The sequence below is a fragment of the Paractinoplanes ferrugineus genome, from assembly GCF_016862195.1.
GTDB lineage: Bacteria > Actinomycetota > Actinomycetes > Mycobacteriales > Micromonosporaceae > Actinoplanes > Actinoplanes ferrugineus.
The window spans coordinates 1-110446 of sequence record NZ_BOMM01000032.1 but is presented as its reverse complement, the minus strand read 5'-3'; the positions used below and the strand labels follow the sequence as shown (position 1 = coordinate 110446).

The window sequence follows — 110446 nt, the reverse complement described above, 5'->3', positions numbered from 1 at the left end:
CGGGCTCCGGGCTCCGGGCTCCGGGCTCCGGGCTCCGGGCTCCGGGCTCCGGGCTCCGGGCTCCGGGCTCCGGGCTCCGGGCTCCGGGCTCCGGGGGATTGTGGCTCGGGGTTTCACGTGAAACAAGGAGATCGCTATGCCCACCTGTGGCGCTAGGCGTAGGCCTATGTGGCTGGGGGTGGCACCTGTGGCTGGGGTTGGCGCATCTGTGGCCACTTCGCTCACGAGGCATCGGGGCTTGCAATTAGAAGCCTCCGTAAAGGCAAAGCTCAGCATCCCCTGACTTCCGCGGAACTCAGGAGGCTCTCCGCAGACGTATCCAGGGAGCCCTAGAGAGCAGCGATGTCGAGCAGTTCGGATGAAGTCATGGTTGGGGGCCGCCTTCAAGGTGATGCCGGTTCACGCTGAAGTGTCACGTGCCATGCGCCCGATGCACTGGCGAGGCACCACCACCTCAACAACTGACTGTTGGTAGACAAGGGCTCTGAGCAAGACCGAGGCAGGAGCTGGGGCGACGGTAAGCAGGGGCGCACGCCGCTAGCCACCCCGCTTAGCATTCTGTGTGAGCTTCTCTTGGACGAACCGGCGACACCAGACGGGCGCGCGGCACCAGGCGAGCGAGCGAAAACCAGACGGGCGCGCAGTAACAGGCTGGGCGGGGCGCCTCAGCTCCTAACTCTGCATCGCGACTTCGGACCGCCCAGCGCGAACGCCAAGAGGCCAAACCGAACCTCACGGTCGGCCGGGCCTCAAGCGAGGCCAGAAGCTCTCCCAATCCTGCTCGCCAGTTGATGAGGACCAGCAAGCCCACTCAACCGAGAGACTGATCCGTAGCTTGTTTCACGTGAAACTCCCACCCCGAAGCTCCATGGACGGCCAGTAGGTGAAACTCCGTAGTGAGGACGCCGGCATCTGGGAGGCGACCTCAATGCCCAGTGGAGATCCGGTTGCAGAGCGGCCAGTCGCCAATCGGCGGCCTCCCGAGAGCAGCGAGCGCGCAGAGCCTCGCTAACGAGACAACGCCATCAGACCGGTGCCCGTCTGTTCCACGTGAAACATCAAGCCGTCAGCCAAGGAACACGGCCGGAGAATGGAGGCCTTCCAGCTCTGACCCAGGGATCGAGGGATTCGAACAATCCCAGCGAAGCTCTTCCGCGTCTTGGAAGCGAAGCAGGACCCGAGTCAACGAAGTAGGCCGCCAAACCGCCTTCGACCATCCTCCGGCTGATACGGGGTACCAGACTGATCGAACACGAGGCCGGCGGTGGAGCAGTCGCTAGCACCTACATCCGCAACTCGGGCTACACCGGGCCCTACGAAGCCGGTCCAACAAACTGGCGAATGTTGCTGGCGGGGCTTCCCCAGCCATTCGCAAGATCCTCAGCTGCGGCCAGGGTGGACCGGCAACCCGCAGCCGCTTGGCCAACAACGGGGGCCGACGTTTCACGTGAAACGAAAGAACGGGCCGAACAAAATAGAGCCTGCGGCAGTCGGACAGGCGAACGGGACGGCTAAGCGCCCACCACGCCGTCGACGCCCTCGCGCAGGAAGTCGGCGTGGCCGTTATGGCGGGCGTACTCGTGGATCATGTGGAGCATGACGAAGCGCAAAGAGACGTCTTCGCCCCACCGCGGCTGGTGGCCTGTCACGTCCAATGATTCGGCCTTCGCTTCGATCTCACGTGCTCTCGCCACTTCGTCCTGCCACGCCTCGAATGCTTCCGGTCGGCTTGCGCCTTCGGCGTCGTACGCGACCTGGAAGTCACCGTCGGTCGACCAGACGAGCGGTACGTCCTCGCCGGCGATCACGCGGCGAAACCAGGTTCGCTCCACCTCGGCCATGTGTCGCACCAAGCCCAAGAGGGTGAGAGTCGACGGTGGCATCGAGCGCGAGCGCAGATCCTCGTCGGAGAGACCGTCGCATTTGAAGGCGAGTGTCGACCGGTGGAAGTCAAGGAACACCCTCAGGGTCTCCCGTTCGCTGCCCATCCGGGGCGGGTCGGGGCGCTCTACAGTCATGCGTTACTCCCTAACTATGTTCCTACAAAGACAACCTTGATCATTAAGTGAGGAGTCAGGTCCGCTTCGGTTCTGTCAGAGCCATTCTCCTGGGGTTTTGGGAGGGTCGGGATTTGGGGGTGCGGGCAAATCAGAAGGCCCCCAAACCGCATCCGAAGCGGCAGAACGCTCAAAGTTCGGATTACCTCTGAAAAACCAAGAAAGGCACGTGACGAATCACGTGCCTTTACCCGAGCCAGAACGGGACCGGACTACTCCGCCTCGGCGCCCGCTCCCTCTTCCTCGACGCCGATCATCCCGACGATCCGCTCAAGATCATCGACAGTGGCGAACTCGATCGTGATCTTGCCTTTGTTACGTCCGATGTCGACCTTGACCCGGGTGTCGAAGCGGTCGGACAGACGATCGGCCAACTCGTTCAGCGCCGGCGCGTGCACCTTCGCCCGCCGAGCGGGAGCTGCCTTCTTCACGGGACCGTCGGCCAACGCGAGCGACACGAGCTCTTCGGTAGCCCGTACCGAAAGGCCCTCGGCCACGATCCGAAGCGCAAGCTTCTCCTGGGCCTCTCCCTCGTCGAGGCCGAGGAGCGCCCGAGCGTGCCCGGCCGACAGCACCCCGGCCGCGACGCGGCGCTGCACCGGTGCCGGCAGGTTCAGCAACCGGATGGTGTTGGAGATCTGCGGCCGGCTTCGCCCTATGCGCCTCGCGAGTTCCTCGTGCGTCGCCCCGAACTCTTCGAGCAGCTGCTGATATGCGGCCGCCTCTTCGAGTGGGTTCAGGTTCGCCCGATGGATGTTCTCGAGCAGCGCGTCACGCAGCATGTCGTCGTCACGGGTGTCGCGAACGATTGCGGGAATGGTGTCCCGTCCGATCGCCTGCGCAGCCCGCCAACGACGCTCACCCATGACCAGCTCATAGCTGCCATCACCGGCGTCCCGCACCACGATCGGTTGGAGGAAGCCCACCTCGGTGATCGAGGTCTTGAGTTCCTCGAGCGCTTCCTCGTCGAAGACGTGTCGCGGCTGCTTGGCGTTGGGCACGATCGAGGTGACCGGAAGCTCGGCGAACCGGGCGCCCGGAACCGGCGCGAGGCCCTCGAAAGCCGGGTCCGCGGCCGGAGCACTGTCGAACTGCGGAGCTGCTGGCGGCGGAATCGGCGCCGACGAGGGCGCCACCGTCGGCAGTGCGGGGTCGGCCACCGGAGCGGCCGGAGCCGTCGGGATCAACGCCCCCAGGCCGCGGCCGAGGCCGCCCCGTGGACGGTTCTTCATGCCGTGCCTCCTGTGCTGACGCCACGCATCGCGATCTCCAGGGCGGCCTCGAAGTAGCTGGTCGCGCCCCTTGATCCGGGATCGTAGGTCATCACGGACTGGCCGTAACTCGGAGCCTCCGACACCCGTACATTCCGCGGGATGACGGCGTTCAGCACCTTGGTGCCGAAGTGGTTGCGCACATCCTGCTCCACGGCGTCGGCGAGACGCGTACGCCGGTCGTACATGGTCAACAAGATCGTGGAAACGTCGAGCGTCGGGTTCAGATGCTGGCGTACCAGATTGATGTTGTTGATCAGTTGATTCAGACCTTCCAGTGCGTAGTACTCACACTGGATCGGAATGAGCACCTCTTGCGCCGCGCACAGGGCGTTGACCGTCAGCAGGCCGAGCGACGGCGGGCAGTCGATGAACACGTAGTCGAACTTCTCCGGATGCGCGGCGATCGCCCGAGCAAGCCGGGACTCGCGCGCCACCACCGACACCAACTCGATCTCCGCGCCGGCGAGGTCGATGGTGGCCGGCACGCAAAAAAGGTTGGGAATGCCCTCGACCGCCTGAGCGACCTCGGACAGCGGCACATTGTCGATCAGGCAGTCATAGACGTCCGGGACGCCCGCGTGGTGCGGCACATTGAGACCGGTGGAGGCGTTGCCCTGCGGGTCGAGATCGACGACGAGCACGCGATTTCCGTGCAGCGCCAGGGCGACCGCGAGGTTAACGGTCGTGGTCGTCTTGCCGACGCCACCCTTCTGATTCGCGACGCAGAGCACCCTCGGGTGGTCCGGACGCGGCATGGTGATTTCGCCGCTCGGGTTGAGGATCTGCACAGCTCGCAACGCTTCCATGGCTAGCGGCGGATCGTCTTCAACCACGCTCGGCGTTTCACGTGAAACATGCTCGGCAGCGTCCAAGGTCACGCTCGGCGGACCGAGTGGGGATCCCGCAGGAGGGACCGGAGCCGCAGAAACGGGCGCGGAAGAGACGGGCGCGGACGAAACCGGCACTGATGACGCCGGTGCGGAGGAGACCGGCGCCGACGACACCGGAGCGGATGACACCGGAACCGGTGCAGATGAGACGGGAACGGACGCGGATCCAAACCCGGGGGGACCTGAACGAGGTGCAGGCGCAGGGGAACGACGCGGCTCGTCCGGCCCCGGCTGCGACGCCGGCGTGCCGTAGACCTGACCCGCGGAGGCTTGCGGCAATGGACCGCTTCCTACGCGGGGCGCCGGGACACCCTGATCAAGCATGTATGCGCCAGCGGGGCCGCCATTACCCACTCCCGAGGCCGAATTTGGCCCGAGAGGCGACTCGGTTTCACGTGAAACACCGAACTCATGCACCGTTTTATCCCTGTTGGTGAGGAACGGGTCGGTAGGCGACACGTGCGTTCCGGCGGCAAAAGACCGGTCCACACTATCGACGCTCGGCCAGCCTACGGCCGTCGGGCGAGGCTCGCCACGGCCGTCCGCCCGATGAGGTGCGGGCAACGCTGATGAATCCTCCTCCACCGGCTCCGCAAAGACCATCACGCCCGGTACCAGCCGCAATGCAGCCGCCTCGCCGCGCGCATCCCCTCCGGAACTTTCACTGCCAAATCCGACCAAAAACCCCGCAACCTCCTGCGGGACCCCCTCTATCTGCGGCGCCTCAGACTGGCTGCCCTTTCCAGATGTACGCGACCGCACCGTCAAATTCCCGATCGTGGTCGCCCCCGGCTGCTCGATCTCCCTGCCACTCCCGGGATCAGAAGAAGGTTCCCCAGAACTGTCCCGGGACTCAGCCGCCGACACGGCCCGTCCGGAGGACCGAACACGCCGCCGCCAGATCCGCCGCGGTCGAGTTTCATCGTCGACCGCCTGCTGCTCTCCCCAGGGCGCCCCAGACGACCCGTCCGCCGGCTGCGCACGCCGCACCGCGGGTGACTCACTCGCGGCGACCTCGACCGTCAGGTCAGCACTCGAGCCGCCCTCCGGGACCGAGCGGCCAAGAGGCTCAGCACCGGCTCTTGCGCCCCCGACCGGTACGGGAAGGGCCCAGGCAGCCGGCCCGCCTGTCGGGCGCTGACGAGAGGCCGAGTCAGGTGCGGTGTCGCTCACCGCGGGCCGACGACCGCCGGGGAAGGCGTTGTCCGTGCGCTGTCCCGCAACCGGCTTGACCTGTGCGCCGTCACCGGGGGGGCGCGAGTCCGGGGTGGTCCGACCGGACGACCGAGCGTCGGAGGGTATGGCCTGGTCGGGACGTCGGTTTTTGACGTTTCTCTTCCGCGCGCCCCGCTTGGACATCTATCCCCTCCGTGTTCTCCCTCGCCCACCGGACCTGCCGCCGGCGTTGCGCCCTGGCGGCGCCGGTGGCACGACGTCGCGCTCTTTCACGATCTCGACGACCGTGGTGGGCGGGTCGATCAACCCCGTCCCGCACAGCCGTACCTGCGGGCTGCCACCGCCCAGCGCGGCGACGACCGCTTGGTGCTCGGCCACCTCGTCCACTGCTGACGCGCCCTTCAGGGCCAGCAGCCGCCCGCCCACCTCGGTCAGTGGGAGGCACCAACCGGCCAGGCGGTCGAGCGGCGCCACCGCTCGAGCGGTGACGATGTCGGCCCGGAAGTTGCCGGCGGCCTCTTCCGCTCGTCCTCGGACGACCGTGATGGTCGACTCGAGGCCGAGAGCGTCGACCGCCTCGGTCAGGAACGCAGTGCGTCTTGCCAGCGGCTCGACCAGGGTGATGTGCAGATCTGGACGAGCCACTGCCAGCACGATACCGGGCAAACCTGCACCTGAACCGACATCTGTTATAGAAGCGCCATTAGGAATCATTTCGCTCACCACGGCGCAATTAACCAGGTGCCGCTCCCAGATGCGGGGGGCTTCCCGAGGGCCGATCAGTCCTCGCACGACGCCATCTGTGACAAGCAACCGCGCGAAGTCGGCGGCGAGCGGGAAACGGTCGCCGAAGACCTGTCGCGCGACGGACTCGAAATCCGACGGCGGGAGCGCCCCCTCCGGCTGACTCACGACTTGCGGGACAGCGAGATCGGAAGGCGTACGGGAAGGCGGCGCGGTACGTCCGGGAAAGGAAATCGGACGGCGGGGTCGGCGGCCCGGGAAAGACGACGGCCCGGGCGACGACTCGCCCGGGCCGAGGTCACCCGCGCCGTAGCGGGGGTTCGTCATGTCAGTCGGCCGTCCGCACCACGATCCGGCGGCTGGGCTCGACGCCCTCCGACTCGCTCTGCACGCCGGTGATCGCGTTGACCACGTCGTGCACGCACTTACGCTCGAACGCCGACATCGGCTCCAGGCGCACCGGGTCGCCGTGCTCCTTGACCTTCTCGACGGCGTTCCGGGCGACAGCGGCGAGCTCCTTGCGGCGCGACGCGCGGTAGCCGCCGATGTCGAGGAGCAGCCGGCTCGGCGAGCCGGTCGCCCGGAAGATCGCCAGGCGGGTGAGCTCCTGCAGCGCCTCCAGCGTGGCACCGCGCTGGCCGACGAGCGGCTGCAGCCGGCCCCCGACCACTTCCACCATCGGCCGCCCGCCCGATATCAGCTCGTCGATGTCACCGTCGTAGTCGAGGATGTCCAGCAACCCCTCGACGTAGTCGGCAGCGATCTCGCTCTGCCGGAACAGGTCACTCTCGGAGGTGACGGTCTCCGACTTCTTGGTCTCCTCCGACGTCTCATCCGAAGCCGTGGCCTCGGAAGCGGCGGAGACCGAGGATTCGGGAGTGCTGGTGTCGGTCACGGTCTCATCTCCGTACTCAATCGGGCCGGACCAGGTTCGGTCCGCTGTTCCCGCGGCGGCACCCGCGGGGAGGTTTGCGAAAGGGGAGCGCTCGGGCTCCGTCCGGAGCCCGAGCCGCGATCATCCCTTGGGTTTACTCGCTGGTCGCGCGCCCTTCTTCGGATTCACCGGTTTGGCACCGGGGCGCGGGCCGAGCTTCTTGGTGTCGACCACCGGGGTCTCCGGCTCGGCCTCGGGCTTACGGCCGAACAGGCCACCGGTACGGCCGGCCTGAACCGGGTTCTTGGTGCCGTTCGAGCCGGTCGCCTTGACCGGGGCGCCGGTGCTCTTGGCGGGGCTGCCGTTCTTGCCGGCCATCGGCGGCGGCGGGAACTTGCGGAGCACCCACTGCTGCTGGCCAAGCGTGAACAGGTTGTTCGTGACCCAGTAGATGATGACACCGATCGGGAACAGCGAACCGGAGATGAGCAGCGAGAACGGGATGCCGTAGAGCATCAGTCGCTGGATCATCTTCTGCTGCGGGTCCTCGGCCCAGCCGGTCTTGAGGATCATCTGACGGCTGGTCGCGTAGGTCGTACCCATCATGATCAGCACCAGGACACCGGCGATGATCTTCACCGTCACGCTGTTGGCGTCGAGCTGGGCGAGTTCCTGGGTGGTCGAACCGAACTTCGAGGCGAGCGGGGCGTTGAACAGCGACGCGTGGGTGGCGTCCTCGAACTGCGCGGCGGTCCAGCCGTACAGCGTCTTCAGGTCGTTCGACGGATTCAGCCGCCGCAGCGTGTGGAACAGGCCCAGGAACACCGGGATCTGCAAGAACATCGGAAGGCAGCCCATCAACGGGTTGGCCTTCTCGGTCTTGTAGAGCTCCATCATTTCTTTCTGGAGCGTCTCCCGGTCACCCTTGTGCTTCTCCTGAAGCGCCTTGACCTTGGGTTGCAGCGCCTGCATCGCGCGCTGGCTCTTGATCTGCTTGACGAAGACCGGGAACAGGATGACGCGAACCGTCACCACCAGGAAGACGATGGCCAGAACCCAGGACCAGTTGGTCCCGAGCACCTTGTCGTCCGGGATTCCGATGAAGTCCCACAGGGCGTGCCAGCGCAGGAGGATCCACGAAATGGCGAAGTAGATCCAGTCGAGGCTCAATTCAGGCTCCAGTCACATCGGCAGGACGGTGACGGTTCGGATCAGGCACCGGGTCGTACCCGCCAGGGTGGAAGGGGTGGCAGCGCAGGAGCCGCCAGACCGTCAGCCCCGTCCCTCGCACCGCACCGTGCTTCGCCAGCGCCTCCAGGGAGTACGCACTGCACGAGGGATAGAACCGACAGCGGGCCGGCAGCGCCGGACTCACATAACGACGGTACGCGACGACCATCACGGTCAGCGCTCGGGCAAGAACGCTCATCGCTGCCGCCGTGGCTTGCGGGCTGCCATCAATGCCGCCTCCAGATCGCCGCTGAGAGTCGCGAACGACGCCTCGGCCGCTTTGGGCAGGGCCCGGACCACCACCGACGACCCGCCCGGCAGCTCGGCCAGCAGGGGCCGGACCAGATGCCGGAGCCGGCGACGGACCTTGTTGCGGACCACCGCGTTGCCTACCGCTTTGGATACGACGAAGCCGGCGCGTGCCGTGGAGGCATGCACCGGCTCCTCGAGAAGCAGATGAACGACAACCGTGCCGCGGCCGACCCTCCGGCCACCACGAATCGTCGCGGCGAAGTCCGTGCTACGCCGCATGCGCTGAGCGGCGGCCAGCATGACTACCTGGGCATCCGGCCCGACAGGCGTCGGCTCAGGCCGACAGCTTGCCGCGGCCCTTGGTGCGGCGGGAAGCCAGGATGGCGCGGCCGGCGCGGGTGCGCATCCGCAGCCGGAAGCCGTGGGTCTTGGCGCGCCGGCGGTTGTTCGGCTGGTAGGTGCGCTTGCTCACGTCAGAACTCCGTCTTCGTACTACGTCTTCGAAGCACCATGTCTTCGAACCACGTCCAGGGGTCAGATGCAGCAGACACTGCGCGCTGCAAGACGCCACTTTAGCAGAACGCGGCGGAGCAACCGCTCGACCCTACGCAGGGCTGCGATGCAGGTCAACTGTAGCGAGGCCGGGAGCGGCGAAAGCGAAGATCCATTAGCTGGAGGCGTCTTTCTGCGCGCCCAGTGAGTCTTTTCCCGCTCATGGGCGCTTGTCCGGCGGTGCGACAGTTGTAGCTTCGGCAACGTCGCTGTTAGCGTGCCCGTTTGCTGGTCATCAGCGCTTTGTGCATACCACGACGCACCGGAGCAAAACCGGACAAGCAGGTGAATCGTTCGGCACGGTGAGCCTGTTTCAACCGTGCCGTTGCAGGCTCCGGGAAGTCTTGCCGACCGTCCGGCCGGGGTGCGACTGCGGACGCGTGCACAGGTTGTGGATAACCTGTGGACAACCGGTGGCGTCAAGCGTGTTCAGCACGTTGAATGTGGTGCTGGATCGGGGGAACCGTCGCCGCCTGAAAAGCAGGCGAAAGCGGGCAGAGACGGTTAGCCGGACATAGGTCACCGGGGGTCGGTGGCGATGGGGGTGGCGCGGCGGTGGCCGATCAGGCTGACCTGAGCGGTGTGTGGAAGGCGACGCTCGATGAGCTGGCCGACGAGATCTCGTCGCCGCAGCAGCGTGCCTATCTGCAGCTGACCAAGCTGCGCGCCATCGTCGAGGACACCGCACTGCTGGCCGTTCCGGACGCCTTCACCCGTGACGTCATCGAGTCGCGACTGCGCCCCGCGATCACCGAGGCGTTGAGCCGCCGGCTGAACCGTCCGATCCAGGTAGCCGTCACCGTGAAGCCGCCGGAGGACGGAACCGGCCTGCCCGGCACCGTCTACGGCACGCCCGTCGAGGTGCCGGCGATGACCGAGTCGCAGCCCCGGCATTACGCCGACCCGGAACCGGAGCCCCGCCAGCCGGAGCCGATGGCAACTTACGAGCAATACGGTGCCCAGCCCGGGACGGCGCCCTATCGGAACGTGCCCGCGGCTCGCGGCGGCCAGGAGTCGCTGTTCGATCCGGGTCCGCCGATGCCGCACCAGTCGTCCCCGATGCAGATGCCGCAGCCGATGCCGGCCCCGCCCGCGCAGCCACCCGCCGCCGGCGACGGCGCGCCCCATCGGATGGCGCCCGAGGCGAGCCAGTACCGCGATGGTCCGCGCCGGCACGACGACCGGCAGGCATTTGCCGACGACGCGCTGCCGATGCGCGGCGACAACGGGCCCGGCCGGCTTCCGGTCGACATCCGTCCGTCGAGCAATCCCCGGGGGACCAACGACGGTAACCGGCTCAATCCGAAGTACATGTTCGAGACGTTCGTCATCGGCTCGTCCAACCGTTTCGCGCATGCCGCCGCGGTGGCTGTCGCCGAATCGCCGGCGAAGGCCTACAACCCACTGTTCATCTATGGCAGCTCGGGTCTCGGCAAGACGCACCTGCTACACGCGATCGGTCACTACGCCACCACGCTGGGCCACGCACGGAGCGTCCGCTATGTGTCCACCGAGGAATTCACCAACGACTTCATCAACAGCCTGCGGGACGACAAGACCCAGGCGTTCCAGCGGCGCTACCGCGACGTCGACATCCTGCTGATCGACGACATCCAGTTCCTGGAAAACCGCGAGCGCACCCAGGAAGAGTTTTTCCACACCTTCAATACGCTGCACAACGCCAACAAGCAGATCGTCATCAGCTCCGACCGGAGCCCGCGGCAGTTGGCCACCCTCGAAGACCGCATGCGCACCCGGTTCGAGTGGGGCCTGCTCGCCGACATCCAGCCGCCCGACCTGGAGACGCGCATCGCGATCCTGCAGAAGAAGGCCGCGCAGGAACGGATGTACGCCCCGGACGACGTCCTTGAATTCATCGCGAGCCGGGTCTCGAGCTCGATCCGCGAACTCGAGGGCGCACTCATCCGGGTGACCGCTTTCGCCAGCCTCACCCGATCCCAGGTGCAGCTCTCGCTGGCCGAAGAGGTGCTGCGCGACTTCATGCCGGACGGCGCCGGCCCGGAGATCACTGCCGACCAGATCATGGTCTCCACCGCCGACTATTTCGGCGTCAGCCTCGAGGACCTGCGCGGCCACTCCCGCAGCCGGGTTCTGGTCAACGCGCGTCAGGTCGCGATGTACCTCTGCCGCGAGCTCACCGATCTCTCCCTGCCGCGAATCGGCCAGGCGTTCGGCGGACGGGATCACACCACCGTCATGCACGCCGACCGCAAGATCCGTCAGCACATGGCCGAGCGCCGCTCGCTGTACAACCAGATCGCCGAGCTGACCAACCGCATCAAGCAAAACACGTAACCCTCTTCGAGTACGCGCCGACGCTGTCCACAACCGCACCGGCGTAGCCCCCGGCTGCACACACAGGGCACCGCGCGCCCGCACGCTCTCTGCGGCCGCTACGGCCGGGCGATCCCGCACGCGGCGGTTGTCCACATCGAGCCTGAGCACCGATTTCGCAGGTCAGCGCCCTTCCTCACCAGGTTATCCACAGGCCTCGGTCACCCAAAGGTGGTCCGTTTTGGGGTTTTCCATACCTTTTCCCACAGCCTGTGTATAACCGTCCACCATCGCGAGCCGGCCGCCATCCACTGCCGATCTTCATCCACCCGACGGACGAGATGTCAACGCCGGGACGCAACGGACCCGTGCCAACGTTATCCACACTAATCCACAGCAATTCACAGCCCTTTATCCCCAGCGGTGGACAACTCTCGGCCCGGCTTCCCACAGATGTGGACAACTCCTGGGGAAATCGATGTGGACAGACACAGACAGTGACGGCCGAACTCACACCCTGTGGACGCGTGTGGATTTCCTGTTGAAGGTTCTGGGGACGACGGGTCGGTGGCGTCGCCTCGCTGTCCACAGACCGGGGGACAAACCCGGTGGATATCCGGTGGACAACCGGTGGACAACGGTGGACAACCGGAGTCGGCTCGACGACTGTGGACCCGGACCGGGGGTTTATACCCTGGTTTCCCACATGTGAATCACCGGTGGATAACCCTCTGAGCAGCCAAAACTCGGGTTCTCCACAGTTTGCACAGGACCGATGAAGACGACTAGAGATTTTTCTAAGACAACAAAAAGCAATCAACGGCGTTGGGGATTGTGTGGATGGAGCCCTCAGCGGCTCTCAGCGCCTCGCATCGGCAGGGCCCGGGGAGGCACCGGCTTGCGTCGCGCAATAAAGTTCGTTCCGACATAGGAAGCGACGCGGAGGACAGCATGAAGTTCCGGGTGGAGCGAGACGCACTCGCCGACGCCGTGGCCTGGACGGCGAAGAGCCTGCCCAGCCGGCCGTCGGTGCCGGTGCTCGCCGGCGTCATGCTGCGAGTCACCGACGGCCGGTTGCAGGTGTCCGGCTTCGACTACGAGGTCTCCAGCCAGGTGAGTGTGGAAGTGCAGGCCGACGCCGACGGCGCCGCTCTGGTCTCCGGTCGCCTGCTCGCTGAGATCACCAAGGCACTCCCGGCCAAACCGGTCGACATCGCCGCCGTCGGTGCGCATCTCGAGCTGGTGTGCGGCAGCGCCCGGTTCACGCTGCCGACCATGCCGGTCGAGGATTACCCCTCGCTGCCGGAGATGCCGTCGAGCGCCGGCACCGTCGACGCCGCCGCGTTCGCGGCCGCGGTCGCCCAGGTGGCCATCGCGGCCGGGCGCGACGAGACGCTGCCGATGATGACCGGCGTCCGGATCGAGCTCAACGGCTCGTCGATGGCGATGCTGGCGACCGACCGCTACCGACTCGCCATGCGCGAGATGGAGTGGAACCCGGACGACCCGGGGATCAGCCTCAACTCGCTGGTCCCAGCGAAGACGCTGAACGACACGGCCAAGACCCTCGGCCCGCTCGGCGGCTCGGTGACGCTCGCGCTGTCCCAGGGCAACGCCGGCGAGGGCATGATCGGTTTCGCGGGTGGCACCCGGCGCACCACCAGTCGCCTGCTCGACGGCGCCAACTACCCGCCGGTGCGTTCGCTGTTCCCCGCGAGCCACAACGCCGAGGCCCGGGTCGGCGTCGCCGCCCTCGTCGAGGTGGTGCGCCGAGTCGCGCTGGTGGCCGAGCGAACCACTCCGGTGCTGCTGAGCTTCAGCGAGGACGGTCTGGTCGTCGAGGCCGGTGGGACGGAGGAGGCGCGCGCCAGCGAGGCGATGGAGGCGACGTTCACCGGCGAGGGGCTGACGATCGGGTTCAACCCGCAATACCTCATCGACGGCTTGCAGAACCTCGGTTCGCCGAACGCGGTGCTGTCGTTCGTCGACGCGTTCAAGCCGGCTGTGATCTCCCCCGCATCCGAAAACGGCGAAATCGTGCCCGGTTACCGCTATCTGATCATGCCGATCCGGGTAACACGCTGATACTGAGGCTGAGGGATACGCACATCTAGGGGGAACACCATGCAGCTTGGCCTTATCGGCCTCGGCCGGATGGGCGGCAACATGGCCGACCGTATCCGCGCTGCGGGTCACGAAGTGGTCGGTTTCGACCACAACCCGGAGAAGCGGGACGTCAGCTCACTTGCCGAACTGGTCGAGAAGCTCGCCGCTCCGCGCGTCGTCTGGACGATGGTTCCGGCCGGCGAGATCACCGAAAGCACCATCGACCAGCTCGGTGAGCTCCTCTCCGCCGGTGACCTGGTCATCGATGGCGGAAACTCCAAGTTCACCGACGACGGCCCGCGTTCCGACCGGCTCGCTGCCAAGGGCATCGGATACATGGACTGCGGCGTCTCCGGCGGTGTCTGGGGCAGCCAGAACGGCTACGCCCTGATGGTCGGCGGCACAGCCGACAACGTTGCCAAGGCCATGCCGATCTTCGAGGCGCTCAAGCCGGCCGGCGAGTTCGGCTTCGTGCACGCCGGCCCGGTCGGTGCCGGCCACTACACCAAGATGGTCCACAACGGCATCGAGTACGGCATGATGCAGGCCTTCGCCGAGGGCTGGGAGCTGCTCGAGGCGTCGGAATACGTCGACAACGTGCCCGGCGCGTTCAAGAGCTGGCGGGAGGGCAGCGTGGTCAAGTCCTGGCTGCTCGACCTGTTCGACCGTGCCCTCGACGGTGACCCCGAGCTGGCCAAGCTCAAGGGCTACGCCGAGGACACCGGCGAGGGCCGCTGGACCGTCGACGAGGCGGTGCGCCTGGCCGTACCGTTGCACGTCATCGCCGCTTCGCTGTTCACCCGGTTCGAGTCGCGTCAGCCCGACTCGCCCGCCATGAAGGCCGTCGCCGCACTGCGCCAGCAGTTCGGTGGCCACGCCGTCGTCAGCTAAAGATGCACGTTCGCCGGGTCGAGTTGGCCGACTTCCGCTCCTACGAGCGGGTGGCGGTCGATCTCGACCCGGGCGTGTCCGTGCTGGTCGGCCAGAACGGCATGGGCAAGACCAACCTGATCGAAGCACTCGGATACGTGGCCACACTGGACAGTCACCGGGTGGCCACGGACGCGCCGCTCGTCCGGGCCGGTGCCGCGTCAGCGATCATCCGGTGCGCGGTCGTCCACGATGGACGCGAATTGCTCGTCGAGCTGGAGATCGTGCCCGGCAAGGCCAACCGCGCCCGGCTCAACCGCTCACCGGTGCGCCGCCCCCGCGAGGTGCTGGGTGCCCTGCGGATGGTGCTGTTCGCGCCCGAGGACCTCGAGCTGGTCCGCGGTGATCCGGCCACCCGCCGTCGTTACCTCGACGATCTGCTGGTCGCCCGCCAGCCGCGCTTCGCCGGGGTGCGCGCCGATTACGACCGCGTGATCAAACAACGAAACGCCCTGTTGCGTACGGCCTACCTGACCCGCAAAGTCGGCGGCAACCGTGGCCAGGACCTCTCGACGCTCGCCGTCTGGGATCAGCACCTCGCCCACCACGGCGCCGAGCTGCTGGCCGGCCGGCTCGAGCTGGTCGCCGCCCTCGGGCCGCACCTGACCAAGGCCTATGACGCGGTGGCGGCCGGGCGGGCGTCCGCGGCCATCACGTACGCCTCGAGCCTCGGTGACATCCTCGCCCCCGACCGGCCCGCGCTGCAGGCGGCGCTGCTCGCCGCCCTGGAAGAGAAACGGGCCGCCGAGACCGAGCGCGGCGTCACCCTGGTCGGCCCGCACCGCGACGACCTGACCCTGGCGCTCGGCGATCTGCCCGCCAAGGGCTACGCCAGCCATGGCGAGTCCTGGTCGTTCGCACTGGCCCTGCGCCTGGCCGCCTACGACCTGCTGCGCGCCGACGGCATCGAGCCGGTGCTGGTGCTCGACGACGTCTTCGCCGAACTCGACGCCGGCCGCCGCGACCGGCTCGCCGCCCTGGTGGCCGACGCTGGTCAACTGCTCGTGACCTGCGCGGTGCCGGAGGATGTCCCGGCGACCCTGCGCGGAACCCGCTTCGACGTGACGACGGGAGCGGTGACCCGTGCCGCGTGACGACAAGGACCCCACCGCCGAGCGATTCTTCCCGCAGGGCGACTTTCCACAGGTGCACCCATTGGACTTCGCCGACGAGGGTCCGATGATCGACGACCGTTTTGGATCTCGTCGTCCCGCTGCGCCCTCCACCGGGGCCGAGGCAGGGTCGCCCCCGCCGAACCGTGCTTTCGGCCGCGAGGGAGCCACTCAGGGCGCTCACGACCCCGGCTCCGGCTCGACCCGGCCCTCCGAGGGTGCTCTCACGGCGCCGAACGGCCTCTCCGACCCGGGTTGGCCGCGGGAAGTGCCGGGAGGTGCTGCCGATGCGGGCTCGACGCGTGTGGGCTCGACGCGTGCGGGCTCGGGCCGTGCGGGCTCGAGGCGTGCAGATTCGACGCCCGCGAATTGGGGGCGGGCGGATTCGACACCGGCGGGTTCGGGGCGTGCGGATCCGGCGGGTGCGGCGCAAGAGGGCCCTCTCGGGGCGCGGGCGGCGCAGGCGGGCGCGGCCGGTGCGGTGGCTGCTAAGGCCTCCGGACCCGCGGACGCCTCCGGACCCGCAGGCGCCTCCGCACCCGCGGACGCGCCCGGACCTGCGGGCGGCGGCGGACCTGCGGGCGGCGGCGGACCTGCGGGCGGCGGCGGACCTGCAGGCGGCGGCGGACCTGCGGATGCGGCCGGGTCGGCGGGCGGGGGCGGGTCGGCGGAAGCCGCCGAGCCGGCCGGTGCTTCGGGGCCGGACCTGGCGCGGGCGGTGCTCGACGCGGCGCTCGCCAAGCGGCGGGCCGCGGCCGCCAACCCGCGCCGGCGCGGGTCCGGGGGCGGGGGCGGGGAGGGGCGGCGACTGCGGGGCTACTCCGGGCCGGGACCGGATCCGCGGGACCCGCAGCCGTTCGGCGCGATGCTGGAAAAGCTGATGAGGGCGCGCGGCTGGGAGAAGCCCAAGGCCGAGGCCATGGTGTTCGGCGCGTGGGAGAAGGTCGTCGGGTCGGACATCGCCAAGCACAGCCGCCCGGTGAAGCTGGACGGCGGCGTGCTGACGGTGGAGGCCGAGTCGACGGCGTGGGCCACCCAGTTGCGCCTGTTGGCCGCGAAGCTGCTGCGGAGCATCGCGGCCGAGGTCGGGCACAACGTGGTCACCAAGCTCAACATCCACGGTCCGGCGGCGCCGTCGTGGAGCAAGGGCCCGCGTCGCGTGCAGGGGCGGGGCCCAAGGGATACGTACGGCTAAAGCGGCTTTTGGGTGTTTGCTCAGTAATCGGCGAAAACCGCAAAGCCGCGGTCCGCGCACCGGCGGTAGAACCCGGCCAGAATCGCCAGCTCGGAGCGGGCGAAACTCCAGTGCGGCGCGTTGCCGGCGTCGTCGCGCAGGGCGGCGAGCCGGTTCTCCAGCCATCGCAGCTGCTGCTCGGCGAGCCGGCCCTGGGCGATCGCGGTGCGCATCACCTCCGCCACCGTGTCGAAGGTGACCAGGTCGCCGAACTTCTCGTGCCCCTCGACGAAGCGCTCCAGACCGCCAGCGATCCACGCGCAGCCGTCCGGGTCGATCACCGGATCCTCGTCCTCGGCGGCCGCCTCGGTCGCGTAGAGCACCCCGCCCAGACCCAGGAGCAGGTCGACAAGCTCGGTGTACGCCGTCGCCCGCACCGTGCCGGTCTTGGCGATGTGCAGCGCCAGCGCCCCGGTCGGCGCGGCGATCTCGGGCGCGTCGGCGACCGCCCCGAAGTCGACGAACTCCGCGGGCGCCACCGGGTCGTAGTACTGGTTCGTCCGGGGCCAGTGCACCGCGACGTTATCCAGCCCCTTGTCATGCGCCACTGGGGCCATCCCTCCTCGACATGCACCGTCCCCACGCGGGGATCCCGCGCGGGCGAGATTACGACACCATGGCCCGCTGTTGGGAGGCAGTGTCGCAGCGCGTTGCGGCTATACCCGGCAGGCGCGCGGTTGCGATCGACGGCCAAATAACTGCCATTGCGGCGGCCGCCTCTTCCGTGTAGGGGGAGACGTGGGTGGCGGCTCCGATGGCGCTACGGCAATCTGAGGCACCCGGACGGGGTGCCGGACCCTCGCGAACTCGCTTCGGCGGAGTAGAATCGAACTCGACCGGGAAAAGTAGTGCAGACGATTTGCGTCGTCACGCTATGCGGTTTTTCCCAGCCGATCACGATCCGCGGGCCAGCCGCGGCGACCGGCGAGCACGGTTCCACCGGTGGTCCGCTCCTCCTCGCGGGTTCTCATCTGTGGCCCGCTGTGCCGCCGGCTGTCCGCCGCGCGGTCCGCCAACCCCGCTGCGGGGCCTCTGACGAGGCCAAGCGCGAGAAAGTGGCCGAGGGTGGCAGACAAGAAGCAGGAGTACGGTGCGGATTCAATCACCGTGCTCGAAGGCCTCGAGGCAGTTCGCAAGCGTCCCGGCATGTACATCGGTTCCACCGGCGAGCGTGGCCTTCACCACCTGGTCTGGGAGGTTGTGGACAACGCCGTCGACGAGGCGATGGCCGGCTACTGCGACACGGTCGACGTGGTCCTGCTGGCCGACGGTGGCGTCTCGGTCACCGACAACGGCCGTGGTTTCCCGGTCGACCTGCACCCCAAGCTGAAGAAGCCGGGCGTCGAGGTCGCGCTGACCATCCTGCACGCGGGCGGCAAGTTCGACGGTGCGGCCTACAAGGTCTCCGGTGGTCTGCACGGCGTCGGTGTCTCGGTCGTCAACGCGCTGTCCACCAAGATGCACGTCGAGATCCACAAGAGCGGCTTTGTCTGGCGTCAGGACTACCACGCCTCCAAGCCGACCGAGCTGATCAAGGGCGAGTCGACCACGAGGACCGGCTCGATGGTGCAGTTCTGGCCCGACCCGACGATCTTCGAGACGACCGAGTACGACTTCCAGACGATCTATCGCCGCCTCCAGGAATACGCGTTCCTCAACAAGGCGCTGACGATCAACTTCACCGACCTGCGCTCGGTCGACGAAGAGGGCAACCACCGCAAGGTCACGTTCATGTACGAGGACGGCATCTCCGACTTCGTACGGCACCTGAACAACACCAAGAGCCCGATCCACAAGACGGTCATCGACTTCGGCTCCGAGTCGGTCGAAGAGGGCATGGCCGTCGAGATCGCGATGCAGTGGAACGAGTCGTACGGCGAGTCGGTCTACACCTTCGCCAACTCGATCAACACCCACGAGGGTGGCACCCACGAGGAGGGCTTCCGGGCCGCGCTGACCGGCATCGTCAACCGGTACGGCAAAGAGAAGAAGCTGCTCAAGGGCGACCAGAACCTCTCCGGTGAGGACATCCGCGAGGGGCTCGCCGCGATCATCTCGGTGAAGCTGCAGAACCCGCAGTTCGAGGGTCAGACCAAGACCAAGCTCGGCAACACCGACATGAAGAGCTTCGTGCAGCGGGTCGCCAACGAGCAGATCGCCGACTGGTTCGACCGCAACCCGGCCGACGCGAAGACCATCATCACCAAGGCCGACCAGGCCGCCCGCGCTCGCATCGCCGCGCAGCAGGCCCGCAAGCTGGCCCGCCGCAAGTCGCTGCTGGAGTCCGGTTCGATGCCGGGCAAGCTGGCCGACTGCCAGTCGACCGACCCGCGGGTCTCCGAGCTGTTCATCGTCGAGGGCGACTCCGCCGGCGGCTCGGCCAAACAGGGCCGCGACAGCCAGATCCAGGCGATCCTGCCGATCCGCGGCAAGATCCTCAACGTGGAGAAGGCCCGCATCGACCGGGTGCTGAAGAACAACGAGGTCCAGTCGCTGATCACCGCGCTGGGCACCGGCATCCACGACGACTTCGACATCGCCAAGCTGCGCTATCACAAGATCGTGCTGATGGCCGACGCGGACGTCGACGGCCAGCACATCCAGACGCTGCTGCTGACCCTGCTGTTCCGCTTCATGCGGCCGCTGGTCGAGCAGGGCCACGTCTATCTGGCGGCCCCTCCGCTTTACAAGATCAAATGGAACAAGCGGGGCGACGACGCGCAGTACGCCTACTCCGACCGGGAGCGGGATGGGCTGATCGAGCTGCGCCAGCAGAAGAAGGCGAACGCCAAGCCCGACGACATCCAGCGGTTCAAGGGTCTCGGCGAGATGAACTTCCACGAGCTGTGGGACACGACGATGGACCCCGGGACGCGCACCCTGCGTCAGGTGACGCTCGATGACGCCGCCACGGCCGACGAGCTGTTCAGCGTCCTGATGGGTGAGGACGTCGAAGCGCGGCGTTCGTTCATCCAGCGCAACGCCAAGGACGTGCGGTTCCTCGACATCTGAGGCAGTGCGGGGGAAACAGCGGATGTCCGTTGTCCCCCGCACTATCCACAGCGTATAGCCGCTTTCCACAACGTTATCCACAGCAAGATGCGTACTTTAGTCGTACTTGTCTGGTTTCACCTTGAGTAAGGGTAAACAGTGACTGACACTCCCGAACCCCCCGCCGGCGACGAATCCCCAGCAGAAGCCGGCGGCGGTGTGACCCAGCGAGTCGAGCCGGTCGGCCTCGAAGTCGAGATGCAGCGGTCGTACCTCGACTACGCGATGAGCGTGATCGTGGGCCGGGCGCTCCCCGACGTGCGGGACGGCCTGAAGCCGGTGCACCGCAAGATCCTTTACGCGATGTACGACTCCGGGTTCCGGCCCGACCGGGGCTACGTGAAGTGCGCCCGCGTGGTCGGCGACGTGATGGGCAACTACCACCCGCACGGTGACTCGTCGATCTACGACGCCCTGGTGCGGATGGGTCAGCCGTGGTCGCTGCGCTACCCGCTGATCGACGGCAACGGCAACTTCGGCTCGCCGGGTAACGACCCGCCGGCCGCCATGCGGTACACCGAGTCGAAGCTGTCGCCGCTGGCCATGGAGATGCTGCGGGACATCGACGAGGACACCGTCGACATGCAGGACAACTACGACGGGCGTACCCAGGAGCCGACGATCCTGCCGGCCCGGTTCCCCAACCTGCTGGTCAACGGCTCCGAGGGCATCGCGGTCGGCATGGCCACCAAGATCCCGCCGCACAACCTCCGTGAGATCGCCGGCGCGGTGCAGTGGTACCTGGACCAGCCGGAGGCCGACGAGGCCACCACGCTCGAAGCGGTTCTGGAGATCGTCAAGGGCCCCGACTTCCCGACCCGGGGCCTGATCGTCGGCCAGCAGGCCATCCAGGACGCCTACCGCACCGGTCGCGGCTCGATCCGGATGCGCGCCGTCGTCGAGGTCGAGGAGGACGCCCGGGGCCGGCCGTGCCTGGTCGTCACCGAGCTGCCCTACCAGGTGAACCCGGACAACCTCGCCGAGCGGGTGGCCGAGCTGGTCAAGGAGGGCAAGCTCACCGGCATCGCGGACATCCGGGACGAGTCCTCCGGGCGTACCGGAATGCGCCTGATCCTGGTCTTGAAGCGCGACGCGGTCGCCAAGGTCGTGCTGAACAACCTGTACAAGCACACCCAGCTGCAGGAGACGTTCGGCGCCAACATGCTGGCCCTGGTCGACGGCGTGCCGCGCACGCTCAACCTGGCCCAGTTCATCCGCCATTACGTCGATCACCAGATCGACGTCATCCGGCGGCGCACCGCCTACCGCCTGCGCAAGGCCGAGGAGCGGGCCCACATCCTGCGCGGCCTGGTCAAGGCCCTCGACATGCTCGACGAAGTGATCGCCCTGATCCGGCGTTCGCCGACGGTCGAGGACTCGCGTCAGGGCCTCATGCAGCTGCTCGACGTCGACGAGATCCAGGCCGGCGCGATCCTCGACATGCAGCTGCGGCGCCTTGCGGCCCTCGAGCGGCAGAAGATCATCGACGAGCTCGCGAAGATCGAGATCGAGATCGCCGACCTCAAGGACATCCTCGCCAAGCCGGAGCGGCAGCGGGCGATCATCTCCGAGGAGCTCGCCGAGATCGTGGCGAAGTTCGGCGATGACCGAAAGACGCAGATTATCCCGTTCGACGGCGAGGTCTCCATGGAGGACCTCATCGCGCGCGAGGACGTTGTGGTGACGATCACACGGACCGGTTACGCGAAGCGCACCAAGACGGATTTGTACCGGTCGCAGAAGCGCGGCGGCAAGGGCGTGAGCGGCGCCACGCTGCGGCAGGACGACATCGTCTCGCACTTTTTCGTCATCTCGACCCACGACTGGATCCTGTTCTTCACCAACAAGGGCCGGGTCTATCGGGCAAAGGCCTACGAACTACCCGAAGCTGCTCGGGTCGCGAAGGGACAGCACGTCGCCAACCTGCTCGCCTTCCAGCCGGACGAGCACATCGCGCAGGTCATTCAGATCCCTAACTACGGTGTCGCGCCCTACCTTGTGCTCGCCACTAAGAATGGGCTCGTGAAGAAGACCCGGCTCGAGGAATTTGACTCCAACCGCACCGGTGGCATCATCGCCATCAACCTGCGGGAGGATGACGAGTTGGTGGGCGCCGCCCTGGCAGCATCGGAGAACGACTTGCTGCTGGTTTCCAAGAAGGCTCAGGCCATTCGCTTCAACGCCACTGACGAGGCGCTTCGCCCCATGGGCCGGGCCACGTCGGGCGTCATCGGCATGCGCTTCGGTGAGAACGATGAGCTTCTTGCGATGGAAGTTGTTCGTGAAGGCATGGATGTGTTGGTCGCCACTAACGGTGGGTATGCAAAGCGGACGCCGATCGAGGAGTATCCCGTGCAGGGCCGGGGTGGCAAGGGCGTTCTGACCGCGAAGATCACGGAGCGTCGTGGTGGTCTGGTGGGCGCCCTGGTGATCAGCCCGGAGGATGAACTATTTGCCATCACCAGCAATGGTGGTGTCATCCGGACTCCCGTGAAGCCTGTACGGCGCACGAGGGATCGGAACACAATGGGGGTCAAGCTGATGGACCTCCCAGAAGGTGTAACCATCGTGGCGCTTGCTCGCAATGCCGACGAGCCTGACGAACAGGACTAGTTGATGCCGGAGACACAGGCGAAGTCGGGAGCCTCGGGGAGCTCGTCGACGCCGGACGGGGCGGCCAAGAAAGACGGCGCCGCAGCGAACGGGCGCGATGCCGCGGCACGCACCGCGCCCCCCGCCGAGGCCTCGTCCTCGCCGAAGTTCACCCGGGCGCCGGGCATGGCCCCGCCCCCGGGTGAGCCGACCGCCGACAAAGACGGATCGTCGGACGCGAAACGACCCGGTGGCCCCTCGGTGGCCAAGGGTTCCGCGACCGTGCCCGTCGTCACCAAGGGCAAAGGCGCTGTCCCGGGCAACACGTCCCAGGCGCGTCCGGCCACTGCCGCCCCGCAGCGGCCGGCCGGTGCCCCCGGCGCACCCGGGCCGGGAACCCCCAGCCAGCCGGGGTCGACCACCGGTGCCAACAAGCAGCGACCGAACGGTCCTGGCGCGACCACCGGAAGCGCCGCCGTCGGCGCGGCCCGCGTCAGCGAGGCAGTTCGGTCGGCCCGCACCACCGTCACCGGCGCGGCCTCTCGAGGCCCGCGCCGGGCCCGGCTGAACCTCAAGCGGATCGACCCCTGGTCCGTCATGAAGTTCTCGTTCGCCGTCTCCGTGGTGCTGTTCATCGTCGTGGTCGTCGCCACCTCGGTGCTCTACCTCGCTCTCGACGCCATGGGCGTCTGGACCGAGGTCAACAACAGCCTCAAGGAGCTGGTGAGCGCCAGCGGCGGCACCGATGCCTCGTCCAGCGGCGGATTCCGCATCACCGCGTGGGGCGTCATCGGCACGTCGATGCTGATCGGCGCGGTCAACGTGGTCCTGTTCACCGCCCTCGCCACCCTCGGCGCATTCATCTACAACGTCTGTGCCGACCTGGTCGGCGGCGTCGAGCTGACCCTCGCCGAGCGCGACTAGAAGTCCCGCGGGTTGTGGGCCACCCCCGTTTTGGTGGCCCACGGCCCAGTGCGGTAATCTTCCCAAGTCGCACGGGGCTATAGCTCAGTCGGTTAGAGCGCAGAGCTGATAACTCTGAGGTCGCTGGTTCGATTCCAGCTAGCCCCACGGTTGACTGGATGGCCCCCGCTCGCGGAAGGCGCGAGCCGGGGTCAACCGTTATATCTGCTCCAGGGGCCAAGCCCCCGGAAACCCCCGCGGTGCGGTGGTTGCGTCACTGCTCAAGTCACGCAGCAACCCATCGTCCGGTGTAGGCCCTATCTGCCCTCTCGTTAGGGGATCAGCTGTGCTCAAGAAGCTCCTGATTGTTGCCGGCATCGTTGGGGCTGCTGCCCTGGTCGTCAAGAAGGTCAAAGCGTCAAGCGACGAGCGGGCCCTCTGGCACGAGGCGACCACCGCGCCAGATCTGCGATAATCGAACCGCCGGAAGTCGGGGCCTTAGCTCAACTGGCAGAGCACCGCCTTTGCAAGGCGGGGGTTAGGGGTTCAAGTCCCCTAGGCTCCACAAAAATCGCTCTGAACTGTGTGGAACACTCAGCAAGGTCCGCGTCGATCGGTGGCGGCTCGCAGCACGCCCCGGGCGGGGCCAGAAATCCACGTAGGTCTCCAGCGTGGTTCGTGATCAGCGTCGTCGCGAAGAAGTGCGCGCCGCGCCATGCGACTTGATCAGGCTCGCGCTCATCAGGAGTCGTCATTCTCGCGAGGTCGCGGCCGGCCGGTGACCCGCTGCTGCTTGGCGACTTGATAGGTCAGCGGGCGCAGCACGTCACATGAACTTGTTGATGAGCGCCACACCGATCGGTACGACGATCGAGACGGTCAAGGTCAGCCACGGCATCCACGCTGCCGGTTGGCTGAAGGGCCGGTGCTCGGCGTCGGTCGTCGGTCTCGGCTGGGTCCCCGGGTCGGGGTCTACTGTTGCCACTGCTCTCCTATGGTCTTGCTCGGTGCCGGAAGTTGTCTGGACTCGAGGGCGGCGGGGGACTCTCACCACGACCTTGTCACTGCCGGTGCCGGTTTTCGGAGCATGTCGCTGACCTGGTCAAAGGTGACGGTGGACAAGGTTCGGGACAACCTGTGGACATCTCGCCGAATGCTGTGGGTAGCCCTGTGCATACCCTGTGCACAACGGTCGGGTGGGCGGCGGATTGTGGGCCTGCCGAGCGCGATCTCGCTGTCCACAGCTGTGGAGGGCAAAAAACTGCCCCGGCTGCCTGACGGCGACCGGGGCTGTGTGCTGTTCAGCTCTAGTTGCTCCAGCGGATCAGGGCGGCGCCCATGGACATGCCGCCGCCGAAGCCGGCCAGCAAGAGCAGATCGCCTCGCTTGAGGGCGCCGGAGCGGTTTGCGTGGTCCAGCGTGACCGGCACCGAGGCGCTGCCCATGTTGCCGTAGTTCGGCAGCGTCAGGTGGGTGTGGGCGTTCTCGAAGCCGGCGGCGGCCACCAACTCCTGGAGCATGATGCCGTTCGCCTGGTGGGGGACGAAGTGGTCGACGTCCGTGGCCTTCAGGCCGGCCCTGGTCAGCAGGGCCTCCAGGGCCGGTGGGACCTCGGCCGCGACGAAGTCCCGGACGCCTCGGCCGTTCATCCGGAAGTACTGGTCGCCGGCCGCCAGGCGGTCCGCGGTCAACGGGTGCCGGCTGCCGCCGCCCTTGACGTAGATCAGGTCGCTCGAATCGCCCTGGGACCGCAGGTCGAGGTCGATGATGCCGAAACCGTCGGGCACCGCGCCCACGACCGCCGCACCGGCGCCGTCACCGAACAGGACAGCTGTGCGGCGGTCGGTGAAGTCGAGGATGCGCGAATAGATGTCGGTGGCGAGCACCAGGACGAGTGCGCCGGGGTTGGCGGCCACCAGCCCGTTCGCCACGCTCAGCGCGAAGATCCAGCCGGAGCACACCGCGTTCAGGTCGAAGCAGGCGGCTCGGTTGGCGCCGATCCGGTTCTGCACCAGGTTCGACGTGGGCGGCTGCGGGGAATCGCCGGTCGACGTGGCGAGCACGATGTAGTCGATCTCGGCGGCGGCCACGCCGGCCTGGGCCAGAGCCGCACGCGCGGCCTGGGCGGCCAGGTCGGAGGCGGCCTCGTGCGGGGCGGCGAAGCGACGAGCCTCGATCAGGGTCTTGCGCGCCACCCATTCCGGGTCCGCGTCGGGGACCAGGAGGTTCAGGTCCACATTGGTCACAACTCGCTGCGGGACGTACGAACCTGTCCCAAGGATGCCGACCGCCACTCCTGTCCCACCTGCCCCTGAGTATCTTCATCCACCGCTGCCAGAGGTTACTGAAGACGTGTCAAGGGTGGTCGGGGCCCATCGGACCGAGTCGGCGACGGTTCGGTCCTTCTCCGGTCGTCCGGTCGTCACAAAGGGCCGCTAAGCGGGCACAACGACGATCAGTGGTGGCACCGGAACGCCTTGATGCTCCGTCGGGAGCTCGGGGGCCGGCAGCCAGTCGAGGCCCAGCGGCTCGGGGCCGACCCCGTCGTCGTGGCCGAGGCGGGGCTCCGAGCCCTCGATCACGGTGACCGCGTAGACCGACGTCATGCCCGACGGATAGGGCATCTCGAGGATGTGGCGGGCCTTGCTCACGATCAGACCCGTCTCCTCGAAGACCTCGCGGCGCAGGGCCTCCTCGGCGGTCTCACCCGGTTCGATGCCACCGCCCGGCAGGGTCCACCATTCACCGCCACCGGATCGTCGGCTTCGCTCGTGCACCATCAGCACTCGGCCGTCACGCACGATCACGGCGGCGGCCCGTTTTCGTTCGCTCACGAGTCGCAGGCTAACCGGACAAGCTCAAAGCCGCTCGGGGGCTGTGGATAACTTGCCGACTTATCGGGCGGTATACCGCAACTCACCGGCCGAATTGGACACTCGCGGGTGAGCCGTGATGCCCCATCAATGCAGGTGATCGAGCATCACGGCGGACTTCGGTCAGACCGCGTACCCCGCTCGTGTGGCGGGCATCTCACCGTCGCCGTTGCGGTGGGTGCGCACGGCGAGCACCTGGTTGACGCCGATCTGGGCCTGCTCGAAGGCGAGAGCCGAGGCGGCCATGTAGAGACGCCACACCCGCGCCCGGCCCGGGCTGGTCAGACGCACCGCGGTGGGCCACTCGGCCTCGAGGTTGGCCACCCACGCGCGCAGCGTCTTCGCGTAGTGCTCACGGAGCGCGTGCACATCCCGTACCTCAAATCCGGCCTCCTCCAGGAGCGTGACCGTTGTGCCCACCGGGGCCAACTCACCGTCGGGGAAGACGTAGGCGTCGATGAAGGAGCGCGCCTGATGCGGCGCCGAAGGCGGCAGGTGCAGCCGGGCGATCTGGTGATTGAGCAGTCGCCCACCCGGCTTGAGCTGGGTGAACAGGATCTTCGCGTATCCCAGGTAGGGCGCGGTGCCGACGTGCTCGGCCATGCCGACGCTGGAGATCGCGTCGAACGGGCCGTCGTCGAGGTCGCGGTAGTCCTGCACGCGGATCTCCACCCGGTCGGCGAGACCGGCGTCGGCCACCTGCTTGCGGGCGAATTCGGCCTGCTCGGTGGAGAGCGTGATGCCGAGGACCCGGACGCCGTATTCGCGGGCCGCGTGGATGGCCAGGCTCCCCCAGCCGCAGCCGACGTCGAGCAGGCGCTCGCCCGGTTGGAGGTCGAGTTTGCGGCAGATCAGGTCGAGCTTGTCGCGCTGCGCGTCGGCGAGGCCGTAACCGGGGTCGTCGGACGTCCAGTAGGCGCAGGAGTAGACCATGCTCTCGCCGAGCACGAGCCGGTAGAAGTCGTTGCCCACGTCGTAGTGCTGGCTGACCGCCTGCCGGTCCCGGTGGCGGCTGTGCCGCCCGCCGCTGACCTGCATCTCCTCGGGTGGCGGCTTGGGCTGGGTGCCGAGCACGCCGAGCCGCAGCAGGTCGCCGGCGACGGTGTGGAACGGCAGGTCGCGGATGTCAGGCGAGCGCCAGAGCAGCCCGGCGAGGCGGTTCAGGACGTCGTAGAGGTCGCCTTCGACGTCGATCTCGCCGGCCACGTACGCGCGGGCCAGGCCCAGTTCGTTGGGCCGCCAGAGGATGCGGCGCAGGGCCCGCCGGTTGCGAATGATGAGGACTGGTGCGTCGCTGGGGCCGGCCATCGAGCCGTCCCAGGCGCGGATCCGCACCGGCATCGGGACCTGGAGCACGGCTTGAAGCAGGCCGGCCAGCTTGATGGCGGTGTTGGAGTGGGGGGTGATGATCGCCATCGGAGACCTCCCGGGGTGTGGCGACCGGGGTTGAACCGGTCCACTATCCGCCCGGGGAAGTCATCTTCATAAGATGCTTTTATAAGTTTGTGATGGAAGACTCACACGGCCCGAAGGACCCGTTCGAGCTTCTCCTGCGGCATCGGCCGGGCCCGATCGTGCCTGCTCTCGGCCAGGGCGGTGAGCACCGTGCGGCGTTCGGACTCGGACAGGATGCCGGCGAACGGTGACGTGCTGCGGAGCTCGACCGCGTATTCCGAGGACGATGTCAGGGCGTCCAGCACCGCCTCGGCGCCGCCCTCGAGCACGACCTGCCAGCGATCGAGCCACTCCCATGCGCGGCCCTCGGGGTGCAGTCGACGCAGCCGGCGCAGGTTGATCTCGGCGGCGGCCAGCAGGGCGTCGGGATTCGACACGAATTTTCCGGCGATCGCCTGGTGCAACCAGAGTTGCTCGAGTTGCTCGCGGGTCAGCGCGGGGCGGATCAGGGCCTCGACGTCCGAGCGGCGCACCCGGGGTTGCCGGCCGACCGGAACGTACGGCAGCAGTCCGCGCGAGCAGAGGTCGACCACGTGCTGCCGCGAAGAACGCAGCAGGATCGCGGCCTCACCGATGCTGAGCAGCTCGGAGGTGCGCATCGTCACGAGTGGATATTGGCCGTAAGGATGGTGGTCATGCAACAACCAAACGGCTATTGATTCTTACGATCCAGCGGCACGCTGGTCAGCAGGTAGGTTCGCTCGATGAGCAGCTGCCGGCTCATCAGTTTGCCGGTAAGCCGTTCGGCCAGGGCAAGGGTCGCCGCCATCGCCGTCGCGCCGTCGATCCCGGCGGCGAAACCGGCAGCCGCCATTTCCGGCGTGATGGTCTTCGGCGCCCGCGGGTCGAAATCGAGCAGCACCCGTTGGTCCTCGAGCTGCAGGAACCGGCCGTGACCGTCGGGGCCGCGGTGGTTCGCCACCACTGTGGTGCCGGCCGACAGCGGGCCGACGAGCTGGTCGGTCACCCCCAGATCGCCGTTGTCCTCGACGATCAGCGACCAGTCGTCGACCCGGGCGATGCCGATGAAATAACGGTAGAGCGGCCCCTGCTGGCCGTCCCCGGAGTCGACCAGCTGCGGCCAGCTGATCCGCTCCAGCTCCTGGCCGCCGAGCTGCTCGATCACCTGCGGCGGCGTGCGGCCACGCACCCAGGTGAAGCAGTAGCCCTGCCCGAACTCCGGCTCCGGTTCGAACCAGCGGTAGTCGTCAGCGACCGCCTCGCGCTGCGTGTCGGCGAAGGGCGGGATGCCGCCAGCACGTGACGTGCAGGCGCTCAGGACACCGGCCGCGGGTATGAGGAGCAGAGATCGACGACGCACGGCGGACAGTAGATCAAACCTAGGCGGCGCCGCGCACTGAGATGATCTCCGATTCGGTCTCCGGTTCGGCCGGCGGAGCCGGCCGGGGCACGCGGGGCAGGGCCCGGATGATCCGCCTGCGCTCATGGACGAAATAGACGCAACTTCCGCCGTACGCCGCGGCCAGCGCCGCGTTGACGATGCGCACCGGGGTCGGCTGCCCGGCCTCGAGGATCGACATGATCAGGGCGAGCTCGGCCCAGCAACCGAGCAGGACCGCGTTGATCGTGTCGGTGCGCGCCCAGCGGCGGACCTGCCGGTGGGCCTGCCGGCGGATCTCGACCAGCAGGGAATGGCCGACGCCAAGGGCAAGCAGGCCGAGCAGCACGGTCGCGAAGACCGAATGGGCTCCCCCGGCGACGGCCGCTACCGCGGTTCCGCCACCGAGCAGGGCGAGACCACTCACGGTCCCGATGCGGCCTGCACGTCGTTCTTCCACATCAGTTGAGAGTCGGCAAGATTCGGTCCCGGCTGAGGATCTCGGGTGACCGGGGACACGTCACCTTCCCGATGCGCCGATCGTCCCGTTGGCATGAGCGAGAACATCAAGGTGTTGGTCACCGGGGCGAGCGGAACGCTGGGATCCGCGGTGACCCCGCGGTTGGTCAAGCAGGGGTACGCGGTGCGGCCGATGACCCGCTCGGCGCGGGACGGCTGGGTGACGGCCGATCTGCGGACGGGCGAAGGTCTGGACGAGGCGGTACGCGACGTGGACGTGATCGTGCACCTCGCCTCGTCGCCCGGCCGCCCGCGGCAGACCGACGTCGAGGGCACCCGGCTGCTGCTGGCGGCGGCCCGCAAGGTCGGTGTCGGGCACGTGCTCTACGTGTCGATCAACGGCATCGATCGCGTGCCGTACGCCTACTACCGAGCGAAACTCGACACCGAGGAGGTCGTCCGGGCGAGTGGTGTCCCGTACACGATCCTGCGGGCCGCCCAGTTCCACGACTTCGCCGAGACGATGCTGTCGATGCTCGGCAAGGCCGGACCGGTGCTCGTCGACCCGGCGTGGAAGCTCCAGCCGGTGGCGGTCGAGGACGTGGCCGACCGGATCGCCGAGCTGATCGCTCGGCCCGCCGCGGGCGAGACGACGGAGTACGCCGGACCGCAGGTGCTGACCTTCGACGAGCTGGCCCGCACCTGGCTGGCCGCCCGCGGCAAGAGGCGGCCGATCTGGCGGCTCAGCTTCCCCGGCAAGATGTCGCGGGCGATGCGGGCCGGCGGGCAGACCACCGACGCGACCCCGGCCGGGACCCGGACGTGGCGGGGCTACCTGGCCGAGAAGTATTGAGCGAGTATTGCGGGCGTGATGGGAACCCTGCAGCTCGAACCCGCCCAGTCCCGCCCCGACCTGCTGGCCGCGCCGGTCGCCAAGGCGCTCGCGGTGTGGCCGGTGGAGGCGCCGATCGACGGCGACCAGGTGCTGGTCGCCCCGATCGACGCGACCCTCGCCGACACCGCCGCCTTCTGCGCGGCGTACGAGGTGGGGCTGGAGGTCTCGGCCAACTGCGTGATCGTGGCGGGCAAACGTGACGGCGCCACCAAGTACGCGGCCTGCATCGTCCTGGCCACCACCCGAGCCGACGTCAACGGCGTCGTCCGTAAGCACCTCGACGTGCGCAAATGCAGTTTCGCCCCGATGGCCGACGCGGTCGCCCTGACCGGCATGGAATATGGCGGCATCACCCCGATCGGCCTGCCCGCCGACTGGCCCATCCTGGTCGACAGCCGGGTCGCCGCCACCCCACACGTGATCGTGGGTTCCGGCGTGCGGCACAGCAAGATCGCGGTGGCCGGTCCGGCGCTCGGGGCCCTGCCCGGGGCTCAGGTCATCGAGGGTCTGGCCAATCAGATCTAGGAGTGTCGATCTCGTTCCACGTGAAACATCATCGATCGATGTCGACGGCTTCGCGGCGGGCGATCTCCTCCAGGGCGGCGAGCAGGGCGGCCGGCTCCTGGGCGCCCTGCACCGCGTATTTGCCGTCGATCACGAAACTCGGGACGCTGGTGATGCCGAGCTCGCGGGCCTCGGCCAGGTCGGTGTCGACCGCGTCCCGGCCGGCCTCGGACTTCAGGTAGGCCAGCGCGGCGTCGCGATCGAGGCCGATCGAGCCGGCCACCGCGGCGAGGATCGGCCGCGAGCCGATGTCGGCGCCGTCGACGAAGTAGGCCCGTTGGAGCGCCGCCAGCATGTCGGCCTGCCGCTCCTGGCCGGCCGCCCACGCGATCAGCCGGTGGCTGTCGAACGTGTTGGCCGCGACCGCCCGGTCGTAGTCGAGGCGGATGCCGTCGCCGGCCGCGATCGAGGTGACGTGGGCGAGCATCTCCTCGGCCCGCTCCCGGCCGCCGACCTTGGCCGCCATCGCCTCCTTGATCGGCATGGGCCACGGCACCGGCGACGGGTCGAGCTGGTAGGCCCGGTAGGTGACGGTCACGTCGCCCTCGAAGGAGGCGATCGCCTTCTCGAGGCGGATCTTGCCGAGGTAGCACCACGGGCAGACGACGTCGGACCAGACCTGGATGTGCACTAGCCGGCTCCAACCGAGACTTGCCGCTTGAGGCGGGCGAGGATGGCCGAGCCGCCCCGGATGCGCAGCGGGCTGATGGCGTTGGCGAGGCCCATCCGGGCATAGAGGTCGTCCGGCACGGCGAGGATCTCCGCGGCGGTCGCGCCCTGCAGTCCCTCGGCCAGAATGCCGGCGAAGGCCCTGGTGGTGGGGGCCTCGGGCGGACAGTCGAACCACACCTCGACGGTGTCGTCGGGCCGGACCGTCGCCTTGAGGAAGAACTGGGTCTGGCACTCCGGCACCTGCTCCATGCCGTCGTGCCCGGCCAGGTCGGCGGGCACGGGCGGCATCGCGTCGGCGAACTCGAGAAGCATCTCCAGCACGACCTCGCGCGGGGCGGAGGCGAACTCCTCGACGATCTCGGCCAGCTTCGGGGGCATGTCGCTCACGATCACGACCCTAACGCGCGGGAATCAGGCCAGGGTCGAGGTCGGCAGGAGGGCGACGTCACTCAGGCTGATGATGCCGACGACCTTGCGGTCGGAGTCGCACACCAGCAGGCGACGGACGCCGCGCTCGCGCATGGCCCGCACTGCCTCCTCCACAGTGGCGGACTGCTCCACCATGATCAGTTCGTGCGAGGTGATCGCCCCGAGGGTCGTCTGCTTGGGGATCAGGTTCTCCGCGATCGCCCGGATCACGATGTCGCGGTCGGTGACCAGGCCAACCATCGTCGGGCCGCTGGTCACCACGACGTCGCCGATGCCCCGGTCCCGCATCGCCTGCGCGGCCTCGTCGAGCGTTGTCGCTTCCGGCAGGTAGACGACCTGTCGGGTCATCACCTCGGCGACCGAGACCTTGGCCATGGTTGGTACCTCCCGTGTGGAGAGTTCAGTTACCCGAGTGCCACAGTGATTACACGCTGTATATCCGAAATCGGCACGTCTACGCGCTCTCCCGTGCGCCGATCGCGGAACTCGGCCCATCCTTCCGCGAGACGGCGTCCGATGACCACTGTGCGGGCGACCCCGATGAGCTCGGCGTCGGTGAATTTCACCCCCGCGGAGAGCTGCGGCCGGTCGTCCACCAGCACCCGCAGGCCGGCCGCGACGAGGGTACGGGCGAGCTCCAGCGCCGCCTCGATCTGACCGTCCTTGCCGGCGGCCACGATGTGCACGTCGGCCGGGGCGACCTCGTCGGGCCAGAGCAGGCCGCGGTCGTCGTGGTGCTGCTCGGCCACCGAGGCGACGGCGCGGGACACGCCGATGCCGTAACTGCCCATGGTGGGGCGGACCGGCTTGCCGTCGGCACCCAGCACGTCGACCTTGAAAGCGTCGGTGTAGCGCCGGCCCAACTGGAAGATGTGCCCGATCTCGATGCCCCGCCGCATGGTCAGCTCGCCCGATCCGCACGCCGGGCACGGGTCGCCGGCCCGCACCTCGGCGGCCTCGATGGTGCCGTCGGGGGTGAAGTCGCGGCCGGCCACCACGTCGATCGCGTGCCGCCCCGGCTGGTTGGCACCGGTCAGCCAGGCCGTGCCGGGGGCGACGCGCGGGTCGGCGAGGTAACGGACCCCGAGGCCCTGCGGGCCGAGGTAGCCCTTGACCAGGTCGGGGCGCGACTCGAAGTCGTCGAAGAGGGTGGCGGTGGCCGGGGCGAGCGCGGCGTCGAGGCGTTTCCGGTCGACCTCGCGGTCCCCGGGGACGCCGATCACCAGCAGTTCGGGCCGGGACCGGCCGGGGTGGTGCACCGAGACCACGACGTTCTTCAGGGTGTCGGCGGCGGTCCAGTCGGTGCGGCCGCCGAATTGCCGGGCGTTGGCGAGATCGACCAGGGACGCGATGGTCGGGGTGTCGGGGGTGTCGTGCACCGACGGCGAGCCGGCCGGGATCTCGGCCACGGCGCCGGGCGGGGTGACGACGGCCTCGGTGTTGGCCGCGTACGAACACGACGTGCAGCCGACGAAGGTGTCTTCCCCCACCTCAGCCGGGGCCAGGAACTCCTCGGAGGCCGAGCCGCCCATCGCGCCGGACATCGCCGAGACGATCGCGTGCGACAACCCGATCCGGTTGAAAGCACGCTGGTAGGCGGCCCGGACCTCGGCGTACACCTGCTCCAGGCCCTCGTCGGTGAGGGTGAACGAATAGGCGTCCTTCATCAGGAACTCGCGGCCGCGCAGCAGGCCGGCGCGCGGCCGGGCCTCGTCGCGGAACTTCGTCTGCACCTGGAACAGCAGCAGCGGGAAATCCCGGTAGGAGCTGGTCATGTCCTGCACGAGCAGGGTGAACATCTCCTCGTGGGTGGGCGCGAGAAGGTAGTCGGCGCCGCGCCGGTCCTGGAGGGTGAAGATGTCGTCGCCGTACTCCGTCCAGCGGTTGCTTGTCTCGTAGGGCTCCCGGGGCAGAAGCGCGGGGAAGGCGACCTCCTGCCCGCCGATCGCGGTCATCTCCTCCCGGATCACCGCGGTGATCCGATCGAGCACCAGCTTGCCCAGCGGCAGCCACGTGTAGCCGCCGGGGGCCGCGCGCCGGATGAAACCGGCTCGCAGCAGGAGTCGATGACTCGGCACCTCCGCCTCGGCCGGCTCCTCGCGCAGGGTCTTCAGGAGCAACGTGGACATTCGCAGAAGCATGCCGAGCAGCGTAGGCAGGGGGTCCGTCGATAACCACCCGATATTTCGAGTGTCGCCCTCGTCACTCTGTGCTTGGTCCTTGTTAAGTGGAAAGCTGTCCCCACAACGACGGCTGAGGGGCCGTTAAGGGGGAATCCATGAACTGGCACAGCTTCGTGGCGATGGGGGACAGCTTCACCGAGGGCCTGAACGACGCGTACCCGGACGGATCCTTCCGGGGATGGGCCGATCTCGTGGCCGCTCGGCTGGCGGTCGAGGGCGGGCCCGCCTTCGGATATGCGAACCTCGCGGTTCGCGGCAAACTGCTCGACCAGATCATCGACGAACAGCTGGCACCGACGCTGGCGATGTCGCCGGCACTGGTCAGCATCGCCGGCGGCGGCAACGACTCGTTGCGGCCCCGCGCCGATCCGCACCTGCTTGTCGAGAAGCTCGACGCGGTGGTCTCCCGATTGCGCTCCACCGGCTCCGACGTGATCGTCTTCCGCTTTGCGGACGTCACCGCCCACCTCCCCGGGCAGCGCATCGTCGGGCCGCGCGCGGCGGTGCTCAACGACGGTGCCACCGCGATCGGCGAGAAATACGGCGCGTACGTCGTCGACCTGTTCGGCGACGACCGATTCCGTCACCCGCACCTGTGGGCACCCGACCGGCTGCACCTCTCGCCGGCCGGTCATCGGCTGGTCGCGGCGCACGTGCTGACCGTGCTCGGCGTCGGTGTCGACGACGAATGGCTGCTGGTGCCGCCGATGCCGGAACCGACCCCGTGGCTGATGGCTCGGGGCGCCGACCTGCGCTGGGCCCGCGAGCACTTCGTGCCGTGGGTGGGCCGTCATCTGCTCCGCCATTCCAGCGGTGACCTGGTCACGGCGAAGCGCCCGGCTCTCGCTCCGATCGAATAGCCCGTCCGACCGCCCCGCCACCACCCTTAACCGGACTGGAGGCATAGTTGGAACATGTCCGTTGCGAACGATCCAGCACCTGCATTGCAGGCGTACGCACACCCAGATCGGCTGGTCACCACCGAGTGGCTGGCCGCCAACCTCGACGCGCCCGGCCTGGTGGTGGTCGAGTCGGACGAAGACGTGCTGCTCTACGACACCGGGCACATCCCGGGTGCGGTCAAGGTCGACTGGCACCTCGAGCTGAATGACCAGCTCACCCGCGACTACCTCGATCCGGCGGCGTTCGCGGCCATGTGCGAGGCCAAGGGCATCGGCCGGGACGACACGATCGTCTTCTACGGCGACAACTTCAACTGGTGGGCGGCGTACGCCCTCTGGGTCTTCACTCTCTTCGGTCACCGCGACGTGCGGCTGATGGACGGGGGCCGGCAGAAGTGGGTGGCCGAAGGCCGCCCGGTGACCCGGGAGAAGACGGAGCGCGCCAAGGCCGACTACCCGGTCCCGGTGCGCGACGACGCCGAGATCCGAGCCTTCCGCGACCAGGTCATGGGGCACATCGCCAGTGGCCGGCCGCTGGTCGACGTGCGTTCCCCGCAGGAGTACACCGGCGAGCTCACCCACATGGCGGCCTATCCGCAGGAGGGCGCGCTGCGGGGCGGGCACATCCCGGGGGCGGTGAGCAAGCCGTGGAAGTCGGCGGCGAACGAGGACGGCACCTTCAAACCGGCCGGCGAGCTCAGCCGGATCTACCAGGATGAGCTGGGCCTCGAGCCGGGCGACGACATCATCGCCTACTGCCGCATCGGCGAGCGGTCGAGCCACACCTGGTTCGTCCTGCACCACCTGCTGGGTTATCCCCAGGTTCGCAATTACGACGGATCATGGACGGAGTGGGGCAATCTGGTTCGGGCGCCGATCGCCCGTGGAACCGAGCCCGGTGGCCTGAGCTGAACGGAAATTGAGAACGGGCGAGAAAAATGTCAGGAAGACCCGGTAGCTTTCTCGCCCGTGAGCAACACGTTCCAGGTTGACCTACGAGGCATTGTCGACCTGCTGAGTCACCACCTCTATGCGAGCCCACGCGTCTATGTCCGCGAGCTCCTGCAGAACGCCGTGGACGCGATCACCGCGACCGGCTCCGTGCCGCAGGGCCGGGTCACGATCACGACCGGTGCCGATGCGCTGCGCATCACCGACAACGGCATCGGCCTCACCGAGGCGCAGGTGCACGAGTTGCTCGCCACGATCGGTCGTAGCTCCAAGCGTGACGAGCTGGGCTTCCAGCGTCACGAGTTCCTCGGCCAGTTCGGCATCGGCCTGCTCTCCTGTTTCCTGGTCGCCGACGAGATCCGGGTGCACACGAAACGTGCCGGTGCCGCGCCGGTGCTGTGGACCGGTTACTCCGACGGCCGCTACGAGGTGCGGCCCGGCGACGAGCGCGAGCCGGGGACCACGGTCACCCTGCTGCCGCGGCGCGGTGCGGAGCATCTGTTGACGAGTACGACGGTGCGCGAGCTCGCCGAGCTCTACGGCTCCCTGCTCCCGATCAGCGTCGAGGTCGACGGCGTCCGGGTGACCGCCGGGGCACTGCCCTGGGAGGCCGACCGGGAGGCGTACTGCCGGCAGGTCTTCGGTTTCACGCCGTTCGACGTGATCGAGCTGAACGTGCCCGAGGCCGGTCTCACCGGGGCCGCGTTCGTGCTGCCCACGGCGGTCAATCCGGCCGCACGTGGCGGCCACCGGGTCTATCTGAAGCGCATGCTGCTCGCCGAGAACGTCGAGAGCCTGCTGCCCGAGTGGGCGTTCTTCGCCCGCTGCGTCATCGACAGCACCGAGCTGCGGCCCACCGCGAGCCGCGAGGCGCTCTACGAGGACGGCCTGCTCACCGACACCCGGGACGCGATCGCCGACCAGTTGCGCGGCTGGCTGGTCCGGCTCGCCGCCACCGACCCGCACCGGCTGGCCCGGTTCCTCGGCGTGCACCACCTCGGCGTGAAAGCGCTGGCCCTGCACGACGACGAGATGTTGCGCCTGGTCGAGCAGTGGTGGCCGATGGAGACCAACATGGGCCGGCTGACCCTGGCCGAGTTCCGCGAGCGGCAGGGCGTGATCCGCTACGCCACCACCGTCGACGAATACCACCAGTTGTCCGCCGTCGCCGCCGCGCAGGATGTCGGCTTGATCAACGCCGGTTACGTCTACGAGGCCGACATCATCGAGCGACTGGCCACCGTGGACGACGCGGTCCGCGTCGAACGACTCGAGCCGTCCGACCTCGCGACCCGGTTCACCGGCCTGGACACCGAGACCGAGCTGCGGTTGCGCCCGTTCCTGTCGGCTGCCCAGCGGCGCCTCGACCGGCTCGGCTGCGAGGTAGTGATCCGCGCGTTCGACCCGGTCACGGTGCCGGCTCTCTATCTGGTCAGCCGCGCCGCCGCGTTCCATGACGAGTTCAAGGAGAGCCGGGCCACGGCCGACGACCTGTGGGGCGGCGTGCTCGACGCGCTCGCCCAGGTCAGCCCGGCGGAACGGCCGCAGCTCGTGCTCAACCACCGCAACCCGCTGGTGCGCCGGGTGGTCGCGCTGGCCGACCCCGAGCTGGCCGGCCTGGCCGTCGAGTCGCTCTACGGCCAGGCCCTCATGCTCGGCCACCACCCGCTGCGTCCGGCCGACGCGGCCCTGCTCAACACGTCTTTCCTGGGCCTGCTCAACCGGGCCGTGACCGCCGAGGAGCAGAAGTGACGACCGCGCCCGAGCTCTGGTCCCTTCTCGGCCAGGCCGAGGAGATGCCGCACGGTGCCGCCCAGATCGCCCTGGTCGAGCAGGTACTTCGGCGCGTCGACGAGGCCGGCGACCCGGCCCAGGCGTTCTACACGAGGCTGTTGGCGACCACGGCCTATGTGTACGGTGGCGAGCCCGGTAAGGCGTTCGTCCCGTTCTCGTGGTGCGTCACCGACTTCGACCGCAAGCCGGCGCCCTACCACCAGCACTGGCGCGACAACCTGCTGTGGCTGTTCAAAACCATGGTCAACACGTTGACCACGTTTCATGAGGTGCCGCTGGCCCGGACCTATGCGGTGCTCGACGACATGGAGCGGCGCTATCGCGAGTCGGGCCACGGCCTGCACGCCGTTTACAAGCACCGCTATCTGGTCGCCGCGCACGTCGGCCACACCGAGGAGGCAGATGCCTGGTTCGAGCGGTGGCAGGCGGCGCCGCGCGACGCCCTGTCCGACTGTGCCGGCTGCGACCCCACCGACGTGGTGCGCCACCTGTCGTCGCGCGGGCGGTACGCCGACGCGGTGGAGCTGGCCGAGCCGGTCCTCTCCGGCGAGCTGAGCTGCACCGAGCAGCCGCAGGGCATCCTCCGCGAGCTGACCGTGCCCTATCTGCGGACGGGCGAGACGGAGAAGGCAGCCGCGGCGCACCGCCGGGCCTACCGGCTGGAGCGGGGCAACCTCGCCGACATGTACGGCGTCGGCACCCACATCGCCTTCTGCGGCCGCACCGGCAACGAGCACCGCGGTCTCGAGATGCTCCAGCGGCACGTCGACTGGCTCGAGAAGGCCCCGTCACCGTCGGCCGAGATGCATTTCGCGGCGAACGCCTCGATGCTGCTGCGCCGGCTCACCGAGACCGGCCACGGCGAGCTCACCGTCCGCCGCAGGGATCGGGACGACATCTCCGTCGCCGAGCTCGCGACCGAACTGGCCGACCGGGCCACCGGCATCGCGGCGCGCTTCGACGCCCGCAACGGCACCACCTATCAGAGCGAGCAGACCGCCGAGAAGATCAACGCCCAGCCGTGGGCGGTGGAGCTGGTCCTCTCGCCGACCGCCCGGGTGGCCGGTCCGGTGCGGTCACGGCCCGAGCCGCGGCCGGTGCCGTCGGTCCCGGCCGAGGCGAGCGCGTCCGAGCTGCTCGACCTCGCCACCGCGCAGTTCCTCGACGAGCAGGTGGCCGGGTTGGCCGCGACACTGGCCGCGCTCGACGAGCGGTTCCCGACCCTCGACGATCCGCTGCTGGCCGCCCGCCGGCTCGCGATGACCGGCAACCTGCGCAGCTGGCAGGGCTTCGAGCAGTCCCACCTGCAGTGGACCGCGGCGGCCGAGATGTTCGCCGCGGCCGGCGACGAGGGCGAGGCGATCGTGCTGCGGGCCCGGGCCGCCCTGGCCCGCGCCCAGCAGGGCGACGTCGACCCGGCCCCGATCCGGGCCGACGTCGAGTACCAGGAGAGGCACGGTGCCGCGCGCACCCGGGCCAACGCGTGGGCCCGGCTCGCCGTCCTGCACGCGGTCGGCGACGAGATGGCCGAGGCGACCGAGGCGATCAACCGCTGCGCCGAGCACGCCGCCGAGTCGGGCAACCCGCGCACCGTCGCGTCGCATGCCGAGCTGCGGGCCCGCATCCTGGCCGGCTCCGGCGACCCCGAGGGGGCGCTGGCGGCGGCTCGGTCGGCCTGGGAGTTCTACCGTGCCATGGGACCCGACTTCCGGCTCGCCCCGGCCGCGGTCCTCTACGGCCACCTGGTCGGTGACGGCGACCCGGACACCCAGATCGAGGTGTTCGGCACGGCGATCGCCGCCGGTGACGCCGACGACGCGTTGCCCGCCCGGGTCGGTCGCGGACGCGCGTTCAAGCGCACCGGCCAGGCCGATTTCGCGATCACCGACCTGGTCGAGGCGGTCGCGCTCTGCACCGAGCAGGGTCTGGGGCCCGGCGGCGCCTTCGCCCGGTGGGAGTTGGCCGAGGCCTACGCGTTGGCCGGCCGCCCGGTCGAGGCCGCCGAGGTCGCCGAGGAGGCCCTGACCACGTTCGACGAGATGGGCGACGACGAGGGCGGCAACAACGCCCGGTTCCTGTTGGCCAAGCAGTACCGCGAGATCGGTGACCGGGCCGGCGCCGTCACGCGCTACCGCGAGCTGATCGAACGGCTCGCCGACAACCCGGCGGGCCGCGCCCAGGTCGGCGAGGAGGCGGCCGGCCTGCTCTTCGACATGGACCGCGACGCCGACGCGGCCGCCGCGTTCCGGGCCGCCGCCGAGGACTACCGCCAGGCCGGCGACCCGGTCGGCGAGTTGCGGGCGCTGCGTCGTCGCATCTCGGCGCTGCACTACGCCGACGACCCGGACGCCGCCGAGGAGACGTTCCGCCTGGCCGCCGAGCGTTTCGCGGCCCTGCCCGAGGCGGAGCCGGCGGCGGTCTGGGAGCATGGCGTGAGCCGGTTCGAGTTGGCCCGCGCCCTGCTGGCCCGCGAGCGGTACGACGAGGTCGTCCCGGTGCTCCGGGGCGCCTCGGCCCCACTCCGGAGCATCGACGCCATCGACGAGGCGGACCGGCTCGACGGCATGTACGGCGAGGCGCTGCTCCGCTCGGGTGATCGGGCCGCGGCGGTGGCGCACCTCCGGGAGCTGCTGGCCGGCATGGCCCCCGACGCGCCGGGCCGGGAGGCGGCGGAGAAGATCTACCAGGAAGCGCGGGAGCCCACATCCTGAACGCCCGTTAAGGCGGCTGCTTGACAGCGGGTTAAAGTGGCCTCGTGACAACGGTTGATCAGCAGCAGCGCTCGGGGCCGCCCGCGCCCCGGCGCCGGTCGCGCCGCGACGAGATCCTCGAGATCGCGGTGGGCCTGTTCGCGGCGCGCGGATATCACGGCGTGTCGATGGACGACATCGGCTCGGCCGCCGGTGTCACCGGTCCGGCGCTCTACCACCACTTCGCCGGCAAGGAGGCGATGCTGGTGGCCGCGCTGATCCCGGTCAGTGAGGGCCTGCTGCACGGTGGCAAGGCCCGGGTCACCCGGCATCCCGACGACGCGAGCGCCGCCCTCGGCGATCTGATCGACTTCCACGTCGAGTTCGCCCTGGCCAACCCCGCCGTCATCGCCCTGCACCTGCACGAGCTCGACCGCCTGCCGGACGAGCCGCGCCGCCAGATCCGTCGCCTGCAGCGCCTCTATGTGGAGGAGTGGGTCGGTGTGCTGGGACAGCTGCGGCCCGAGTTGCAGGCGGCCGAGGCGCGAGTGCTCGCCCATTCCGCCTTCGGCCTGATGAACTCGACCCCGTTCCTGGGTGGCGAGGTCGACCGCCGGCGGCGGGCGGCCCTGCTGCGCGAGGCCACGATCCACGCTCTGACCGGCCACTGAACACAGACCGACCGGCGAAAGCCGGCCACTGAGCACAGAACGACCGGCGAGAGCCGGCCACTGAACACAGACCAACTGGCGAAAGCCGGCCACAAGCCAGGCCTAGCCGTCCAAGCGGCCGGGCCACCGCCCTGGCCGGCGAAGTCGACAGAAGGGTCTCCATGATCGAGTCGCTGCTCGTCGCGAACCGGGGCGAGATCGCCCGCCGGATCATCCGCACCGCCAACCGTCTCGGGATTCGCACCATCGCGATCCACTCCGAGGCGGATGCCGACCTGCCGTTCGTCAGCGAGGCGGACGAGGCGGTGTGTGTCGGCCCGGCCAATCCGGCGCAGAGCTACCGCAACACCGAGGCGATCCTGGCCGCCGCGAAGTCGACCGGCGCCCAGGCGATCCACCCCGGTTACGGCTTCCTCAGCGAGAACGCCGACTTCGCCCGCGCCGTCGAGGCGAACGGGCTGATCTGGGTCGGCCCGCCGGCCGATGCGATCACGGCGATGGGCGACAAGATCAACGCACGCAACCTGATGGCCGAGGCGGGCGTCCCGGTCGCACCGGGCACGCACGACCCGGCGGCGACGGTCGAGGCCGCGATCGAGGCCGCGGCCACCATCGGTTACCCGGTGATGGTCAAGGCGGCGGCGGGCGGCGGCGGCATGGGCATGGCGGTGGCGGCCGACGAGGAGAGCCTGACCAGGGAGTACGACAAGGTTCGCGCGTTCGCCGAGCGGATGTTCGGCGACGGTTCGGTCCTGATCGAGCGATACTTCCCGCGCGTACGTCATGTGGAAGTTCAGATCCTCGGCCTGGCCGACGGCCGGGTGATCGCCCTCAGCGAGCGCGAGTGCTCGGTCCAGCGCCGCAACCAGAAGCTGGTGGAGGAGGCCCCCTCCCCGGCGGTGACTCCGGAACTGCGCAAGCGTTTCCTGGCCGCGGCCGTCAAGGCCGGTGAGACGGTCGGCTATCGCAACGCCGGCACGGTCGAGTGCCTGCTCGACCCGGCGACCGGCGACTTCTTCTTCCTCGAGATGAACACCCGCCTCCAGGTCGAGCACCCGATCACCGAGCTCATCCACGGCATCGACCTGGTCGAGCAGCAGCTGCGGATCGCGTCGGGCGAGCCGCCGACGTTCGAGCTCGGCGAAACCACAGGTCACGCGATCGAGCTGCGGATCAACGCCGAGGACCCGAAGCGCTTCCTCCCCGGCCCCGGCAAGATCTCGACGTGGGTGGAACCGACAGGCGACGGCACCCGGGTCGACTCCGGCTATGTCGAGGGCAACACGGTCACGCCGTTCTACGACTCGCTGATGGCCAAGTTGATCGTCTTCGGCGCCGATCGGGACGACGCGCTCGCCAAGGCGCGCGCGGCGGTCGCCGGTTTCCAGATCGCCGGCCCCAAGAACAACCTGCCGTTCTTCGCCGAGCTGCTGGCGAACGACGAGTTCCTGGGCGGCGACTACGACACCGGCATCGTCGGGCGGATGAGGTGAGCGCGATGGACATCAGCATTCGCGAGGTGGCGCCCCGGGACGGCCTGCAGAACGAGGAGCCGATCCCCACCGACTCCAAGGTCCGGCTGATCGACGCGCTGAGCGAGACCGGCGTCGGTCGCATCGAGGCGGTCTCGTTCGTACACCCGAAGGCGATCCCGCAGATGGCCGACGCCGACGAGGTCTGGCGGCAGGCGCGGAAGAATCCGAACGTTCGCTACTCCGCGCTGATCCCGAACACCAAGGGTGCGCAACGGGCGATCGCCGCCGGTTTCCGGGAGATCGAGGTGGTGGTGTCGGCGAGCGACACGCACAACCGCCGCAATCTCAATCGGTCCACATCGGAGTCGCTCGACGACATCGCCGCACTCATTCCGCTGGTCCACGACGCCGGAGCGGCCCTGGAGGTGATCGTCGCGACGAGTTTCGGATGCCCGTTCGAGGGCGACATCGACCCGGACCGGGTGGCGGGCATCGTGGCCCGGGTGCGCACCGACGGGGCGGACCGGATCGCCTTCGGCGACACGACCGGCATGGGAACTCCGCGCCGGGTGCGTGACCTTCTCTCGGTCGTCCGTCCGGACCTGCTGCACTTCCACAACACCAGAGGTACGGGGTTGGCGAACATCCTCACCGCACTGGAGCTCGGGGTGACCGAGTTCGACGCGAGTGTCGGCGGGATCGGCGGCTGTCCCTATGCTCCGGGCGCTTCCGGCAACGTGGCCACCGAGGAGGTCGTGCACATGCTCCACGACATGGGCCTGACCACCGGAATCGACCTGGACCGGATGATCGAAACGGCCGAGATGGCGGAGAAACTGCTCGGCCGTACCCTGCCGTCCGGGGTTCTGCGCGCGGGTCCCCGCAGCAGATTGGTGTGATTCGGCCCGCACTATTACGACGGCCCTTTTTCTATTTATTCGCGTGACCCTCGCCCGGTCGCTTCGTTACCAATGACGAGTGGCTGGAGCCGCCGGAAACGGCGGATCCGCCACCGGTCGATCAGACGACGAGGGGCGGAACCGATGACGGGATGGGGATTCGAGCGCGTGCTGCGCGCCCTGAACCTGTCGCCGTCCGGGTCGCCCACCGCGGCGTCCAGGCCCTTGCCGCCTCACATCCAGGGGGCGGAGCGGCGGCGGAGCTGGTGGGATCTGCGCCTGGTCGTAGTCAGTGGTCTGGCCGGGGCGGCATGGCTGCTCACCGGCGCCGCCGCGCAGGCCGCGGACCGGGCCGACGAGCCGTCCGGCTCGTCGCTCGACGCGGTTCTCGACGACGTCACCCCGCCGGTCGTCGGCCTCCGTACCGCGGCCCGTCCGCCGCTGGAGGTCTCACCGGCCCATCCGCAACACGTCGTGGCCAACGTCCTGGAGGTTCCGGACCGGGTGCTCACGCGCCCGGCAGCGCCTCTCGGCGGGGTCACCCACGACGCCGACGGGGCCGATGTCGACACCGCCGCCGACGGTGGTGTCGACACGGTCCTGCAAGAGGTCGCCGGACCACCCCGCCGCACCGGCGGACCGGCTTCCGAGAGGCACCAGATCGTCCCCCCGGTGACCGACGCGATCGGCTCTGAGCCCGATCTGGTCGGCACCCATGCGCGCCCGGCCGGCGTGCCGCCGCAGGAACCGGTGATCGCGCCGGTCCGGACGGCTGCTCCGTCGATGCCGGTCGCGCAACCGGTCGTGATCGCCGAGGCACCGACCGTCTCACCTGACTGAGTGATGGCGTCCGGTGGTCCGCCCCGACCACCGGTGAACCGGCCGGCACCGCTTCGGTGTCCGCGTCCCGGCGCGATTCCCGAACCGCTTGCGAACAAGCGGCGAATCATCCACGCCTGAATTCCGCGCAATCGCATCGAAGCGCCTATGGGTGCATGTCGGCAAGCGGCGTCCGGGCGGATTCACAAATGAAGCCAGGGCACCGCTGTGCCCGAAATCAGTTCTGCGAAGTCCTCGACTCGACAAGTCACACAATCTGCCGAAACATTTCTGGAAAGGCTCTATCTTTCATATGAAGACATGGGTTCGTAAGACTCTGAGCGTCGGTGTCCTGGCCGCCGGTGCCCTGCTGTTCGCCCCGGGCACGGCCAACGCTGACGTCTGGCAGTCGAGCGGCGACAACAACGGCATCCTCAACGGCACCCAGCTCGCGGTGCCGGTCCAGGTCCCGACCAACATCGTCGGCAACTCGCTGGGCATCCTCGGTGTCGCCGACTCGCACGCCGCCGGCGCGAACTTCATCGAAAGCGGCAGTGGCGGGCAGAGCAACGGCAACAACAACGGCATCCTGAACGGGACGCGGGTCTTCGCCCCGATCACCGCCCCGATCAACGCCTGCGGCAACTCGTTCGCCCTCCTCGGCGGTGCGAACTCGCACGCCCTGTGCGGCAACAGCGGTGCGTTCCGTTCCGCCCGGACCTTCCGCGGTCACCGGGCCCCGGTCCGGTGGCCGCGCCACGCCAACAACGGCATCCTGAACGGCACCACGATCGCTGTTCCGATCGACCTGTCGACGAACTACTGCGGTAACGCGCTCGGCTTCCTGGGTTCGGCCGGCAGCAACGCCGCGTGCTTCAACGACGATCCCGACTGGGACTTCATCGCCAACCGCCGTTACGGTCACAGCGGCTTCGGTCACAGCGGCCTCGGCAGTTGCCTGTGCGGCGACGGTGCCGAGTACCCGGCCGCTGACGACTACGGCTATGGCAACCAGAAGCCGGTCAAGACCGGCTATGGCCACCAGAAGCCGGTCAAGACCGGCTACGGCCACCCGAAGCCCGTCAAGACCGGCCAGAAGCCGGTCAAGACCGGCTATGGCGATGAGAAGCCCGCCAAGAACGACGACAAGCCGGTCAAGAACAACGACAAGCCGGTCAAGAACGGCCAGAAGCCGGTCAAGACCGGCTACGGCGACGAGAAGCCGGCCACGCCCGGCTACGGCGGTCAGAAGCCGGTGGCCGCCGGCTCCGACACCGGCAGCACGGGTGGCCGCGACCGGGGCGAGAAGGACGAGAGCGCCCAGGTCGCCGGCGCCACCCAGACCGTTGCGGGCGTCTCGGACGGCGTCGGATTCGCCGGCCTGGGCCTGCTCGACACGCTGCGCTGACTCCGAGGTCGGTCGGGGCCGGCCCCACCGGCGAATCCTCAGCGGCGACAGCGGTGAAAACCGGGTAGCGCCGTCCCGGGCGCGACCTGGCGGCGCCTCGAGCGTCGAGTAACAGCCGGTGCCCCTCCACGGCATCGGTAGCAACAAAACGAACGGGAGTCTCCGCGCCGGCGGAGGCTCCCGTTCGTCGTTGTCGTTCGCTTCTCGGATACGCTAGCCTAACGATCGTTCAGGTCCGAACGCTCGTTCAGCTTTGCCGATTTTCAGGTTCAGAGTCGATTCCCGGGAGGCACGGTTGACCATCGACGACGAGTCGCTCGCCCAGGTCCGCAAGCGGGTGATGGCCGGCGGCGCGGAGCGCTACCACGCGGCCAACGCGGCCAAGGGCAAGCTGTTCGCCCGCGAGCGCATCGCCCTGCTGGTCGACGAGGCCTCGTTCGTCGAGGACGGTCTCTATGCCAACAGTCTGGCCGAGGGCCTGCCGGCCGACGGTGTGATCACCGGAACCGCCCGGATCGACGGCCGCGACGTCTGCCTGATGGCCAACGACTCCACGGTCAAAGCCGGTTCCTGGGGCGCCCGCACGGTCGAAAAGATCATCCGCATCATCGAGCGCGCCTACGAGTACGGCGTACCGATGGTCTACCTGGTCGACTCGGCCGGCGCGCGGATCACCGACCAGGTCGACCTGTTCCCCGGCCGGCGGGGTGCCGGCAAGATCTTCCACACCCAGGTCCGGGCTTCCGGCTCGATCCCGCAGGTGTGTGCGCTGTTCGGCCCGTCCGCCGCCGGTGGGGCCTACATCCCGGCGTTCTGCGACGTCGTGATCATGGTCGAGGGCAACGCCAGCATGTACCTCGGCTCCGACCGGATGGTCGAGATGGTCACCGGCGAGAAGACGACGCTCGAGGCGATGGGCGGCGCGCGCGTGCACTGCGCCGAGTCGGGCGTCGGTCACTTCCTCTGCAAGACCGAGCCCGAGGCCCTCGACACGGTCCGCCGCTACCTGTCCTACCTGCCGGCCAACTGGACCGCGAAACCGCCTGCGGCGCAGGCTTCCGAGAGCCCGGCGTCGATCGATCTGGGCGCCCTGGTGCCGGCCAGCGAGCGCCAGGCCTTCGACATGCGACGGTACGTGAAAGGCCTGGTCGACGAGGGTTCGTTCTTCGAGATCCACGCGTTGTGGGCGCGCGAGTTGACTGTCGGGTTCGCCCGGCTCGACGGCGAGGTCGTGGGCGTGCTCGGCAACAACTCGATGTTCAAGGGCGGGGTGCTCTTCGTCGACTCGGCCGACAAGGCCGCCCGGTTCGTGCAGCTGTGCGACGCGTTCAACGTGCCGCTGATCTTCCTGTCCGACGTGCCCGGCTTCATGGTCGGCTCGGCCGTCGAGAAGCAGGGCATCATCCGGCACGGCGCCAAGATGATCACCGCGATCTCCGAGGCCACGGTGCCGAAGATCTGCGTGGTGGTCCGCAAGGCCTACGGCGCCGGCCTCTATGCGATGGCCGGTCCCGGGTTCGACCCGGACGCCACGATCGCGCTGCCCACCGCCAAGATCGCGGTGATGGGCGCCGAGGCCGCGGTCAACGCCGTCTACGCCAACAAGATCGCCGCGCTGCCGACCGACGAGGAGCGGAGAGCCTTCGTCGCCGCGCGCCGCGCCGAGTACGAGCAGGACATCGACATCATGCGGCTGGCCAGCGAGCTGGTCGTCGATGTGGTCGTCGAGCCCGCTCAACTCCGTACCGAGATCGGCCGGCGCATTGCCGCCGCCCGCAACAAGGACCGCGGTTTTTCCCGGCGCCGGCACGGCGTCACGCCCGTCTGAGGAGAGTGGAACATGGTCGACTTCCGGCTCGGCGATGAGCAGGAGGCGCTGCGCGCCACGGTGCGTGACTTCGCCCAGGAGCAGGTGGCACCGGTGATCGCCGCTCACTACGAGCACAAGACCTTCCCCTATGACCTGGTCCGGCAGATGGGCAAGATGGGCCTGTTCGGCCTGCCGTTCCCGGAGGAGGTCGGCGGCATGGGCGGTGACTACTTCACGCTCTGTGTCGCCCTCGAGGAATTGGCCAGAGTGGACAGCTCGATCGCCGTCACGCTCGAGGCCGGGGTTTCGCTCGGCATCATGCCGATCTTCCGATTCGGCAACACCGAGCAGAAACAGCGATGGCTGCCGCAGCTCACCAGCGGTGAAGGGCTGGCCGCCTTCGGCCTGACCGAGCCCGGCTCCGGCTCCGACGCCGCCGCGATCACCACCCGCGCCGTGCTCGACGAGTCGACCGACGAGTGGGTGATCAACGGCGCCAAGGCGTTCATCACCAACTCCGGCACCGACATCACCCGCCTGGTCACCGTCATGGCCGCGACCGGCACCAACCCGGACGGCTCCAAGGAGCTCTCCACGATCATCGTCCCGGCCGGCACGCCCGGCTTCACGGTCGCTCCCGGCTATTCCAAGGTCGGCTGGTGTGCGTCCGACACCCACGAGCTTTCCTTCGATGACGTACGCGTCCCGGCCGGCAACCTGCTCGGCGCGCGTGGTCGCGGCTTCGCCCAGTTCCTGCGCATCCTCGACGAGGGGCGGATCGCGATCGCGGCCCTGTCGGTCGGCCTGGCCCAGGGGTGCGTCGACGAGTCGGTGAAATATGCCAACGAGCGTGTCGCCTTCGGCCGTCCGATCGGCAACTACCAGGCGATCCAGTTCATGATCGCCGACATGGAGCTGCGCGCCCACACGGCCCGCCTCGGCTACTACGACGCGGCCGCCCGGATGCTCGCCGGCGAGGACTTCAAGCGTTATGCCGCGATCGCCAAGCTGCACGCGAGCAACGCGGCCATGGAGAACAGCCGGTACGCCACTCAGGTCCACGGCGGCTACGGCTTCATGAACGAGTCGGCGGTCGGCCGCTTCTACCGCGACGCCAAGATTCTCGAGGTCGGCGAGGGCACGTCCGAGGTGCAGCGCATGTTGATCGCCCGAGGCCTGGGCCTGTAGCACTACCACGGAACCGGGCACATTGGATAGTCCGGAAATATCATGCCCAGAGTTCCGTCCGCTTTCCGACAGCGTTGGATGTCTGCTCGCCGGTACGCGCATACGTGCATAGGTTCGGACCATGTCGGCAGATGGCGGCGCGGCCCAGCGGAGCTCCGGCTTCGCCGCGGTGCTGCGCCGACATCGGCTGCGGGTCAAGCTGACCCAGGAGGAGCTGGCCGCCAACGCCGCCATCGGAGTCCGCACGGTTCGTGACCTCGAGCGCGGCCGGGCCAACCGACCGCAGCGCACGACCGTCGAGCTGCTCGCCGCCGCCCTCGGCCTGGCCGGTGCCGACCGTGACACGTTTCTGGCGGCGGCGCGGGGTCAGCCGACCGACGAGCCGTTGCCGCCCACGCCGTTCCAGCAGATCCCGCCCTCGGTCGAGCTGATCGGCCGCGACGACGACGTCGCCGAGTTGGTGGCCCGGCTCGCCGATCCGGACGGTCCGCGCGGCGTCACGCTTGTCGGCATCGCGGGCGTCGGCAAGACGAGCGTGGGCCTGACGGTGTCGCACCGGGTCGCCACCGCCTATCCGGGTGGCGTGGCCGGCGTCGTGATCACCGAGGGCTCGTCGGCCGGTGAGGTCCTCAGCGTCATCGCCGCGGTCTTCGGCGTGGGACGGGCCGACGACCTGCTCGGACACTTTGCCGGCCGGGCCTCACTGGTCTTCGTCGACGCGGTCGAACGCGCTCCTGAGGCCGCCGCCGAGGCGCTGGGCCGGCTGCTCGAGCGCCTGCCGACGATGCGGTTCGTGGCCACCGGCCGACACCCGGTGGGCCTGCCTGTCGAACGGGTCTGGCCGCTGGCCCCGTTGGTCGCGCCACCACCGGACACGCCGAACACGATCACGGCGATCTCGGCGTACTCGTCAGTCGGCCTTTTCCTCGAGCGTCTCGGCCGGGTGCGCCACACCGAGCTGGAACCCGACGAGATCGCGCCGCTCGCCACCCTGGTCCGCCGCCTCGGCGGCATTCCCCTCGCGATCGAGCTGGCCGCGGCCCGCGGCCGCGTCCTCACCATCCCGGAGATCCTCGACCGGTACGGCGATCGCGTGCTCGACCTCGACCGGCCGGGCAGCTCGCCGGCGAGCGTGGTCTCCCTGCGCGAGGCCGTGGCCGCCAGTTATCGCCTGCTCAACCCGGGTGAGCAGCACGCGCTGCGCCGACTCGCGGTGTTTCGGCATCGCTGGTCACTGATGCTCGCCGAGCAGTTGACCGAGGGCACCCAGACCGACGGCGCCGACGTCGTGCACCTGCTCGACCGCCTGCTCGAGCTCGGGCTGCTCAACGTGCGCGGCCGGCGCACCTTCCGGTTCCGGCTGCTCGACGTCGTGCGCGACTATGCCACCGAGCGCGCCGCCGGGGCCGGCGAACTGGTCGACGCCCGCCATCGGCACGCCCGCGCGTTCGCCGACCTGGCCCAGCAGATCGCCGCCGACCTGATCGGTACCGGACTGACCGACGCGGCCGGCCGCCTCGACGACGTGGCCAGCGATTTGGGCACGGCACTGGCGTTCGCGGCCAACGAAGATCCACACACCGCCCTGCGCATCGCCGCCGCGCTGCCGCGCTGGTGGCGCTTCCGTGGCCGGGACATGAGCGGTCGCCAGTGGCTGCGCCGGCTGCTCGCCGACCCGCGCACGGCCGACGCCGACCCGGCGGTCCGGGCCTGGGCCAAGATCGGTCTGGCCCAGCTGGCCCTCGAACACGGGGCGGGAGCCGAGGAGATCGAGTCGGCGACCGCGGCGGTGGCCGACTTCGAACGGCTCGGCTCGGTGACCGGCCAGCTCGCCGCCCACACCCAGCTCGCGTCGCTGTGGATGACCACCGGCGGTTTCAGTGAGGCGCGGCGTCACGGCGAGGCGGCCCTGGCGCTGGCCCGGGTGAGCGACCGGATCCGTGACATGGCCGTCGCCGAGAACAACCTGACCTGGCACGAGATCCGCGAGGGGGACCTGCCGGCGGCGCGGCGGCGGCTGATGGCTGTCGACGAGCTGGCCGGCCGCTGTGGTGAGGAGCGGCTGCGGGCGGTGGCGCTGACCAACCTGGCCGAGGTGGCGCGGCTCGACGGCCGGCCGGCCGAGGCCGAACGGCTGGGGCGCAGCGCGATGCCCGAGCTCGAACAGGTCGGCGACCCCAACCATCGGCGCCGGCTGCTCGCCACGATCGGGCTCGCGATGGCCGAATCGGGCCGGGTGCAGGAGGCGGTCGAGATCCTGGAGCGGCTGCGGCTGCCCGACGACCAGCCGCCGGACGGGCCCGCAGCCGTGGTCGAGGCGGCGGTGGCGCTGCGGCGGGGCGAGCAGAAACGGGCTGCGGAGTGCTTCGCGCGAGCGGCCGAGGCGTACGACGGTGCGCATGATCCGAGGGACGTGGTGGAGGCGCTGGTGGGGCTCATCGCGAGCACGCCGAACCAGGAGGAGCAGGCCACCGCCGTACGCAGACTGGCCGAACTGTGCCGCACGGGTGGCATCACGCTGCTGCCGCGGGAGCGTGACCGGCTCGGACCGCAGATCAGTGTGCAGGTGCTCGACGGCTAGACGCACTGGTGGCGCGGACGACCGGCGATCGTGCCCCCCACGCGCCGGTCGTCGCAACGCCCCACCAGTAACGCGGCGAGAACGACGGCTCCCCCGTCAGCCCCGTACGTCGCCTCGGTCGCGCCGCATCCCCCTGCGCTGATCACAGTAGCCGCGGGAAAAGGGACGACCGAGGAGATATGTCCGTTTGCGCCCTCGGGTGACACGGTTCTGCCGGTATTTCTGCCGGTTGTCTCAGGCGGCCTGGGTCTCGGCGTCGCTGCCGGCGGTGGCGCACGGGTTGACCGCATCGCGGATCGTGCGCAGCGACTCGAGCATGCCGGTCAGCTGCTCCGGGGCCAGCTGGCCGATGAACCACTGCTGAACCAGGGCGAGATGACCGGGCAGGACCTCGTCGAGCCGGGTGCGGCCGGCCGGCGTGATCACCGCGTAGGAGCTGCGGCGGTCGCTCGGGCAAGCCTCGCGGCAGACCAGGCCGTCGCGGTCCATCCGGTCGACCACGCGGGTGACGCCGCTGGTGGACAGGGACGTCTGCCCGGCGAGGTCGGTCATCCGCAGGCGGCTGCCGGGCGAGCGGGCGAGGCGCATCAGCACCTCGAACTCGACGGCGGAGAGGCGGTGCTCCTCGAACTGCGCGGCAAAACGAGCGGTCAAACCGGTGTACGCCTCGGCGAACAGGCCGACCGCAGTGAAGCGGGGGTCATCCAGGTCGGTATTCACAGCAACATCCTACCTCGGTCACTTGACAAGTGGAATATTGTCGCCGCTATAGTTGCTGTGTCACGCAAACATCCCCGCAAGGCTCCACTTCGAAAGAAGGACTAGTCATGACCGACGTCAACACCCGCTCGTTCGAGGGTCTGCAGATCCCGGCCGCCGGCACCTACGAGCTGGATGCCGCACACAAGCGGGTTGGCTTCGTGGCGCGACACCTGATGGTCAGCAAGGTCCGCGGACAGTTCGCCGAGGCCGGCGCGACCATCACGATCGGCGAGGACCCGCTGCAGTCCGGCGTCACCGCCTCGATCACCACGGCAAGCATCGAGACCGGCCAGGTCGACCGGGACAACCACCTGCGCAGCGGCGACTTCTTCGAGTCGGAGAAGTACCCGACGATCGAGTTCCGGAGCACCGGGATCAAGTCGCACGCCGGCGCCGAGTTCGTGCTCGACGGTGAGCTGACGATCAAGGGCATCACCAACCCGGTCGAGCTGGTCGTCGAGTTCGAGGGTGCCACCACCAGCCCGTACGGCAAGGGTGTCTTCGGTTTCAGCGCGCACACCGAGATCGACCGTGAGGACTGGGGCCTGACCTGGAACATGGCCCTCGAGTCGGGCGGCGTGATGGTCGGCAAGAAGATCAAGATCGAGATCGAGGGCGAGGCCGTCCGGCTGGACGCCTGACATCTCTGACAGTCCACAGAAGAGCCGTTGCCCGGTTGCCGGGCGGCGGCTCTTTTTGATGTTTGGCGGACGCGCGTTCGGGATGGCAAGGTGGACCGAGCGCACATGCTCGATTACAGCGCGGAGTCCGATGATGGCGCGGAGGGTGAGTGGGCAAAGATCTCGCGACCGCCGCCTTCGCGCCCGTGGACCGGGTCAACTACCGGGACAAGGTGCGGAGCTGTATGGACGCGCTCGCGCAGATGCTCGACGCGGAGGCGTTCGATGATCGCGAGGGGATGACCGGGTTCGAGATCGAGCTCAACCTGGTCGACGAGGACGGTCGGCCGGCCATGCGCAACGCGGAGGTGCTCGCCCGCCTCGGTGATCCGGCGTTCCAGACCGAATTGGGGCTGTTCAACCTCGAACTGAACGAGCCGCCTCGGCTGATAAGCGCGCTAGGTGCCTACGAACGCGACATTTTGGACAGACTGCGCAGGGCGTCGGAACAGGCCGCGAAGGCCGACACCGGTCTGGTCCTGATCGGCATGCTGCCCACCCTGACGGCCGATGACCTGGTGCTCGCCAATCTCTCCGACAATTCACGATATCGGCTGCTCAACGACGAGATGGTCGGCGCCCGTGGCGAGCTGTTCCACCTTGACATCCGTGGCGATGAGCGGCTGCTCAGCACCAGCGACTCGATAGTGCCCGAGGCGGCCTGCACCAGCGTGCAGTTCCACCTCCAGGTGGCCCCCGGCCGATTCGCCCGCTATTGGAACGCGTCCCAGGCGGTCGCGGGTCCGCAGGTGGCGGTCGGGGCCAACTCTCCCTGGTTCCACGGGCGCCGGCTCTGGGCCGAGACCAGGATCGCCGTCTTCGACCAGGCCACCGACGTGCGCCCGGACGAACTCAAGGCCCAGGGGGTACGCCCACGAGTGTGGTTCGGGGAACGCTGGATCACCTCGGTGTTCGACCTGTTCGAGGAGAACGTCCGCTACTTCCCGCCGCTGCTGCCGATCATGGACGACGAGGATCCGCTCAAGGTTTTGACCGCCGGTGGCGTTCCGCACCTCGGTGAGCTGCGACTGCACAACGGCACGGTCTATCGCTGGAATCGGCCGGTCTACGACGTGATGGACGGCCGGCCGCACCTGCGCGTGGAAAACCGGGTGCTGCCCTCCGGCCCGACGGTGGTCGACCTGCTGGCCAACGCCGCCTTCTACCTCGGCCTGACTCGCCAGCTCGCCGAGGAGGAGCGCCCGATCTGGTCGCAGCTGCCGTTCGCCACCGCCGCGGACAACTTCCACCGCGGCGCCCGGGACGGCATCGACGCGGTCCTGCACTGGCCCGGAAAGGGCGAGATCGCGGTGACCGACCTGGTCCGCTCGGTGCTGCTGCCGAAGGCAGGCCAGGGCCTCGACCGCTTCGGCGTCAGCCCGGACGACCGGGACCGTCTTCTGGGCGTCATCGACAACCGTTGCCGCACCGGCCGGAACGGCGCGACCTGGCAGACCTCCGCCGTCCGCGAAGCCGAACGGCGCGGCCTGACCCGGGACGAAGCCCTGCACGACATGCTCCGCCGCTACCGGACCCACCAGGAAACAAACGCCCCCGTCCACACGTGGCCGCTCTGACCGTCAGTCGCTCCGGCCGTCGGCCGCCCCTGCCGCGTCCCGCTCCCGGCCGCGAGCCGCTCCCCGCCGGCCTAGCCCTCGGCAGGGGGCTTTGGGTTGATCTGGGCGATTGTCGGAGTCTGCGGGGGTGGCGTGACGGTCGACTTCGTCTCTCGGGCCGGAGCGGACTTCGCCGGTGCGGTCGCTTTACGACCCCGGCCCGGCCGGGCGGCAGCGGCGATCTCCGGGTCCGTCGCGTCGGCCGGTGCCTTCGGCGGACTGTTGACCGGCTTCGGGCTCTTGGCCCGCGCCACCGGGCTCGGCTTCGGGCGCTCGCCCGAGTCACCCGCAGGTGGCGGCGTCGAGTTGGTCGGTTGCGGCACCGGGTTGGCGCGTTGCGGCGGTGGGCCGGCCGGCTGCGGCGTCCGGGCCCCGGGCTGCGGCGTCGGGTTCGCCGGGGGCTGGGTGGGGAGTTTGGCGCGGCCGGCCGGCGTAGCCGCTTTCGGCTCGTCGGCCAGGCCACCGGGCCAGGCCGGCTCGACCGTGTGGTCCGGCTCGGCGGTGTGTGCCCACGGGTCGACCGGCACCGCGGCGGCCGCGGCCTCCTCGGCGAGCCCGGCATCTTCGGCCTTGCGGCGGCGACCGAACAAGCGCCTGGCGGTCGGACGGCCGCGGGCGGCCGAGCCAGCACCGGGCTCACGGCTGCCGGCCGGGAAATCCGGGTCGGTGGCCTCGCGGCTGACGGCGGGGAAGCCGGTGGCGGGCGTGCGGTCGTTGACGGGCTCGGCGGCGGGACCCATGGTGCTGGGGGTGGCGGGGCGGTCACCAGCGGCTTCGGGGCCGCGGGCCAGGGCGCGGGCGGCAGTGGCCGAGCGGCGGTCGGCGAGGGACCGGGCTGAGGCGACGGTCAGGGCGGAACCGGCCAGGCCGGCCAGGACGGCGTAGGGAGCGATCAGGTAGGCGGACTCCAGCGGGCCCAGGTCGCCGGTCAGTCTGGGGGACAGGACCAGGAACGACGCGGCCACCAGCAACGGGCCCACGGCGCCGGAGGTGGCTGCGGCCACGCCCAGGTCGCCTCGGCTGACGGCCGGGGTGGCGGCCAGGATGCCGATCAGGAAGGCGGCGCCGATGGTCAGCAGCGCGCTCGGCCAGTAGATCGTGCCGTAGCGGCCACCCGAGGTGGCTTCGGAGAACTGCCAGCTGGTCAGGTAGGTGGCCGAGTCGCGGTGCACGGAGAGCTCGATGACGATGGCGGTGATCGCCAACGCCCAGAGCCAGGCGGCCGTGGCTATCAGGTTGGCACCCACCGGGCGCGAGCGGACCGCCCAGTAGGCCACCACGACGCCGAGGACAACCCCGATCAGGGCGTAGGCGCCGGCTATCGCCTGCGGAGTGTGCGCTTCCAGGCGTACGGCATCTCGTGCTGGAAGGGCGATCAGCGCGACCGCCACCAAGGCGCCGAGCCCCGCCGAGATCGCGAAAAGCCCCGCCAGGGGGCCGCGGGGTCGTTCCGAACCACCCAGACGGGTCGCGATCACGGCACCGAACACGGTGGCGCTCGCGGTGATCCAGGTGGCCCAGCCGAGACTGCCGAGCCAAACACTCGGGTCGGTGGTCGTGGCCACCGGCCAGACCACCACGCCCAGGCCGTAGCCCAGGCCAAGTTGCGCGGCACCGGTGCCGGCGGCGACTCCGGCCGCCGCGGCTATCCGTGCTGTCCAGCCCTTGTCGGCCATGCCGGGCACTGTAGCGGTCACCACCTATACCTGCGAATCCATGAGTGCGGGTGCTATGTGCAGCAAGATTGAGTACCTTGACCGTGCGGGTGACGGACGCGAAGGAGTGACATGTCCGACGAGAGCGATGAGACGCGGAGCTTCTCGCCCTTCGATGAGACAGCGGCTGACGGCACGCCGCCCCGGCCCGCCTCGCCCAAGCGGCCTCGGCCGGCGCACCCGCCGACGCCGGGCCCGGACGAAACCCGGGCGGCCAGTGCTGACGAAACCCGAGCGGCCGGTGCTGACGAAACCCGGGCGGCTGGTCTCGACGAGACCCAGCCGGCCGGCGACGCGATCGAGGCCGACGCGACCAGGGTGGCGCCCCGAGCCGATGCGACGTCGGTGATGCCGTTGGCCGACGACGACTGGGCGTCGAGCCGGGCCAAACCGGTCTGGTCGGGACGCGCCGAGGTTCGGGCGCCTCAACCGGGTCAGGCTTCCTACGACACCGACTGGCAGGCGGAGCCGATGCCCGCTCCCGGTCGGCCGGCGGATCGCTGGTGGATGCCGATCATCGTCGGCATCATCGTGCTGATCCTGCTCGCCCTGCTCGGCTGGGGGATCTACATGATCGTGCAGAATTCGGACGACGGCAGCGGGTCCCCTTCGGATTCGACACCGGCCACGACGGTCGCGACGACCGCGCCGGTCAGTTCCGCGCCGACCAAGCCGTCGAGCGAACCGACGACCACCACACCGAGCGCCGAGCCCTCCACCACCGAGCCGACAACCACCGAGGTACGGGTGCCGGCGCTGCTCGGACTGACCTTGGACGACGCCCGGGACGCGTTGAACCAGAACGGACTGCGTTACCGCGTGCTCTACAAGAACAGCGCGGCGCCGCAGGGGACCGTGATCGACAGCGATCCGAAGGAGGGGCAGGCGGTACCACCGGATACGAGGATCACGATCGTGGTCTCGGGAACGGACCCGTCGGCTTCCCCCAGCTCGGCCGGATCGTCGAGCGCCGGTCCGGGCGGTAACTGAGAGTCAGCGGTTGGTGCGAACGCTGCGCGCCGGAATCGTGCCGGACACCATGCCCGGCTGGCGCGCGTTACGCGCGCGGGGGTCGGGCGCTTTGCCGACCGCGCGCAGGCCACTGACCTGCACGAAAATCGAGCGGCGTTCGACCGCGTCGCCGGCCGTGTTGAGTTCGTAGCCGTCAAGCCAGATCCAGCCCTCGTACGTCGGCCAGTCGTGGACCCGGATGACGCGGAAGAGCATCGGCGCTGCGAACTGGACGCTCGCTGCCTTCGTCACGTGTATGACATCACCGGACCGAGGAAGCACCGTCATCTCCTGCCCTGAAACTCTCGTCGCGGGGTGAACCTTGACACAGAAGCACTTAGTGTGCCCAGCCGAAACACCATTGCAAGCTTTTGACAATGCCAATCATCGAAAGCGTTGCAGAACGTTACCGCCGCCGTCGCCAACACTAGTCACAATGTGGATCAGTCCACCTCGGACGGAAGGCTGACCCGGCGCCCCGTAAACGGCTCCGTTTCGGTGCACTTAGTCGGTTGAACCACATCATCCGAAGGTGCGTGGTGATGCGGGCCATACCGAAAAGATTGCACTACCACCGGAGGCGATGCAAGTTGCATGTCAGCCTTCCGTGATTGTTGGTCTTCGTCACGATCGCCTTGAACGATTAAATGATCGACAGAGAGACTGAGCATGTGAATCAGCACCGGAGTCCCACAATTCGCCGGCGGCGGCTCGGAGTCGAACTTCGTCGGCATCGGGAGGCGGCGGGCGTGACGATCGACGTCGTCGCCGAGCGGCTTGGTTGCTCGACGTCCAAAGTGTCCAGGATTGAGACGGGGCACAACAGCGCTTCCCCGGCCGACGTCTCCAACATCTTGGACATTTATGGCGTAGACGCCTCGATCAAGTCGGAATTGGTCCAAATCGCCAGGGAGGCCCGCCAGAAGGGCTGGTGGCACCCCTATTCCACGGTCCTGACCGGCGCATATGTCGGGCTCGAGACGGCGGCAAGATCCATTAGGGCGTACGAGCAGCAACTCGTTCCGGGACTTCTGCAAAGCGAAGAGTACGCAATTGCCCTACTTCGGGGTGCCCGACTGGATGACGCCGAGCAGGAATTGAAGCAGCGGGTCCGTGTCCGGATGGAACGTCAAGCGTTATTGATTCAGGACGATCCGATTGATCTTCGGGTGGTGCTGGATGAAGCGGTACTGAGCAGGCCGGTCGGCGGTGACGAGGTCATGCGCGGGCAACTGATCAAATTGATCGAGGTCGCGCGGCTGCCGAACGTCACGTTGCAGATCCTGCCGTTCACGGTGGGCGCTCATGCGGCCATGGACGGCACGTTCGTGATCCTGGAGTTCGAGGAGGAGGGAGACGCCGATGTGGTGTTCATCGACAACGCGACCGGCGGGCTCTTTCTGGAGAAGTCCGAGGAGCTGCGTAAGTACATCTCGATCTTCGACACCGTCCGAGGCGCCGCGCTCACCGCGGACGCGTCCCTCGAGTTGATTGAAATGCTGGTAGAGGAGCCATTGTGGAAGTCGAAACGAAGGGTTTCCGACTAGATCTAGGTCGGGCGCAGTGGTTCAAGAGCACGCGCAGTGGTCCTAACTCCGACAACTGTGTCGAGGTGGCCTTCGTGGAGGAGGCCATCGCGGTCCGGGACTCCAAGAACCCCACCGGGCCGGCGCTGATCTTCACCGCGTCCGAGTGGGACGCGTTCGTCGGCGGTGCCAAGGACGGCGAGTTCGATCTCTGACCTGGCAAGACTGTAGATTTCGGCCGGTTTGTCCGCTTCCGGCGGACCGACCGGCCGTAGTCGTTTTCCGTGTCGCCTCGTTTGAACGGCAGAAGCGCGGACCGGTCCGCGCCGACGGCCGGGTCATCACGCCGGGTCATCACCGAGCGAGGCAAGGCAGACAAATGACGATAGGTTCCGACAATCTAGGTAACAGTTCGGCACAGGACCGGTTCAGCGGCGGGGTGAGCGCGTACCGGCAGAATCGGCGTGACATGCCGCTGTCCGACAACGGCGACTCCGAGATCCTGTCCCGGGCGAGCTCGTCCGGACTGCCGACGCGGTCGCCGGGACGGTCGCACAGCATCGAGCCGACCAGCGCTCTCGATCGTGCGCCCCAGCTGCCCTCCCTCGACCTGCAAGGGCTTACTGAGCCGGTCTTCCCGTCGTCAGGCTGGCCGGACTCGGGCGCCGGACCGCAGTCGATGGCGGATCACCCGCTGCTGCGCGGGCTGCTCCTGGAACTCCCGGTCCGCGGAACGCTCCCACCGTCGGATTGGCTGGACCGCTGGTTCGAGGCCGCCCGTTCCATCCTTGAACTGCTCTACGTGCAGGAAGCCAAGAGGCACTGACTCGCGGTCAGCGGGGGCTGACCGGAACGCGCGGCCGGCCGCGACCGATCGGGGCCAGGGCAAGAAGGCTCAGCCGGCTGTGCCGCACCGCTGCGCGGATGCCGATCGCAAGCACCGCCACGCCGACGACCGTGATCGCGATGCCCGCCACATTGGACGCGGGGATCTCCACGACGTGTGCCGCGATCGGCAGCCCGATGATCGCGGCCAACCCCGTCACCTGCAGTGGAACGATGATCAGCGGGTGTGCCGCGGCCGCCCGCAGGGCCGGCGGCAGGGGTGTCTGCGGCGCGGTGGCGAATGCCCCCGCACCGCGCCGCACCGGCCCGAGCCGCCTTACCCCCACGGTCAGCGCGACCAGTGCCGGAATGGCCGCCAGCAGGGCCGCACTCGGCGCCTGCTGCTCCCCCGGCCGGATCCACAAGACCGCCGGCACGGCCACGAACACCGCCGCCCCGATCACCACCAGCGCGCTGAGCCATCCGGAGCGCCGGCGCAGTTCCGCCGCCGAACGGGCGTTCTGAAGCCCGTCCGCGACCAGCCCGGCCGCGGTCCAAGCCACGGCGAGCGCCCCCATCAGAACCAGATCAGTGACGATGTCCACAGCGACAGCCTTCACCCGTGGGGTCCGCCGCGAAACCGGGTTATCACCCCAGCCGCCCCGTAAGGGCTCCGGAGCGTCGAATCGGCCGAACCCCTAGGGTGCGATCAAGACGCCGACGGGCCGATCAGACCGCGAAGGTGTCCGCCGGCGCGGTCGCCGGTGCGGGGGGCGTCGCCTTCCAGAGGCCGGCCTTCTGGGCGAACAGCCGCGTCAGGTATTTCGGGTTGAGAATGAGGTAGCGCCGCCACAGGCGCTTGGGCTCCAGGCCCAGGCGCCACAGCCACTCGAGGGCGTACTTCTGCATCCACGGCGGCGGGTTCTTGAGCAGGCCCGCGTGGTAGTCGAACGCGGCACCGACGGCCAGCAGCGGCATGTCGAGGTGCGGGCGCATCGCGTAGGTGAAGACTTCCTGCCGCGGGCAGCCGAGCCCGACCAGCAGGACCCGCGCGCCGGACGCCTTGATCCGCTCGGCGATCTCTTCCGGCTCGCCCGGGGTCGACTCGCGGAACTTCGAAGCCTCGACGCCGGCGATCTTGAGGGCCGGGAACATCTTCTCGAGGGCCGGCACCAGCCGGGCGAGGGTGGGCTCGGTCGAGCCGTAGAGATAAACCGGAAGCCCTTCGGCGGCGGCCCGCTCGACGACCTTGAGCGTCAGCGTGGGCCCGTAGACCCGGTCGCTCAGCCCGGCGTCGTGCAGCAGGTTCAACGCCCACCGAACCGGCTGGCCGTCGGGGGTCACCAGGTCGAAGGAGTTGAGGCGCGCGTTGTGCGCGGCATCTTCCACCCCGGTCATGACGCCATGCACGGCAAGAGCGGTGACGGCATAGCCACGCCGCTCGTGCGCGGCCGCGATGATCCGGTCGGTGGCGTCGGCATAATCGGTGACGTCGACGAGCACTCCGAGAACGCTACGTTTCCCTTGGCCCACACCGTTCCGAGCAACGGTCACAGCGCAACACTCCCGGATCCGACGCCAATAAATAGGTCGCGAGCCTACCGCGAGCCGCAAACCTCACCGGTCAGGCACAGCCAGAACACGAAACCAAATCGTGATCAGTCCTAAAAGCGTGGTAAAGGTGACGCACCCCACCCGTACACAAGCCTCAGACCTGCCGAGATCAAACCGCAACCTATAACCCACAGCAACCAAAACCCACGCCGCATCCGGCGAGCGTGACCTTCCCGGGCAGCCGCACCCCCGCCCACCGTGGGGGCTTCCGGGGGCTCGGCCCCCGGAGCAGATATAACGAGAGGGCCCCATGTTCGCGCTTCCGCGAACACAGGGCCCCTGGACTCTCGTGGGGATGGGGGGAGTTGAACCCCCACGTCCTTTCGGACACACGGACCTGAACCGTGCGCGTCTGCCATTCCGCCACATCCCCGTGGCAAGTCGGCTGGTGGGCCAACTTCTTGTTACTGGCTGCGACAGACTACGCTGTCGCACGTCACCAAGCGAGTTGTTATCGCCCGCGACGCCAGGGAAGACTAGCACGGCGTCGACGGGGGTCATACGAGGGTCAGAAGTGCCGGCAGCCGCGAGCTACAGATGCCAAGCGGCGGCCGGATACCATCATGTCCTCGGAAGCCGAGGAGGAGCCGGTGAGCGTGCTGCAGCGCTTTGAGAAGCGATTGGAAGGCCTTGTCGAAGGGGCCTTCGCGAAGGTGTTCAAGGGTGTCGTGCACCCTGTGGAGATTCTGAATGCCATGCAGCGGGAGGCTGAGGCCCACAAGGCCATCCTCGCCGGTGGCCGCACCCTGGTGCCGAATCGCTACGTGATCGACCTTTCACCTTATGACCACAGCCGGCTCGCGCCGTACGCTGCCGCGCTCGCACAGGAGCTCGCGCAGTCGCAGGCCGAGTTCATCGGTGAGCAGGCCTGGACGGTCTACGGCGACGTGATCGTCGAGATCGAGCGGGGCGAGGGCCTGGACACCGGGATGTTCCGGGTGACCGCCGAGGTGTACACCGGTGGCGAGGTCGCCCCGGTGCAACAGCCGGCTTATGACGCGGGACCGCAATACCCGCCTTACGACCAGCATCAGGGTGGCTACCAGCAGCACGGCGGGCCGAACGGCCGCAGTGTCGGTCTGGTGTCCGGCGACGGGCGCACCTACCCGCTGCAGATGGGCTCGACCGTGATCGGCCGGGGCGACCAGGCGAACCTTCGCCTGCCCGACGTCGGCATCTCGCGGCGACACGCGCGGCTGGACTACGACGGCAACCAGGTGGTGCTGACCGACCTCGGGTCGACCAACGGCACCATGGTGAACGGCCAGCGGGTCTCGGCCGTGGCGCTCAACCCGGGCGACATGATTCAGCTGGGCACCACGACGCTGACCTTCCGAGTGGACGGCTAGGCACCTTGCCCGAATTCGTCCTCACCGTCGCCCGGTTCGGGTTCCTCATCCTTCTGTGGATCTTCGTGTTCACGGTGGTCGGGGTGATCCGCCGGGATCTTTTCGCCGGCGTCCGGTCCAAGAGCATCGTCGCCAGCCCTCGGGGGGTGGGTGGCGCGATGCCGGCGGGCCGGCCGGCGAAGGTGAAACGCGGTAAGGCCGCACGACAACTGGTGGTGACGGCCGGCAACCTGGCGGGCACGCGCATCACGTTGGGCGAAATCCCGATCACGATCGGTCGGGCCGAGGATTCGACGCTCGTCATCACCGACGACTTCGCCTCGGCTCGGCATGCTCGGCTCGTCCCGCGGGAAGGACAGTGGTTCGTCGAGGATCTCGGCTCGACGAACGGCACCTATCTCGATCGCGGTAAGGTCTCCGGACCTACTCCCGTCCCCCTTGGCGTTCCGATCCGCATCGGGCGCACTTCTCTTGAGTTACGGCCATGACCCTGACCCTGCGCTATGCCGCTCAGAGCGACCGCGGTCTGATCCGAGACCTGAACCAGGACTCCGTCTACGCCGGGCCGCGGCTTCTTGCTGTCGCCGACGGGATGGGCGGCATGGCCGCCGGCGACGTGGCCTCCAACATCGTCATCGCTGCGATGGCGCCACTCGACGAGGACGTGCCCGGCGACGCCCTGGTGGACGCTCTGCGTCACGCCGTCGGCACGGCTAACCAGCATCTGCGCGACACCGTCGACGCCAACCCTCAACTCGAGGGCATGGGCACGACGCTGACCGCAGTGCTTTTCTCGGGCAGCAAGTTCGGCATGGTGCACATCGGTGACAGCCGTGCCTACCTGCTGCGTAACAACGAGTTCGCCCAGATCACCAAGGACGACACCTACGTCCAGATGCTTGTCGACGAGGGCCGCGTCAGCCCGGAGGAGGCGAGCAGCCACCCACAGCGGTCGCTGCTCACCCGCGCTCTGGACGGTCGCGACATCGACCCCGAATATTCGGTGCGCCAGGTGCTCGTCGGTGACCGCTACCTGATCTGCAGCGATGGCTTGTCCGGCGTGGTGAGCTCGGAAACCATCGGGCAGACGATGCGCGAGCTCGCCGATGCGCAGGCGTGTGTCGAGCGGCTGGTGCAGCTCGCGCTGCGCGGTGGCGGCCCCGACAACATCACCGTGGTGATCGCCGACGCCCTCGACAACAAGGACATCGTGGAGCAGGCGCCGATCGTGGGTGGCGCGGCCGCCATCGACCGGGGCAACACCACGGTGGCGGACAGCTCCTCGGCGGCGGCCCGCGCGGCCGCGCTGAAGGCTCCTCGCCCGCCCCAGCCGGAGCAGGTCGAGCAGGCCAACTACAACGACCGGGAGCCGGAGCCGAAGAGGCATCCGGTTCGCACCGGTCTGCTGGTGCTGCTGCTGCTCGCGGTGCTGGGCGGCGGCCTCTGGTTCGGCTATCGCTACACCCAGGACCAGTACTACGTGGGGGCGACCGAGGCCGGCCAACTCGCCATCTTCCGGGGCGTCCCGGGTCAGATCGCGGGGCTCGACCTGTCCGACGTCAACGAGACCAGCCCGGCCCGGCTCGAAGACCTCACCACGGTCGCGCAGGAGCGGGTCAAACAGGGCATTCACGCACAGGACCGGAACGACGCGGTGGAGACGCTCGCCGAGCTCACCGACGACAACCCGACCAACCCGAACTTGAAGCCGCTCTGCTCCACACCCGGCACCGAACCGACTGTCGCCGCCACCGTCACCGCACCACCGGCGGCTGCTGGACAGTCCTCGGCGCCTACCGTCGCGGCCACCACGCCGTCCGTTCAGGTCACCGAGAGCGCTCCGCCGGTCGACGATCCGGCCGGGTGCCGGACCGTCAACTGACCTTCCGCTCGACACGTCTGGGGATTTCTTGACCGCGCCCGCCGTACCGGCTCCGTCGCCCGCTTCCACGGGTGAGATGTCGCGTATCCCGGGAATGAAGACCCAGCGCAATGCCGAGCTGGGTCTCCTGGCATTCGCCATGATCCTGGTGGCGGCGTACGGCGCCACCGTCGAGGCCAACCGGATCGGTGAGATAACCCCGACCTTCTGGGTGCCGGCCGCGCTGCTCAGCGTGCTGTTCCTCGGCTTGCACCTGGTGGTTCGGTTCACCGCGCCGTACGCCGACCCGGTGCTCATCCCGGCGGTCGCGCTGATCAACGGGCTCGGCGTGGGCTTCCTGCGCCGGCTCGACATCGGCGACGCGCTCTCCGAGAAGCTGCCGGTACCGGGGATCTTCGCGGGCATCGGCGGCCGCCAGCTGGCCTGGACGCTGGGCTCGCTCGTACTCGCCGCGGTCCTGCTGCTGGTGGTGCGCGACCACAAGATCGTTTCCCGGTACGCGTACACCCTCGGCCTGGTCGGCATCGTCCTGGTGATGATCCCCGCGGTGCTGCCGAGCAGCCTCTCCGAGGTCAACGGCGCCAAGCTGTGGATCAAGCTGGGCGGTTTCTCGATCCAGCCCGGTGAGTTCGCGAAGCTGGCACTGGTCTCCTTCTTCGCGTACTACCTGGTGCGCAAACGAGAAGTGCTCTCGCTGGCCAGCAAGCGGTTCGCCGGCATCGACTTCCCACGCGGCCGCGACCTCGGCCCGGTCGTCACGGTCTGGCTGCTCAGCCTCCTGGTCCTGGTCTTCGAGAAGGACCTCGGCACGGCCCTGCTGTACTTCGGCCTGTTCGTGGTGACGCTCTACGTCGCGACCGAACGGGCCAGTTGGCTGATCATCGGTCTGCTGCTGTTCTTCGGCGGCGTCTACCTGGCCTACCTACTGGGTGCGTCGGTCGGCGGTCCGTTCGCGAACTTCTACGACCGGGCCCAGGTCTGGCTCGACCCGTTCGCGCTGTCCAACTACGAGCGCAACGGCGGCAGCTATCAGCTGGTGCAGAGCCTGCTCTCGCTGGGCACCGGCGGCATGTTCGGGTCCGGGCCGGGCGCCGGCTCGCCCCGCTTCGTGCCCGAGGTGCAGACCGACTTCATCTTCGCCGGCATGGGCGAGGAGATCGGCCTCTTCGGCCTCTCCGCGCTGCTGGTGGTCTATCTCCTGATCGTCGAGCGGGGTCTGCGGGCCGCCCTGAACGTCCGCGACTCGTTCGGCAAGCTGGTCGCCGGCGGTCTCGCGTTCACCCTGGGCTTGCAGCTGTTCGTCATTCTTGGTGGCATCACCGGACTCATTCCGCTCACCGGCCAGACCACCCCGTTCCTCTCCGCGGGTGGCTCGTCGTTGATGGCGAACTGGCTGCTCATCGCGATGCTGCTGCGCATCTCGAACGCGGCCCGCGGTCCTGCGGCCGGAGGTTCCGGCGCAGACCGCCCGGGAGGTCCCGGACCCAAGAAAGCACCCACTCAGCTCCACGGCGCCATGACGGAGGTGATCCAGCCGTGAACGCTCCCCTGCGCCGGGCCGGTGTGGTCATCCTGGTCCTGTTCGGCCTGCTCTTCGCCAACCTGAACTGGGTTCAGGCCTACAAGGCGGACGACTATCGCACCAACGACTTCAACCGTCGCGTGGTCGTCGCCCAGTACGAACGGCCCCGCGGCGTGATCGAGGTCGGCGGCAAGGGCCTGGCCGAGAACAAGGAAACCGGCGACGCGCTGAAGTACCTGCGGATCTACCCGAAGAAGGAGATCTACGCGCCGGTCATCGGTTACCGCCCGGTCAGCCTGGGTGCCACCGGGATCGAGAGCAGCGAGAACGACTTCCTGTCCGGGGAGAGCGACAAGCTCTTCGCCGACCGGGTCAAGGACATGTTCACCGGCAACAACACCGGTGGCGGCAGCATCGTCCTGTCGCTCAACTCGAAGGCGCAGGAGACGGCGTACCAGGAGCTGCTCGACAACGAGCGCGGGGTCAAGAAGGGCGCCGCGGTCGCGATCGACCCGCGCACCGGGGCGATCCAGGCCATGGCGTCGATCCCCAGCTACGACCCGAACCCGCTGGTCAGCCACAACGAGAAGGCGGCCGCGGCGGCGTACAACAAGCTGCTGAAGGACGACGACCAACCGCTGCTCAACCGGGCCACGCAGCAGACGCTGCCGCCCGGCTCGACGATGAAGGTGATCATCTCGGCGGCGGCGCTGAGCAGCGGTCAGTACAACCAGCAGACCGAGATCCCGGCCGGCAGCGTCTACTCGGAGAGCGGCGCGGTCATCCGCAACGCTGAGGACGAAGTCTGCCCGGGTGGCGAGATCTCGCTCAAGGAAGCGCTCACCGAGAGCTGCAACACCGGTTTCGCCAAGCTGGGCGTGAAGCTCGGTCGCGACAAGGTCGTCGAGATGGCGAAGGCGTTCGGCTTCGAGGACGACACGCTTACCGTCGGCAACCTGGGGAGCGGCGGCCTGCCGGTCGCGGCCAGCCGCACCGGAGCCATCGCCAACCCGGACGGCAGCGTCGACAAGGGCGCCCTGGCGCAGTCGTCGATCGGCCAGCGTGACGTGCGAATGACCGCCCTGCAGGGCGCGCTGATCGCCGCCACGGTCGCCAACGGGGGCAAGCAGATGCGGCCCTACCTGGTCGAGAAGGAACTCAGCTCGGACCGCCGGACGATCTACACGGCCACCCCCAAGGTCGGGCGGACGCCGATCACGGACGGCGTCGCGAGCGATCTCAAGGACATGATGGTCAGCGTCGTGGAGAACGGCACCGGCAAGAAGGCCAAGATCAAGGGCCTCACGGTCGGCGGCAAGACCGGTACGGCGCAGAACAAGGTCGGCGCCGACCCGCACGGCTGGTTCATCGGCTTCGCCTACAACGACAAGGGCGAGCCGGTCTCCGCGGTCTGCGTCATGCTGGAGAACGTGCCCGGCGGCCACGCCAGCGCCGAGGCGGCCCGGATCTCCGGGCTCATCATGAAGGCCGTCGCCGGAGGGGGAGGGGACTGAATGATCAGCCCTGGGGTGACCCTCGGCGGCCGCTACCGCCTCGACGAGCGGATCGCCGGCGGTGGGATGGGCGACGTGTGGCGCGGCACCGACGAGGTGCTGGGCCGGACGGTTGCTGTCAAGATCCTGCTCCCGGCCCTGCTCGACGAGCCCGGCTTCGCCGAGCGGTTCCGCGGCGAGGCCCGCACCATGGCCACGATCAACCACCCCGGGGTCGTCGACGTCTACGACTACGGCAGTGACCAGCAGCTCGCGTTCCTGGTCATGGAGTATGTCGAGGGCGACGCCCTGTCCCGCACCCTGAGCCGGGTCGGCCGGCTCACCCCGGCCCGCACCATGGCGCTGGTGGCCCAGGCCGCCGACGCGCTGCAGGCCGCGCACGCGAACGGCATCGTGCACCGCGACGTGAAGCCCGGCAACCTGCTGGTCCGGCCGAACGGCACGCTGGTGCTCACCGACTTCGGCATCGCCCGCTCGGCCCTGGTCGGCCAGCTGACCGTGGCCGGCTCGGTGCTCGGCACGGCCTCCTACATCTCACCCGAACAGGCCTCCGGCGAGGGCGCCACGCCGGCCTCGGACGTGTACGCCCTCGGCGTGGTCGCCTACCAGTGCCTCTCCGGCCATCGGCCGTTCGACGGGGCCACCCCGATCGAGATCGCGATGAAGCACGTACGGGAGACGCCACGGCCGCTGCCCGCCGACATCCCGCCGTCGGTGCGCGCCATCGTGGACCGCGCCCTGGCCAAGAACCCGTCGGAGCGCTGGCCGTCGGCCTCGGCGATGGCGGCCGTGGCCCGGCAGGCCGCCTCGGCACTGTCAGCCACGTCACAGCAGCCGGCCGGGCAGTCCGCTCGGGCCACGGCGCCGGCCAGCCCCGCACCCGTACACGGCTCTCCCATCGCTGGTAGCGCGCGTCCGCCGTACCCTCCGGTGCCGCGACCCACCTCGGGCGCACGTGGTGCCGCTCCCGTACGCTCGTCGGGGCCGCCCTTTCAGCAACCGCAACAGCCGCAGCCCTACCGCCCGCCGTACGTCGCACCCAGGCCCGTTCAGGCCCAGTCGGCGCCGATGGCGAAGCCGGAGAGCTCGGCCGGCCGGCAGGTGCTGATCGTGTTGGCCGTCGTCCTAGCGCTGTTGGTTCTGCTCTGCGCCGGGGTGATTTCGTTCCTCTACAAGCAGCAGCAGAAGAACAACGCATTCACTGGCCGGTCCGTGCACGTGGCGGTCGCTCAGAAGGGCACTGCCGACAGTGAACTGTGGGCGGCGTCGTACCGTCTAATCAGACAGACGGGCGCGAAATCCGGCTGGACCCTCGCTACAGAAGGACGACAGACGCTATGACGGCGCAGGCCCGCCTGCTCGGTGGCAGGTATCAGGTCGGCGAGCTATTGGGCTACGGCGGCATGGCCGAGGTGCACAAGGGGCGCGATCTCCGCCTCGGCCGCGATGTAGCCATCAAGATGCTGCGCACCGACCTGGCCCGCGACGCCACCTTCCAGGAACGGTTCCGGCGGGAGGCGCAGAACTCGGCGGCTCTCAACCACCCGGCGATCGTCGCGGTCTACGACACCGGCGAGGAGATCTCGTCGACCGGCGAGAAGCTGCCGTTCATCGTCATGGAGTTCGTCAACGGGCGGACCCTGAAGGAAGTTCTCGCCGAGGAGCAGCGACTTCAGCCGCGCCGGGCGCTCGAGATCACCGCCGACATCTGCGCCGCCCTGGAGTTCAGCCACCGGCACGGGATCATCCACCGGGACATCAAGCCCGGCAACGTGATGATCACGCAGAACGGCCAGGTCAAGGTCATGGACTTCGGTATCGCCCGGGCCCTGGCCAGCGGTGCTACCACCATGACGCAGACCAGCGCGGTCATCGGCACGGCGCAGTACCTCTCCCCCGAGCAGGCTCGCGGCGAGTCGGTCGACGCGCGCTCCGATGTGTACGCGGCCGGCTGTGTCCTGTTCGAGCTGCTCGTCGGGCACCCGCCGTTCGTCGGTGACAGCCCGGTGAGCGTCGCCTACCAGCACGTCCGGGAAGAACCGAAGGCGCCCAGCGACGTCAACCCCGACGTGCCGCGGGACCTCGACGCGATCGTGCTGAAGGCGCTCGCCAAGAACCCGATGAACCGCTACCAGAGCGCCCAGGAGATGCGCGCCGACGCGCTGCGTGCGGTCTCCGGTCGCCCGGTCCTGGCCACGCCCGTGATGACCGAGGCCGAGACGATGGCCCTCGGCGCGCAGCAGCAGACCCGGCAGTGGCAGCCGCAGGCCGCCACCAGCATGCAGCGGCCGGTCGGCAACATGCCGCCGCGGCCGCCGGAGCGCAAGAACTCGTCGTGGGTGATGGCCGCGCTGGCCGCCCTCGGTGTGCTGGTCGTGGTCGTGCTCGGGGTCGCGCTGGCGATGTCGCGTAACGACGACGACAAGGGTGGCGGCAAGCAGCAGCAGCCGGTCACGGTCGCGATGCCCGATCTGGTGGGCAAGACCGATCAGCAGGCACGGGCGCTGCTCAGCGCCAAGGGCCTGAACAACGTCTCGCCGCTGTCGCCGAGCACCAGCGCCGACTGCAACGGCAAGGTGATCAACCAGAGCCCGCAGAAGAACGAGCAGGTCCCCACCGACACCGGGGTCACCTACCAGCTCTGCAACAAGCCGGATGAGGTCACGGTCCCGAACAACCTGGTCGGCAGCTCCAAGCAGGCCGCCGAGGACGCCTTGACGGCGGTCGGGCTGAAGGCCAAGTTCAAGCCGACCAGCAGCGACAAGCCGCTCAACACCGTCGTCAACGTCGAGAGCGCCGGCCAGACCGTCGACCCGGGCACCGAGATCACCGTGAGCCTGTCCAAGGCCAACAAGATCCCGATGCCGAACGTGACGGGCCAGAGCGGTGACGTCGCCAAGGCTCTGCTCCAGCAGGCCGGCCTCAACGTCACGACCGTCACCGGCAAGATCACCGACCCGAGCCAGGTGCCGGGCACGGTCATCGCGCAGAACCCCAAGGCTGACAGCACTGTCGAAAAGGGCGACAAGGTGACCATCACGGTGGCTCAAGAGACCACCGACAACCCGAGCGGCACCCCGTCGCCGTCCGACACCGAGACACCGCCGGGCGGCAATGGCGGTGGCAATGGCGGTAATGGTGGCGGTGAGGTCATCGGGGGCGCGCTCGGGACCCTGCGGGAGAACGACTAGGCGGTAGCGAACGCCGCTCGGCGCCGGGTCTCGACCTCGGCGGCGAGCGGCGGTGCCTTTTCCAGGGCCGTCGGCAGACCGCAGAAGGCCAGCCAGTTCGCCAGCATGGTGTGGCCGCCCTGGGTGAGGACCGACTCCGGGTGGAACTGCACGCCCTCGATCGGCAGGGTGCGGTGGCGCATCGCCATCACCACGCCCGACTCGGTGCGGCCGGTCACCTCGATCTCGTCCGGCAGCGTCTCCGGGACCACCGCCAGTGAGTGGTAGCGGGTCGCGGTGAACGGGTCGGGCAGGCCGGCCAGCACGCCGGCACCGGTGTGCTTCACCTCGGAAGTCTTGCCGTGCAGCAGCTCCGGCGCGCGGGTGACGGTGGCCCCGAACGCCGCCCCGATCGCCTGATGACCGAGGCACACCCCGAACATCGGGACCTTTCCGGCGTACGCCGTAATTGTCTCCATCATGATGCCGGCCCGTTCCGGTGTGCCCGGCCCCGGTGAAAGCAGGATGCCGGCGGCACCGAAGGTGCCGACGTCGGCGACGGAGATCTCGTCGTTGCGCCGCACCTCGCACTCGGCGCCGAGCTGGCCGAGGTATTGGACCAGGTTGAAGACGAACGAGTCGTAGTTGTCGATAACGAGAATGCGCACGTCAGTCACCTGGGAGAGAGGACTTCGAGGTGGCCGAAGTCGAGGGGTGCGGGGCGTTGGACTCGGTGCTGTAGGGGATCTCGTCGGGGCCTTCGACGCTGTCCGACGAGATGACGTTCGGGTCCTCCTGCGCCGGGCCGTCCTGCCCGGTGCCGGTGCCGACCTGTACGTCGTCGAACGGGAGCAGCGGGGTCGCCCAAGGGAAGACGACGTACCACAACAGGGCGGTGGTGGCGACCGCCAAGCCGATCGAGCCGATCAGCTTTCCCCACAGTCCGAACGGGAGCTTGTGCCAGATCCAGGCGTACATCGGCTACGCCTTCATCTCGGCCGGCATCCCGGCGTCGGGCAGGGACTGGTTGCGGGCGACCTTGCTTGCCAGTTCGGCATGCACGATCAGCCGCTGGTAGTTGTTGAACTTCGGGTTACAGGTGGTCAGCGTGAGCAGCGCCTTCGTCGGTTTCGCGGTCGGCTTGTCGGGGACCGCCGCGACCACCTCGATGGCGCTCGGCTTCACGATCTCCTGGCCGTAGACCTTGTAGACGTACCAGTAGTCCTTGGTCTCGACACCGATCACGTCACCCGGATTGAGCTCGTCGAGCCGCCAGAAGATCTTGCGAATCCGGTGCCCGGCGACCGAGAAGTTGCCGATCTTGCCGGGCAGCGCGGTGTCCGGATAGTGGCCGGGGGCGTACTTGATGTCCTGCGGGCGGACACCGTTGACGACCACCCACTCCTTGTCGAGCTTCGGAATGTAGAGCCGGCCGACCAGCCCGTTGCCGGGTGCGGCCGGACCCTTCGGGGCGGCCACGGTCGGCGCCACGGTCGGGTCGTTCCACTGCTGGTCGAGCTCGCTGCCCAGGGCGTCCTGCTCGTCCTGCACCTTCGCCGAGTTGCCGAACACCTCGTAGCCCGCGAACAACAGGATGATCAGGCCGAACGTGATCATCAGCTCGCCGGAGACCCGCACGCCGGCCCGGATCCGTGAGCCCAGCGTCGGCCGGGTCAACTCCGAGTAGACGCTCTTGTAGCCCTCATCGGTCTGCTCGGGCCGCAACCGCACCACGCGCTCGCCGCGTTTCGGCTTGTCATCCCCACCCACGTCGACCGGTTCCGGCTTCCTCTCGGGCCCGCCCGGCCGTACCGGCGGGGCCGGGGCCGCGCCGAGCACGGCGTCGGGGTCGGCGCCGGCTTTCGCGGCCTTCGCCGCGAGGCCGGGCACCGCGGACATCAGCGCGGTGGGTTCCCGGATCGCCGGCCGGGGGTCGCTCACCCTGGGTTTCACTGCTGGGAGTACGCCCGTCGGGGCGTTGTCGTCCCGCAGGACAGCCGTCTGGTTGGGGTCGATCGGCGCGGGCCCGAAGCTTCGCGACAGGTCGGGCCGTTGTCCGTCCCACCGTGGCGCCATCCCGCCGGCAGCCGCGCCGGGCCCACTCGCCCACATCGTTCCCGCCGCGCCGCTCACGCCGCCGGTGCCGCTCGTCCCGGTGCCGGTTAGGCCGCCGGGGCCGTTCGGGCTGCTGGGGCCGTTCGGGCCGCCGGGGCCGCTCGGGCTGACGGCGCCGTTCGGGCTGACAGGGGAAGTCGGATTTGTCGGGTATAGGCCGCCAGCGCCGGGTTGGCCCGCCGGGGAACCGCCGCCGCGTGCCTGGTGAGCCTCGGCCGGCTGGTGCGCCCGCAGCGGGACAGTGGTTTGCCCGACGGACGGGTCGGCGGCATGTCCGTTGTGCCCATGACCGTTCATGAAGGCGTCCGCGCTCTGCCCGCCGGCGTAGTTCGTCTCGACCACCGGAACGTGACCGTTGGCCGACACCTCCCGCCGCGGCACGTCGGTCCCCGGAAACGCGCGCGCCGTCGCGGGCCAGGGCTGCTCCGCCGCGGGGAACGCGGTGGCCGGCCAGGGCTGCTCCGCCGGAGTGAACGTGGTGGCCGGGAACCCGGAGGCCGGGCTGGGCGCCTGGGGGGAGCTGAACCCGCTCGCCGGGGGCGCGCTGACGCCCTGAATGCCGGCGGCGTCGATCCGCGGGGCGGGGCGTTTCCGCTCGGCCGGCGGGGACACCGGGTGGGTTTCGGCGGCGGCGGCGAAGAAGTCGAACTCGTTGCCGGCCGGCCGCGCCGGTGGTGGCCCAGGGAGGCGCAGGCGAGCGGCCGTTGCCGCGGCATGCACGTCGTCGACGTCGGTTGCGGGGGGCGCTGCCGAGTCGGATTGCGGGGGCGGACCTGCGAATTCCGGCAAACCGGGCGATGGGGACTGTCCGGCCGGGATGGTCGAGCCCGTGGGGCCCGGGGAAGCGGGGCGGGCGAAGTCGGCACGGGCGGCGGCGATGCGCCGCTCGGCGTCCGCGTCGGGACTGAGCACCGCGGTCTCCGCGGCCGGCGGTCGGGTGTCCGGGGTGCGCACGTCCGGCGGTCGGGTGTCCGGGGTGCGCACGTCCGGCGGGACGGGCGAGCCGGCGGGGCCCGAGATCGGAGCTCCAGGCGCCGCGGCGACGGCATGCGTCACCGAGTTCTTCGACGACGGCGGGCCTGACGACCGCGGTCCCGGCGGCGGCGGTCCCGACAGCGGCAATCCCGACGGCGGTCCGGACAACGGCGGTGCTGACGACGGTCCCGGCGATAGCCGTGTCGACGACGGCGGTCCCGATGAGGGGGCCCCGGCATGCGGTTGCGGGGTGTCCGACGGCGGCGGGCCCGGTGGGGTTGGGGCGGCCGGCTGTGGTGGCAGCGGGAAAGACGACGGCGGGGACGTGGCCGGGGCTGACCGAGGCTCCGCCTTGGGCGTCGGATGGCCGCCCAGGCCGAGCGGGGCCGCCAGTGGACCGCCGGGGACGCCGTCCGAAGAGGCGTCAGCCAGGTGTGGGATGTAGGCCGTGTGGGCCTCGCCGTCGGGGGCCCGGTGCCGCCCCGAGTTGCCGGCCGGATTGTCTGGTGCCATCACTCGGCCACCCGTGCGGATCTGAGATCACTTGATCCGTCGTACGCCCGCACAGTCACGTTCCTCTCGACGGTTTCCGTGTAGCCGAGACCAAAATCGGCCACGGCGTCACGGAACTGCTGGACTCCCTCCGCGGACTCCAACGCTTGACGCATCGTTGTGGGTTCGCCAATCGCAGTGATCTTGAAGGGTGGAGAGAAGACCTGGCCGTGTAGTAGCAGCGTGTTGCCGACACAGCGTACCGCGCTGGTGGAGATGACGCGGACATCCATGATCGACATTGCCTCGGCCCCACCGGCCCACATGGCGTTCACGACCGCCTGGACGTCACCCTGGTGGACGACAAGGTCGTCGTTGTCGGGGGCGTTCGGACCCATGTCGCTTGCTCGTCGGGGTGAATCGTTGAGAGTGACGGTCAGGCCCTGACCGCGCAGGGCGGTGAAGCCGGCGCCGGCGCGCAACGCGTCGGCGCGCTGCCGGGCCTGTTTGACCGGCAGATCGGTCTCGGCCAACCGGGCCGAGTCGGCGTCGACCTCGTTGCGCAGCTCGGCGGCGCTCTTCTCGCGGGCGGCGAGGCGGTTCTTCTTGTCGGCGATGAGCTGGGCGAGCTGGGGGCGGCGGTCGTCCCGCAATTGGGTGCCGTCGGCGGTGCGGGCCGAGGTGGTGAAGAGCAGGCCGGCAGCGAGGGCGATCAATGGCACAGCGACCGACCATCCGCGGACTCGCTGGGTGCGCCGGCGCGGCCGTAGGCCACCCAGAGCGCGCCGCAGAACGAGCCGCCACGACGGTGCGCCGGTCGTGTACTCCACGTCCTCATTCCCTTCGATGTAAGGCAGGAAAACAGGCGGCCGGCAATTTCCTCGCCTGGCGGTTGCCTGACTGCGTGCTGCCTTGACTACGCTAGCTGTCGAACAGTATTCGCCACGGGCAGCAATCGGGTCATCCCGAGCCGCTCAGCGGTGGGTTGTTCACCACTTGTTGCCCTCAGGAGAGCACCGTGCCGAAGTCTCAGGTTCGCAAGAAGAAGGTCTACACCCCGCCGACGGACATCCGTCCGGCGGCGGCTGCCGCGGCGAACAAAAAGCCGAGTCCGATCTGGCTGCCGATCACCGCGGTGGCGCTGATCGTGATCGGGATCGCCTGGCTCGTCGTCTACTACCTGTCCTCGCAGCAGTGGCCGGTCGCGTCGTGGTCTTACTGGAACCTCGCGGTCGGCTTCGGGTGCATGGTCGCATCACTGGGCATTCTGTCCCGCTGGCGGTAACCCGCCTGCGTCCGCTTCGCGCGGGTAGTGTGATCTTCGTCCGGTTTGAGCGCATCCCGCGCTAGGTGCGGGGTGCGCTTTCGCCTGGGTGTGAGCAGGCGCCACTTGACCAGGCGCGCGCGGCCATCTATTACTCGTGGGTAACATGGCTTGGTGGGCTGCCGAATCGAGGAGGCACTACGTGGGGACAGCGCAGATCATCGCTACCGTGCTGGCCGGCGCCGTCACGATCACGGCCGTCGTGCTGGCCGTGCGAGCGGTCCTGACCATCACCGCGGTGATCCGGCAGGGCCAGCCGGACCCGGAGAGGTTCGTCGATCCCAAGCAGCGGACGACGACCATGTTGCGGGAAACCCTTGGTCACACGCGGATGCTCAAGTGGTCGGCGATCGGTGCGGCCCACTGGTTCGTGATGGTGTCCTTCATGATCCTGGTGCTGCTGGTCGTGGAGGCGTACTTCGAGGTCGTCGACCCCGAGGGCGGGCTGCCGATCATCGGGCACTGGACGGTCTACGGCCTGGTCACGGAGTGGATCGGCATTCTCGGGCTGGCCGGCATCCTCTACCTGATCTACCGGCGGCAACGAGACCTCCGGCAGAAGCGCAGCCGGTTCCTCGGCTCGACGATCTGGCAGGCGTACTTCGTCGAGGGCGTCATCCTCGGCGTACTCGCCTGCGGGTTCCTGATCCGGGGTTTCAAGGTCGCCAACGGCACGTTCGAGTTTCCGGCCTGGGCCACCCCGCTGTCGCACGGCGTGGGCAACCTGCTCCCGGCCGCCCATGACGGGCCGACCTGGGTCGCGCTGGTCAAGCTGTTCATCTCGATGGGCTGGCTGATCACCATCGGGCTCAACCCGACGATGGGCGTGGCCTGGCACCGGTTCCTGGCGTTCTTCAACATCTTCTACAAGCGCAGCCCGGCCAAGCCCGCGGGCAGTGGTCTGGGCGCGCTGCGGCCGATGATGAGCGCCGGCAAGCCGCTCGACTTCGAGGAGGCCGACCCGGAGAAGGACCAGTTCGGCGTCGCCCAGGTCGAACAATTCACCTGGAAGGGTCTGCTCGACTTCTCCACGTGCACCGAGTGCGGTCGCTGTCAGTCGCAGTGCCCGGCCTGGAACACCGGCAAGCCGCTCTCACCCAAGCTGATGATCTTGTCGCTCCGGGATCACGCCTATGCCAAGGCCCCCTACCTGCTGGCGGGCGGCGGCAAGGACCTGACCGGCGAGGAGAAGGCGACCGAGGCCCAGCTCGCCCACATGGACGTGCTCGCCCTGGCGGAGGGCAACCGGCCGCTGATCGGCACCGAGGACGAGCAGGGAATCATCGACCCGGACGTGCTGTGGTCGTGCACCACCTGCGGTGCGTGCGTAGAGCAGTGCCCGGTCGACATCGAGCACGTCGACCACATCGTCGACATGCGCCGTTACCAGGTTCTGATCGAGTCGAGCTTCCCCTCCGAGGCCGGCGTCATGCTGCGCAACCTGGAGAACAAGGGCAACCCGTGGGGTGCTCCGCAGAACACCCGCGAGGACTGGACCAAGGGTCTGGACTTCGAGGTGCCGCGGGTCGGCGAGAAGGAAGACTTCGAATACCTGTTCTGGGTCGGTTGCGCCGGTGCGTTCGAGGACCGGGCCAAGAAGACCACCCGGGCGGTGGCCAAGCTGCTGCACGAGGCCGGCGTCAACTACGCCATTCTGGGTGAGGGCGAGACGTGTACGGGTGACCCGGCGCGCCGCATCGGCAACGAGTTCGTCTTCCAGATGCTCGCCCAGCAGAACGTCGAGACGCTCAACGAGGCGTTCGGGGATCGTCCGGTCAAGAAGATCGTCGCGACCTGCCCGCACTGCTTCAACACGCTCGGCAACGAATATGAGCAACTCGGCCTCGAGGTCGAGGTCGTGCACCACACGCAACTGCTCGCCCATCTCGTCAAAGAGGGCAAACTGACGCCGGTGGAGCCGATCGGCGGGGGCGTGACCTATCACGACCCCTGTTACCTCGGCCGGCACAACCGGGTGTTCGACGCGCCCCGTGAGGTGCTCGGCGACGTCATCGAGATGCCGCGCAACCGCGAACGATCCTTCTGCTGCGGCGCCGGCGGTGCCCGGATGTGGATGGAAGAGAAGATCGGCAAGCGGATCAACATCGAGCGGACCGAGGAGGCCCTGGCCACCGGGGCCAAGACGATCGCGGTCGGCTGCCCGTTCTGCTACACCATGGTCGGCGACGGCGTCACGGCCAAGGGCCAGCAGGAGGAAGTCGAGGTCGTCGACGTGGCGACGGTCCTGCTCAGGTCATTGAAGCAAGAGGTCTAGGCGCTCGATCCGGCCGTGGCCGCCGTCGTGGACGCGATGATCGCGACCATGACGGCGGCCTGGATCTCCTCGATCGTCTTGCGGACCGCCTCGGCGGCCCACGAGCCGGCACTGATCTCCGTGAGGCGTTCCGTCACCTGCCGGCGGTCGAGGTCGCCGAGCACCTTGCGGTCGAGTTCGGTCGCCGCCACCAGGGCGCACAGGGCGGCCGTGGGTGGTTCGACCGGGCCGTTGCCGAGGACGGCGGAGCGCATGCGCTCCCGGGCGGCGACCTCGACGGCGGGCAGTTCGCCCGTCGCCGGCGGGTACAGGGTGCGGGGGAAGACCCAGAGCACCCGGTCCTTCTCCACGGTCAGTACGCCGTCGGTGACCAGCTTCTCCAACAGCCGGGGGCGGGCCTGCTTGGCGAGCTTGGTGACCCAGTGCCCAGGCTTGCGCGGCTTCTCGCCGATGATCAAGCTCAACGCGTGGTCGACCAGCGGATCACCGGTCGGTGCCGGGGAGAGCACCACGACCCGCTTGTCCTCGATGTCGACCCGCTTGGCGAGGGCCAGGTCGAGCAGGAGAGCGCCGCCGAGCCCGTTGTCGAGGCGAGTGCCGTCGGTCAGTGGGGCGCCGCTCTCGTCGTACGCCAAAAGCAAGAACTCCTCGGCAAGGCTCATGTCCTGACCGTAACCGGCCGCGGGTCTCCGCCGCCCGCCGCGGGCGATTCGCCGGGCCGTCGGGGACCGTGTTCACGCGGGTGCATGGCCGGTCCGGCACAATGATGTCCGAGGTGAAACCGATCATGGACGGCGTGCTCGTGACCGCGGTGCTCCCGTTGACGGCGTTCGCGCTGCTCACGGCAGCCAACGCGTTCTTCGTGGCAGCCGAGTTCGGGTTGGTCACGGTGGACCGGGCCGAGATCGACAAGCGTGCTCGCGAGGGTGAGCGGCGTGCCCAGACGGTCCAGCACGTGCTGCACGGTCTGTCTTTCCAGCTTTCCGGCACCCAGCTCGGTATCACTCTGGCCACTATCCTGACCGGCTACCTCGCCGAGCCGGCCCTCTCCAAGCTTTTCGACCCGCTGGTCGAGCCGATCGCCGGGGACGCGACCGACGGCATCACGCACGCGCTGGCGCTGATCGTGGCGACCCTGCTGTCGATGCTCTTCGGCGAGCTGGTGCCGAAGAACGCGGCGCTGGCCCGGCCGATGCGGGTCGCGCTGGCCACCGCCGCGCCGCTGCGCACTTTCTCGACGATGTTCAAGTTCCTGATCGCCGGGCTGAACGGGTCGGCCAACTGGCTGGTACGGCGGATCGGCATCGAGCCGCAGGAGGAATTGGCCAGCGCCCGCTCGCCGGAGGAGCTGGGCCTGCTCGCCGCGATCAGCGCGCGGGCCGGCGCGCTGCCGACCGAGACGGCCACGCTGATGCGGCGCACCATCCGGTTCGGTGAGAAACGGGCCGCGAAAGCGATGACCCCGCGGGTCGACGTGGTCGGGCTCAAGACGGCGGCCAGCGTCGCCGACCTGATCGCGGTGGCGCGCGAGACCGGCCACACCCGCTTCCCGGTCTACGAGAACACCATCGACGTGGTCGCCGGGGTGGCCGGGGTGCCGGACGCGCTCGGGGTGCCACTCGAGCGGCGGGCCACGACCAAGGTCGCGACCATCGCCAAGGAGCCGGTGTACGTGCCGGAGAGCCTCGGCCTCGACAAGGTGCTCGCCGCGCTGCGGGCGGCCGGCGCCGACCTGGCGATCGTGGTCGACGAGTACGGCGGCACCGACGGCGTGGTCACGATCGAGGACCTGATCGAGGAACTGGTCGGGGAGATCACCGACGAGTACGACATCGACGTCACCGAGGCCGCCACCCAGGAACTGACCGCGCCGGGCGAGGGCAAGACGTTCGTGGTGGACGGGTTGCTGCGGGAGGACGAGTTGATGGAGCAGACAGGGTTCGCGCTCCCCGAGGGTCCGTACGAGACGCTCGCCGGTTTCCTGCTCGCCCGCCTCGGGCACATCCCGGTCGTCGGTGAGTCGCTCGAGGAGGACGGCTGGGAGTTCACCGTGATGGAGGTCGACCGGCACCGGGTCGAGCAGGTCCGCGTCGCCGCGCCGCCACCGGAGCCGGCCGATGATTAAGATCCTCGTCACGGTCCTGCTGCTGTTCGGCAACGCCCTTTTCGTGGGCGGCGAGTTCTCCCTGATCGCGTCGCGGCGCACCGCTCTGGAACCGCTTGCCGCCACTTCCCGGCGGGCCCGCTGGGCCCTGTCGGCGATGAACCAGATCCCGCTGATGATCGCCGGCGCGCAGCTCGGCATCACCATCTGCTCGCTCGGCCTCGGCGCCCTCGCCGAACCGGCGCTCGCGCACGTGCTGGAGGGCCCGTTCGCGTCGCTCGGCCTGCCCGAGAACGCCGTGCACCCGGTCGCGTTCGTACTGGCCCTGGTCGTGGTGGTGTTCCTGCACACGGTGGTCGGCGAGATGGTGCCGAAGAACATCACGCTGGCCGGCCCGGAACAGTCGGCGCTCTACCTGGGCCCGTTCATGCTGGCCTTCTGCACGGCCACCAAGCCGGTGCTCAACGCGATGCGCTGGGCGTCGCGCATGGTGCTGAAGCTGTGGAAGATCGAGGCGACCGACGCGGTGAAGACGGTCTTCACGGCCGAGGAGCTGGCCGGGATGGTCACTCAGGCGCGCAGTGAGGGTCTGCTGGGCTCCGACCAGTACGCCCGGATCCACGCCGCTCTCGGGCTCAACGACCGCACCGCCGCGGACACGCTGCGGGCGTGGTCGGGGGTGACGACGGTGGCCGACGACGTGTCGCCGGCGACGATCGAGGCGGTGGCCACCCGTACCGGCCGCTCCCGCTTCCCGGTGGTGCAGCGGGAGACCCGGCGGGTGCTGGGCTTCGTGCACGTCAAGGACATCCTCGGGTACGCGGCGGGGCAGCGCCGCCTGCCGATCCCCGCCGAGATCATCCGGCCGCTGGCCACCGTGCCGCCCGACCGCACGCTCGCCGATCTGCTGCTCGCCATGCGCCGTGACAACCTGCACATCATGCTGGTCAGCGACGGCCGGCAGCCGCTCGGCCTGATCACACTGGACGACGTGATCCACGCCGTGGTCGGGGAATCAGCCCACGGCGTGCCGGCCCAAGCGGCCTCCTAGCTCCCTGGCCGGGCGATTTTCGCTTCCTGGATGCGCGAGTAGACGTGCGAGCGCAGCTCCGCGAAGCGCGTCCCGGAGCGAGTCGCCAACTGGTCGCGCTTGTCCGGCAGGTCGATGTCCAGGTCTTCCAGCACCCGGGTCGGTGACGCGGACAGCATGACGACCCGCTGACCCAGATAGACCGCCTCGTCGATGTCATGGGTCACGAACAGCACCGTCATGCCGAAGCGCTGCCAGACCGTGCGCGCGAGGTCTTCCAGATCGGCCCGGGTCTGCGCGTCGACGGCCGCGAACGGTTCGTCCATCAGCAGCACCTTGGGCTGGAACGCGATCGCCCGGGCGATCGCGACCCGTTGCTGCATGCCGCCGGAGAGCTGCCAGGGGTACGCCTTGGCGGCGTCACCGAGGCCGACCGCGGTGAGCGACTCGTCGACGATCCGCCGGCGCTCGGCCCGGCCGACTCCCTTCGACTTCAACGGGAGTTCGATGTTCTCGGCGACCCGGAGCCAGGGGAACAGGCTCCGCCCGTACTCCTGAAAGACGATCGCCAAGCCGTCGGGTGGCCCGGTGACCGGTTGCCCCGCGACCTCGACCTCGCCCGACGTCGGCGCGAGCAGGCCGCCCAGGCAGCGCAGCAGCGTGGTCTTGCCGCAGCCGGACGGGCCGACGACGCAGACGAACTGGCCCTCCGGCACGGTGAGCGTGACGTCGCCGAGGGCCTCCACCTGACGGCCGTGGCCGCCGTAGACCTTGCGCAGGGATCGGATCTCCAGCACGCCTCTTCCTTCCCCTAGCGGCCGCTGCGCTCGGCCGCGCGTACACCGTGGTACCAACTCAGGACCCGCCGCTCCACGAGAGTGAAGGCGAGCGAGAGCAGAACGCCGAGCAGGCCCAGGACGAACACGCCGCTCCACATCTCGGGGATCTCGAAGCCGCGCTGGAACTGCACGACGGTGTAGCCGAGACCGTTGGTGGCACCGAGCAGTTCGCCGATGACCATCATGATGATGCTGATGGACAGAGCCTGGCGAGCGCCGACCACTATTTGCGGGCTTGCCGCCCGCAGGATGAACGTGCGCATCCGGAGCCACCCGCAGATGCGGTAGGTGCGGCAGGTGTCGGCGAGGACCTGGTCGACGCCGCGTACGCCCTCCACCGTGTTCAGCAGCACCGGCCAGATCCCGCCACTCACGATGACCAGCACCTTTGTCGGGTCACCGAGACCGGCGACGAGGATCAGGATCGGCACCAGCACCGGCGGCGGGATGGCCCGCAGGAACTCGAGGAGCGGCTCGACCAGCGCGCGCAGCCGGCGGTGGGCGCCGATCAGCACGCCGAGAACGATGCCGAGCAGCACGGCCAGGCCGTAACCGAGGAACAACCGGCCCAGGCTCGGGAGCACGTCGCTCCGGAATCGGGCGGCGGTCCAGGTTGCCGGGAACACCTTGATGATCGTCTCGAGGGGCGGCTGGTAGAAGCTCTTGCTGCCGGCGCTGGCGAACCACCAGGTGACCAGCAGGATCACCGGGAGGCCGAGGAGCAGGCCGGCGCGACCGAGGGCCCGGCTCACAGCGGGAACTCCCGTCGCACCGCGGGGTGCCAGGCCAGCACCAGGCGTTCGGCGCGCCGGGTGGCCACGTTGGCGAGCACTCCGATCAGGCCGGACACGACGATCAGCGCGTACATCGACGGCACCGTGATGCTGCTCTGCGCCACCGCGATCCGCTCGCCGATGCCCTTGGTGCCGCCGATGAGCAGTTCGCCGGTGATGGTCAGGACCAGGGCCACCGAGGCGGCGAGGCGGATGCCGGTCATCACATAGGGCAGGGTGGTGGGCCAGACCAGGTAGCGCGCCCGCCGCCACCGGTCGAGCCGGTAGGACAGCGCGGTCTCCCGGGCGACCGGGTCGATGTCGGTGACGCCGTGCAGCACCTGGATCAGCACCGGCCAGAACGACGCGTAGACGACGAGCAGCAGGATCGACCGGATCGGGGCGCTGAACAGCACCACCGCCAGCGGCAGCAGGGCCACCGAGGGGATCGGCCGGAGGAACTCGACGGTGGACGCGGTGGCCAGCCGCAGCGCCGGCACCGATCCGATGACGATGCCGAGCACGATGCCGGCCACCACCGCGATCACGAGACCGAGCAGCCAGGTCGTGATCGTGCCGCCGACCGCCTGCCAGAAGCTGCCCCGCCCGAACTCGTCGAGCAGGGCGGACACGATCCTGCTGGTGGGCGGGAGGTATTCCGCCGGGAGGACGCCGGCGCGGGGCAGCACCTCCAGCAGCGCCGCGAAGGCGAGGATCCCCACGAGCCCGAGCAGGGCCGGATTGTCTCCGGCCCGGCGCCGGGCGACTCGCGGGGTGGTCACTGGAACAGCTTCGCCGTGTCGGCCGGGGCCGCGAGCAGACCTTCCTGAACGAGCAGGTTGCTCATCGTGTCGAGCGACGTCTTGTCCATGTCGGGCGCGAACTTCGGCAACGTCATCGCCGCGGCGGCCTCGGCCTTGATCGTGGTGTAGGTGGTGACGATCTGGCGCACCTCGTCGGGGTGGGCGTCGGCGTAGGCCAGCGACTCCTTCATGGCCGCGCTGAAGCGCTTGACCAGGTCCGCCTTCTCGCCGAGGAGTTGCTGCGACGTGAAGTAGGCCGCGACCTGCAGGCTCGGGCTGACCGCGGCGAACGAGCCGATCTGCTTCCAGCCCTTCGCCTTGGCCGAGGTCAGGAACGGCTCGACCACGAAGATCGCCTGGACCCGGTTGGCGTCGAGTGCGGCGGCCATGTCGGGGAACGCGATCTCGACGAACTTGACCTTCGACGGGTCGCCGCCGTCCTTGCGGACCAGGTCCTTCACCGAGGTGTCCACGATGTTCTTCAGGGTGTTGCTGGCGACCGTCTTGCCCTCGAGGTCCTTCGGCCGGGTGATGGCCGAGTCCTTGACGAGCAGGCCGCTGAAGTCCTTGGCGGCGTCGGCGGTGGCATTGTTGCCGTTGGCGACCGCCTTGATCGGCACGTTCTTGGACTGCCCGATCATCAGGGAGACAACGTTGCTGAAGCCGAACTGGTATTGACCGCTGACGACGGCCGGCACGATTGCGGCACCGCCCTGGGCCTGCTCGAGTGACAGGTCGACATTTTGCTTCGTGAAGAAGCCCTTGGCCTTGCCGAGGTAGATCGGCGCCACGTCGACGATCGGGATGACCCCGACCTTGACCTTGTCCGCCCCACCCGTTGCCGGGGCGGCGTCGGAGGAGTCGTCGGAACCGCAGGCCGACGTGGTGGCGGCCAGGGCAGTGACGGCCAGCAATGCGATGAACCGTGTTCTCAGCATTTTCTCCGCAACCCCTGCCGTACTATTCGTAGATCAATTGGAGCCACTCGGAGGAACGCTAGGGCCTCGGTCGCGGGATTGTCAACGATTTCCGGTGACCTTGCCGAATTCGATTTAAAGCCGCAGCTCAAATGCCGACGTGGATTGTTGATAATCGTGACAGCGCCGAATTGGTTACGGTGCAAACGGGACTATTCGCCGGCCAGCTCGGCGAGCCGGTCGCGGCCGGCCCGGGTGATGCGGTCTTCCTCATCGCGCCTCCCTCAGCCGGTCTCCCCGGCGTCCATGTCGCGAAGTGCCTCGATGACGCTCGCGATGTGGTCGCGCATGGCGTGCTCCGCCGCTTTCGGATCCCGCTCCCGGATCGCCTGGATGATCCGTTCGTGCTGGGGCAGCGAGATCGCCGGCCGCCCGGGGTGCAGCGACAGCATGAACTGGTGCCGCACCAGCTGGCCGCGCAGCGTCTCGATGATGCCGTCGGCGGTGCCGTGTCCGGCGATGCCCCGGATGAGACCGTGCAGCCGGGAATTCAGATCGCTGTAGCGGCGGAACTCGCCGGCATTCACCGCCCGCCGCATCAGCAGGCCGATCTCGTCGAGCTCGCTCGCCTGCTCGTCCGTCACCCGCGTCGCGGCCCGCGCGGCGACCAGGCCCTCGAGCACCATCCGTACCTCGGTGATCTCGACCGCCTCGTCGATCGACACCTTGCGCACGTGCGCGCCCCGGTTGCGCTCGACTTTGACCAGGCCGTCCGCGGCGAGCTCGGAGATGGCGGCGCGCACGTTGAAACGGCTCACCCCGAGCCGCTCGCACAACTGAGCCTCCACCAGCCGCTCGCCGGGCAGATATTGACCGCCGAGGATCGCGGCGCGCAATTTGTCGGTCGCGGCGGTCTGGTCGGAAGACATGCTCCCCCTAGGTGGCGAGCCGCGGGTAGACCCGGCGGGCGTTGAGCTCGAAGACCCGGGCGCGATCTTCGTCCGACAGGCCCAACGCCTCGACGTACCGCCGGGTGTCGTCGAAGTAGTGGCCGGTCGTCGGGTCGATGCCGCGCACCGCGCCGACCATCTCCGAGCCGAACAGCAGGTTGTCCAGGTCGATGACCTCGAACAGCAGGTTGATGCCGGGCTGGTGATAGACGCAGGTGTCGAAGAAGACGTTGCGCATGACGCTCTCGGCCAACGGCGGCCGACCCAGCATGTCCGCCAGCCCGCGGAACCGACCCCAGTGGTACGGGACCGCGCCGCCCCCGTGCGGGATGATCAGCCGCAGGTCGGGGAAGTCCTTGAACAGGTCGGCCTGGAGAAACTGCATGAACGCGGTGGTGTCGGCGTTCAGATAGGCCGACCCGGTGGCGTGGAAGTTCTTGTTGGTCACCGCCGACACGTGCACCATGGCCGGCACGTCGAGCTCGACCATCGCCTCGTAGAACGGGTACCAGCTGCGGTCGGTGAGCGGCGCCGACGTCCAGTGGCCGCCGCTCGGGTCGGGGTTGAGATTGCAGCCCACGAAGCCGAGCTCCGCGACGCAGCGGCGCAGCTCACCGATCGAGTTGGCGATCGGCGCACCGGGCGACTGGGGCAGCTGGCACACCCCGGCGAAGCTGCCCGGGAAGAGCTGGGTGACCCGGTGGACCAGGTCGTTGCAGGCCTCCGCCCACTGCCGGCTGATCTGCTCGGTGCCCTCGTGGTGGGCCATCGCCGAGGCGCGCGGCGAGAAGATCGTCAGGTCGACGCCGCGCTCGCGCATGAGCCGCAGCTGGCTGCCCTCGATCGACTCGCGGATCTCGTCGTCGGAGATCGTCGGGTAGGCGGGCGTCGAGTCGCCGGCGAGCTGCTCCTGGCGCCAGGCGGTGTGTGCGGCCGGCACGGTGGTGTAGTGGCCGTGACAGTCGATGATCACAGGTGAGCTCCTCGCCCGGTCGTGGTCTGTGGGTCAGTCACCTTTCACGTACTCCTCGTAGGAGACGTACTCGATGCCCAGCTCGGGAAGCCTCGCGCGCAGGCCGTAGCGGTCGAGGCCCAGCTCACCCGCGGCGAAGGCGGCCCTGGTCGCGGCCTCCTTGTCGAGGCGGGCCTGGGCGGCGGTCAGCGCGCGCGGCACGTCGGCGCGCGGCACGACGGTCACCCCGTCGTCGTCGCCGAGGATCACGTCGCCGGGGTGAATCGTCTGTCCGCCGAGGACGACCGGGACATTCACCGCGCCGGCCGTGGCCTTGACCGAGCCCTGGGCGCTGATCGCCCGCGACCACACCGGAAACCCCAGATCCCGAAGATCAGCCACATCGCGTACGCCACTGGCCAGCACCGCGCCGCGCACCCCGCGTTGCCGCAACGCCCCGGCGAAGAGTTCGCCGAACAGGCCGTCGGTGGACGGCGAGTTGGTCGCCACGACCAGGACGTCACCGGGGCGGCACTGCTCGACCGCCACGTGGATCATCAGGTTGTCGCCGGGCCAGCAGAGCACCGTCACGGCGGTGCCGCCCATCTTGGCGCCAGGCCAGGCCGGGCGGAACTCGGGGCCGAGGTAGCCGACCCGGCCGACGGCCTCGTGCACAGTGGCCACGCCGTATTCGCCCAGGGTCTGCGCGTCCCGCTCGTCGGCGCGAGGTGGATCGGTGACTACGACGGTCTTCATGACGGCCTCCCCCTGGCGGGCTTCGAGCCTGCCTCGGGCCCAGCCTAGGACGCGTCCCCCGATTGTCAACAATGTCGGCGACAAAGACCGTTTACATTGCTCTACCAAGCCACTGAATTGTTGACAATAATGTCGAGCGGCATTCGACGCGTACCTCTTCCGAGTGCATTTTGCCGGTTCCCCGGCGCAGCAGCGGTGATCTAGGCGGCAATCCGGACAATAGCCACATGTTCTCCATCGGGCGTCGGTTCACTCCGCTGTTCCTCGCCGTTGGGCTCGTCCTCGCGCAACACGGCCCGACCGCCATCCGGCCGGCATCGGCCCAGGTCCCGGCGGCCGACCACGACAGACCCCGGGTCGGGGTCGCCACCGCGCCGGTCAGCATCCGATACACATTCGACAGTGGCCCGCGGCTGCCGATCACCGATCTCGACGGCGGACATCCGCTACGCCCGCTCGGCGAGAACGGCGGCAAGCTCCGACTCGTACCGCAAGGAACAGGTCTGGCGGTCGCCTACCCGGACCGATGCACGCGGGCCCGGGAGGCGGATTGCCCCCGGGCGATCCTGCAGGGACTCCGGGACGACAGCCTCAACCCGGGAACCCGACCGCTGGTGTACGGGGCATCGGTGCTGATGACTCGCAGTGACCTGGCCGACGGGGCGAACGTGTTCCAGAAGGGCTACTCGGTCGGGGGTGGCAGTCAGTTCAAGCTGCAGGTAGACCACCGGCTGGGCCACCCGAGCTGCGTGGTCGTGGGCCGGCTCGGCGGGATCTTCCGGGCTGAGCCGTCGCTGAACGTGGCCGATGGCCGCTGGCACGTGCTGGCCTGTGTGCGCTCCGCGGACCGTCTGACCCTGCGCGTGGACGGCGAGGAGAAGGCCTGGGTCCGCCTGCCGCCCCGGTTGATGATCGCCAACGCCGAACCGTTGCGCGTCGGCGGAAAGGGGCCGGCTCGCGGAAACGACCAGTTCGCCGGCCTGATCGACAACGTCTTTCTCCGCATCGAGTGACCGGCTGCGGCCCGTGGTTCTAGAGCTGGTTGATCCGGACCATGGTGCCGGCGGGATCGCGGAAGGCGCAGTCACGCACCCCGTACGGCTGGTCCATCGGCTCCTGCACCACTTCGGCCCCACTCGCCTGCACCCGGTCGAACGTGCCCGACAGATCCTCGGTGGCCAGCACGATCCCGGCGTAGGTGCCCTTGGCCATCAGCTCGGCGATGGTCTGCCGCTCGACATCGGTGATGCCGGGATCGGCGGCCGGCGGGTGGAGCACGATCGACGTCTCGGGCTGATCCTTAGGACCGACCGTGATCCAGCGCATGTTCCCGTACCCGACATCGCCGCGGACCTCGAACCCCAACGTGTCCCGATAGAACGCGAGCGACTTCTCCGGATCGTCGGCCGGCAGGAACGAGTTTCGAATGATGATGCTCATGCCGTCACGTTAGGTGGCTCGGACCCGAACTGCTTCTCGATTCCTGATCGGCCGGGTGATCTGCTTGGCGACACAGGCCGGAAGGCCGGCGGCATCCTCCGCCGCCAACCTCTTGTACACGCTGGGTGACATGCCGACCAGCTCCGAGAAACGCGTGCTGAAGGTGCCGAGCGACGAACAGCCCACCGCGAAACAAACATCGGTGACACTTCGGTCACCCCGGCGAAGAAGGGCCATGGCGCGTTCGATGCGGCGGGTCATCAAATAGCTGTACGGCGATTCGCCGTACGCCGCGCGGAACTCCCGACTCAGATGACCGGCCGACATGTGTACGCCACGGGCCAGCGCCTCCACATCGAGCGGTTGCGCGTATTCGCGATCGATGCGGTCCCGCACCTGGCGCAGCAGCCGGAGCTCTCTGAGCCGGGCCTCCGATCTGGCAGTCACCCCTACAGGGTGCCCTGTTGCCGGCCCTTTTTGCAGCCCAGACGCCTAGCCGATCTCCATGGTTACGATTAGCATCGAATAGGTGACGATCAGTGTGCGGGCCGGCATGGCTCCCCTGATCGTGTTCGTCTCCGCCCTCGGCTTCAGCGGAAACTCGTGGAAACCCGTAATCGACCGGCTGCCCGGGGCTGCCGTCTTCACCTATGACCGCCCCGCATGCGGAAAAGCGCCGCCCCGCCCCGCGCCGAACCCGCCGCTGCCGTTCAGCGTCTTCGCCGACGAGCTCGCCGCCACCCTCGACGCGGCCCGCGTCACCGAGCCGTTCGTGCTGGTGGGCCACTCCATCGGGGCCTCGATCGCCCGGGTGTTCGCGCACCGCTGTCCCCACCGGGTGGCCGGCGCCGTGTTCCTCGACGCCTCCCTGCCGCAAAGCCTGACCTGGCCGCAGACGGACTTCTTCATCGACGGCGACGAGGAGACCGGCACCGCGATCGACGTCGTCGCCGGCCACGTCGAACTCCTGCGCGCCCAGCCGTTGAGCGTCCCCGCCGTGGTGATGACCCGCCGCCGGCACTGGTGGATCCCGGACTTCGCCGCCATCCCGCACCCGGCCCTGGACGACCTGTGGCACCTGACCCAGCAGCTCCTGGCCGACGATTGGCGGGCCCCGGTGATCGTCGCCGAGAACTCCGGCCACCTGCTCCCGATCGATGCCCCCGACCTGGTGGCCTACGCCGTCCACGCGGTGGCGTCCGCCGTCCGGGCCGGCTCCCTGACGCTGGACCGACGCCACGTGGCTGAGCTGGGCGGCACCGCCCATCTCGATCCCGCCGCGTAACCGTTCGCCCCTGCGCAGAGCCGATCAACTACCCGCCCCACGCCGCCCGGACTACCGCTAACGCGGGACTGCGCGAAATGGCCATCGCGGCTTAGGTTCTTTCAGGCCAGCCACGATAGGCAATGAACGGAGCCCGGAAAGAATGTATGCCACCAAGGTTCGACAGCGTCGGCAACGACGTAACCGAATGGCATTCGCTTTCTACTGCTTCGCCATCGCGGCGGTGGTGGGAGCCGGCGGAATGGCCTTCGCCGCCGAAGACGGGCCCGCCTGGACGACCGAAACCCAGGTGCGGGTCGAAATCGAAACGGGCGTGCCGACGGCAACCGAGACGCCCCCGGCCAAGCCGGCCGGCACGCCCGCTTCGCCCTCCCGACCAGCAGGCAGAACGCTCCCGGCGACGTCAACGCCGACCGCAGGTCCCGCGGTCACCCCGACGTCCCCGGCAGCCGCCCAGCCCCTGGTCGCCGACCCACAACCGACCCGAACCGCAACAACCGAAACCAGCCCACAGGTGTCCGATGCGGAGCCGTCGACCTCCACAGAAACGGCAGCCGCTCCCGCACCGCTGGAAAGCACCAGCAAACAGCCATGAACCAGGACCGTCCTCGTGCGTGCGACCTCCACCAGCGCACACACACTTACTCGTAGGAGCCACTTGATGTCGCGCAGCAAAAAGCGTCTCGCCGTCATCGGTACCGGCGTCGCCGTAGCCGCCCTCACCATCGGCGGAGTCGCATTCGCCGCCTTCAACCGTTCCGCAACGGCCAACGCCACAGGCGCCGGCACGGAAACGTTCGAGCCGCTGACGGCGAATGGCACCTGGATGGGTCGTCCGGACGGCAACGGGTACCCGGCGAACGGAAAGCTCCTGCTGCCGGGCGAGTCGGGCGACGTCCAGCTCGTCCTCGGCAACCCGAGCTCGAACACGGTGCAGGGCAAGGTCGTCTCCATCACGCCGACCGGCCTCACGAACGACTGTTCCGGAAACCTCCAGCTCGCCACCTACCAGCCGGGCGGCGCGCTCGTTCTTGACCACGGCGGCTCGGTCACCGTGACCTTGAAGAAGGCCGTCAGCCTGAAGAGGGAAGCCACGGAGACCTGCAGCGGCCTGCGGTTCGACCCGAAGTACACGGTGGTTTTCGAGGCCACCCGCGAGCCGGTGAAGACTTCCCCGACCGGACTGGAACCACTCGGCAGCCCGGTTCGTTCGGTTGCCGGGGCCGGCACCGCCCAGAAGTCGGACGAGGACAGCCAGGTCGCCGACACCAAGTAACTCCGGCTGACAAGGGAAAGGGCGCCCGCCTTAGCGGGCGTCCTTCCGCCGGTTACGTCTCGACTTCCTCCCCCGGCGCCCGAACCTGCACGCGGTGATCTTGCCGCTCGTCACAGCGCGATAAGCGCAGAATGTGCCAGAAGCCGCCGCCCTCGATGCGCTCGCGCTCGTTCGATGAGACTGGCGTTCCAGAATTCGGTATAGCCAGCGCTCCACGTCATTCCTCAGTTGTCGAGTCCAGGCGCGCGCGAACCAGGCAGCTCTTGCCCCCGCCGTTAGCGTGGAGATATGTCTGGCGGCAACTACGCATCTCTCCTGATCAGCGTGTGTGCCCTTGCCCTCGCCATCTATGGCGTCTTGGAACGGCGCCGCGACGTCAGGCGCAGCGAGTGGCTTCGGCTCACCGCCGCGATCGCCGATCTCGACGCGTTGTCCTTCGAGCAGCTGAAAACGCCAGACGGTCTGAACGCGGGCGACTTCACGAACGCGGTCAACAGTCGCCGCGAGATTCTGTCGTTTCACGCGCTCGCGCTGCTGCCGAAGTTCCAGAAGCAGGTCACCAGTTCGGAGCTACGAGTGCTCGCGTACGCCTTGAGTCGGGCAGGCTTCCCGTCCGAGGCTGAACGTATCTGGATCCGCGCAACCACTGCCGCAAAGTCGGAGGGTCCGACTCAGGTCCTCTTCGCCCACCGCGGATACGCGTACTTCCTCTATTCCGGTGGCCGTACGGACGATGGACGGGCCCAGATGCGACAGGCCATCGATGCCGCGGGCCATGACGACGACTTGCTGGCAAAAGCCGTCGAGACCCTGAAATTCTGGGCGGTGGAGGAAGCACCTGGCGACTTCGTCGACGACCTTCACTCCGAGGCGAAGTCGCTTGCCGCTCGGATCAGAGCGCCCCGGATTCGTGCTCGAGTCAAGGAAGCTCTGGATGCGCCAGTGGGCGACGCCTTAAGCCCACCCCCTAAGCGCGAGCAATCCCGAACCACAACTCGCTTCAAGATCAACACGGCCCGTTCGCAGAGCGGCGCTCAGCCCGACGCCAGCCCGCCAACCCGACGCCGGCCCGCTAACCCGACGCCGGCCCGCTAACCCGACGCCGGCCCGCTAACCCGACGCCGGCCCGCCAGTCCGACGCCAACCGCCTAGCGCGCCCACCGCAACGTGGGGGTCTGGGGGGTCGCCCCCAGGCAGATATGCGAGGAGCCCCCGATCCGCGCTTTTTGCGGATAGAGGGCTCCCGGAGACGAGCGGGTGACGGGAATCGAACCCGCACTGTCAGCTTGGGAACCGGACAGAGCAAGTTGATCAGCTCAGTCGACCACACCTATCAGTGACGCGGAGCGGCCTGGAGTGACCTGGTGTGGCCATGCTTAATGGCACGGCAATGGCACAGCGACGTTCGGCATGACTTGCTTACGGCGGGCTAAGGGAAGACTCTTCCCCGAGCGCACGCCGAACGCGCCGCTCTTGTCGAGGGACCAGACGGCCATGCCCCCGGCGGCCGGAGGCACTGCTTCCCGCGCCAACATGATGTAGCGGAAGGCTCCATGCGGCGGCACTTCATCCGGGCAATCCCGCTCTCGCGCGGTCTGGCAACGCCACCTCGGCAAAGCTCCGCCAGCAGCAAAGTTAGAGATTTGCCACCGACTGCGCTTTGTCCTGATCGAGGGAGGGCGTGGAGTCCGACCACAGCAGATTCAGTGAACGTAGATAGGTCTTGATTGTGGTTGACGGACTATCGACGTCGAAGAAGTACTCGAAAACAGGGCTCTCGGCCGCGTCGATCAACGGTAGATAAGGAATGAGCCGGAGCCAACCGTCTACCAATAGTGCGTTCATGCTTGGAACACCTAGGTAAGTGCGAGCTTGAACATTTTCCGCCGGTTGGCCAAACCGAACGGCGTGTGCTCGATGCCGCTCGCAGGCGGCCAGCACCTCGCGAATTTCGCCTTCCTGCCGAATGCTTGGACAGAGCCGGTGCTTGAGCTGCTCGTATTGCATGATCGCATTCTCTGGTGCCGTCACCACCACCTTCAAGACGGCCCCCTTTTCTAACGCCGCGCGCATCGGCGACTGGTAGAGCGAAACCATAGCGTTGTATCCGGTGTGCGCCACGAAGAAGATGTTTCGCCCATTCCTGATCCGCTGACTGATCGCGCGGTTGTCCTCGTCGTTTAGGTTGTCGTAAATCACGAGGTCGAGCGGATCGCTCACCGCGCCTACCGTTGGCGCCTCGAGGGCAGATGGAGTGAACTCGGTGGCGGCCCGATCCGGCGTCAACGATTCGAAGATCTGGCTCGCGGGCAGGCCGTCGAACATCGCCTCAATGACTCGGCAATGGTGCGGGTGTGGGAGGCCCTTCAAAGCACCTGACAGCCAGCGGTAGAAGTGTGCGCGGCTCGGCCAGGTCCCGACAAGTTGGGGATCAAGGGCGGCGGCCGCCCGATCATACTCGCGGCAGAACGTCCTGTATGTCTGCCAGTGCTTGACCTGCAAAAGGAACTTGAGCCGGCTCGCCTGCTCCGTCATGGGGCCGCTCCTTGTATCAGGCGTGTCCACACGTGACCTAAAGGAGACCTCACGATACCGAACAACTACCAGGCGAGGCTTGGGCGATATCCCGCCGAGATCTGTCTCTTGTTCACCATCGAGTCGAGGCGCAGCAGAGTGTTGCAGCCAAGATTCAGAAGGGGTCCACATGAACGAGATCATCAAAGAAATAGCTCGGACCGTCAGGCATGCGGTGTCCGAACCGTACCGCACGAGCCGCCTTTGCCTGCTGATTGTGATCGTCACCCTATGTTGGGCGGCCATCCAGCATCTGACTTAGCGAGGCTCGTCGGACCCGCGCGCGATCGGGTCGTGCGTTCTGGGACCGAGGCGAGTGTTGACGTTACGACCTTGCTACTTGTTAAACCTAAGCAGCGCCGGCCTACGAGACGGTGCTCGACCGAGTTCAGACGCGGAGGCCCTAGTGGGGTCGGCGGCTCCTGACCAGGGCTCCCGCGTTTGGAGCGGGTGGCGGGAATCGAACCCGCATATTCAGCTTGGGAACCGTACTGAGGTGCTTGCTCCGTTCGGTCGACCGCAGCTTGCGGAGGAACCGGGCGGCCTGGAGTGGACCCTATGCGGCCCTGCCGAAGTGACCGACATCGCGAGGAGAGCGATGAGGGGCAAGGGGCGGCAGCCCGGGGCTGGCGCTTCCCCGCCGACCTCAACCACCGCAACGTGGGGGTCTGGGGGGTCGCCCCCCAGGGAAAATGCGAGGAGGCCCGGTCCGCGCTTTCCGCGGACACGGGCCTCCCACCTCCGAGCGGGTGACGGGAATCGAACCCGCACTGTCAGCTTGGGAAGCTGATGTTCTGCCATTGAACTACACCCGCGTAGCGGCACCACTGTACCTGATCGGTAGGGGCTGTGGCGGCAGTGGCTCGGGTTAACCGACGTGGGCGAGTGGGCGGGATAACTCGGCTCTCCAGGTGCGGGACATGGGGGCGAAGGCGGGGGCGATGGCCAGGGGGATGGCGCCGGCGGGGCCGTGGCGGCGGAGGGTGGCGGAGGTGATGTGGAGTTCGTAGAGGTGCCAGTCGACGGCGGGGGACGCGCGCAGGGCTTCGGACAGGGCGGCGACGACCAGTGGGTCCTGGACTCGGGTGGCGGTGCCGGTCAGGAAGGCCTCGTCGTCGCTCTCCTCGGGCGGGTAGGAGTGCAAGGCGTAGCGGCCGTCGCGGGAGAGGTCGCCTCGTTTGGGTGACCTGACTATGAAGCAGTAGAGGCCCTCGTCCGTGAAGACCGGGGAGACCGGGTGCAGCCGCGGGGCGCCGTCGGGCCGGACGGTGGCCAGGTAGGCCAGGCCGGGGCCGTATTGCTCGAACAGGGCGCGGATGGCTGCCGCCAGGGTGGGGTCGGCGGCGGTGAGATCGGACCAGGTAGCCATGGGGTCATCTTATCGAACATGTGTTCGACGCGCCCGGGCGGACACGCCGAAACTGCAGGTCGGTATGGTGTTCCGATGCTGCTCTCGGACCGTGACCTCGTCGCTGAGATCAAGACGGGCGATCTGGCGCTCGAGCCGTTCGATCCGGCGCTGATGCAACCGTCCAGCGTCGACGTGCGGCTCGATCGGTTCTTCCGGGTGTTCAACAACCACCTCTACACGCACATCGACCCGGCCGAGCAGCAGGACGACCTGACCGCCGAGGTGGAGGTGCCCGACGGGGAACCGTTCGTGCTGCACCCGGGGGAGTTCGTGCTCGCGTCCACGCTCGAGGTGATCACGCTGGGCGACCAGCTGGCGGGGCGTCTCGAGGGGAAGAGTTCGCTCGGTCGGCTGGGGCTGTTGACCCACTCGACGGCCGGCTTCATCGACCCCGGGTTTTCCGGGCACGTGACGCTGGAACTGTCCAACGTGGCCAACCTGCCGATCAAGCTGTGGCCGGGCATGAAGATCGGGCAGCTCTGCATCTTCCGGCTGTCGAGCCCGGCCGAGCACCCCTATGGGTCGGCCGTCTACGGCTCGCGCTACCAGGGACAACGCGGCCCGACGCCATCCCGGTCGGCGCAGAACTTCCGGCTCTGGCCGACCCGCTGAGGCGACGGTGCGGCCCCCGCTGAGGCGACGGCCCGGCTCACGCTGACGCGATGATCCGGCCACACTGACGCGATGACGAGCCCGAAGCATCAGATCAAGACCCGGCTTGCGTACGACACGGTCGCGGCCGATTACCACGTCCTGCTCGAGGGCGAGCTCAGTCGATCGACCTGGGAGCGGTTGGTCCTCGCCGGGTTCGCCGAGCGGGTCGACGGCCGGGTGGCGGATGTCGGGTGCGGGCCGGGGCGGATCACGGCGTACCTGGCGAAGCTTGGTGTTGACGTGCAGGGGATCGACCTGTCGCCGGGGATGATCGCGGTGGCCCGGGAGGCCCATCCGACGATCGACTTCAGCGTCGGTGATCTGCTCGAGCTGGATCTTCCCGACGCGAGTCTGGGTGGCCTGGTCGCCTGGTATTCATTGATTCACGTCCCGCCGGAGCTGTGGCCGGCGGCGTTCGCCGAGTTCTTCCGGGTGCTGCGCCCGGGCGGGCATCTGCTGCTCGGCTTCAAGGTCGGTGACGAGAAGCGGGTGCTGCGCAACGGGTACGGCCACGAGATCGACCTGGACGTCTACTGGATGCCGCCGCAGCGGGTCGCGGACCTCATGACCGGGGCCGGAATTGATGAATCGTTGCGCCTTGTTCGGGCTGCCGTTGACTATGAGGGGCAGCCGCAGGCGTACCTCCTCGGGGTGAGACCGGAGCGCTAGCGCCCCGGACCCGCACGCCGTGACCAGCGGCGGTGCTCAAGATCTGGTCGATCTGTGGGCGGGTGAGCGAGCCGGTGGGCACGGGCAGGACCCGCATCGGCCCACGCCGGAAGATCAGCTGGCCGGGTGCGTCCTCGACGCCGCTGAAGGCGGTCCACGAATATGCGTGCCGGCTCTCCAGGCTCGAGCTGGCGACTCCGCCGTCGGTGATCTCGTACGTGGTGAGTGCGCTGTCGCTGAGTGCTTCGCGGGTGCCCGCGTTGATCAGCAGCATCGGGACGCCGACCGCGAGGAGCGCCCCGGTCAGCACCAGCGTGAGATAGCCGCCGCCGTGCACGATCTCGAGCGTCAGGGCCAAGGCGATGAAGGCCCAGCCCAGCAAGCGTGCGGTCAGCACGACGGGGCGGAGGCCCCGCCGAACCGCGGACGCGATGAGCCGGGCATCGGGCTGCGCACTTATCGTGAAGAACACTACCAAAATGTAACTTTTTGGGTCCTGATGTGGTATGGGCTGGTCGGCGAGTGAGATTTGCCGAGAAGTTTCCTTATGACCGGACAAGCGCAGCCAGGCGGTCAGGACCGTACGATTGGCGAGCCCCGAAGTAAGGCGAGAGGAGCGTCACCGTGTACGTGATGATTTCGAAGTATCTGGTGCCGCTCGACGAGGTCGACAAGGTCCGCGACGAACATCTGGCCTTTTTGGACGGCCTGGCCAAGCAGGGCAAGCTGGTGATCGCCGGGCGGCAGACCCCGCCGGTCGGTGGGCTCGTCATGATCGACGCGGAGACCGAGGAGGAGGCGCGGGAGCTGATGTCCGGCGACCCCTACCTCGCCAAGGGCCTGGCCGAATACACCGCCACCGGGTTCCGGCCGAGCCTGGGCCGGCTCACCGACGTCTAGAGGTCGGAGCCGTCCAGCAGCCCGCGAATGGCCAGTTCGGCCGCGACCGGGGGCGGACACTCGTCGACGATCACGGCCGCGCCCACATAGGCCGGGCCCAGCAGCGTGCGCAGGGCCCGGATCTGGGCGCCGGTCGAGGCCCAGTCGTCGACCACCAGCACGCGGTCGTCCGGGGTGATCAGCTCCGCCCGTACACCTAGAAGCTGCTCGTCACCGCGATGGTCGCTCGGCACCGGGACCCATCGCATCGGCTCGGCGATGGGCCGGCGAACGCCGGCCCGATAGGCCTCCACGAAGCCCACGCCGAGCGCGCGCGCCACCAACGGTCCGAGGAGGAAGCCGGTGACCTCCGGCGAGACGACAACCGTCGGCGACGACGCCCGGAAAAGATCCCCGAGTGCCTCGCCGACCCCGGCGATGATCGATGGATCGCGCCACCACCCGGAGCGGTTGCTCACCAGATATCCGGAGCCGTCGCCGGGATCGGTCCAGCGGAACGCGGACCGGAGGCGATCACCTAGATCGACTGCCATGTGGACATCCTGTCACCGCCGGTCGGCCCTACCGGCAGAACCGCGTCAGACTACGGGTCAAGTTGATGCAGTGACCGGCCCTGATCGGGCATGCTGTTCCGCGTAACCATGCCTATTCTCGCGCCGGGCCGTCGCCGCCCGTTGAGCCTTGGATCCCGCGCCGGCCTCGGCGCGGCCCTCGTGCTGCTCGCGGTCGTGTCCGCGGTGGAACTCGCCGACGGCCCGCACGCCCACTTCGTCGGCCTTCTCGCGGGCGTCCCGTTCCTGGCCGCCGTCTTCGCGTTCTGGCAGACCGTGCTGTTCGTGGGGGTGCTCGCGACGATCGTCGGGATGATCTTCGTGGGGGCGGACGGCTCGCTGGGCATGTCCGGCCTGGTCACCATCGTCGGCATCATGCTGGCCACCGGCATCGCGGCGGTGGTGGCGACGATCCGGCAGAAGCAGGACGATCGGATCGCCGAGCTCCAGCGACTCGCCGCGGTGGCCCAGCAGGCGGTGTTGTCGCCGGTGGGGCCGCAGGTCGGGGCGTTGTCGGTGGCCGGACGCTACATCTCGGCGACGGCCGCCGCCGACATCGGCGGGGACCTCTACGAGGCCCTGGACACCCCGTTCGGGGTCCGCATCATCATCGGCGACGTGCGCGGCAAGGGGCTGGACGCGGTCCGTCTGGCAAGCATCGTGCTGGGTTCCTACCGGCATGTGGCCTATGAGCGGGCCGACCTGAAGGCGATGGTGGCCGACCTCGACCGGGCGGTGGCCCGCAGTGTCGGTGACGAGGATTTCGTGACGGCGGCCCTGGTGGAGGAGCGCGGCGGGACGCTGACCATCGTCAACTGTGGACATCCCGCTCCGTTGCTGCTGCGCCGGGGCCAGGTCATCCCGCTCGAGCCGCCGGCACCGGCCCCTCCGCTGGGCTTCATGCCGGAGGTCAAGGTGCGGGTGGAGCGGCTCGAGCCGGGCGACCGGCTGCTGCTCTTCACCGACGGCCTCGGCGAGGCGCGCCGGGATGGCGAGTTCTTCCCGACTGCCGATCGCGCCTGGCGGCTTCTCGGGCACGGCACAGTCGGAGATGGGCTCGCGTCCCTGGAGTCCGCGCTGGTGGATTGGGTCCACGGGCGGCTCGAGGACGACATTGCCCTGGTGCTGCTGGAATACACCGGCCCTGACGACGGCCCGACCGTCCCGATGCCGAGCTGGGAAGTCGGTGCCGCCGGCAGTTAGGCTGCTGCGGTCTCGGCCGTTTCGGCCGGTTTGTCGACAGGTCCCGGTCCGGTCGGCATCTCGGGCTTGCGGTGTCGCCCGACGTAGTTGCGTGGCTGGTTGGCCTGGCGAGGCTCGGGAATCAGGTTCTTGATCGCGGCGAACATAGGGCCCCCTCTTGGGTCCGTGCGGCGACGACTCTCTATCGACCACAACGAGCCAAGAGACAGCTCGATACGTCGAAGGAATCTTTCTGGCCGAACGGCTGTCCTCCCGCCCATCCGATCGGCCGGACTGGATGTGCGATCCGGCTGTTGGTCACAGAACGCCTCGCGGCTTGTCGCCTTCTACCGATGAGTAATACAGTGGCAGTTACTGACGGGTAACTCGCGTGTCACTCGCGTCGTTCGGAAGCGGGGCCAGTACCTCATGACTCACTACAAGAGCAACCTTCGAGACCTCCAGTTCAACCTGTTCGAGGTTTTCGGGGCTGACCGTGCGTTCGGCCAGGCGCCGTTCGATGACATCGACGCCGACACCGCGCGCGACGTCCTTGCCGAGGTCAACCGCCTCGCGACCGAGGATCTTGCGGCGAGCTACATCGACGCCGACCGCAACCCGCCGGTCTTCGACCCGATCACACACACCGCCCCGCTGCCGCCGGCGTTCAAGAAGTCGTTCGAGCAGTGGATGGCCTCCGAGTTCTGGCACCTCGACCTGCCGGCGTCGCTCGGCGGCACGCTCGCGCCGCGCGCCGTCTGGTGGTCGCTGGCCGAGCTGGTGCTCGGGGCCAACGCCCCGGTGTGGATGTATTCGTCCGGTCCCTCGTTCGCGCACGTCGTGGACCAGGAGGGCACCGAGGAGCAGAAGAAGTGGGCCAAGCTCTTCGTCGAGAAGCAGTGGGGCTCGACCATGGTGCTCACCGAGCCCGACGCGGGCTCCGACGTGGGCGCGGGCCGGGCCCGGGCGATCGCGCAGCCGGACGGCTCGTGGCACCTCGAGGGGGTCAAGCGGTTCATCACCTCGGGTGAGCACGACCTGACCGACAACATCATCCACTACGTGCTGGCCCGTCCGGTCGGCGTCGAGGGAGTCGGTGGTCCGGGCACCAAGGGCCTGTCGCTGTTCATCGTGCCGAAGTTCCACTTCGACCCGGAGACGGGCGAGCTGGGCGAGCGCAACGGCGTCTTCGCGACGAACGTCGAGCACAAGATGGGCCTCAAGGTCTCGAACACCTGCGAGCTCACCTTCGGTGAGCACGGCACCCCGGCCAAGGGCTGGCTGCTGGGCGAGGTGCACTCCGGCATCCGGCAGATGTTCATGATCATTGAGTACGCCCGGATGATGGTCGGCACGAAGGCGATCGCGACCCTGTCGACGGGTTACCTGAACGCCCTGGAATACGCGAAGAACCGCGTCCAGGGCGCAGACCTGGTGCAGAACGACGACAAGGCGGCGCCGCGGGTAACGATCATCCACCACCCGGACGTACGCCGCTCGCTGATGCTGCAGAAGTCGTACTCCGAGGCCCTGCGCGCGCTGGTGGTCTACACCGGAACGTGGCAGGACAAGGTGGCGATCGCCGAGGCCGCCGGCGACGTCGAGGCGGCCAAGGCCGCCGGCCAGGTCAACGACCTGCTTCTCCCGCTGGTCAAGGGCGTCGGTTCGGAGCGGGCGTACGAGCTGCTCGGGCACGAGGCGCTGCAGACCTACGGCGGTTCCGGCTTCCTGCAGGACTACCCGCTGGAGCAGTACGTCCGGGACGCGAAGATCGACACCCTGTACGAGGGCACGACCGCGATCCAGAGCCTCGACCTGATCTTCCGCAAGATCGTGAAGAACCAGGGCCGGGCCCTCGCCGTCCTCGCCGGCGAGATGCAGGAGTTCGTCACGAGCGAGGCCGGCAACGGTCAGCTCAAGGAGGAGCGCCTGGGTCTCGGCAAGGCGCTCGGCGAGATGCAGCAGATCCTCGGCACGACCATGGGCTGGCTGGCGTCGGTGCAGGGCGGCGAGGCCCGGGAGCTCTACAAGGTGGGCCTGAGCTCGCGCCGGGTGCTGCTCGCGCTCGGTGACGTCGTGCTCGCCTGGCTGCTGCTGCGGCAGGCCGAGGTGGCCCTCAAGGCGCTCGGCGGCGAGGTGTCGGCCGCCGACAAGAACTTCTACGAGGGCAAGGTGGCAGCCGCGCGGTTCTTCGTCCGCGAGGTGCTGCCCCGCGTCGGCTCCGACCGCCGCATCATCGAGAACACCGTCCTGGACCTGATGGACGTGTCCGAGGACGCCTTCTAAGGGCTTTTCGCACTCTCCTGAAAACGGCGAAGGCCGGCTCGGACAAGGATGTCCGGGCCGGCCCGCGTCGTTCAGCCGCGGGCCGTGTGCCGCTCGACCAGGGACATCGAGCCCGGCTCGGTGGCCGACCACGGCCCCTCGGCGCGGTGCACGGCCAGGCCGGAGGTGCGCAGCTCGACCTGCCGGCCGTCCCACTGCTCGTCCGGGACCAGCAGGACGGACACCTCGGAGACGGTCGGGTTGTGGCCGACCAGGAGCACGGTGCGCACGGTGTCGGAGACCGTACGGAGTAGATCGAAAACCTCGGTGCGACCGCCCGAATAGAGGCTCTTCTCGTAGCGCACCTCGGGTGCCGGCTGGCCCGGATGCGCCTGCGCGAGGGCGATCGAAACGCCCTGCCAGGTCTGCCGGGTGCGTGCCGCCGAGGAGCAGAACACCAGGTCGGGGCGGATGCGCTCGTCCGCGAGCCAGGCCCCGGCCGCGTCCGCGTCGGTCTCCCCGCGGGTGGTGAGCCGACGGTCGAAATCGGGATCGTCGGTGGGTGCCTCCGCCTTGGCGTGCCGGAGGATTACGAGGGTCCGTGCGGTCATGTGGACAGCTTGCCTGATTGGGATTCGGGACGCGTGGGTAACACACCACCGACGCATTGACCTCGGTGAGGACCTAGGAGGAGCCGACGATGGGCATCGGCGGAAGTATCTTCCTGCTGGCGTTAGGGGCGATCCTCGCGTTCGCCGTACACGCGGACATCAGTGGGCTGGACATCAACATCATCGGATGGATCCTGATGGTCGCCGGCCTGATCGGCCTGATCATCACGCTCTGGTTCTGGAACAGCCGTCGCCGCACCGTGGTGACGCGTCAGTCGACCACGCCCGTCGCCGGGCCGGGATATGCCGCGGAATACCGGGAGACGCGTCGCGACGACGTGCCGCCCCCGCCCCCGGGTTACTGACCAGGCAGGACTTGCGATGCCGACCGGCCGCCCCCACCCCCTGGGCGGTTCGGTCGGCGTCGCACTGTCGTCAGTTCTTCAGTTCCTGGGCGATCGCGTCGGCCAGCGGCGTGACCGGGCGACCGAGCAGCGACTCCAGGTCGGTGCGCTCGACGAACAGGCCGCCGGCCGCGGCACCGCGGTCGGAGTCGGCGAGCACCTCGGCGAACGGCTGCGGGACACCGACACCGACAAGCGTCTCGACGTACTTCTCCGGGGACAGGTCGGTGTAGGTGACGGTCCGGCCGGACTGGCGGGAGATCTCGGCAGCCAGCTCGGCCATCGTGAACGCCTCGCCGCCCAGCTCGTACACCTTGCCCGCGTGACCCTCGCCGACCAGGGCGGACGCCGCCGCCTCGGCGTAGTCGGCGCGCGTCGCGGCGGCGATCTTGCCGTCGCCGGCGGCGCCGAACAGGCCCTGCTCGAGGGCCGGGGCGACCTGGTAGTTCTCGATGTACCAGCTGTTGCGCAGCAGCACGAACGGCACGCCGGAGTCAGCGAGCAGCCGCTCGGTGGCCGCGTGCTCGCCGGCCAGAATGAGGTCGCTGGTGTCCGCCTTGGCGATGCTGGTGTAGGCGATCAGGCCGACGCCGGCGTTCTTGGCCGCGGTCACGATGTTGGTGTGCTGCGGGATCCGCTTGCCGACCTCGCTGCCGGAGATGAACAGCACCTTGTCGGCCCCGGTGAACGCCTCCGTGAGCGCGTCGACGTCTTCGTAGTCGACGTGCTTCGCCTGGACCCCGAGGTCGGCGATCTTGTCGAGCTGACGACCGAGACCGACGATGTCGGCAGCCGGTACGCCCTTGGCGATCAGCGACTGGATGGCGAGGCGGCCGAGGTGTCCGGTGGCGCCGGTGACGACGATGGTCATGCTGAGCTCCTTCTTGGGGTTGCTTCCATTCGGCTCAACGACGCAGCTCAGAGCTCACTTCCCAAAAGATAGCGGGCACCTTGAAGTGCAGTACTTACCCGAGGGATAGTTTGCTGGTGGAGACCAGTGTGTATGCGAAAGACTGCCCGAGCCGGCAGATCCTCGACCGGATCGGCGACACCTGGAGCGTTCTCGTCGTGGTGATGCTCGCAGACGGCGCGCATCGTTACACGGAGTTGGCGAAACGCATCGAGGGGGTGAGCCCCAAGATGCTCACCCAGACCCTGCGGGGGCTGGAGCGCGACGGCCTGATCAGCCGGACGGTGCACCCGGTGGTGCCGCCGCGTGTCGACTACGCCCTGACCTCGCTCGGACAGAGCCTCTACGGCCTGGTCGAGGGTTTGGAGAAGTGGGCCGAGGCGCACATCGACGACGTGCAGGCGGCCCGGGTGGCCTACGACTCAGGCGTATAGCGCGAAGTACACCGCGACGTGGTGGCAGGCCGCCGCGATCAGCGTGCACGCGTGGAAGAACTCGTGGTGGCCGAAGACGCTCGGCCACGGGTTCGGGCGGCGCAGCGCGTAGAAGACCGCTCCGATCGTGTAGATCACGCCACCGGTGGCCAGCAGCACCAGGCAGGCCACGCCGCCGTGCTGCAGCACGTCGGGGAGGATGGCGACCGCGCCCCAGCCCAGCGCCACATAGAGCGGGGCTCCCGCCCACCTCGGCAGATGCGGCCAGATCACCTTGAGGGCCACGCCGCCGAGCGCCCCGCCCCAGATCAGGCTGAGCATCAGCGTCGCCTTGCCGGGACTCAGCAGCTCGACGCAGAACGGCGTGTAGGTGCCGGCGATGAAGATGAAGATCATCGAGTGATCCATCCGGCGCATGATCTGATAGCCGCGCTCGCTCCAGACCCGCCGGTGGTAGAGCGCGCTGATGCCGAACAGGCCGCACACCGTGATGCTGTAGATCAGGCAGCTCAGAAAGGGCGCGATGCCGGGCCGGCTCAGTGCGATGGAACTGAGCACGATGCCGCCGACGATGGCGACGAAGAACGCGTACTGGTGGAGGCGGCCGCGCAGCCGTGGTTTCCCGAGGTCCGCCGGCTTCATGCCGAACGGGGCGGTTGTCGTCACGCCTCCTAGGTTACGGCACCGTAAGTTACCTGCAAGTAGTCCCGCCGGTGGTGAAGCTGCTCACGGCATGATGCTCGACATGAGATTACGGCGAGCCGGCTTCTCGGCGCTGCTTGTCGAGTGTCGCGACGGTGAACATGTCGAGGCCTGGCGCGCTGAGATCTGGCGCCGACGCGAGGCCGGTGAGCTGCGCGTGACCGACATCGTGCCGGGCGCCCGAACCGTCCTGCTCGATGGCGTTGCGCCGGGAACCGCCGAGTTGCTCGCCGATTGGCCGGAACCAAGCGTCGCGCAAAAACAGGTACAACGACTCGTCGAGATCCCGACCACCTTCGACGGCGAAGACCTGTCGGAGGTGGCGGCGATCTGGGGTGTTTCGTCCACCGCGGTCATCGATCGGTTGATCGGCACCGAACTGGTCGTGGCGTTCGGCGGCTTCGCACCCGGCTTCGCCTATCTGCGAGGAATGCCGGAAGCCTGGTCGGTGCCTCGGCTCGCCGCTCCGCGGCCTCGCGTCCCGGCCGGGTCCGTCGGCCTCGCCGGCCCCTACGCGGGCATCTATCCCACGGCGTCGCCGGGCGGCTGGCGGTTGGTGGGCCACACAGATCAACAGCTTTTCGACGTACGGGCGGAGCCACCGGCCCTGCTGACCCCCGGGACCCGGGTCCGCCTGGGGCCGGCATGATCACCGTCGTGCGGTCCGGGCCGCTGACCACCGTGCAGGACCTCGGCCGCCCCGGCTACGCCCACCTCGGCGTGCCCCGGTCCGGTGCGCTCGACCAGCCGGCGCTGCGGCGGGCGAACGCGCTGGTCGGCAACCTACCGGAGGCCGCCGGACTGGAGACGACCCTGCTGGGATGTGCGCTTCGCTTCGACGTGGCGGTCCGGGTCGCGGTCACCGGGGCGACCGCCCGGCTGCGGCTCGACCAGGTCGACGTCGAAGGTGAGCTGATCGAGGTGCCGGCCGGGGCGGTGCTCGACGTCGGCCGGGCCACTCGCGGGGTGCGCTCCTACATCGCGGTCGCGGGCGGGATCGACGTCGAGCCGGTGCTCGGAAGCTGCTCGAGCGACACCCTCTCCGGCCTGGGGCCGCCGAAGCTCGGCGACGGCATGACGCTGCCGATCGGCGACGCCGCCAGTGCGCCGGTGGTCGAGGACATCGCCGTCGCGGTTACCGTCGCCGAGGAGCTGTCGCTAGGGCTGCGGCTCGGACCCCGGGACGACTGGTTCGTGGCGGCGGAGGTCTTCGCTACCGCGTACACAATCTCGCCGCTCAGCAACCGGGTCGGATGCCGGCTGGCCGGCAGCGGCTTGACCCGCACCCGGCTCGGCGAATTGCCTTCCGAAGGGGTGGTGCTCGGCGCGGTGCAGGTGCCGGCCGACGGGCAGCCGCTGATCTTCCTCGCCGACCATCCGACCACCGGCGGCTATCCGGTGCTGGGGGTGATCGACGACGTGTCGCCACTCGCCCAGGCGCGTCCAGGGACTACCGTGCGCTTTCGTGAGCTCGATTGACCTGAACGCCGACCTCGGCGAGGGTTTCGGTCGCTGGACGCTCGGCGACGATGAAGCCCTGCTCGACATCGTGACCTCGGCGAATGTGGCCTGCGGCTTCCATGCGGGCGATCCGTCCACTATGCACAGGATCGGCGTCGCGGCGGTGCAGCGCGGCGTGGCGATCGGAGCCCAGGTCGGCTACCGCGACCTGGCCGGCTTCGGCCGTCGCCGGATCGACTACGACCTGGACGAACTACGCGACGACATCCTCTATCAGATCGGTGCGCTCGAAGCCTTCTGCCGGGTGGCGGGCGGGCAGGTCGACTATGTGAAGCCGCACGGCGCGCTCTACAACACCGCCGCGGTCGACGAGGGCCAGGCAGCCGCGGTGGTGGCGGCGATCCGAGCGTACGACCCGGCGCTGTCGGTGCTCTGCCAGCCCGGATCGGTGCTGGCGCGGCTCGCGGCCGTCGCCGGCCTGACCGTCGTCGGCGAGGGCTTCGCCGACCGGGCCTACCAGGCCGACGGAACGCTGATGCCCCGCTCGGCGGACGGTGCGCTGATCCACGACGCCGACCAGGTGGTGGCCCGGGCGGTGCGGATGGCCGTCGCCGGCGAGGTGGAGAGCGCCGACGGCGAACTGATCACCTGCGACGTGCAATCGATCTGCGTGCACGGCGACACCCCGGGGGCGGTCGACCTGGCCGCCCGGGTGCGAGCCGGCCTGGCCGAAGCCGGCCGCACCGTCGGACCGTTCGTCTCCTGGCGCTAGCTCTCGTCCGTCCCGCGCAGAATCAACGGGAGGCGGGTTTGGCCGTCCTCGGTGACGACGACCGGGACGCCCCAGTCCTGACGGGTCAGGTGACAGGCGGCGAACTCCTCGTCCACATCGCAGGTCGCCGCCTGCGCCACCACCTGCAGGACGCCCTTCGCGACGGCCGGGTTCATCACCAGCGCCCGGGTCAGCTGCGTCGTGGTGCCGGCGCCCTCCAGCAGGAGTTCCGGCGGGGACGCGGAGATCTCCAGCCGGGTGGACGGACCGAACTGGGTGTCCAGCTTCTGACCCGGCGCCGGGGTGAAGATCACATCTAGCGTCAGCTTGCCCGGCGCCACCAATGACGGAGGGCGCTCGGTCTTGTGACGCTCGCCGGTCACGGTCTTCACCACGCCGGGAGCCAGCCGGGTCAGGCGGTGAGCCGACGACTCCACCACGATCACGTCGCCCGAACCGGTCACCACGATGTCGCTCGGCTCGTTCAAGCCCGAATCGACAGTCGACACCTCGCCGGTCGCCGGGTCGAAGCGGCGGACCGCACCGTTGTAGGTGTCGGCCACGAGCACCGAACCGTCCGGCCGGGCCGCCACCCCGAGCGGATGCTGGAGCAGCGCCTTCTCGGCCGGCCCGTCCACATGACCGAAGTCGAACAAGCCCTGGCCGACCGCGGTGTGCAGCACGCCGGCCTCGATGTAACGCAAGGCGGACGTCTCGCTGTCCGCGATCCACAGCCGGGTGCCGCCCACCGACAGACCGGACGGCTGAGCCATCCACACATCCGGGATCGGGCCGTCGCGCAGCGACTCGACGGTCGTGCCGGCATAGACACCCGTCGTCTTCGCCGCCGGATCGAACCACCACAGCTCGTGGATGCCGGCCATGGCGATGATCACCTTGTCGTCGAACCAGGCCAGGTCCCACGGCGAGGAGAGGTCAGCGGCCAGCGCGTCCTGGGTGCCGTCGACTGCCGACCGCCACGGCCTGCCGGTGCCCGCCACCAGCGAGACCTCGCCGGACGCCAGCCGCAGGCCACGCAACTGGTGGTTGACCGTGTCGGCGACCAGCACGTCGTAACCGACCTCGGCGGCCACCTCAGCCGGCAGGAGCAGCAGACCCTGCGGCTCGTTGAACGGCGCACCCCGCTCGCCGCTGCCGAAACGGCGCACCAGCTTCTCGCCGTCGGCGGTCACCTCCACCACCGAATGCCGGGCCGAATCGCTCACCAGCAGATTTCCACCCGGCAGCTCGATCGCCTTACCGGGGAAGCGAAGCAGGGTGTCGGACCCGGCCGGCGGAACGTACGGGCCGTCGCCGCGGTGCAGCGTGCCGTCCGCCTCGTGCTTCACGATCAGCTCGTCGATCAGACGGGACAGGCCCTCGGCGTGGCCCTCCCCGGCCATCGACGCCACCAGATAACCGGTCGGGTCGATCACCGCGAGCGTCGGCCAGGCCTTCGCCGCGTACTGCTGCCAGAGGTGCATGTCACCGTCGTCGACCACCGGGTGGTGCACGCCGTAACGCTCCACGGCGGCGGCCAGTGCCTGCGGGTCGCGCTCGTGCTCGAACTTCGGGGAGTGCACGCCGATCACCACGACGGCGTCGCCGTACCGCTCCTCGAGCGGCCGCAGCTCGTCGAGAACGTGCAGGCAGTTGATGCAGCAGAAGGTCCAGAAGTCGAGCACCACGACCTTGCCGCGCAGATCGGCCAGCGTCAGATCTTTACCGCCGGTGTTCAGCCATCCTCGGCCCCGAAGCTCGGGAGCCCGCACACGCCCAGTCATCGCACCATCGTGCCGCACCGGAAGATCCGGAGCGGCACGAAGGTGGTCAGGATGACATTCAGGCTCAGCTGTGCGGCTTGAGGCAGAGGATCTGGTTCTTGCCGTCGCCGGTCGGGTTGAGCACGTGCGGCTGGTTGGGGTCGGGGCACTGCGCCTGCGCGTCGACGATCTGCACGATCTCGAACGAACTGGCATCGCCGCAGTCGGCCTTCACCGCTTCGCTGCCGTTCTGCTTGACGCACTCGCCGGCCTTGACCGTGAGGGTCTCACTCTTGTCCCCGGCCACCAGGTAGACGATGCCGAACACGACACCGAGCAGCAGCACCGCACCGACGATCACCGACACCAGGATCGGAAGCATCCGCACGTGCGGCGTCTCCGCCTTGGCCGGCTTCTCGTCCGGCCCAGGCCAGCTGGTGGTGTCTTCCGGGCCGGGCGGCGTGACGGTGGCCCGGCTGACCGCGCCGGAGATCTCCGGCGTGGACGGCGCCGGAAAACCGGGAACCGGCGAACCGTACGGGTCATTGCCGCGTCCCGCGATGTCCGTGGTCATCTCGCCGTACGGCTCGTTGCCCGGCTTAGCCGGTGGCGCGAACGGATAGCCGCCACCGGAGGCCGGCGCCGGATTGGTGAACTCAGCCATCGGCGACTGGTTGCGCTGCTCCGCTCCCGGCTGGCCGAAGCCCGGTCCGGATTGCCCGAAGCCCGGACCCGGCGGCCCGAAGCCAGGCTCCGGTCCGAAGCCGGGCCCTTGCTGCCCGAAGCCCGGTCCCTGGGGCCCGAAGCCGGGCGCGGGCTGGCCGAACTCGGATCCTGCCTGGCCGAAGTCGGATCCCGGCTGCCCGAAGTCCGATCCCGGCTGCCCGAACTCGGAGTTGGGCCGGCCGAAGTCCGATTTGGGGCGCCCGAAGTCGGAACCTTGCCGGCCGAAGTCGGATCCCGGCTGCCCGAAGTCGGATCCTGCCTGGCCGAACTCGGATCCTGCCTGGCCGAAGTCGGATCCGGGCTGGCCGGAGACCGGGCCGGGCTGGCCGAAGCTGGGAGCCTGCCGGCCGAAGTCGGGGCCGGGCTGGTGGGGCGGTGCGGCCGGGCCGCCCGGGGTCGGCGGGGCCACCCGGGCGCTCGCGGACGCGCGCGCGGTGGCGCGGGCCGGCGACTGCGGGGCGACGCCCGGCTCACCGCCGGGTGCGTTCTGGTCGCCGGGACGTGCGTTCTGGTCACCTGGGCGGTTCTGGTCACCTGGGCGGCCGTTCGGGTCGCCGGGGCGCTGCGGGAACGCCGGAGAGCCGAATCCGCCGAAGCCGGTCGGCTCGTCGAACGCGTCCGGAGCCGACGGCAGGGCGAACTGGCCGGGCGCCGGCACTGCCGACGAGGCGGACGCCGACGGCGGGCCGAACGGACCCGGGGCGGGCACCGCCGAGGAGGCGGACGCGGCCGGGGAGCCGAACGGGCGCGGAGCCACGTGGCCGCCGGAAGCCGGGCGAATGTCCTCGAACGACGGACGGCTGCCGTTGTTCGCGGGGCGGTTGGTGTCGAACGGCAGCTCGGTCGGAGCCGGGAAGCCCGGCTCGTCGGCCGGTTCCTCGTCGGCGGGCTCGGCCGGAGCCGCCGGCCGACCGTAGACGCGGGCCTGCGGCGCGGCCGTGGGCGGCGGTGGAAGCTCGGCCGGGTCGATCGGGCCGCCGAGACTCGCCGACGGAACCGAGGCGCTGGCCGTCACCGGCCGGGCCGAACCGACCACCGGGGCCGACGGCTCGGACGGGTCACGCGGAGCCGGAACCGAGCGGTTGTCGAGACCCGACCCGAAGGCGGCATTGGGCACAGGCTGCGGGAATTCCGAGGCACTGCCGTCGGGACGCCGGTACAGCGCGTGGTTGTCCCCGTCGCCGTCCGGACCGGCGGGCGAGGACGGGCGCGCGGAACCGTAGACCGGCCGCCCCTCGTCACCGGAGTTGGCTGCCGAAGCGGCGTGCGAGCCGGCTGCCGATGTGGCGTGCGAGCCGAACGCCGCGGAACCGCCCTCGAGCGGACCGGCCGGGGAAGCGGGCCGGGCCGAGCCGTAGACCGGGGCCTCGGACCTCCCGGCCCCGAACGGCGAACCGGCGGTCTCGGGAGCGGTGCCGAACTGACCGTCGCTTGAACCGCGGCCGAACTGCTCGTCGCCCGGACCCGAGCGACTGTGTGCGGCGTCGCCGGCGTTGCGGCCGAACGGATCGGGCCGGCCGTTGGGCTGCTCGGACGCGTCCGGCGCGGGCTCGGCACCGGGTCGGCGGCCGAACGGGCCGGCGGGCGCCTCCGCAGCCGGGCGACCGAAGGGGTCAGCCTGGTTGTCGCGGCCGAA

106 protein-coding genes and 4 tRNA genes are annotated in these 110446 nt (G+C 68.8%); 58 read left to right on the top strand and 52 right to left on the bottom strand.

Annotated features, from left to right (window positions below; genetic code table 11):
* Window positions 1-1511: 1511 nt before the first annotated feature.
* The 9 genes from Afe05nite_RS18270 to rpmH form a co-directional block, all read right to left on the bottom strand.
* A complete protein-coding gene (locus Afe05nite_RS18270; RefSeq protein WP_203818323.1) occupies window positions 1512-2018 on the bottom strand; it encodes a DinB family protein in 507 nt (168 codons plus the stop codon).
* Window positions 2019-2269: 251 nt separating this feature from the next.
* On the bottom strand, window positions 2270-3289 hold the full coding sequence (locus Afe05nite_RS18265; RefSeq protein ID WP_203818322.1) for a ParB/RepB/Spo0J family partition protein: 1020 nt from the start codon (window positions 3287-3289) through the stop codon (window positions 2270-2272).
* On the bottom strand, window positions 3286-4545 hold the full coding sequence (locus tag Afe05nite_RS18260) for a ParA family protein (protein WP_438868363.1): 1260 nt from the start codon (window positions 4543-4545) through the stop codon (window positions 3286-3288). The genes Afe05nite_RS18265 and Afe05nite_RS18260 overlap by 4 nt, the downstream gene beginning before the upstream one ends.
* 1035 nt (window positions 4546-5580) lie before the next feature.
* Complete coding sequence (gene rsmG / locus Afe05nite_RS18255; protein WP_203818321.1) at window positions 5581-6468, bottom strand: 16S rRNA (guanine(527)-N(7))-methyltransferase RsmG; 888 nt, start codon at window positions 6466-6468, stop codon at window positions 5581-5583.
* A gap of 1 nt (window position 6469) precedes the next feature.
* Window positions 6470-7036: a Jag family protein gene (locus tag Afe05nite_RS18250; protein ID WP_203818320.1), complete on the bottom strand. Its 567-nt coding sequence runs from the start codon at window positions 7034-7036 to the stop codon at window positions 6470-6472.
* Between the two features lie 120 nt (window positions 7037-7156).
* Window positions 7157-8185, bottom strand: coding sequence for a membrane protein insertase YidC (gene yidC, locus Afe05nite_RS18245; protein ID WP_203818319.1), 1029 nt, complete (start codon window positions 8183-8185; stop codon window positions 7157-7159).
* A gap of 1 nt (window position 8186) precedes the next feature.
* Window positions 8187-8444 (bottom strand): membrane protein insertion efficiency factor YidD, encoded by a 258-nt coding sequence (gene yidD, locus Afe05nite_RS18240; protein ID WP_203818318.1) that lies wholly within the window; start codon window positions 8442-8444, stop codon window positions 8187-8189.
* Complete coding sequence (gene rnpA, locus Afe05nite_RS18235) at window positions 8441-8797, bottom strand: ribonuclease P protein component (protein ID WP_203818317.1); 357 nt, start codon at window positions 8795-8797, stop codon at window positions 8441-8443. The genes yidD and rnpA overlap by 4 nt, the downstream gene beginning before the upstream one ends.
* Window positions 8798-8831: 34 nt before the next feature.
* A complete protein-coding gene (rpmH, locus tag Afe05nite_RS18230; RefSeq protein WP_203818316.1) occupies window positions 8832-8969 on the bottom strand; it encodes a 50S ribosomal protein L34 in 138 nt (45 codons plus the stop codon).
* 635 nt (window positions 8970-9604) lie between these two features.
* Between rpmH and dnaA the strand changes: the two genes are divergently transcribed.
* From dnaA to Afe05nite_RS18205, 5 genes are all read left to right on the top strand, one after another.
* A complete protein-coding gene (gene dnaA / locus Afe05nite_RS18225) occupies window positions 9605-11365 on the top strand; it encodes a chromosomal replication initiator protein DnaA (protein ID WP_203818315.1) in 1761 nt (586 codons plus the stop codon).
* Window positions 11366-12295: 930 nt separating this feature from the next.
* The gene (gene dnaN, locus Afe05nite_RS18220) at window positions 12296-13429 is read left to right on the top strand and encodes a DNA polymerase III subunit beta (RefSeq protein WP_203818314.1); all 1134 of its coding nucleotides are present in this window, start codon (window positions 12296-12298) and stop codon (window positions 13427-13429) included.
* Between the two features lie 39 nt (window positions 13430-13468).
* Window positions 13469-14341 (top strand): phosphogluconate dehydrogenase (NAD(+)-dependent, decarboxylating), encoded by an 873-nt coding sequence (gnd, locus tag Afe05nite_RS18215; RefSeq protein ID WP_203818313.1) that lies wholly within the window; start codon window positions 13469-13471, stop codon window positions 14339-14341.
* 2 nt (window positions 14342-14343) lie between these two features.
* The gene (gene recF, locus Afe05nite_RS18210) at window positions 14344-15474 is read left to right on the top strand and encodes a DNA replication/repair protein RecF (RefSeq protein ID WP_203818312.1); all 1131 of its coding nucleotides are present in this window, start codon (window positions 14344-14346) and stop codon (window positions 15472-15474) included.
* 724 nt (window positions 15475-16198) lie between these two features.
* A complete protein-coding gene (locus Afe05nite_RS18205; RefSeq protein WP_203818335.1) occupies window positions 16199-16687 on the top strand; it encodes a DciA family protein in 489 nt (162 codons plus the stop codon).
* A 20-nt stretch (window positions 16688-16707) separates the two neighbouring features.
* Here the strand turns inward: Afe05nite_RS18205 and Afe05nite_RS18200 are convergent, their stop codons facing one another.
* Entirely contained in the window at window positions 16708-17283 is a 576-nt protein-coding gene (locus tag Afe05nite_RS18200; RefSeq protein WP_203818311.1) for a hypothetical protein, read from the bottom strand.
* Between the two features lie 508 nt (window positions 17284-17791).
* Here Afe05nite_RS18200 and gyrB point away from each other — a divergent pair.
* The 6 genes from gyrB to Afe05nite_RS18175 all read left to right on the top strand — a co-directional run bounded on the left by gyrB (window position 17792) and on the right by Afe05nite_RS18175 (window position 23837).
* On the top strand, window positions 17792-19738 hold the full coding sequence (gene gyrB / locus Afe05nite_RS18195) for a DNA topoisomerase (ATP-hydrolyzing) subunit B (RefSeq protein WP_203818310.1): 1947 nt from the start codon (window positions 17792-17794) through the stop codon (window positions 19736-19738).
* 138 nt (window positions 19739-19876) lie between these two features.
* On the top strand, window positions 19877-22390 hold the full coding sequence (gene gyrA, locus Afe05nite_RS18190; protein WP_203818309.1) for a DNA gyrase subunit A: 2514 nt from the start codon (window positions 19877-19879) through the stop codon (window positions 22388-22390).
* A gap of 3 nt (window positions 22391-22393) precedes the next feature.
* The gene (locus Afe05nite_RS18185; protein WP_203818308.1) at window positions 22394-23293 is read left to right on the top strand and encodes a DUF3566 domain-containing protein; all 900 of its coding nucleotides are present in this window, start codon (window positions 22394-22396) and stop codon (window positions 23291-23293) included.
* Between the two features lie 73 nt (window positions 23294-23366).
* A tRNA-Ile gene (locus tag Afe05nite_RS18180) sits at window positions 23367-23440 on the top strand.
* A 178-nt stretch (window positions 23441-23618) separates the two neighbouring features.
* Entirely contained in the window at window positions 23619-23747 is a 129-nt protein-coding gene (locus Afe05nite_RS43860) for a DLW-39 family protein (RefSeq protein ID WP_239117931.1), read from the top strand.
* Window positions 23748-23764: 17 nt separating this feature from the next.
* Window positions 23765-23837: transfer RNA gene (locus Afe05nite_RS18175), tRNA-Ala, on the top strand.
* 261 nt (window positions 23838-24098) lie between these two features.
* On the opposite strand, the gene Afe05nite_RS18170 is transcribed toward Afe05nite_RS18175, so the two are convergent.
* The 7 genes from Afe05nite_RS18170 to Afe05nite_RS18140 all read right to left on the bottom strand — a co-directional run bounded on the left by Afe05nite_RS18170 (window position 24099) and on the right by Afe05nite_RS18140 (window position 29366).
* On the bottom strand, window positions 24099-24257 hold the full coding sequence (locus Afe05nite_RS18170; RefSeq protein WP_203818307.1) for a hypothetical protein: 159 nt from the start codon (window positions 24255-24257) through the stop codon (window positions 24099-24101).
* 322 nt (window positions 24258-24579) lie between these two features.
* Window positions 24580-25566 (bottom strand): 3-oxoacyl-ACP synthase III family protein, encoded by a 987-nt coding sequence (locus tag Afe05nite_RS18165; protein ID WP_203818306.1) that lies wholly within the window; start codon window positions 25564-25566, stop codon window positions 24580-24582.
* A 141-nt stretch (window positions 25567-25707) separates the two neighbouring features.
* Window positions 25708-26106, bottom strand: a complete 399-nt coding sequence (locus Afe05nite_RS18160; RefSeq protein ID WP_203818305.1) for an NUDIX domain-containing protein — start codon at window positions 26104-26106, stop codon at window positions 25708-25710.
* Window positions 26107-26268: 162 nt separating this feature from the next.
* The gene (locus Afe05nite_RS18155; protein ID WP_203818304.1) at window positions 26269-27561 is read right to left on the bottom strand and encodes a class I SAM-dependent methyltransferase; all 1293 of its coding nucleotides are present in this window, start codon (window positions 27559-27561) and stop codon (window positions 26269-26271) included.
* A 101-nt stretch (window positions 27562-27662) separates the two neighbouring features.
* Window positions 27663-28199 carry a helix-turn-helix domain-containing protein gene (locus tag Afe05nite_RS18150; RefSeq protein WP_203818334.1) on the bottom strand — a complete coding sequence of 179 codons (537 nt, stop codon included), beginning with the start codon at window positions 28197-28199 and terminating at the stop codon, window positions 27663-27665.
* A 53-nt stretch (window positions 28200-28252) separates the two neighbouring features.
* Complete coding sequence (locus Afe05nite_RS18145) at window positions 28253-28921, bottom strand: DUF6461 domain-containing protein (protein WP_203818303.1); 669 nt, start codon at window positions 28919-28921, stop codon at window positions 28253-28255.
* A gap of 19 nt (window positions 28922-28940) precedes the next feature.
* Window positions 28941-29366: a hypothetical protein gene (locus Afe05nite_RS18140; protein WP_239117929.1), complete on the bottom strand. Its 426-nt coding sequence runs from the start codon at window positions 29364-29366 to the stop codon at window positions 28941-28943.
* Between the two features lie 126 nt (window positions 29367-29492).
* Here Afe05nite_RS18140 and Afe05nite_RS18135 point away from each other — a divergent pair, with 126 nt between their 5' ends.
* Both Afe05nite_RS18135 and Afe05nite_RS18130 read left to right on the top strand, forming a co-directional pair.
* A complete protein-coding gene (locus tag Afe05nite_RS18135) occupies window positions 29493-30251 on the top strand; it encodes an SDR family oxidoreductase (protein WP_239117928.1) in 759 nt (252 codons plus the stop codon).
* A gap of 18 nt (window positions 30252-30269) precedes the next feature.
* Window positions 30270-30818 (top strand): YbaK/EbsC family protein, encoded by a 549-nt coding sequence (locus tag Afe05nite_RS18130; protein ID WP_203818332.1) that lies wholly within the window; start codon window positions 30270-30272, stop codon window positions 30816-30818.
* Window positions 30819-30846: 28 nt separating this feature from the next.
* Here Afe05nite_RS18130 and Afe05nite_RS18125 read toward each other — a convergent pair whose 3' ends face one another.
* From Afe05nite_RS18125 to Afe05nite_RS18110, 4 genes are read right to left on the bottom strand one after another with little or no spacing between them, the layout of a single operon-like run.
* On the bottom strand, window positions 30847-31488 hold the full coding sequence (locus tag Afe05nite_RS18125; RefSeq protein ID WP_203818301.1) for a DsbA family oxidoreductase: 642 nt from the start codon (window positions 31486-31488) through the stop codon (window positions 30847-30849).
* Window positions 31488-31916, bottom strand: coding sequence for a SufE family protein (locus Afe05nite_RS18120; RefSeq protein ID WP_203818300.1), 429 nt, complete (start codon window positions 31914-31916; stop codon window positions 31488-31490). The genes Afe05nite_RS18125 and Afe05nite_RS18120 overlap by 1 nt, the downstream gene beginning before the upstream one ends.
* A gap of 24 nt (window positions 31917-31940) precedes the next feature.
* Complete coding sequence (locus Afe05nite_RS18115) at window positions 31941-32333, bottom strand: CBS domain-containing protein (protein WP_203818299.1); 393 nt, start codon at window positions 32331-32333, stop codon at window positions 31941-31943.
* A gap of 29 nt (window positions 32334-32362) precedes the next feature.
* Entirely contained in the window at window positions 32363-34099 is a 1737-nt protein-coding gene (locus tag Afe05nite_RS18110; RefSeq protein ID WP_203818298.1) for a proline--tRNA ligase, read from the bottom strand.
* Window positions 34100-34236: 137 nt separating this feature from the next.
* Here Afe05nite_RS18110 and Afe05nite_RS18105 point away from each other — a divergent pair, with 137 nt between their 5' ends.
* From Afe05nite_RS18105 to Afe05nite_RS18050, 12 genes are all read left to right on the top strand, one after another.
* The gene (locus Afe05nite_RS18105) at window positions 34237-35001 is read left to right on the top strand and encodes an SGNH/GDSL hydrolase family protein (RefSeq protein WP_203818297.1); all 765 of its coding nucleotides are present in this window, start codon (window positions 34237-34239) and stop codon (window positions 34999-35001) included.
* 54 nt (window positions 35002-35055) lie between these two features.
* Entirely contained in the window at window positions 35056-35955 is a 900-nt protein-coding gene (locus Afe05nite_RS18100; protein ID WP_203818296.1) for a sulfurtransferase, read from the top strand.
* A 57-nt stretch (window positions 35956-36012) separates the two neighbouring features.
* Entirely contained in the window at window positions 36013-37746 is a 1734-nt protein-coding gene (locus Afe05nite_RS18095; RefSeq protein ID WP_203818295.1) for an HSP90 family protein, read from the top strand.
* Entirely contained in the window at window positions 37743-40499 is a 2757-nt protein-coding gene (locus Afe05nite_RS18090; RefSeq protein ID WP_203818294.1) for a tetratricopeptide repeat protein, read from the top strand. Before Afe05nite_RS18095 ends, Afe05nite_RS18090 begins: the two co-directional genes overlap by 4 nt.
* 44 nt (window positions 40500-40543) lie before the next feature.
* Window positions 40544-41149, top strand: a complete 606-nt coding sequence (locus tag Afe05nite_RS18085; protein WP_203818293.1) for a TetR/AcrR family transcriptional regulator — start codon at window positions 40544-40546, stop codon at window positions 41147-41149.
* Between the two features lie 161 nt (window positions 41150-41310).
* A complete protein-coding gene (locus Afe05nite_RS18080; RefSeq protein ID WP_203818292.1) occupies window positions 41311-42642 on the top strand; it encodes an acetyl-CoA carboxylase biotin carboxylase subunit in 1332 nt (443 codons plus the stop codon).
* A gap of 5 nt (window positions 42643-42647) precedes the next feature.
* Window positions 42648-43523, top strand: coding sequence for a hydroxymethylglutaryl-CoA lyase (locus Afe05nite_RS18075; protein WP_203818291.1), 876 nt, complete (start codon window positions 42648-42650; stop codon window positions 43521-43523).
* Window positions 43524-43667: 144 nt separating this feature from the next.
* Window positions 43668-44363, top strand: a complete 696-nt coding sequence (locus Afe05nite_RS18070) for a hypothetical protein (protein ID WP_203818290.1) — start codon at window positions 43668-43670, stop codon at window positions 44361-44363.
* A 292-nt stretch (window positions 44364-44655) separates the two neighbouring features.
* On the top strand, window positions 44656-45750 hold the full coding sequence (locus Afe05nite_RS18065; protein WP_203818289.1) for a chaplin family protein: 1095 nt from the start codon (window positions 44656-44658) through the stop codon (window positions 45748-45750).
* Window positions 45751-46045: 295 nt separating this feature from the next.
* A complete protein-coding gene (locus Afe05nite_RS18060) occupies window positions 46046-47578 on the top strand; it encodes an acyl-CoA carboxylase subunit beta (RefSeq protein ID WP_203818288.1) in 1533 nt (510 codons plus the stop codon).
* Between the two features lie 12 nt (window positions 47579-47590).
* The gene (locus tag Afe05nite_RS18055; RefSeq protein ID WP_203818287.1) at window positions 47591-48748 is read left to right on the top strand and encodes an acyl-CoA dehydrogenase family protein; all 1158 of its coding nucleotides are present in this window, start codon (window positions 47591-47593) and stop codon (window positions 48746-48748) included.
* A gap of 121 nt (window positions 48749-48869) precedes the next feature.
* On the top strand, window positions 48870-51329 hold the full coding sequence (locus Afe05nite_RS18050) for an ATP-binding protein (protein ID WP_203818286.1): 2460 nt from the start codon (window positions 48870-48872) through the stop codon (window positions 51327-51329).
* A 234-nt stretch (window positions 51330-51563) separates the two neighbouring features.
* Here the strand turns inward: Afe05nite_RS18050 and Afe05nite_RS18045 are convergent, their stop codons facing one another.
* The gene (locus tag Afe05nite_RS18045) at window positions 51564-52049 is read right to left on the bottom strand and encodes a MarR family winged helix-turn-helix transcriptional regulator (protein WP_203818285.1); all 486 of its coding nucleotides are present in this window, start codon (window positions 52047-52049) and stop codon (window positions 51564-51566) included.
* 107 nt (window positions 52050-52156) lie between these two features.
* Between Afe05nite_RS18045 and Afe05nite_RS18040 the strand changes: the two genes are divergently transcribed.
* Together Afe05nite_RS18040 and Afe05nite_RS18035 are read left to right on the top strand one after the other, a co-directional pair.
* Window positions 52157-52732, top strand: a complete 576-nt coding sequence (locus Afe05nite_RS18040; protein WP_203818284.1) for a YceI family protein — start codon at window positions 52157-52159, stop codon at window positions 52730-52732.
* 149 nt (window positions 52733-52881) lie between these two features.
* Window positions 52882-54348, top strand: coding sequence for a glutamate-cysteine ligase family protein (locus Afe05nite_RS18035; protein WP_203818283.1), 1467 nt, complete (start codon window positions 52882-52884; stop codon window positions 54346-54348).
* Between the two features lie 71 nt (window positions 54349-54419).
* On the opposite strand, the gene Afe05nite_RS18030 is transcribed toward Afe05nite_RS18035, so the two are convergent.
* Window positions 54420-56084, bottom strand: a complete 1665-nt coding sequence (locus Afe05nite_RS18030) for a Hansenula MRAKII killer toxin-resistant protein 1 (protein ID WP_239117927.1) — start codon at window positions 56082-56084, stop codon at window positions 54420-54422.
* 90 nt (window positions 56085-56174) lie between these two features.
* Here Afe05nite_RS18030 and Afe05nite_RS18025 point away from each other — a divergent pair, with 90 nt between their 5' ends.
* Window positions 56175-57092, top strand: a complete 918-nt coding sequence (locus Afe05nite_RS18025; RefSeq protein WP_203818282.1) for a PASTA domain-containing protein — start codon at window positions 56175-56177, stop codon at window positions 57090-57092.
* A gap of 3 nt (window positions 57093-57095) precedes the next feature.
* On the opposite strand, the gene Afe05nite_RS18020 is transcribed toward Afe05nite_RS18025, so the two are convergent.
* On the bottom strand, window positions 57096-57395 hold the full coding sequence (locus Afe05nite_RS18020) for a hypothetical protein (RefSeq protein ID WP_203818281.1): 300 nt from the start codon (window positions 57393-57395) through the stop codon (window positions 57096-57098).
* A gap of 389 nt (window positions 57396-57784) precedes the next feature.
* Here Afe05nite_RS18020 and Afe05nite_RS18015 point away from each other — a divergent pair, with 389 nt between their 5' ends.
* The 3 genes from Afe05nite_RS18015 (at window position 57785) to Afe05nite_RS18005 (ending at window position 59465) form a co-directional block, all read left to right on the top strand.
* On the top strand, window positions 57785-58660 hold the full coding sequence (locus tag Afe05nite_RS18015) for a helix-turn-helix domain-containing protein (protein ID WP_203818330.1): 876 nt from the start codon (window positions 57785-57787) through the stop codon (window positions 58658-58660).
* Window positions 58630-58854: a DUF397 domain-containing protein gene (locus Afe05nite_RS18010; protein WP_203818280.1), complete on the top strand. Its 225-nt coding sequence runs from the start codon at window positions 58630-58632 to the stop codon at window positions 58852-58854. Before Afe05nite_RS18015 ends, Afe05nite_RS18010 begins: the two co-directional genes overlap by 31 nt.
* A 164-nt stretch (window positions 58855-59018) precedes the next feature.
* Window positions 59019-59465 (top strand): hypothetical protein, encoded by a 447-nt coding sequence (locus tag Afe05nite_RS18005; protein ID WP_203818279.1) that lies wholly within the window; start codon window positions 59019-59021, stop codon window positions 59463-59465.
* Between the two features lie 7 nt (window positions 59466-59472).
* Here the strand turns inward: Afe05nite_RS18005 and Afe05nite_RS18000 are convergent, their stop codons facing one another.
* The 3 genes from Afe05nite_RS18000 to Afe05nite_RS17990 form a co-directional block, all read right to left on the bottom strand.
* Window positions 59473-60069: a hypothetical protein gene (locus Afe05nite_RS18000; RefSeq protein ID WP_203818278.1), complete on the bottom strand. Its 597-nt coding sequence runs from the start codon at window positions 60067-60069 to the stop codon at window positions 59473-59475.
* 124 nt (window positions 60070-60193) lie between these two features.
* Window positions 60194-60997: a WecB/TagA/CpsF family glycosyltransferase gene (locus Afe05nite_RS17995; RefSeq protein WP_203818329.1), complete on the bottom strand. Its 804-nt coding sequence runs from the start codon at window positions 60995-60997 to the stop codon at window positions 60194-60196.
* A gap of 371 nt (window positions 60998-61368) precedes the next feature.
* Window positions 61369-61451, bottom strand: a tRNA-Leu gene (locus Afe05nite_RS17990).
* Window positions 61452-61641: 190 nt separating this feature from the next.
* Between Afe05nite_RS17990 and Afe05nite_RS17985 the strand changes: the two genes are divergently transcribed.
* The 7 genes from Afe05nite_RS17985 to pknB all read left to right on the top strand — a co-directional run bounded on the left by Afe05nite_RS17985 (window position 61642) and on the right by pknB (window position 70536).
* Window positions 61642-62427 carry an FHA domain-containing protein gene (locus Afe05nite_RS17985; RefSeq protein ID WP_203732792.1) on the top strand — a complete coding sequence of 262 codons (786 nt, stop codon included), beginning with the start codon at window positions 61642-61644 and terminating at the stop codon, window positions 62425-62427.
* Between the two features lie 5 nt (window positions 62428-62432).
* Window positions 62433-62915 carry an FHA domain-containing protein FhaB/FipA gene (locus Afe05nite_RS17980; RefSeq protein ID WP_203818277.1) on the top strand — a complete coding sequence of 161 codons (483 nt, stop codon included), beginning with the start codon at window positions 62433-62435 and terminating at the stop codon, window positions 62913-62915.
* Window positions 62912-64309, top strand: coding sequence for a PP2C family protein-serine/threonine phosphatase (locus tag Afe05nite_RS17975; protein WP_203818276.1), 1398 nt, complete (start codon window positions 62912-62914; stop codon window positions 64307-64309). The genes Afe05nite_RS17980 and Afe05nite_RS17975 overlap by 4 nt, the downstream gene beginning before the upstream one ends.
* A gap of 76 nt (window positions 64310-64385) precedes the next feature.
* A complete protein-coding gene (locus Afe05nite_RS17970) occupies window positions 64386-65849 on the top strand; it encodes an FtsW/RodA/SpoVE family cell cycle protein (RefSeq protein ID WP_203818275.1) in 1464 nt (487 codons plus the stop codon).
* On the top strand, window positions 65846-67345 hold the full coding sequence (locus tag Afe05nite_RS17965; RefSeq protein WP_203818274.1) for a peptidoglycan D,D-transpeptidase FtsI family protein: 1500 nt from the start codon (window positions 65846-65848) through the stop codon (window positions 67343-67345). The genes Afe05nite_RS17970 and Afe05nite_RS17965 overlap by 4 nt, the downstream gene beginning before the upstream one ends.
* Window positions 67346-68686 carry a serine/threonine-protein kinase gene (locus Afe05nite_RS17960; protein WP_203818273.1) on the top strand — a complete coding sequence of 447 codons (1341 nt, stop codon included), beginning with the start codon at window positions 67346-67348 and terminating at the stop codon, window positions 68684-68686.
* Window positions 68683-70536: a Stk1 family PASTA domain-containing Ser/Thr kinase gene (gene pknB, locus Afe05nite_RS17955; protein ID WP_203818272.1), complete on the top strand. Its 1854-nt coding sequence runs from the start codon at window positions 68683-68685 to the stop codon at window positions 70534-70536. The genes Afe05nite_RS17960 and pknB overlap by 4 nt, the downstream gene beginning before the upstream one ends.
* Here pknB and Afe05nite_RS17950 read toward each other — a convergent pair.
* The 4 genes from Afe05nite_RS17950 to Afe05nite_RS17935 all read right to left on the bottom strand — a co-directional run bounded on the left by Afe05nite_RS17950 (window position 70533) and on the right by Afe05nite_RS17935 (window position 74927).
* The gene (locus tag Afe05nite_RS17950; protein WP_203818271.1) at window positions 70533-71183 is read right to left on the bottom strand and encodes an aminodeoxychorismate/anthranilate synthase component II; all 651 of its coding nucleotides are present in this window, start codon (window positions 71181-71183) and stop codon (window positions 70533-70535) included. The genes pknB and Afe05nite_RS17950 overlap by 4 nt on opposite strands.
* Before the next feature lies 1 nt (window position 71184).
* Window positions 71185-71493 (bottom strand): hypothetical protein, encoded by a 309-nt coding sequence (locus Afe05nite_RS17945; protein ID WP_203818270.1) that lies wholly within the window; start codon window positions 71491-71493, stop codon window positions 71185-71187.
* 3 nt (window positions 71494-71496) lie between these two features.
* Window positions 71497-73686, bottom strand: a complete 2190-nt coding sequence (locus tag Afe05nite_RS43855; protein WP_239117926.1) for a class E sortase — start codon at window positions 73684-73686, stop codon at window positions 71497-71499.
* Window positions 73687-74117: 431 nt separating this feature from the next.
* Window positions 74118-74927 carry a DUF881 domain-containing protein gene (locus Afe05nite_RS17935; RefSeq protein WP_203818269.1) on the bottom strand — a complete coding sequence of 270 codons (810 nt, stop codon included), beginning with the start codon at window positions 74925-74927 and terminating at the stop codon, window positions 74118-74120.
* Window positions 74928-75115: 188 nt separating this feature from the next.
* Between Afe05nite_RS17935 and Afe05nite_RS17930 the strand changes: the two genes are divergently transcribed.
* Window positions 75116-75382, top strand: a complete 267-nt coding sequence (locus tag Afe05nite_RS17930; protein ID WP_203818268.1) for a cell division protein CrgA — start codon at window positions 75116-75118, stop codon at window positions 75380-75382.
* Between the two features lie 181 nt (window positions 75383-75563).
* Window positions 75564-77696, top strand: coding sequence for a (Fe-S)-binding protein (locus tag Afe05nite_RS17925; protein WP_203818267.1), 2133 nt, complete (start codon window positions 75564-75566; stop codon window positions 77694-77696).
* Here the strand turns inward: Afe05nite_RS17925 and Afe05nite_RS17920 are convergent.
* Window positions 77693-78358, bottom strand: coding sequence for a GOLPH3/VPS74 family protein (locus Afe05nite_RS17920; protein ID WP_203818266.1), 666 nt, complete (start codon window positions 78356-78358; stop codon window positions 77693-77695). The two genes, Afe05nite_RS17925 and Afe05nite_RS17920, sit on opposite strands and share 4 nt — an antisense overlap.
* Window positions 78359-78483: 125 nt before the next feature.
* Here Afe05nite_RS17920 and Afe05nite_RS17915 point away from each other — a divergent pair, with 125 nt between their 5' ends.
* Together Afe05nite_RS17915 and Afe05nite_RS17910 are read left to right on the top strand one after the other, a co-directional pair.
* Window positions 78484-79821, top strand: a complete 1338-nt coding sequence (locus tag Afe05nite_RS17915; RefSeq protein WP_203818327.1) for a hemolysin family protein — start codon at window positions 78484-78486, stop codon at window positions 79819-79821.
* Complete coding sequence (locus tag Afe05nite_RS17910; protein WP_203818265.1) at window positions 79814-80851, top strand: CNNM domain-containing protein; 1038 nt, start codon at window positions 79814-79816, stop codon at window positions 80849-80851. Before Afe05nite_RS17915 ends, Afe05nite_RS17910 begins: the two co-directional genes overlap by 8 nt.
* Here the strand turns inward: Afe05nite_RS17910 and Afe05nite_RS17905 are convergent.
* The 7 genes from Afe05nite_RS17905 to Afe05nite_RS17875 form a co-directional block, all read right to left on the bottom strand.
* The gene (locus tag Afe05nite_RS17905; protein ID WP_203818264.1) at window positions 80848-81627 is read right to left on the bottom strand and encodes an ABC transporter ATP-binding protein; all 780 of its coding nucleotides are present in this window, start codon (window positions 81625-81627) and stop codon (window positions 80848-80850) included. The genes Afe05nite_RS17910 and Afe05nite_RS17905 overlap by 4 nt on opposite strands.
* 14 nt (window positions 81628-81641) lie before the next feature.
* Window positions 81642-82421: an ABC transporter permease gene (locus Afe05nite_RS17900; protein WP_203818263.1), complete on the bottom strand. Its 780-nt coding sequence runs from the start codon at window positions 82419-82421 to the stop codon at window positions 81642-81644.
* Window positions 82418-83224: an ABC transporter permease gene (locus Afe05nite_RS17895; protein WP_203818262.1), complete on the bottom strand. Its 807-nt coding sequence runs from the start codon at window positions 83222-83224 to the stop codon at window positions 82418-82420. Before Afe05nite_RS17895 ends, Afe05nite_RS17900 begins: the two co-directional genes overlap by 4 nt.
* Window positions 83221-84183 (bottom strand): ABC transporter substrate-binding protein, encoded by a 963-nt coding sequence (locus tag Afe05nite_RS17890; protein WP_239117925.1) that lies wholly within the window; start codon window positions 84181-84183, stop codon window positions 83221-83223. The genes Afe05nite_RS17895 and Afe05nite_RS17890 overlap by 4 nt, the downstream gene beginning before the upstream one ends.
* 263 nt (window positions 84184-84446) lie before the next feature.
* Window positions 84447-85091, bottom strand: a complete 645-nt coding sequence (locus Afe05nite_RS17885; RefSeq protein WP_203818261.1) for a GntR family transcriptional regulator — start codon at window positions 85089-85091, stop codon at window positions 84447-84449.
* 7 nt (window positions 85092-85098) lie between these two features.
* Window positions 85099-86085, bottom strand: coding sequence for an amidohydrolase family protein (locus Afe05nite_RS17880; protein ID WP_203818260.1), 987 nt, complete (start codon window positions 86083-86085; stop codon window positions 85099-85101).
* Window positions 86086-86118: 33 nt separating this feature from the next.
* Window positions 86119-86820, bottom strand: coding sequence for a 4-carboxy-4-hydroxy-2-oxoadipate aldolase/oxaloacetate decarboxylase (locus tag Afe05nite_RS17875; protein WP_203818259.1), 702 nt, complete (start codon window positions 86818-86820; stop codon window positions 86119-86121).
* A gap of 227 nt (window positions 86821-87047) precedes the next feature.
* Here Afe05nite_RS17875 and Afe05nite_RS17870 point away from each other — a divergent pair, with 227 nt between their 5' ends.
* Window positions 87048-87833 (top strand): LamG-like jellyroll fold domain-containing protein, encoded by a 786-nt coding sequence (locus tag Afe05nite_RS17870; RefSeq protein ID WP_203818258.1) that lies wholly within the window; start codon window positions 87048-87050, stop codon window positions 87831-87833.
* Between the two features lie 19 nt (window positions 87834-87852).
* Here Afe05nite_RS17870 and Afe05nite_RS17865 read toward each other — a convergent pair whose 3' ends face one another.
* Window positions 87853-88260 (bottom strand): VOC family protein, encoded by a 408-nt coding sequence (locus Afe05nite_RS17865; protein WP_203818257.1) that lies wholly within the window; start codon window positions 88258-88260, stop codon window positions 87853-87855.
* Window positions 88261-88269: 9 nt separating this feature from the next.
* Window positions 88270-88707, bottom strand: a complete 438-nt coding sequence (locus Afe05nite_RS17860; protein WP_203818256.1) for a helix-turn-helix transcriptional regulator — start codon at window positions 88705-88707, stop codon at window positions 88270-88272.
* An 82-nt stretch (window positions 88708-88789) separates the two neighbouring features.
* On the opposite strand from Afe05nite_RS17860, the gene Afe05nite_RS17855 reads away from it, so the two are divergent.
* The 4 genes from Afe05nite_RS17855 (at window position 88790) to Afe05nite_RS17840 (ending at window position 91916) form a co-directional block, all read left to right on the top strand.
* The gene (locus Afe05nite_RS17855; RefSeq protein WP_239117924.1) at window positions 88790-89545 is read left to right on the top strand and encodes an alpha/beta fold hydrolase; all 756 of its coding nucleotides are present in this window, start codon (window positions 88790-88792) and stop codon (window positions 89543-89545) included.
* Between the two features lie 142 nt (window positions 89546-89687).
* Entirely contained in the window at window positions 89688-90140 is a 453-nt protein-coding gene (locus tag Afe05nite_RS17850; RefSeq protein ID WP_203818255.1) for a hypothetical protein, read from the top strand.
* Between the two features lie 66 nt (window positions 90141-90206).
* Entirely contained in the window at window positions 90207-90821 is a 615-nt protein-coding gene (locus Afe05nite_RS17845) for a hypothetical protein (protein WP_203818254.1), read from the top strand.
* Between the two features lie 288 nt (window positions 90822-91109).
* Window positions 91110-91916, top strand: coding sequence for a hypothetical protein (locus tag Afe05nite_RS17840; protein WP_203818253.1), 807 nt, complete (start codon window positions 91110-91112; stop codon window positions 91914-91916).
* Window positions 91917-92456: 540 nt separating this feature from the next.
* Here Afe05nite_RS17840 and Afe05nite_RS17835 read toward each other — a convergent pair.
* Window positions 92457-93356, bottom strand: coding sequence for a hypothetical protein (locus tag Afe05nite_RS17835; protein WP_203818252.1), 900 nt, complete (start codon window positions 93354-93356; stop codon window positions 92457-92459).
* A 169-nt stretch (window positions 93357-93525) separates the two neighbouring features.
* On the opposite strand from Afe05nite_RS17835, the gene Afe05nite_RS44580 reads away from it, so the two are divergent.
* Window positions 93526-93657: a hypothetical protein gene (locus tag Afe05nite_RS44580; protein ID WP_275407483.1), complete on the top strand. Its 132-nt coding sequence runs from the start codon at window positions 93526-93528 to the stop codon at window positions 93655-93657.
* A 482-nt stretch (window positions 93658-94139) separates the two neighbouring features.
* On the opposite strand, the gene Afe05nite_RS17830 is transcribed toward Afe05nite_RS44580, so the two are convergent.
* Window positions 94140-94210 (bottom strand) — tRNA-Gly (locus Afe05nite_RS17830).
* A 53-nt stretch (window positions 94211-94263) separates the two neighbouring features.
* Entirely contained in the window at window positions 94264-94764 is a 501-nt protein-coding gene (locus Afe05nite_RS17825; RefSeq protein ID WP_203818251.1) for a pyridoxamine 5'-phosphate oxidase family protein, read from the bottom strand.
* 75 nt (window positions 94765-94839) lie between these two features.
* Here Afe05nite_RS17825 and dcd point away from each other — a divergent pair, with 75 nt between their 5' ends.
* Both dcd and Afe05nite_RS17815 read left to right on the top strand, forming a co-directional pair.
* Window positions 94840-95418: a dCTP deaminase gene (gene dcd, locus Afe05nite_RS17820; RefSeq protein WP_203818250.1), complete on the top strand. Its 579-nt coding sequence runs from the start codon at window positions 94840-94842 to the stop codon at window positions 95416-95418.
* A 72-nt stretch (window positions 95419-95490) separates the two neighbouring features.
* Window positions 95491-96129: a class I SAM-dependent methyltransferase gene (locus Afe05nite_RS17815; RefSeq protein ID WP_203818249.1), complete on the top strand. Its 639-nt coding sequence runs from the start codon at window positions 95491-95493 to the stop codon at window positions 96127-96129.
* On the opposite strand, the gene Afe05nite_RS17810 is transcribed toward Afe05nite_RS17815, so the two are convergent.
* A complete protein-coding gene (locus tag Afe05nite_RS17810) occupies window positions 96023-96601 on the bottom strand; it encodes a YcxB family protein (protein ID WP_203818248.1) in 579 nt (192 codons plus the stop codon). The genes Afe05nite_RS17815 and Afe05nite_RS17810 overlap by 107 nt on opposite strands.
* A 161-nt stretch (window positions 96602-96762) precedes the next feature.
* Between Afe05nite_RS17810 and Afe05nite_RS17805 the strand changes: the two genes are divergently transcribed.
* The gene (locus Afe05nite_RS17805) at window positions 96763-97029 is read left to right on the top strand and encodes a YciI family protein (RefSeq protein ID WP_203818247.1); all 267 of its coding nucleotides are present in this window, start codon (window positions 96763-96765) and stop codon (window positions 97027-97029) included.
* Here Afe05nite_RS17805 and Afe05nite_RS17800 read toward each other — a convergent pair.
* Window positions 97026-97562 (bottom strand): phosphoribosyltransferase family protein, encoded by a 537-nt coding sequence (locus tag Afe05nite_RS17800; protein WP_203818246.1) that lies wholly within the window; start codon window positions 97560-97562, stop codon window positions 97026-97028. The genes Afe05nite_RS17805 and Afe05nite_RS17800 overlap by 4 nt on opposite strands.
* Before the next feature lie 90 nt (window positions 97563-97652).
* Between Afe05nite_RS17800 and Afe05nite_RS17795 the strand changes: the two genes are divergently transcribed.
* Window positions 97653-98783, top strand: a complete 1131-nt coding sequence (locus Afe05nite_RS17795) for a PP2C family protein-serine/threonine phosphatase (RefSeq protein WP_203818245.1) — start codon at window positions 97653-97655, stop codon at window positions 98781-98783.
* On the opposite strand, the gene Afe05nite_RS17790 is transcribed toward Afe05nite_RS17795, so the two are convergent.
* A complete protein-coding gene (locus Afe05nite_RS17790; RefSeq protein WP_203818244.1) occupies window positions 98780-98929 on the bottom strand; it encodes a hypothetical protein in 150 nt (49 codons plus the stop codon). The two genes, Afe05nite_RS17795 and Afe05nite_RS17790, sit on opposite strands and share 4 nt — an antisense overlap.
* A 262-nt stretch (window positions 98930-99191) precedes the next feature.
* On the opposite strand from Afe05nite_RS17790, the gene Afe05nite_RS17785 reads away from it, so the two are divergent.
* A complete protein-coding gene (locus Afe05nite_RS17785; RefSeq protein ID WP_203818243.1) occupies window positions 99192-101048 on the top strand; it encodes an acyl-CoA dehydrogenase in 1857 nt (618 codons plus the stop codon).
* 71 nt (window positions 101049-101119) lie between these two features.
* On the opposite strand, the gene Afe05nite_RS17780 is transcribed toward Afe05nite_RS17785, so the two are convergent.
* On the bottom strand, window positions 101120-101638 hold the full coding sequence (locus Afe05nite_RS17780) for a SixA phosphatase family protein (RefSeq protein WP_203818242.1): 519 nt from the start codon (window positions 101636-101638) through the stop codon (window positions 101120-101122).
* A gap of 89 nt (window positions 101639-101727) precedes the next feature.
* Here Afe05nite_RS17780 and Afe05nite_RS17775 point away from each other — a divergent pair, with 89 nt between their 5' ends.
* Window positions 101728-102003: a DUF6458 family protein gene (locus Afe05nite_RS17775; protein WP_203818241.1), complete on the top strand. Its 276-nt coding sequence runs from the start codon at window positions 101728-101730 to the stop codon at window positions 102001-102003.
* A 70-nt stretch (window positions 102004-102073) separates the two neighbouring features.
* Here the strand turns inward: Afe05nite_RS17775 and Afe05nite_RS17770 are convergent, their stop codons facing one another.
* Window positions 102074-102913 (bottom strand): SDR family oxidoreductase, encoded by an 840-nt coding sequence (locus Afe05nite_RS17770; protein ID WP_203818240.1) that lies wholly within the window; start codon window positions 102911-102913, stop codon window positions 102074-102076.
* 116 nt (window positions 102914-103029) lie between these two features.
* Between Afe05nite_RS17770 and Afe05nite_RS17765 the strand changes: the two genes are divergently transcribed.
* Complete coding sequence (locus Afe05nite_RS17765; RefSeq protein ID WP_203818239.1) at window positions 103030-103386, top strand: winged helix-turn-helix transcriptional regulator; 357 nt, start codon at window positions 103030-103032, stop codon at window positions 103384-103386.
* Here the strand turns inward: Afe05nite_RS17765 and trhA are convergent.
* Window positions 103375-104052, bottom strand: a complete 678-nt coding sequence (gene trhA / locus Afe05nite_RS17760) for a PAQR family membrane homeostasis protein TrhA (RefSeq protein ID WP_203818238.1) — start codon at window positions 104050-104052, stop codon at window positions 103375-103377. The genes Afe05nite_RS17765 and trhA overlap by 12 nt on opposite strands.
* Before the next feature lie 79 nt (window positions 104053-104131).
* Between trhA and Afe05nite_RS17755 the strand changes: the two genes are divergently transcribed.
* Genes Afe05nite_RS17755 through Afe05nite_RS17745 form a run of 3 tightly spaced genes read left to right on the top strand, consistent with a single transcriptional unit; the run spans window position 104132 to window position 106321 of the window.
* Window positions 104132-104737: a 5-oxoprolinase subunit B family protein gene (locus tag Afe05nite_RS17755; protein WP_203818237.1), complete on the top strand. Its 606-nt coding sequence runs from the start codon at window positions 104132-104134 to the stop codon at window positions 104735-104737.
* Window positions 104734-105567, top strand: coding sequence for a 5-oxoprolinase subunit C family protein (locus Afe05nite_RS17750; RefSeq protein ID WP_203818236.1), 834 nt, complete (start codon window positions 104734-104736; stop codon window positions 105565-105567). The genes Afe05nite_RS17755 and Afe05nite_RS17750 overlap by 4 nt, the downstream gene beginning before the upstream one ends.
* Window positions 105563-106321 (top strand): LamB/YcsF family protein, encoded by a 759-nt coding sequence (locus Afe05nite_RS17745; protein WP_203818324.1) that lies wholly within the window; start codon window positions 105563-105565, stop codon window positions 106319-106321. The genes Afe05nite_RS17750 and Afe05nite_RS17745 overlap by 5 nt, the downstream gene beginning before the upstream one ends.
* Here Afe05nite_RS17745 and Afe05nite_RS17740 read toward each other — a convergent pair.
* On the bottom strand, window positions 106318-108105 hold the full coding sequence (locus tag Afe05nite_RS17740; RefSeq protein ID WP_203818235.1) for an NHL domain-containing thioredoxin family protein: 1788 nt from the start codon (window positions 108103-108105) through the stop codon (window positions 106318-106320). The genes Afe05nite_RS17745 and Afe05nite_RS17740 overlap by 4 nt on opposite strands.
* A 64-nt stretch (window positions 108106-108169) precedes the next feature.
* Window positions 108170-110446 (bottom strand): LppU/SCO3897 family protein (locus tag Afe05nite_RS17735; protein WP_438868328.1); only part of this gene is annotated, 2277 nt, incomplete at its 5' end.

Bases quoted from the DNA above. Each gene is read 5' to 3' on its own strand.
- Afe05nite_RS17805 (WP_203818247.1), top strand. From the start codon at position 96,763: ATGATTTCGAAGTATCTGGTGCCGCTCGACGAGGTCGACAAGGTCCGC.
- dcd (WP_203818250.1), top strand. From the start codon at position 94,840: ATGCTGCTCTCGGACCGTGACCTCGTCGCTGAGATCAAGACGGGCGAT.
- Afe05nite_RS17985 (WP_203732792.1), top strand. From the start codon at position 61,642: ATGTCCTCGGAAGCCGAGGAGGAGCCGGTGAGCGTGCTGCAGCGCTTT.
- Afe05nite_RS18200 (WP_203818311.1), bottom strand. From the start codon at position 17,283: ATGGCCCCAGTGGCGCATGACAAGGGGCTGGATAACGTCGCGGTGCAC.
- Afe05nite_RS17850 (WP_203818255.1), top strand. From the start codon at position 89,688: ATGTATGCCACCAAGGTTCGACAGCGTCGGCAACGACGTAACCGAATG.
- pknB (WP_203818272.1), top strand. From the start codon at position 68,683: ATGACGGCGCAGGCCCGCCTGCTCGGTGGCAGGTATCAGGTCGGCGAG.
- Afe05nite_RS17960 (WP_203818273.1), top strand. From the start codon at position 67,346: ATGATCAGCCCTGGGGTGACCCTCGGCGGCCGCTACCGCCTCGACGAG.
- recF (WP_203818312.1), top strand. From the start codon at position 14,344: ATGCACGTTCGCCGGGTCGAGTTGGCCGACTTCCGCTCCTACGAGCGG.
- rnpA (WP_203818317.1), bottom strand. From the start codon at position 8,797: ATGCTGGCCGCCGCTCAGCGCATGCGGCGTAGCACGGACTTCGCCGCG.
- Afe05nite_RS18150 (WP_203818334.1), bottom strand. From the start codon at position 28,199: ATGCGCACCTCCGAGCTGCTCAGCATCGGTGAGGCCGCGATCCTGCTG.
- Afe05nite_RS17945 (WP_203818270.1), bottom strand. From the start codon at position 71,493: ATGTACGCCTGGATCTGGCACAAGCTCCCGTTCGGACTGTGGGGAAAG.
- Afe05nite_RS18155 (WP_203818304.1), bottom strand. From the start codon at position 27,561: ATGGCGATCATCACCCCCCACTCCAACACCGCCATCAAGCTGGCCGGC.
- Afe05nite_RS17775 (WP_203818241.1), top strand. From the start codon at position 101,728: ATGGGCATCGGCGGAAGTATCTTCCTGCTGGCGTTAGGGGCGATCCTC.
- Afe05nite_RS17920 (WP_203818266.1), bottom strand. From the start codon at position 78,358: ATGAGCCTTGCCGAGGAGTTCTTGCTTTTGGCGTACGACGAGAGCGGC.
- Afe05nite_RS18185 (WP_203818308.1), top strand. From the start codon at position 22,394: ATGCCGGAGACACAGGCGAAGTCGGGAGCCTCGGGGAGCTCGTCGACG.
- yidD (WP_203818318.1), bottom strand. From the start codon at position 8,444: ATGAGCGTTCTTGCCCGAGCGCTGACCGTGATGGTCGTCGCGTACCGT.
- Afe05nite_RS18075 (WP_203818291.1), top strand. From the start codon at position 42,648: ATGGACATCAGCATTCGCGAGGTGGCGCCCCGGGACGGCCTGCAGAAC.
- Afe05nite_RS18100 (WP_203818296.1), top strand. From the start codon at position 35,056: ATGTCCGTTGCGAACGATCCAGCACCTGCATTGCAGGCGTACGCACAC.
- Afe05nite_RS18005 (WP_203818279.1), top strand. From the start codon at position 59,019: ATGACGATAGGTTCCGACAATCTAGGTAACAGTTCGGCACAGGACCGG.
- gnd (WP_203818313.1), top strand. From the start codon at position 13,469: ATGCAGCTTGGCCTTATCGGCCTCGGCCGGATGGGCGGCAACATGGCC.
- rsmG (WP_203818321.1), bottom strand. From the start codon at position 6,468: ATGACGAACCCCCGCTACGGCGCGGGTGACCTCGGCCCGGGCGAGTCG.
- Afe05nite_RS17975 (WP_203818276.1), top strand. From the start codon at position 62,912: ATGACCCTGACCCTGCGCTATGCCGCTCAGAGCGACCGCGGTCTGATC.
- Afe05nite_RS18110 (WP_203818298.1), bottom strand. From the start codon at position 34,099: ATGCTTCTGCGAATGTCCACGTTGCTCCTGAAGACCCTGCGCGAGGAG.
- Afe05nite_RS18265 (WP_203818322.1), bottom strand. From the start codon at position 3,289: ATGAAGAACCGTCCACGGGGCGGCCTCGGCCGCGGCCTGGGGGCGTTG.
- Afe05nite_RS18080 (WP_203818292.1), top strand. From the start codon at position 41,311: ATGATCGAGTCGCTGCTCGTCGCGAACCGGGGCGAGATCGCCCGCCGG.
- Afe05nite_RS17825 (WP_203818251.1), bottom strand. From the start codon at position 94,764: ATGGCTACCTGGTCCGATCTCACCGCCGCCGACCCCACCCTGGCGGCA.
- Afe05nite_RS17885 (WP_203818261.1), bottom strand. From the start codon at position 85,091: ATGTCTTCCGACCAGACCGCCGCGACCGACAAATTGCGCGCCGCGATC.
- Afe05nite_RS18130 (WP_203818332.1), top strand. From the start codon at position 30,270: ATGGGAACCCTGCAGCTCGAACCCGCCCAGTCCCGCCCCGACCTGCTG.
- Afe05nite_RS17740 (WP_203818235.1), bottom strand. From the start codon at position 108,105: ATGACTGGGCGTGTGCGGGCTCCCGAGCTTCGGGGCCGAGGATGGCTG.
- Afe05nite_RS44580 (WP_275407483.1), top strand. From the start codon at position 93,526: ATGAACGAGATCATCAAAGAAATAGCTCGGACCGTCAGGCATGCGGTG.
- Afe05nite_RS18070 (WP_203818290.1), top strand. From the start codon at position 43,668: ATGACGGGATGGGGATTCGAGCGCGTGCTGCGCGCCCTGAACCTGTCG.
- Afe05nite_RS17785 (WP_203818243.1), top strand. From the start codon at position 99,192: ATGACTCACTACAAGAGCAACCTTCGAGACCTCCAGTTCAACCTGTTC.
- Afe05nite_RS17910 (WP_203818265.1), top strand. From the start codon at position 79,814: ATGATTAAGATCCTCGTCACGGTCCTGCTGCTGTTCGGCAACGCCCTT.
- Afe05nite_RS17865 (WP_203818257.1), bottom strand. From the start codon at position 88,260: ATGAGCATCATCATTCGAAACTCGTTCCTGCCGGCCGACGATCCGGAG.
- Afe05nite_RS17915 (WP_203818327.1), top strand. From the start codon at position 78,484: ATGGACGGCGTGCTCGTGACCGCGGTGCTCCCGTTGACGGCGTTCGCG.
- Afe05nite_RS17795 (WP_203818245.1), top strand. From the start codon at position 97,653: ATGCTGTTCCGCGTAACCATGCCTATTCTCGCGCCGGGCCGTCGCCGC.
- Afe05nite_RS17835 (WP_203818252.1), bottom strand. From the start codon at position 93,356: ATGACGGAGCAGGCGAGCCGGCTCAAGTTCCTTTTGCAGGTCAAGCAC.
- Afe05nite_RS18065 (WP_203818289.1), top strand. From the start codon at position 44,656: ATGAAGACATGGGTTCGTAAGACTCTGAGCGTCGGTGTCCTGGCCGCC.
- Afe05nite_RS17845 (WP_203818254.1), top strand. From the start codon at position 90,207: ATGTCGCGCAGCAAAAAGCGTCTCGCCGTCATCGGTACCGGCGTCGCC.
- Afe05nite_RS17770 (WP_203818240.1), bottom strand. From the start codon at position 102,913: ATGACCATCGTCGTCACCGGCGCCACCGGACACCTCGGCCGCCTCGCC.
- Afe05nite_RS17970 (WP_203818275.1), top strand. From the start codon at position 64,386: ATGTCGCGTATCCCGGGAATGAAGACCCAGCGCAATGCCGAGCTGGGT.
- Afe05nite_RS17755 (WP_203818237.1), top strand. From the start codon at position 104,132: ATGAGATTACGGCGAGCCGGCTTCTCGGCGCTGCTTGTCGAGTGTCGC.
- Afe05nite_RS17780 (WP_203818242.1), bottom strand. From the start codon at position 101,638: ATGACCGCACGGACCCTCGTAATCCTCCGGCACGCCAAGGCGGAGGCA.
- Afe05nite_RS18055 (WP_203818287.1), top strand. From the start codon at position 47,591: ATGGTCGACTTCCGGCTCGGCGATGAGCAGGAGGCGCTGCGCGCCACG.
- Afe05nite_RS18260 (WP_438868363.1), bottom strand. From the start codon at position 4,545: ATGCTTGATCAGGGTGTCCCGGCGCCCCGCGTAGGAAGCGGTCCATTG.
- Afe05nite_RS17750 (WP_203818236.1), top strand. From the start codon at position 104,734: ATGATCACCGTCGTGCGGTCCGGGCCGCTGACCACCGTGCAGGACCTC.
- Afe05nite_RS17815 (WP_203818249.1), top strand. From the start codon at position 95,491: ATGACGAGCCCGAAGCATCAGATCAAGACCCGGCTTGCGTACGACACG.
- Afe05nite_RS17890 (WP_239117925.1), bottom strand. From the start codon at position 84,183: ATGCTGAGAACACGGTTCATCGCATTGCTGGCCGTCACTGCCCTGGCC.
- Afe05nite_RS17840 (WP_203818253.1), top strand. From the start codon at position 91,110: ATGTCTGGCGGCAACTACGCATCTCTCCTGATCAGCGTGTGTGCCCTT.
- Afe05nite_RS18025 (WP_203818282.1), top strand. From the start codon at position 56,175: ATGTCCGACGAGAGCGATGAGACGCGGAGCTTCTCGCCCTTCGATGAG.
- Afe05nite_RS18050 (WP_203818286.1), top strand. From the start codon at position 48,870: ATGTCGGCAGATGGCGGCGCGGCCCAGCGGAGCTCCGGCTTCGCCGCG.
- Afe05nite_RS17875 (WP_203818259.1), bottom strand. From the start codon at position 86,820: ATGAAGACCGTCGTAGTCACCGATCCACCTCGCGCCGACGAGCGGGAC.
- Afe05nite_RS17800 (WP_203818246.1), bottom strand. From the start codon at position 97,562: ATGGCAGTCGATCTAGGTGATCGCCTCCGGTCCGCGTTCCGCTGGACC.
- Afe05nite_RS18115 (WP_203818299.1), bottom strand. From the start codon at position 32,333: ATGGCCAAGGTCTCGGTCGCCGAGGTGATGACCCGACAGGTCGTCTAC.
- dnaN (WP_203818314.1), top strand. From the start codon at position 12,296: ATGAAGTTCCGGGTGGAGCGAGACGCACTCGCCGACGCCGTGGCCTGG.
- Afe05nite_RS18135 (WP_239117928.1), top strand. From the start codon at position 29,493: ATGAGCGAGAACATCAAGGTGTTGGTCACCGGGGCGAGCGGAACGCTG.
- Afe05nite_RS17870 (WP_203818258.1), top strand. From the start codon at position 87,048: ATGTTCTCCATCGGGCGTCGGTTCACTCCGCTGTTCCTCGCCGTTGGG.
- Afe05nite_RS17790 (WP_203818244.1), bottom strand. From the start codon at position 98,929: ATGTTCGCCGCGATCAAGAACCTGATTCCCGAGCCTCGCCAGGCCAAC.
- Afe05nite_RS18270 (WP_203818323.1), bottom strand. From the start codon at position 2,018: ATGACTGTAGAGCGCCCCGACCCGCCCCGGATGGGCAGCGAACGGGAG.
- Afe05nite_RS18105 (WP_203818297.1), top strand. From the start codon at position 34,237: ATGAACTGGCACAGCTTCGTGGCGATGGGGGACAGCTTCACCGAGGGC.
- Afe05nite_RS18040 (WP_203818284.1), top strand. From the start codon at position 52,157: ATGACCGACGTCAACACCCGCTCGTTCGAGGGTCTGCAGATCCCGGCC.